The organism is Myxococcaceae bacterium (assembly GCA_016000045.1).
In the GTDB taxonomy this organism is placed as follows: Bacteria; Myxococcota; UBA727; order UBA727; family JABDBI01; genus AER2-1.
This window is the reverse complement of sequence record JAECQY010000005.1, coordinates 12159-127501: the sequence shown is the minus strand read 5'-3', so window position 1 is coordinate 127501 and position 115343 is coordinate 12159. Positions and strand designations below refer to the sequence as shown.

General features: G+C 48.2%; 116 protein-coding genes, 3 tRNA genes and 1 pseudogene (1 of these 120 only partly in view). 68 read left to right on the top strand and 52 right to left on the bottom strand.

The features are described from left to right. The 3 genes in view from mrdA to pyk are tightly spaced (at most 3 nt apart) and all read left to right on the top strand, a layout consistent with a single transcriptional unit that may run on beyond the window. Positions 1–70: the end of a penicillin-binding protein 2 gene (gene mrdA, locus I8H75_04085; protein MBH2006507.1), read on the top strand. 2051 nt of this gene lie to the left of the window's left edge; only the last 70 of its 2121 coding nucleotides appear in the window; its start codon lies beyond the left edge, outside the window; it ends in the stop codon at positions 68–70. Beyond that, positions 54–1325, top strand: coding sequence for a rod shape-determining protein RodA (locus I8H75_04080; protein MBH2006506.1), 1272 nt, complete (start codon positions 54–56; stop codon positions 1323–1325). Before mrdA ends, I8H75_04080 begins: the two co-directional genes overlap by 17 nt. Before the next feature lie 3 nt (positions 1326–1328). Further along, a complete protein-coding gene (pyk, locus tag I8H75_04075; GenBank protein MBH2006505.1) occupies positions 1329–2765 on the top strand; it encodes a pyruvate kinase in 1437 nt (478 codons plus the stop codon). Between the two features lie 11 nt (positions 2766–2776). Here pyk and I8H75_04070 read toward each other — a convergent pair whose 3' ends face one another. Further along, positions 2777–6175 (bottom strand): AAA family ATPase, encoded by a 3399-nt coding sequence (locus tag I8H75_04070; protein ID MBH2006504.1) that lies wholly within the window; start codon positions 6173–6175, stop codon positions 2777–2779. Positions 6176–6258: 83 nt separating this feature from the next. Between I8H75_04070 and secE the strand changes: the two genes are divergently transcribed. The 7 genes from secE to I8H75_04035 all read left to right on the top strand — a co-directional run bounded on the left by secE (position 6259) and on the right by I8H75_04035 (position 10197). Further along, on the top strand, positions 6259–6648 hold the full coding sequence (gene secE, locus I8H75_04065) for a preprotein translocase subunit SecE (protein ID MBH2006503.1): 390 nt from the start codon (positions 6259–6261) through the stop codon (positions 6646–6648). Between the two features lie 2 nt (positions 6649–6650). Then, positions 6651–7193, top strand: a complete 543-nt coding sequence (gene nusG, locus I8H75_04060) for a transcription termination/antitermination factor NusG (protein MBH2006502.1) — start codon at positions 6651–6653, stop codon at positions 7191–7193. A gap of 27 nt (positions 7194–7220) precedes the next feature. Further along, positions 7221–7664, top strand: coding sequence for a 50S ribosomal protein L11 (gene rplK / locus I8H75_04055; protein MBH2006501.1), 444 nt, complete (start codon positions 7221–7223; stop codon positions 7662–7664). Between the two features lie 5 nt (positions 7665–7669). After that, positions 7670–8374 (top strand): 50S ribosomal protein L1, encoded by a 705-nt coding sequence (locus I8H75_04050; protein ID MBH2006500.1) that lies wholly within the window; start codon positions 7670–7672, stop codon positions 8372–8374. A gap of 130 nt (positions 8375–8504) precedes the next feature. Then, positions 8505–9023: a 50S ribosomal protein L10 gene (locus tag I8H75_04045; protein MBH2006499.1), complete on the top strand. Its 519-nt coding sequence runs from the start codon at positions 8505–8507 to the stop codon at positions 9021–9023. 3 nt (positions 9024–9026) lie between these two features. After that, a complete protein-coding gene (gene rplL, locus I8H75_04040; GenBank protein ID MBH2006498.1) occupies positions 9027–9410 on the top strand; it encodes a 50S ribosomal protein L7/L12 in 384 nt (127 codons plus the stop codon). A 145-nt stretch (positions 9411–9555) separates the two neighbouring features. Further along, positions 9556–10197 (top strand): glutathione S-transferase family protein, encoded by a 642-nt coding sequence (locus tag I8H75_04035; GenBank protein ID MBH2006497.1) that lies wholly within the window; start codon positions 9556–9558, stop codon positions 10195–10197. Here the strand turns inward: I8H75_04035 and xth are convergent. The 5 genes from xth to I8H75_04010 all read right to left on the bottom strand — a co-directional run bounded on the left by xth (position 10194) and on the right by I8H75_04010 (position 14181). Beyond that, a complete protein-coding gene (xth, locus tag I8H75_04030) occupies positions 10194–10970 on the bottom strand; it encodes an exodeoxyribonuclease III (protein MBH2006496.1) in 777 nt (258 codons plus the stop codon). The two genes, I8H75_04035 and xth, sit on opposite strands and share 4 nt — an antisense overlap. Further along, complete coding sequence (gene recA / locus I8H75_04025) at positions 10970–12046, bottom strand: recombinase RecA (GenBank protein ID MBH2006495.1); 1077 nt, start codon at positions 12044–12046, stop codon at positions 10970–10972. The genes xth and recA overlap by 1 nt, the downstream gene beginning before the upstream one ends. After that, complete coding sequence (gene folK, locus I8H75_04020) at positions 12043–12447, bottom strand: 2-amino-4-hydroxy-6-hydroxymethyldihydropteridine diphosphokinase (GenBank protein ID MBH2006494.1); 405 nt, start codon at positions 12445–12447, stop codon at positions 12043–12045. Before folK ends, recA begins: the two co-directional genes overlap by 4 nt. Then, positions 12444–13382, bottom strand: coding sequence for a hypothetical protein (locus tag I8H75_04015; GenBank protein MBH2006493.1), 939 nt, complete (start codon positions 13380–13382; stop codon positions 12444–12446). The genes folK and I8H75_04015 overlap by 4 nt, the downstream gene beginning before the upstream one ends. 280 nt (positions 13383–13662) lie before the next feature. Next, a complete protein-coding gene (locus I8H75_04010; protein MBH2006492.1) occupies positions 13663–14181 on the bottom strand; it encodes a hypothetical protein in 519 nt (172 codons plus the stop codon). A 222-nt stretch (positions 14182–14403) separates the two neighbouring features. Here I8H75_04010 and tsaD point away from each other — a divergent pair, with 222 nt between their 5' ends. Genes tsaD through gspN form a run of 13 tightly spaced genes read left to right on the top strand, consistent with a single transcriptional unit; the run spans position 14404 to position 28106 of the window. Further along, positions 14404–15429, top strand: coding sequence for a tRNA (adenosine(37)-N6)-threonylcarbamoyltransferase complex transferase subunit TsaD (gene tsaD / locus I8H75_04005; GenBank protein MBH2006491.1), 1026 nt, complete (start codon positions 14404–14406; stop codon positions 15427–15429). Beyond that, positions 15423–16445 carry a PDZ domain-containing protein gene (locus I8H75_04000; GenBank protein ID MBH2006490.1) on the top strand — a complete coding sequence of 341 codons (1023 nt, stop codon included), beginning with the start codon at positions 15423–15425 and terminating at the stop codon, positions 16443–16445. The genes tsaD and I8H75_04000 overlap by 7 nt, the downstream gene beginning before the upstream one ends. A gap of 7 nt (positions 16446–16452) precedes the next feature. Then, positions 16453–18924, top strand: a complete 2472-nt coding sequence (gene gspD, locus I8H75_03995; protein ID MBH2006489.1) for a type II secretion system secretin GspD — start codon at positions 16453–16455, stop codon at positions 18922–18924. 18 nt (positions 18925–18942) lie between these two features. Then, positions 18943–20664, top strand: a complete 1722-nt coding sequence (gene gspE / locus I8H75_03990) for a type II secretion system ATPase GspE (GenBank protein ID MBH2006488.1) — start codon at positions 18943–18945, stop codon at positions 20662–20664. A gap of 2 nt (positions 20665–20666) precedes the next feature. Further along, positions 20667–21911, top strand: coding sequence for a type II secretion system inner membrane protein GspF (gspF, locus tag I8H75_03985; protein MBH2006487.1), 1245 nt, complete (start codon positions 20667–20669; stop codon positions 21909–21911). A 15-nt stretch (positions 21912–21926) separates the two neighbouring features. Next, on the top strand, positions 21927–22301 hold the full coding sequence (locus I8H75_03980) for a type II secretion system protein GspG (protein ID MBH2006486.1): 375 nt from the start codon (positions 21927–21929) through the stop codon (positions 22299–22301). Then, a complete protein-coding gene (locus I8H75_03975) occupies positions 22279–22881 on the top strand; it encodes a type II secretion system protein (protein MBH2006485.1) in 603 nt (200 codons plus the stop codon). The genes I8H75_03980 and I8H75_03975 overlap by 23 nt, the downstream gene beginning before the upstream one ends. Then, entirely contained in the window at positions 22868–23473 is a 606-nt protein-coding gene (locus tag I8H75_03970; GenBank protein MBH2006484.1) for a prepilin-type N-terminal cleavage/methylation domain-containing protein, read from the top strand. The genes I8H75_03975 and I8H75_03970 overlap by 14 nt, the downstream gene beginning before the upstream one ends. Next, positions 23470–24105, top strand: a complete 636-nt coding sequence (locus I8H75_03965; GenBank protein MBH2006483.1) for a prepilin-type N-terminal cleavage/methylation domain-containing protein — start codon at positions 23470–23472, stop codon at positions 24103–24105. Before I8H75_03970 ends, I8H75_03965 begins: the two co-directional genes overlap by 4 nt. Further along, positions 24066–25289 carry a general secretion pathway protein GspK gene (locus I8H75_03960; protein ID MBH2006482.1) on the top strand — a complete coding sequence of 408 codons (1224 nt, stop codon included), beginning with the start codon at positions 24066–24068 and terminating at the stop codon, positions 25287–25289. The genes I8H75_03965 and I8H75_03960 overlap by 40 nt, the downstream gene beginning before the upstream one ends. Before the next feature lies 1 nt (position 25290). Beyond that, positions 25291–26616: a PilN domain-containing protein gene (locus I8H75_03955; GenBank protein MBH2006481.1), complete on the top strand. Its 1326-nt coding sequence runs from the start codon at positions 25291–25293 to the stop codon at positions 26614–26616. After that, positions 26613–27158 (top strand): type II secretion system protein M, encoded by a 546-nt coding sequence (locus I8H75_03950; protein MBH2006480.1) that lies wholly within the window; start codon positions 26613–26615, stop codon positions 27156–27158. The genes I8H75_03955 and I8H75_03950 overlap by 4 nt, the downstream gene beginning before the upstream one ends. Continuing rightward, positions 27159–28106 (top strand): type II secretion system protein GspN, encoded by a 948-nt coding sequence (gspN, locus tag I8H75_03945; GenBank protein MBH2006479.1) that lies wholly within the window; start codon positions 27159–27161, stop codon positions 28104–28106. Positions 28107–28122: 16 nt separating this feature from the next. Here the strand turns inward: gspN and I8H75_03940 are convergent, their stop codons facing one another. Continuing rightward, complete coding sequence (locus I8H75_03940) at positions 28123–28653, bottom strand: hypothetical protein (GenBank protein ID MBH2006478.1); 531 nt, start codon at positions 28651–28653, stop codon at positions 28123–28125. Positions 28654–28743: 90 nt separating this feature from the next. Between I8H75_03940 and rimO the strand changes: the two genes are divergently transcribed. Genes rimO through I8H75_03925 form a run of 3 tightly spaced genes read left to right on the top strand, consistent with a single transcriptional unit; the run spans position 28744 to position 31410 of the window. After that, positions 28744–30093, top strand: coding sequence for a 30S ribosomal protein S12 methylthiotransferase RimO (gene rimO, locus I8H75_03935; GenBank protein MBH2006477.1), 1350 nt, complete (start codon positions 28744–28746; stop codon positions 30091–30093). A 21-nt stretch (positions 30094–30114) separates the two neighbouring features. Continuing rightward, positions 30115–30726: a GNAT family N-acetyltransferase gene (locus I8H75_03930; protein MBH2006476.1), complete on the top strand. Its 612-nt coding sequence runs from the start codon at positions 30115–30117 to the stop codon at positions 30724–30726. A 36-nt stretch (positions 30727–30762) separates the two neighbouring features. Beyond that, a complete protein-coding gene (locus I8H75_03925) occupies positions 30763–31410 on the top strand; it encodes a uracil-DNA glycosylase (protein ID MBH2006475.1) in 648 nt (215 codons plus the stop codon). A 14-nt stretch (positions 31411–31424) separates the two neighbouring features. Here I8H75_03925 and trpS read toward each other — a convergent pair whose 3' ends face one another. After that, positions 31425–32486, bottom strand: a complete 1062-nt coding sequence (gene trpS / locus I8H75_03920; protein ID MBH2006474.1) for a tryptophan--tRNA ligase — start codon at positions 32484–32486, stop codon at positions 31425–31427. Positions 32487–32564: 78 nt separating this feature from the next. On the opposite strand from trpS, the gene rpmJ reads away from it, so the two are divergent. The 8 genes from rpmJ (at position 32565) to I8H75_03880 (ending at position 37887) form a co-directional block, all read left to right on the top strand. Further along, positions 32565–32678 carry a 50S ribosomal protein L36 gene (gene rpmJ, locus I8H75_03915; protein MBH2006473.1) on the top strand — a complete coding sequence of 38 codons (114 nt, stop codon included), beginning with the start codon at positions 32565–32567 and terminating at the stop codon, positions 32676–32678. Positions 32679–32687: 9 nt separating this feature from the next. Continuing rightward, complete coding sequence (rpsM, locus tag I8H75_03910; protein MBH2006472.1) at positions 32688–33050, top strand: 30S ribosomal protein S13; 363 nt, start codon at positions 32688–32690, stop codon at positions 33048–33050. 23 nt (positions 33051–33073) lie between these two features. Beyond that, on the top strand, positions 33074–33460 hold the full coding sequence (rpsK, locus tag I8H75_03905) for a 30S ribosomal protein S11 (protein ID MBH2006471.1): 387 nt from the start codon (positions 33074–33076) through the stop codon (positions 33458–33460). 32 nt (positions 33461–33492) lie between these two features. Further along, positions 33493–34512, top strand: coding sequence for a DNA-directed RNA polymerase subunit alpha (locus I8H75_03900; GenBank protein ID MBH2006470.1), 1020 nt, complete (start codon positions 33493–33495; stop codon positions 34510–34512). 3 nt (positions 34513–34515) lie between these two features. After that, complete coding sequence (rplQ, locus tag I8H75_03895; GenBank protein ID MBH2006469.1) at positions 34516–34869, top strand: 50S ribosomal protein L17; 354 nt, start codon at positions 34516–34518, stop codon at positions 34867–34869. A 13-nt stretch (positions 34870–34882) separates the two neighbouring features. Further along, positions 34883–34959, top strand: a tRNA-Met gene (locus I8H75_03890). Positions 34960–34962: 3 nt separating this feature from the next. Further along, complete coding sequence (locus tag I8H75_03885; protein ID MBH2006468.1) at positions 34963–37311, top strand: leucine--tRNA ligase; 2349 nt, start codon at positions 34963–34965, stop codon at positions 37309–37311. A 48-nt stretch (positions 37312–37359) separates the two neighbouring features. Next, positions 37360–37887, top strand: coding sequence for a hypothetical protein (locus I8H75_03880; GenBank protein ID MBH2006467.1), 528 nt, complete (start codon positions 37360–37362; stop codon positions 37885–37887). Between the two features lie 704 nt (positions 37888–38591). On the opposite strand, the gene I8H75_03875 is transcribed toward I8H75_03880, so the two are convergent. Beyond that, entirely contained in the window at positions 38592–40580 is a 1989-nt protein-coding gene (locus I8H75_03875; protein ID MBH2006466.1) for a DUF2431 domain-containing protein, read from the bottom strand. A gap of 225 nt (positions 40581–40805) precedes the next feature. Here I8H75_03875 and I8H75_03870 point away from each other — a divergent pair, with 225 nt between their 5' ends. Next, complete coding sequence (locus I8H75_03870; GenBank protein ID MBH2006465.1) at positions 40806–40943, top strand: hypothetical protein; 138 nt, start codon at positions 40806–40808, stop codon at positions 40941–40943. Between the two features lie 341 nt (positions 40944–41284). On the opposite strand, the gene I8H75_03865 is transcribed toward I8H75_03870, so the two are convergent. Continuing rightward, on the bottom strand, positions 41285–41479 hold the full coding sequence (locus tag I8H75_03865) for a hypothetical protein (protein ID MBH2006464.1): 195 nt from the start codon (positions 41477–41479) through the stop codon (positions 41285–41287). Positions 41480–41485: 6 nt separating this feature from the next. Further along, positions 41486–42883: a hypothetical protein gene (locus I8H75_03860; GenBank protein MBH2006463.1), complete on the bottom strand. Its 1398-nt coding sequence runs from the start codon at positions 42881–42883 to the stop codon at positions 41486–41488. A 136-nt stretch (positions 42884–43019) separates the two neighbouring features. Here I8H75_03860 and I8H75_03855 point away from each other — a divergent pair, with 136 nt between their 5' ends. Next, positions 43020–43688, top strand: coding sequence for a hypothetical protein (locus I8H75_03855; protein MBH2006462.1), 669 nt, complete (start codon positions 43020–43022; stop codon positions 43686–43688). Here I8H75_03855 and I8H75_03850 read toward each other — a convergent pair. Then, positions 43685–44812 carry a DUF1343 domain-containing protein gene (locus I8H75_03850; protein MBH2006461.1) on the bottom strand — a complete coding sequence of 376 codons (1128 nt, stop codon included), beginning with the start codon at positions 44810–44812 and terminating at the stop codon, positions 43685–43687. The genes I8H75_03855 and I8H75_03850 overlap by 4 nt on opposite strands. A 97-nt stretch (positions 44813–44909) precedes the next feature. Between I8H75_03850 and I8H75_03845 the strand changes: the two genes are divergently transcribed. Both I8H75_03845 and I8H75_03840 read left to right on the top strand, forming a co-directional pair. Beyond that, positions 44910–45401: a hypothetical protein gene (locus tag I8H75_03845; GenBank protein ID MBH2006460.1), complete on the top strand. Its 492-nt coding sequence runs from the start codon at positions 44910–44912 to the stop codon at positions 45399–45401. A gap of 12 nt (positions 45402–45413) precedes the next feature. Then, positions 45414–46967, top strand: a complete 1554-nt coding sequence (locus I8H75_03840; GenBank protein ID MBH2006459.1) for a VacB/RNase II family 3'-5' exoribonuclease — start codon at positions 45414–45416, stop codon at positions 46965–46967. 6 nt (positions 46968–46973) lie between these two features. Here I8H75_03840 and I8H75_03835 read toward each other — a convergent pair whose 3' ends face one another. Then, the gene (locus I8H75_03835; protein ID MBH2006458.1) at positions 46974–47576 is read right to left on the bottom strand and encodes a ComF family protein; all 603 of its coding nucleotides are present in this window, start codon (positions 47574–47576) and stop codon (positions 46974–46976) included. A 196-nt stretch (positions 47577–47772) separates the two neighbouring features. Between I8H75_03835 and orn the strand changes: the two genes are divergently transcribed. Genes orn through I8H75_03810 form a run of 5 tightly spaced genes read left to right on the top strand, consistent with a single transcriptional unit; the run spans position 47773 to position 50787 of the window. Continuing rightward, positions 47773–48327, top strand: a complete 555-nt coding sequence (orn, locus tag I8H75_03830; protein ID MBH2006457.1) for an oligoribonuclease — start codon at positions 47773–47775, stop codon at positions 48325–48327. Then, positions 48324–48959 (top strand): queuosine precursor transporter, encoded by a 636-nt coding sequence (locus tag I8H75_03825; GenBank protein ID MBH2006456.1) that lies wholly within the window; start codon positions 48324–48326, stop codon positions 48957–48959. The genes orn and I8H75_03825 overlap by 4 nt, the downstream gene beginning before the upstream one ends. Next, positions 48956–50080 carry a tRNA-guanosine(34) transglycosylase gene (locus I8H75_03820; protein ID MBH2006455.1) on the top strand — a complete coding sequence of 375 codons (1125 nt, stop codon included), beginning with the start codon at positions 48956–48958 and terminating at the stop codon, positions 50078–50080. The genes I8H75_03825 and I8H75_03820 overlap by 4 nt, the downstream gene beginning before the upstream one ends. Before the next feature lie 45 nt (positions 50081–50125). Next, positions 50126–50473, top strand: coding sequence for an Rpn family recombination-promoting nuclease/putative transposase (locus I8H75_03815; protein ID MBH2006454.1), 348 nt, complete (start codon positions 50126–50128; stop codon positions 50471–50473). Then, the gene (locus tag I8H75_03810) at positions 50452–50787 is read left to right on the top strand and encodes a hypothetical protein (protein ID MBH2006453.1); all 336 of its coding nucleotides are present in this window, start codon (positions 50452–50454) and stop codon (positions 50785–50787) included. The genes I8H75_03815 and I8H75_03810 overlap by 22 nt, the downstream gene beginning before the upstream one ends. A gap of 19 nt (positions 50788–50806) precedes the next feature. Here I8H75_03810 and I8H75_03805 read toward each other — a convergent pair whose 3' ends face one another. The 14 genes from I8H75_03805 to I8H75_03740 form a co-directional block, all read right to left on the bottom strand. Continuing rightward, on the bottom strand, positions 50807–51439 hold the full coding sequence (locus tag I8H75_03805; protein ID MBH2006452.1) for a (d)CMP kinase: 633 nt from the start codon (positions 51437–51439) through the stop codon (positions 50807–50809). Beyond that, complete coding sequence (locus I8H75_03800; protein MBH2006451.1) at positions 51432–52622, bottom strand: outer membrane protein transport protein; 1191 nt, start codon at positions 52620–52622, stop codon at positions 51432–51434. Before I8H75_03800 ends, I8H75_03805 begins: the two co-directional genes overlap by 8 nt. A 120-nt stretch (positions 52623–52742) precedes the next feature. Beyond that, positions 52743–53705 carry a hypothetical protein gene (locus I8H75_03795; protein ID MBH2006450.1) on the bottom strand — a complete coding sequence of 321 codons (963 nt, stop codon included), beginning with the start codon at positions 53703–53705 and terminating at the stop codon, positions 52743–52745. Next, positions 53702–54745: a hypothetical protein gene (locus tag I8H75_03790; protein MBH2006449.1), complete on the bottom strand. Its 1044-nt coding sequence runs from the start codon at positions 54743–54745 to the stop codon at positions 53702–53704. The genes I8H75_03795 and I8H75_03790 overlap by 4 nt, the downstream gene beginning before the upstream one ends. A 53-nt stretch (positions 54746–54798) precedes the next feature. Then, positions 54799–55659, bottom strand: a complete 861-nt coding sequence (locus I8H75_03785; GenBank protein ID MBH2006448.1) for a thioredoxin domain-containing protein — start codon at positions 55657–55659, stop codon at positions 54799–54801. Further along, a complete protein-coding gene (locus tag I8H75_03780; protein ID MBH2006447.1) occupies positions 55656–56732 on the bottom strand; it encodes a hypothetical protein in 1077 nt (358 codons plus the stop codon). Before I8H75_03780 ends, I8H75_03785 begins: the two co-directional genes overlap by 4 nt. Then, entirely contained in the window at positions 56729–58096 is a 1368-nt protein-coding gene (locus I8H75_03775) for a hypothetical protein (protein ID MBH2006446.1), read from the bottom strand. Before I8H75_03775 ends, I8H75_03780 begins: the two co-directional genes overlap by 4 nt. Further along, positions 58093–59907 carry an NADH-quinone oxidoreductase subunit L gene (locus I8H75_03770; protein ID MBH2006445.1) on the bottom strand — a complete coding sequence of 605 codons (1815 nt, stop codon included), beginning with the start codon at positions 59905–59907 and terminating at the stop codon, positions 58093–58095. Before I8H75_03770 ends, I8H75_03775 begins: the two co-directional genes overlap by 4 nt. Positions 59908–59912: 5 nt before the next feature. Then, positions 59913–60185: an NADH-quinone oxidoreductase subunit NuoK gene (nuoK, locus tag I8H75_03765; GenBank protein MBH2006444.1), complete on the bottom strand. Its 273-nt coding sequence runs from the start codon at positions 60183–60185 to the stop codon at positions 59913–59915. After that, entirely contained in the window at positions 60182–60637 is a 456-nt protein-coding gene (locus tag I8H75_03760; protein ID MBH2006443.1) for an NADH-quinone oxidoreductase subunit J, read from the bottom strand. Before I8H75_03760 ends, nuoK begins: the two co-directional genes overlap by 4 nt. Next, positions 60634–61152 (bottom strand): NADH-quinone oxidoreductase subunit NuoI, encoded by a 519-nt coding sequence (gene nuoI / locus I8H75_03755; protein ID MBH2006442.1) that lies wholly within the window; start codon positions 61150–61152, stop codon positions 60634–60636. Before nuoI ends, I8H75_03760 begins: the two co-directional genes overlap by 4 nt. Beyond that, complete coding sequence (gene nuoH, locus I8H75_03750) at positions 61137–62081, bottom strand: NADH-quinone oxidoreductase subunit NuoH (GenBank protein MBH2006441.1); 945 nt, start codon at positions 62079–62081, stop codon at positions 61137–61139. Before nuoH ends, nuoI begins: the two co-directional genes overlap by 16 nt. Then, the gene (locus tag I8H75_03745; GenBank protein ID MBH2006440.1) at positions 62075–64186 is read right to left on the bottom strand and encodes an NADH-quinone oxidoreductase subunit G; all 2112 of its coding nucleotides are present in this window, start codon (positions 64184–64186) and stop codon (positions 62075–62077) included. Before I8H75_03745 ends, nuoH begins: the two co-directional genes overlap by 7 nt. Next, entirely contained in the window at positions 64167–65438 is a 1272-nt protein-coding gene (locus I8H75_03740) for an SLBB domain-containing protein (protein MBH2006439.1), read from the bottom strand. The genes I8H75_03745 and I8H75_03740 overlap by 20 nt, the downstream gene beginning before the upstream one ends. 128 nt (positions 65439–65566) lie before the next feature. Between I8H75_03740 and I8H75_03735 the strand changes: the two genes are divergently transcribed. From I8H75_03735 to I8H75_03700, 8 genes are all read left to right on the top strand, one after another. Next, the gene (locus tag I8H75_03735) at positions 65567–65833 is read left to right on the top strand and encodes a hypothetical protein (GenBank protein MBH2006438.1); all 267 of its coding nucleotides are present in this window, start codon (positions 65567–65569) and stop codon (positions 65831–65833) included. Between the two features lie 523 nt (positions 65834–66356). Continuing rightward, complete coding sequence (locus I8H75_03730; GenBank protein ID MBH2006437.1) at positions 66357–67592, top strand: hypothetical protein; 1236 nt, start codon at positions 66357–66359, stop codon at positions 67590–67592. Then, positions 67593–67889 (top strand): hypothetical protein, encoded by a 297-nt coding sequence (locus I8H75_03725; protein ID MBH2006436.1) that lies wholly within the window; start codon positions 67593–67595, stop codon positions 67887–67889. It abuts the gene before it with no gap. 76 nt (positions 67890–67965) lie between these two features. Beyond that, a complete protein-coding gene (locus I8H75_03720) occupies positions 67966–68127 on the top strand; it encodes a hypothetical protein (GenBank protein ID MBH2006435.1) in 162 nt (53 codons plus the stop codon). A 1-nt stretch (position 68128) separates the two neighbouring features. Then, on the top strand, positions 68129–68461 hold the full coding sequence (locus tag I8H75_03715; protein MBH2006434.1) for a DUF1566 domain-containing protein: 333 nt from the start codon (positions 68129–68131) through the stop codon (positions 68459–68461). A gap of 59 nt (positions 68462–68520) precedes the next feature. Then, entirely contained in the window at positions 68521–70302 is a 1782-nt protein-coding gene (mutL, locus tag I8H75_03710; protein MBH2006433.1) for a DNA mismatch repair endonuclease MutL, read from the top strand. Further along, on the top strand, positions 70284–71165 hold the full coding sequence (miaA, locus tag I8H75_03705) for a tRNA (adenosine(37)-N6)-dimethylallyltransferase MiaA (protein ID MBH2006432.1): 882 nt from the start codon (positions 70284–70286) through the stop codon (positions 71163–71165). The genes mutL and miaA overlap by 19 nt, the downstream gene beginning before the upstream one ends. Continuing rightward, positions 71144–72115, top strand: coding sequence for a threonylcarbamoyl-AMP synthase (locus tag I8H75_03700; GenBank protein MBH2006431.1), 972 nt, complete (start codon positions 71144–71146; stop codon positions 72113–72115). The genes miaA and I8H75_03700 overlap by 22 nt, the downstream gene beginning before the upstream one ends. 79 nt (positions 72116–72194) lie before the next feature. Here I8H75_03700 and I8H75_03695 read toward each other — a convergent pair whose 3' ends face one another. Both I8H75_03695 and I8H75_03690 read right to left on the bottom strand, forming a co-directional pair. Beyond that, complete coding sequence (locus I8H75_03695; GenBank protein ID MBH2006430.1) at positions 72195–72494, bottom strand: transposase; 300 nt, start codon at positions 72492–72494, stop codon at positions 72195–72197. A gap of 85 nt (positions 72495–72579) precedes the next feature. Beyond that, a complete protein-coding gene (locus I8H75_03690; GenBank protein MBH2006429.1) occupies positions 72580–77676 on the bottom strand; it encodes a DUF1566 domain-containing protein in 5097 nt (1698 codons plus the stop codon). Positions 77677–77791: 115 nt separating this feature from the next. On the opposite strand from I8H75_03690, the gene I8H75_03685 reads away from it, so the two are divergent. From I8H75_03685 to I8H75_03670, 4 genes are all read left to right on the top strand, one after another. Further along, positions 77792–77878: transfer RNA gene (locus I8H75_03685), tRNA-Leu, on the top strand. A gap of 5 nt (positions 77879–77883) precedes the next feature. Next, complete coding sequence (locus tag I8H75_03680) at positions 77884–78912, top strand: DNA recombination protein RmuC (GenBank protein MBH2006428.1); 1029 nt, start codon at positions 77884–77886, stop codon at positions 78910–78912. Next, complete coding sequence (locus I8H75_03675) at positions 78906–79403, top strand: hypothetical protein (protein MBH2006427.1); 498 nt, start codon at positions 78906–78908, stop codon at positions 79401–79403. Before I8H75_03680 ends, I8H75_03675 begins: the two co-directional genes overlap by 7 nt. Beyond that, positions 79400–81367, top strand: coding sequence for a hypothetical protein (locus I8H75_03670; protein MBH2006426.1), 1968 nt, complete (start codon positions 79400–79402; stop codon positions 81365–81367). The genes I8H75_03675 and I8H75_03670 overlap by 4 nt, the downstream gene beginning before the upstream one ends. A 29-nt stretch (positions 81368–81396) precedes the next feature. Here I8H75_03670 and I8H75_03665 read toward each other — a convergent pair whose 3' ends face one another. From I8H75_03665 to I8H75_03650, 4 genes are read right to left on the bottom strand one after another with little or no spacing between them, the layout of a single operon-like run. Further along, positions 81397–81690, bottom strand: coding sequence for a hypothetical protein (locus tag I8H75_03665; GenBank protein ID MBH2006425.1), 294 nt, complete (start codon positions 81688–81690; stop codon positions 81397–81399). Positions 81691–81709: 19 nt separating this feature from the next. Next, a complete protein-coding gene (gene clpX / locus I8H75_03660; GenBank protein MBH2006424.1) occupies positions 81710–82954 on the bottom strand; it encodes an ATP-dependent Clp protease ATP-binding subunit ClpX in 1245 nt (414 codons plus the stop codon). Next, positions 82954–83547 carry an ATP-dependent Clp endopeptidase proteolytic subunit ClpP gene (gene clpP / locus I8H75_03655; protein ID MBH2006423.1) on the bottom strand — a complete coding sequence of 198 codons (594 nt, stop codon included), beginning with the start codon at positions 83545–83547 and terminating at the stop codon, positions 82954–82956. Before clpP ends, clpX begins: the two co-directional genes overlap by 1 nt. Next, positions 83544–84119 carry a 2,3-diphosphoglycerate-dependent phosphoglycerate mutase gene (locus tag I8H75_03650; protein ID MBH2006422.1) on the bottom strand — a complete coding sequence of 192 codons (576 nt, stop codon included), beginning with the start codon at positions 84117–84119 and terminating at the stop codon, positions 83544–83546. Before I8H75_03650 ends, clpP begins: the two co-directional genes overlap by 4 nt. 37 nt (positions 84120–84156) lie before the next feature. On the opposite strand from I8H75_03650, the gene I8H75_03645 reads away from it, so the two are divergent. After that, positions 84157–84774, top strand: a complete 618-nt coding sequence (locus tag I8H75_03645; GenBank protein MBH2006421.1) for a phosphatase PAP2 family protein — start codon at positions 84157–84159, stop codon at positions 84772–84774. 7 nt (positions 84775–84781) lie between these two features. Here I8H75_03645 and mfd read toward each other — a convergent pair whose 3' ends face one another. Continuing rightward, positions 84782–88129, bottom strand: a complete 3348-nt coding sequence (gene mfd / locus I8H75_03640) for a transcription-repair coupling factor (GenBank protein MBH2006420.1) — start codon at positions 88127–88129, stop codon at positions 84782–84784. 73 nt (positions 88130–88202) lie between these two features. On the opposite strand from mfd, the gene rsmD reads away from it, so the two are divergent. After that, on the top strand, positions 88203–88769 hold the full coding sequence (rsmD, locus tag I8H75_03635; protein ID MBH2006419.1) for a 16S rRNA (guanine(966)-N(2))-methyltransferase RsmD: 567 nt from the start codon (positions 88203–88205) through the stop codon (positions 88767–88769). Here rsmD and I8H75_03630 read toward each other — a convergent pair. Next, the gene (locus I8H75_03630; protein MBH2006418.1) at positions 88766–89413 is read right to left on the bottom strand and encodes a uridine-cytidine kinase; all 648 of its coding nucleotides are present in this window, start codon (positions 89411–89413) and stop codon (positions 88766–88768) included. The two genes, rsmD and I8H75_03630, sit on opposite strands and share 4 nt — an antisense overlap. 82 nt (positions 89414–89495) lie before the next feature. Between I8H75_03630 and ndhC the strand changes: the two genes are divergently transcribed. Genes ndhC through I8H75_03610 form a run of 4 tightly spaced genes read left to right on the top strand, consistent with a single transcriptional unit; the run spans position 89496 to position 92762 of the window. Further along, on the top strand, positions 89496–89861 hold the full coding sequence (ndhC, locus tag I8H75_03625) for an NADH-quinone oxidoreductase subunit A (protein ID MBH2006417.1): 366 nt from the start codon (positions 89496–89498) through the stop codon (positions 89859–89861). Between the two features lie 14 nt (positions 89862–89875). Further along, positions 89876–90433: an NADH-quinone oxidoreductase subunit B gene (locus I8H75_03620; protein ID MBH2006416.1), complete on the top strand. Its 558-nt coding sequence runs from the start codon at positions 89876–89878 to the stop codon at positions 90431–90433. Beyond that, on the top strand, positions 90408–92012 hold the full coding sequence (gene nuoC / locus I8H75_03615) for an NADH-quinone oxidoreductase subunit C/D (protein MBH2006415.1): 1605 nt from the start codon (positions 90408–90410) through the stop codon (positions 92010–92012). Before I8H75_03620 ends, nuoC begins: the two co-directional genes overlap by 26 nt. 30 nt (positions 92013–92042) lie before the next feature. Continuing rightward, positions 92043–92762: a nucleotidyltransferase family protein gene (locus I8H75_03610; protein ID MBH2006414.1), complete on the top strand. Its 720-nt coding sequence runs from the start codon at positions 92043–92045 to the stop codon at positions 92760–92762. Here the strand turns inward: I8H75_03610 and I8H75_03605 are convergent. From I8H75_03605 to I8H75_03555, 11 genes are all read right to left on the bottom strand, one after another. Next, the gene (locus I8H75_03605; GenBank protein ID MBH2006413.1) at positions 92703–93575 is read right to left on the bottom strand and encodes a hypothetical protein; all 873 of its coding nucleotides are present in this window, start codon (positions 93573–93575) and stop codon (positions 92703–92705) included. The two genes, I8H75_03610 and I8H75_03605, sit on opposite strands and share 60 nt — an antisense overlap. Positions 93576–93617: 42 nt before the next feature. Then, a tRNA-Lys gene (locus I8H75_03600) sits at positions 93618–93693 on the bottom strand. Between the two features lie 150 nt (positions 93694–93843). Next, the gene (ligA, locus tag I8H75_03595; protein MBH2006412.1) at positions 93844–95739 is read right to left on the bottom strand and encodes an NAD-dependent DNA ligase LigA; all 1896 of its coding nucleotides are present in this window, start codon (positions 95737–95739) and stop codon (positions 93844–93846) included. Further along, the gene (rbfA, locus tag I8H75_03590; protein MBH2006411.1) at positions 95736–96047 is read right to left on the bottom strand and encodes a 30S ribosome-binding factor RbfA; all 312 of its coding nucleotides are present in this window, start codon (positions 96045–96047) and stop codon (positions 95736–95738) included. Before rbfA ends, ligA begins: the two co-directional genes overlap by 4 nt. Next, on the bottom strand, positions 96047–98584 hold the full coding sequence (infB, locus tag I8H75_03585) for a translation initiation factor IF-2 (GenBank protein ID MBH2006410.1): 2538 nt from the start codon (positions 98582–98584) through the stop codon (positions 96047–96049). Before infB ends, rbfA begins: the two co-directional genes overlap by 1 nt. Continuing rightward, positions 98562–98822: a YlxR family protein gene (locus I8H75_03580; protein MBH2006409.1), complete on the bottom strand. Its 261-nt coding sequence runs from the start codon at positions 98820–98822 to the stop codon at positions 98562–98564. Before I8H75_03580 ends, infB begins: the two co-directional genes overlap by 23 nt. Before the next feature lies 1 nt (position 98823). Beyond that, positions 98824–100320: a transcription termination/antitermination protein NusA gene (gene nusA / locus I8H75_03575; GenBank protein MBH2006408.1), complete on the bottom strand. Its 1497-nt coding sequence runs from the start codon at positions 100318–100320 to the stop codon at positions 98824–98826. Positions 100321–100326: 6 nt separating this feature from the next. Next, the gene (locus tag I8H75_03570) at positions 100327–100809 is read right to left on the bottom strand and encodes a hypothetical protein (GenBank protein MBH2006407.1); all 483 of its coding nucleotides are present in this window, start codon (positions 100807–100809) and stop codon (positions 100327–100329) included. 101 nt (positions 100810–100910) lie between these two features. After that, on the bottom strand, positions 100911–101237 hold the full coding sequence (locus tag I8H75_03565) for an RNA-binding protein (GenBank protein MBH2006406.1): 327 nt from the start codon (positions 101235–101237) through the stop codon (positions 100911–100913). 115 nt (positions 101238–101352) lie between these two features. Next, positions 101353–101745, bottom strand: coding sequence for a hypothetical protein (locus tag I8H75_03560; protein MBH2006405.1), 393 nt, complete (start codon positions 101743–101745; stop codon positions 101353–101355). Further along, positions 101732–102076: a hypothetical protein gene (locus tag I8H75_03555; GenBank protein MBH2006404.1), complete on the bottom strand. Its 345-nt coding sequence runs from the start codon at positions 102074–102076 to the stop codon at positions 101732–101734. Before I8H75_03555 ends, I8H75_03560 begins: the two co-directional genes overlap by 14 nt. 96 nt (positions 102077–102172) lie before the next feature. On the opposite strand from I8H75_03555, the gene I8H75_03550 reads away from it, so the two are divergent. Then, positions 102173–102571, top strand: a complete 399-nt coding sequence (locus tag I8H75_03550; protein MBH2006403.1) for a hypothetical protein — start codon at positions 102173–102175, stop codon at positions 102569–102571. On the opposite strand, the gene I8H75_03545 is transcribed toward I8H75_03550, so the two are convergent. The 3 genes from I8H75_03545 to I8H75_03535 all read right to left on the bottom strand — a co-directional run bounded on the left by I8H75_03545 (position 102568) and on the right by I8H75_03535 (position 104309). Beyond that, complete coding sequence (locus tag I8H75_03545) at positions 102568–102978, bottom strand: hypothetical protein (protein MBH2006402.1); 411 nt, start codon at positions 102976–102978, stop codon at positions 102568–102570. The genes I8H75_03550 and I8H75_03545 overlap by 4 nt on opposite strands. 97 nt (positions 102979–103075) lie before the next feature. Continuing rightward, the gene (locus I8H75_03540) at positions 103076–103897 is read right to left on the bottom strand and encodes a 1,4-dihydroxy-2-naphthoate polyprenyltransferase (protein MBH2006401.1); all 822 of its coding nucleotides are present in this window, start codon (positions 103895–103897) and stop codon (positions 103076–103078) included. Positions 103898–103928: 31 nt separating this feature from the next. Further along, entirely contained in the window at positions 103929–104309 is a 381-nt protein-coding gene (locus I8H75_03535) for a hypothetical protein (protein ID MBH2006400.1), read from the bottom strand. Positions 104310–104517: 208 nt separating this feature from the next. On the opposite strand from I8H75_03535, the gene I8H75_03530 reads away from it, so the two are divergent. Next, on the top strand, positions 104518–104988 hold the full coding sequence (locus tag I8H75_03530) for a GTP cyclohydrolase I (GenBank protein ID MBH2006399.1): 471 nt from the start codon (positions 104518–104520) through the stop codon (positions 104986–104988). A gap of 6 nt (positions 104989–104994) precedes the next feature. Here the strand turns inward: I8H75_03530 and I8H75_03525 are convergent, their stop codons facing one another. Continuing rightward, a complete protein-coding gene (locus tag I8H75_03525; GenBank protein ID MBH2006398.1) occupies positions 104995–106371 on the bottom strand; it encodes a sugar porter family MFS transporter in 1377 nt (458 codons plus the stop codon). Between the two features lie 56 nt (positions 106372–106427). Between I8H75_03525 and I8H75_03520 the strand changes: the two genes are divergently transcribed. The 4 genes from I8H75_03520 to ribD are packed head-to-tail and all read left to right on the top strand — an operon-like array spanning position 106428 to position 112793. Continuing rightward, positions 106428–108857 carry an AAA family ATPase gene (locus I8H75_03520; GenBank protein ID MBH2006397.1) on the top strand — a complete coding sequence of 810 codons (2430 nt, stop codon included), beginning with the start codon at positions 106428–106430 and terminating at the stop codon, positions 108855–108857. A 26-nt stretch (positions 108858–108883) separates the two neighbouring features. After that, positions 108884–110359 (top strand): proline--tRNA ligase, encoded by a 1476-nt coding sequence (locus tag I8H75_03515; protein ID MBH2006396.1) that lies wholly within the window; start codon positions 108884–108886, stop codon positions 110357–110359. 12 nt (positions 110360–110371) lie between these two features. Beyond that, entirely contained in the window at positions 110372–111574 is a 1203-nt protein-coding gene (locus tag I8H75_03510; GenBank protein ID MBH2006395.1) for a hypothetical protein, read from the top strand. Beyond that, positions 111561–112793, top strand: coding sequence for a bifunctional diaminohydroxyphosphoribosylaminopyrimidine deaminase/5-amino-6-(5-phosphoribosylamino)uracil reductase RibD (gene ribD, locus I8H75_03505; protein MBH2006394.1), 1233 nt, complete (start codon positions 111561–111563; stop codon positions 112791–112793). The genes I8H75_03510 and ribD overlap by 14 nt, the downstream gene beginning before the upstream one ends. Positions 112794–113069: 276 nt before the next feature. Here ribD and I8H75_03500 read toward each other — a convergent pair whose 3' ends face one another. Together I8H75_03500 and I8H75_03495 are read right to left on the bottom strand one after the other, a co-directional pair. Next, positions 113070–113351 (bottom strand): hypothetical protein, encoded by a 282-nt coding sequence (locus I8H75_03500; GenBank protein MBH2006393.1) that lies wholly within the window; start codon positions 113349–113351, stop codon positions 113070–113072. A 170-nt stretch (positions 113352–113521) separates the two neighbouring features. Continuing rightward, positions 113522–113755: pseudogene (locus I8H75_03495) on the bottom strand (transposase). A 1414-nt stretch (positions 113756–115169) separates the two neighbouring features. Between I8H75_03495 and I8H75_03490 the strand changes: the two are divergent. Continuing rightward, positions 115170–115316: a hypothetical protein gene (locus tag I8H75_03490; protein MBH2006392.1), complete on the top strand. Its 147-nt coding sequence runs from the start codon at positions 115170–115172 to the stop codon at positions 115314–115316. Positions 115317–115343 lie beyond the last annotated feature (27 nt).

The window sequence follows — 115343 nt, the reverse complement described above, 5'->3', positions numbered from 1 at the left end:
GGTGGTTGAGGTGATCAAGACTTGGTTTGAAAAAGTTCGAATGAAAGGTCGGTATGCGAAGCAAAAATAGTTCTTTTCGAGTTCGATTTCCATTAGGTCTCTTTGTTTATGCGATGCTCTTGTGTTTGATTGGGGTGGTGAATATTTTTTCCGCTGCCAAAGCGACTCAGCCTAACTTGTACATTTATCAATTGATTTGGCTGGGGATAGCAGTGACTTTGGGTGTGGTGATTGTTTTTGTTCAAACGCGAACCCTGGAGTGGGTGGCTTATCCTTTCTACATCGCTGTGATGGGCCTTTTATTGGGTGTGCTTGTTTTTGGCATTGTGGCCAAAGGGGGGCAACGTTGGATTGATTTGGGCTTTATGCGTTTGCAGCCGTCTGAATTAGCGAAAATCGCTGCTGTGCTTGCAACCGCTCGTTATTGTACAAACTTTCAAATGGCAGGCGGTTATGGCCTCTTAGACATTTTGCGCCCTCTGAACCCATCCAGGCCTCTTGCCCTGATTGGAGTGGCGATTGGGGTGATCAAGAAGTTTCCAGAGTATCGCATCGCGGCGATCCTGTTGATCCTATTGGCTGTTGGTTGGCTGTTTCTTTCCATTCAAGTGATCATGAGAGAAGGTTTTCGTTTGGAACGTTGGGTCGCGCTTGGAGATGTGATGCTGGTACCCTTTTTGCTGATCGCCGTAGAACCGGACTTAGCGACTGGGACCATTGTTTTAGCCATTTCTGGAACGATGGTGCTTTTTTGTGGAGTCCGGACTTTTTCCTTGGTGTTGATCGGAGTTGTGGCCATCAGTGCTGCAGTGATTGGTTGGAACTTCTTCTTGCATGATTACCAGAAGCATCGAGTCTATACGTTTCTGGATCCCGATGCCGATGTGAGAGGAAAAGGCTATCAAGCCATGCAGTCGATTATCGCCGTTGGGTCAGGCCAATTTTTAGGCAAGGGCTACGGTGAGGGCACTCAAACGCAACTTTCGTTCTTACCTGAGAACCACACAGACTTTGTTTTCTCGGTTTTGGCAGAAGAATGGGGCTTTGTGGGGGCGTTTGGAGTCCTGGCTCTGTTCTTAGCGCTGATCTTATCCATGCTCCGCATCGCCACGAAAGCCCACGATCGCTTTGCAACTTTGTTGGTAGTGGGAGCCACATCCGTTATTTTTTGGCATTGGTTGGTGAATGTCGGGATGGTGATTGGGCTCTTGCCGGTGGCGGGAGTTCCTTTGCCCTTCGTGAGCTATGGTGGAGCTTCGATGTTGATCCAGATAGCCGCTTTATCGATTTGTATCAATGTCGCCATATGGCGGAAGGTAAAATAAAAGATGCGTCGAACTCGAATGATGTGTACGCTGGGCCCGGCTTCTTCTTCCGAAGAACAGATTGAAGCCTTAATTCTGGCAGGCATGAGCGTTGCACGAATTAACTTTTCGCATGGCGATCAAGAAACGCACCGAGCGGTGATCCATCGAGTCCGTTCGGTCGCTGCGCACCTTGGAAAGGCGGTGGGAGTTTTGCAGGATTTACAAGGTCCTAAGATTCGAACCAGGCGGATGCTGGGAGAGGGTATTTTGCTCGAAGCTGGCCATCAAACGCGCATGACAACCGAAGACTTACTCGGAACGCCAGAGCGCTTTGGCACGCAATATTTGGGGCTCCCCAAAGACGTGAAGCCAGGGGATTTAATCCTCTTGGACGACGGAAAAATCGGGCTTCGTTGCTTAGAGAGCGATGGAGCTCGAGAAGTTTTGTGCGAAGTTGTCTTTGGAGGGATTCTCAAAAGCAACAAGGGAATCAACTTGCCTTCGGGGGGGCTATCGATTCCGAGCTTAACTGAGAAAGATATTCAAGATGTGCATTTTGGGGCCGAAATGGGAGTCGATGCCGTGGCTTTGTCTTTTGTGCGTTCGGCGGAAGATGTACGCCTGCTAAGGCGAGAGTTGGCGCAGTCAAAAGTCAGGCCTTTGGTGTTTGCCAAAATTGAAAAGCCTCAGGCCATGAACTGCTTAGAGGAGATTATCGAAGAATCGGATGGCATCATGGTGGCTCGAGGGGATCTGGGAGTCGAATTGCCTCTGGAACAGGTTCCCATCGCTCAGAAAAAGATCGTATCACTGTGCAGTGCTCAGGGAAAAACGGTGGTCGTAGCGACTCAAATGTTGGAGTCCATGATCAGCTGCGCCAGGCCCACTCGAGCCGAAGCAAGCGACGTGGCCAACGCCGTTTTAGACGGGGCGGACATGTTGATGCTCTCTGCGGAAACCGCATCGGGGGATTACCCCGTTGAAGCGGTAAAAACGATGGATCGAATTATTCGCGAGGTAGAAAATTCGGATCTCATGCCCTATTGGCATACACAAGCGAAGCTCTGGGCTCACTCGAATCAACAGCATCAAAATGCCGCTTCTCTTGCTGGAACGCACGCGGCCCAAGAGTTGCAAGCCAAGGCGATCGCTATTTTCACCGGATCGGGCCATACGGCGAAATTGGTGAGTGCGTATCGACCGAAAGCGCCGATTATTGCCTATGTTCCGAGTTTGAATGAGCAGCGCCGCTTATTATTTACCTGGGGGATTGAATCCGAGATTGTGAAGTACCCGCCCGATTTTGAGACGCTTTTGACTCACGTCAATCGAAATTTACAGACTCGCTGGGGAGTGGAGGCGGGAGAAACGGTGGTTCTCTTGACCAAAGTCCCTTTGAAACCCGCTCAGCGGACCAATACCGTTCACCTTCACACGGTGACCCAGATTTCGGACTGAGCATACGTTCGTCAAGATTGGATATTGGGCTGTTTCACGCGAACATTCACTGCTTTGCTGATGCCGGGTTGCTCCATGGTGATCCCGTAGAGTCGGTCGCTTTGTTCCATCGTTCGCTTATTGTGAGTGATGACGATAAACTGCGAGACTTTGGACATTTCTTGAACCAGGGTACTGAATCGATCGACGTTTGCTTCGTCTAAAGGAGCATCGACTTCATCGAGCAGGCAAAAAGGCGATGGCTTCATCAAGAAGATCGCGAAAATAAGGCTTGTTGCGGTCAAGGCTTTCTCTCCTCCGCTCATCAAAGCAATGGAAGCGAGTTTTTTCCCCGGTGGTTGAGCGAAGATTTCAACACCCGTATTTAGCAGATCGCTTGGATCAGTCAGCTGGAGCCAGGCCTTCCCGCCTCGGAACAAGCGTGGGAACACGTGCGAGAAGCGTTCGTTAATGGCTCGGAATGCTTCGTCAAATCGTTGTTTGGTGGTGTCGTTGATCTTATGGATTGCTGCCTGAAGTTGTTCGAGGGCTTGGGTTAAATCATCGCCTTGGGCTTTTAAGAATTGGTAACGTTTTTCCATCTCTCGAAATTCTTGAATGGCTTCTAGATGAATCGGTCCAAGATGCTCCACTTGCCGCTTCAAGGCGCCTAGTTCGTATGCGCTGTTTTCATGGCGTGATCGATGATGGTAGTCGCTGAGAATCTCATGAGCCCAAACCTGGTATTTCTCGTAAAGGCGTTGATCGAGATTCTGAAGCCCTAATTCTTGCTCTCGCATTTCCAGCTGAAGCTTGGTAAGCGTTTTCTGAGATTGCTCCATTTCTTGTCGCTTGGTGCCAAGCTTGGTTTCTATTTCGCGGATCTGAGTTTTTTTCTCGTCGTTTGTTTTTTTCTGTTCTTGGTGAGCTATTTTGAAAGTTTGCAGTTCTTGGGTGGCGGTTTCAAGTTTTTTTTGAGCGATGCTGATTTGTTCGTTGAGCTGAACTTCATCTTGGCAAAAGTCAAGCAATTGATTTTCTAAATTTCGGACTTGGATTCGGATATCGTCTTGATTTTTTGCGAGCTGTTCCTGCGATCGAATCAAATTATTTTGCCGTTCCAGCGCACTGGCTGCTTCGATGCGTCGCTTGGTGAGGGTTTCAGAGTCTTGAACGAAACGCTGTTCGAAGAGGGAAGCTTCGTCTTGGACTTCTTTGAGTTGCATTTCCAAAGCTTGATGGTGATCCAAGGCTTGTGCCCGCTGCTTCTGCAGTTTCTCCAATTTCGAGTCCGTGTCCGGAGACAGGCTTGCATTTTTTTCGCGTTCTGCGTTGAGCTGTTGCAAACGTTGCGAAAGGCTCCTGCGGGTCGACTCTTGGTTTCGAAACCCTTCCTCCAGTCGGGCAAGGGTGAGTAACAAAGCTTGTTGCACAGAGCGTTGCGCATCCAACTCTCGATGAATCGATTGTTTGCGTTGGTCCAATTGGTGGAGATCGCTTTCCAGCATCGATAGCTCTTTTGCCAATTCGTTGAGACTCGATTGAAGCGATTGAGATTCTCGTCTTTTGGCCAGCAATCCCCCACTTTTGGTTTTGGCGCCTGCCACGCACGAGCGATCCGTATCAAAAAGCTCTCCGGATTCGGTGATTAAAATGGTGTTGTTCTTGATCGCTTCAGGCCATTGGATGCGTGCTTCACTTGAGTCTCGAACAATTTCAAACTGAAAGGGCTTTGTGTCTTTCGGAAGGAAACGAATGCGGCCGTGCTTGGCAAGTTCGAGCCCTTCCTCGAAGCTGGCCACTAAATAAGCCTCGAGTCGCGCGCTGCAAGCATCTTCGACCAACGATTCGTAGGCTTCGGGGATATCGAATTCATCAGCGAGGTGTTTGTAATTTCGATGTTCAGGTTTTTTGTTTTCTTGAAGGGATTCGAGCACAGCGCTCAAGCGTCCTTCATTCAAAGCGATTCTTTGGACCTGTTTTTGTTTCAATGAAGCTTTCTCTGCCGATACTGGCTGGAGGGCTCGAAGCTCTTCTTGAAGTATTGAGATTTGTTGATTGGCTTCATTGCGCTCCATTCGAACTTTGTCAATTTCGGTAACAAAATTGGATTTTTGTGAATCATGGTCTTGAATTTGTTCGTTGATTCGTTCCAGCTCTTGATCCAGCATGCGCGTGCGGGCTTTCAGCTGTTCTCCCTTTTGAAGGAGCTCTTGAACTTCCGATTGGCTTTGTGTGGCTGTGCGCGAAGATAAGAGCAGCCGGTTTTGTATTTGTTGCTGATTCTCTCGAAGTTTGGATCGGGTTTGAGACAGCGCTTGCACCTGCTCAAATTGAGCGTTCATGTCAGCTTTGGATTTGGATGCGAGCTGTTCAAATTCATGGCTTTGTCTCTCGAGATGGCTCTGATTTTCACTGAGTTCTTGCAAGCGTTCGCTCAGCCGCTTCATCTCAGCCTGTATTTGCAAAGTCTGCTTTTGTCTCGAAGAAAGCGTGCTTTGACTGAAAGCGATATCTTGGTTTGCCAAGGCAATCGAACTTTCTGTTGCGTGTATGGTGTTTTGGGTGAGTGTGAGCTTCTCTTCCAGATAGAGCAGCCGCGAGCGCTGCTCTTGAAAGTCCGCTTCTTCCGTGTGGATTGCTTGGTTGGATTCGAGCCAATCTTGTTCCTGGGCGATGCTTTGGTGCGATAGGAAGTTTAATCGATTGGTATACTCAAAGAATTGAAGCGTTGCCGTGTGAAGCTCTAAGGCTCGAATTTGCTCCACAAGAGCTTGGTGTTTCGAAGCTTTTTCCGCCTGTTTCTCTAAAGTTTCTAGCCTGCTTTCGACTTCTCGGGTAATATCTTGAATTCTAAGGAGATTTTGCTCGGTGCTCTCCATTTTGCGCTCAGCCGCTTGTTTTCGGACTTTGTACTTGGTAATGCCAGCCGCTTCTTCGATCAGATTGCGACGATCTTCCGCTTTAGCCTGTACGATGTTCGAAACGCGTCCTTGTTCGATGATCGAGTAAGCTTTCGTCCCAACACCGGTCCCGAGAAAAAATTCCGTGATATCGCGCAATCGGCAAGCTCGCTTGTTGATCTCGTATTCAGATTCCCCGTTTCGATAGAGCCGACGGGTGATTTCGATTTCTTCGAAATGAGCATAGTCTTGTGGGACGCCTTGTCCGTCGTTTTCAAGAGTCAGGGTTACTTCTGCCAGACCCATGGCTCCACGGCTTTGAGAGCCGTTGAAAATAATATCTTGCATCTGGTCACCGCGAAGATGTTTGGCGTTTTGCTCTCCCATGACCCAGCGCAGGGCATCCACGACATTAGACTTGCCGCACCCATTCGGGCCTACAATGCCTGTGACCCCTTCGTCAAATTGAATAATGACTCGATCGGCAAAAGATTTAAAGCCGAAGATCTCGAGCTTTCGGATTTGCATGGCCAACAGGCTAGACAATTTTTCGAATCAGTGCTATCGGAGTCTGTTATCTTTTTTATTGTTTTGCCCAGGAGTCGAAGCAGATGCGGTCCAAAAGTACGTGGGTATTGGTGTTTTATGTGGTGGCCACTGTCTTGGTGGGAACAGTTCTGACCCTTGCTACACGCGAGGTGTTTGGCTTATTTCGAGTGCAAGATGCTAGGTTATTGGGGGCTTCTTTTGCTCTGTCCAATCTGGTCGGTTTGAGCTTGGCTCTGCTGATCGCCCTATACGCAGCTTTTCTCAATTTGAGAGCCCGCGCTTTCGTGGAAGAATGCATTGCTGAGCTAGACAAAACAGCGTGGCCAAGTTGGCATGAAACCAGAGCAGCGACCTTAACCGTTGTGATCGTATCGTTCATTGCGGCGCTTATTTTAGGTTTTTTTGATTCAATTTTTGGCTGGTTATCTCACCATGATTTCTTTTTAGGGTAAATATGACTGAAAAAACAGATTTGAAATGGTATGTTGTCCATACCTATGCTGGCTTTGAAAATCGCGCAAAAAAAACGCTTGAAGAACGTATACAGCAGTATCATTTACAGGATTTTTTTGGTGAGATTTGGGTTCCGATAGAAATGGTGGAAGAGATTAAGGCAGGGGTTCGCAAAGCTCAGAGCCGCAAGTGTTTTCCAAGCTACATGTTGGTTCAAATGCTGTTTAGCGACGAAACCGCTCACTTGGTGCGAAACACTGCGAAGGTGACGGGATTTGTTGGGAACGCGAAGAATCCCCCGTCGCTGTCCGTGGCTGAAGTCGAGCGTATGCGAGCGATGGTTGAAGGCGCTCCCAAAGTACGAGCTAAGGTGGAATTTGTCGAAGGGGATAAAGTCAAAGTGATGGAAGGTCCCTTTGCGAATTTTAATGGTGAAATTGAAGAAGTGAAGGCAGATAAGCAGAAATTGCGGGTGTTGGTTTCCATTTTTGGGCGTGCCACACCTGTGGAATTGGATTATGTCCAAGTAGAACGTATTGCATAGTCTCGAAAATCTGCATAAGGAAAACGCATGGCAAAGAAAATTACTGCATTTATTAAGCTTCAGGTTCCCGCAGGAAAAGCCAATCCAGCGCCTCCAGTTGGTCCAGCACTGGGTCAGCATGGGCTGAATATTCCCGGATTTTGTAAAGAGTTTAACGCTCGAACTCAAGACCAGCTTGGAATGATCATTCCGGTTGTGATCACCGCTTACTCGGACAAAAGCTTCACCTTCGAATGCAAAACGCCACCCGCCTCCATTTTGTTGAAGAAAGCGGCTGGATTAAAGACCGACGGAAAGCCGGGGGCCGGTGCAAAGAATCCAGGCAAAGAAAAAGTGGGCAAAGTAACACGTGAGCAAGTTGCCGAGATTGCAAAAACAAAAGCACCCGACTTGAACTCTTACGATGTTGAAGCAGGGATTAAAATTATTGCTGGAACTGCTCGTTCCATGGGCATTGATGTAGTAGGTTGATGAAAATGGCAAAACACGGAAAAAAATACCGAAACGTTTCGAAAAAAGTAGATCCACAAACCCGCTATGGCTTGGAACAAGCCTGTGGGTTGGTCAAAGAATGCAAAACCGCGAAATTCGATGAATCAGTCGACATTGCGATGAACTTGGGAGTGGATCCTCGCCACGCGGATCAAAACATCCGTGGAGCGGTCATTCTGCCACATGGCACAGGTAAAACAGTGCGCGTCGCTGTGTTTGCCAAAGGCTCCAAAGCCAAAGAAGCCGAAGAGGCAGGGGCTGACGTTGTGGGAGCAGAAGATTTGGCTGCGCGCGTTGAGTCTGGATTTATGGATTTTGACAAAGTGGTCGCCTCTCCGGATATGATGGGAGTGGTTGGTAAATTAGGGAAAGTGCTGGGACCTCGTGGTTTGATGCCAAATCCTAAGGTTGGGACTGTTACTCTGGATGTCGCTAAAGCGGTCAAAGAAGTCAAGAGTGGCAAGATCGAATTCAAAGTAGATAAGACGGGAACTTTGCATGCGCCTTTGGGCCGTATTTCCTTCTCGGCCTCTCATTTGAAAGACAATATGAAATCTCTCTTGGGGGCCGTTTTGCGTGCCAAACCAGCTTCCTTGAAAGGGCAATACGTTCGCAAAGTGACCCTGTCTTCGACAATGGGTCCGGGCGTGAAGGTAGACTTGACTGAGGTCATGGCTATCGCGGACTAAAATTTTTGAAGTTAGATCGTCGATGACAGCAGGGGGTCTTCTGAGTGGAGGCTTAAAAATCCTGCCGAGATGGTGGCAGTAATCGTAACCGATTTGCACACGTCTCGTTCAATTTAAGTGAGGTGTGTAAATGGAACGAACAGAAAAAGAAGAACAAATTGAGTTTCTGAAGAGCGTGTTCGGGTCTGCTGAGTCGATTGTTTTGACCAGCGTACAAGGCTTGGATGCAGCTCAAGTATCAACTTTGCGTCGTCAACTGCACGATGCAGGAGTTGGGTTTAAAGTAATCAAAAATAAACTCGCTCGCATTGCAGCGGACTCAACGCCGGTAAAGGCATTGTTTGAGGACTTTGCAAATTCAACGGCTATTGCTTGGAGTGATACCGATGCTGTCGCTCCGGCAAAAGTTTTGGTGAAATACCAAGAAGCTTGTGCGAAGTTCGAGATTAAGGCCGGGCTCAATGCCGGAGTAAGATTAGACCTGGCAAAAGTGAAGGCCTTTGCGGCTTTGCCTGGTTTGGAAGAATTGCGTGCGCAATTGTTGGGTGTGATTAATGGAGTGCCGGCGAAACTGCTCGCTCAAATTAATGCGCCAGCATCGCATGTGGTCGGTGTGATTCAAGCAAAATTAGACAAGGATAAGGAGTAAAACATGGCAACGGATATTGAAAAATTAGGGAATGAACTTTCGGCTCTCAGCATTTTGGAAGCCGCTGAATTGGTCAAGATGCTCGAAGAAAAATGGGGCGTTAAGGCTGCTGCCGGTGGTGGAATGATGATGGCTGCGATGCCAGCTGCGGGCGCTCCTGCTGCTGCCGCAGAGAAGACAGAATTCGATGTGGAATTGATCGCTGCAGGCGATAAGAAAATTCAGGTCATCAAAGTCGTTCGCGAATTGACTGGCTTGGGTCTGAAAGAAGCCAAAGACTTGGTCGATGGCGCTCCTAAAATGGTCAAGCAAGCTGTTTCGAAAACAGATGCAGAAGCCATGAAAACCAAATTGGAAGCTGAAGGCGCTCAAGTTGCTATCAAGTAATTGAAAGCCTAACCGTCAACCGAACCCTCTGATTAGTCAGAGGGTTTTTGATTTTTTAGTCGAGAATTTGCAAAATAGGGCCACTGCGCATTCTTAGCCAATAACGCTCTTTGCAACCGTCAGCTTCCGTGTCATAATAAGGGCCATGGCATCATCGAAAGCGCCTCCGTTTACCCTCTACGAATACCGAGCTTCTCCTTTCTGCGTTGCAATTCGCATTGCGCTTGCCGAGTGCGGTGTGACTTTTACGCCTCGAGAAGTGGATCCAATCAAAGATCGGACAGCCGCTTTTTTACGCCGAAGTCCTTTTGGTCGACTTCCGGCCTTGGTAGAGCATAGACCGAGCGGCGAGTTGTCCGTTTTTGAGTCTCCGGCTATCTTGCACTTTTTGGCGGAGCGTTTTGAGAAGTCTCCTTTGTCGTTTAGCGATCTGAGCTCAAAAGCTCAAGCACTTAGCTGGTTAAGTTTTCTATCTTCTGGTTTGGGTGACTTGCTTTGGAGCGTTTTAACAGAGGCTCATCTGTACGAAGGCTCCGATACGCGTTCGCAAATGATGAGAGCTTTTATGGAAGAATTGGAGCGTCAGCTGGATGTTTTGGACAAGCATTTGGCGCGTCGAGCGTATTTGGCCGGCGACTACTCGATTGCAGATACTTTGGCGACGCCCTTGCTGGATTTGTTGGACCAGTTGAAAGAAATTGAACTGGTTGCCTACCCGCATGTGCTTTCGTGGCGAGAGCGCTTGAGAGGGCGTCCAAGTTATAAACATGCCTGGCCTTCCGCCTAAGGGTTTTCCACGTCGACACCCACTGGGCAATGATCCGAGCCTGAGATTTCAGGCAAAATAAAAGCTTTCTGGATGAGCGGCGCAGCTGCTTGGGAGGCTAAGACGTAATCGATTCTCCAACCGATATTCCGAGCTCTGGCTCCGGCGCGTTGGCTCCACCAAGAGTAGTGCCCGGATTTTTTTTCAAACAAGCGAAAAGTATCGACCCAGCCTAAAGAAAGAATGCGATCCATTTCTTCGCGTTCAACGGCCGTAAATCCGCTGGTTTTTTGATTTTCTTTAGGCCTGGCGATATCCAGTTCGGTATGCGCTGTGTTGAAATCTCCGATCACTAGGACTCGCTCATGAGCTCGATTCAAAATCTCGAGCTCTTTAAAAAGTGCTTCATAAAAAGCGAGCTTGAAAGGAATTCGGCTGTTGTCGTTGTTTTTCCCTTGTCCATTGGGGAAGTAAATATTGGCTACAAAGAGTCGCTCGAATCGAGCGATTTGCACTCGGCCTTCGGCATCGAATGGAGCGAAATTGAGAAGGGTTTGGACTTCGTCTGGCTTTTGTCGACTGTAGAGCCCAACGCCGCTGTACCCAGGGCGTTCAGCCGCAGAGAAATGAGAAAAATACCCCTCGGGTTTTTGTAATTCGAGGGGGATTTGTTCTGGGAATGCACGGACTTCTTGAAGACCAATAATATCACCGTTCGACTCACGAAGCCAATCGAGAAGGCCTTTTTTCGAAGCCGAACGGATGCCGTTTACATTCCAAGAATAAACGCGCATTAAGGCAGGATTTCCGGAGTAGGATTGGCGTTCATGGCAGGTTTCTCTTGCCCGGGGTTGGATTGAGCCCGGACCTTGGATTCGATTTCTGCGAGGACCGTTGGGTTTTCTGAAAAGAACTGTTTAGCGTTTTCGCGACCTTGGCCGATTTTTTGACCCTGGTAGCTTAACCAGGACCCGCTCTTCTCGATCACGCCGAGATCCACACCGATATCGATCAATTCGCCGTCTTTTTGGATGCCTTGGCCATAGAGAATATCAAATTCGACTTCTCTGAACGGAGGCGCTACTTTGTTTTTGACGACTTTGACCCGAGTTCGATTTCCAATCACCTGTTCACCGTTTTTAATGGCGGTCAGGCGGCGAATATCCAATCGAACCGAGGCGTAGAATTTAAGAGCATTCCCACCGGTCGTGGTTTCAGGGTTTCCAAACATCACCCCAATCTTCATTCGAAGTTGATTGATAAAGATGATGGTTGTGCCCGACTTTGAGATGGTTCCGGTTAATTTACGCAAAGCTTGACTCATGAGTCGAGCTTGAAGACCCATGTGCGAATCGCCCATTTCGCCTTCAATTTCAGCCTTGGGAACCAAAGCGGCTACGGAGTCGACGATGACGAGATCAATGGCGCCGGAACGAACCAACATGTCCGCAATTTCCAGGGCTTGCTCTCCGGTGTCTGGTTGGGAGATTAAAAGATCTTCGGTTCGGACCCCCAGCTTGCGAGCGTAGCTAACGTCCAAAGCGTGTTCTGCATCAATAAAAGCCGCGATACCGCCTTTTTTCTGGACTTCAGCGATTGCGTGCAGCGTCAACGTTGTTTTACCGCTGGATTCTGGGCCGTAAATTTCGATGATTCGGCCTCGCGGATACCCTCCAATACCAAGGGCCATATCCAGTCCCAGCGAGCCTGTGGAGATGGCGTCTACATCGGAAGCCAAAGGATCATCCGCCCCTAGGCGCATGATGGAACCTTTTCCAAACTGTTTTTCGATGCTCGCAACGGCCAGTTCAAGAGACTTTAAACGTTCTTTTAAGTTGGGATCTTCTTTTGTATGGATATTCTTGGTCATCTAAAACCTATATCACCCGCTGGTTTTAGTGCAAAGGGTCGATTGTTAAATTCTGGATGTGGAATTTGAAGATAGTCGGTTTGCATAGGCCCAGCGCTTCGATCAAGAATGTCCAGATCGAGGGTTCTGGGTCCATTTTTTGCGGTTCGAATACGGCCTAAGCGCATTTCGATCTGGTGCAAAAGAAACCAAAGTGCGTTTGGATGAAGGGAAGTCTGGATTCGAAAGGCACAGTTGGTAAAGAAAAAAGAAGTTTGGCCACCGAAAGCAGGGTTGGGGTAGTTGGGGCTTTTGGCAACAAAGCGGATACCAGGATGCGAACGCAAGCAGGCTTCGGCCTTGTTAATCCAAAGCGGCGCTTGTGGGTGTGAACTTCCCACACCGAGAAAGTAGGTAATCACGCATTTTCCAAGGTACGGCCAATTTGAAACAGCGTTCGGACTGGGGAGGTCGCAAGTACTTCGGGAGAGCGGTAGTGAAGGGCCTTGTCCAGCAATAGAGTGACGTATTGTACCGTTTCTCGAAGAGACTGGCGATCGCCTGAATCCCGATTCAGAGCTTGATGCACTTGATTGCAGGTCGATACGAATTCGCTCAAGATTCGTTTTTGCGTGTCGTTTGGCAGTGTGGAGAGGGTCTGAGTAAACACATGGTCGGTTTCCAAAGAGCTTACAATGGCTTGTGTTGGGTTGAGAGTAGGCTCCTCTTCTAGCAAGATAGTAGGATATTCCAGAGAGATGTCAGGGTTGATGCGGCTAAGAACCGCTTTCGCCTCTTCGTAAGGAGCAAAGCCCAAATCTTGCATTCGCCCATCGCGCCACCGAAAAGCTTCTTCTTCCAGACCAGAAGCGGTTTCGTAGCGGATAGATTGCATGATTTGGAGAGCAAAGGTCAAGTCTCGAGCCATTAAATGCTCAAAAAAATGACGCCAAATGGGTTTTGAAAAAGTGATCACGTAGCGATTGTCCGGTGTCTGCAGTCGATCGTTTGGTAAATCGTCGGGTTCCTGACCATCGTCTAATTCGTAAACTTCAGAGTTCTCTCTCAACAAAAACGCTAGAAGTTCGATGTCCAGTTCATGGAAAACTTGGACGGCTTTTCGCGGGTTGGACTCCATCATGGCTTCTAACCAAGGTTCGATTTTCTCGTTTTGAATTCGGTCATCGGTCCAGGCATCGAGATCCATGATATATTGAAATTGTTCGGGCGACAGCATGCCTAAAAATGCCAGACTATCGTGTAAGCCTCGGTCTCGGATGGTGATCAACAGATCCTGCGCTGGCATTTGGCGAATTTCTTGCAAAGAGTACGAAATGGGAGTGATGAGCTGATTCATAAGTAGTTGCCCGAAGGACTACTCAGTTACGCGCGGTCTGTCAAAAGGAGACGCAGCCGGCGTGGCAATCAAACCGGAGATATAACCTGCTGCCCAAAGCTAAAATAAATCCTATTGAGCTTTGTGTTGAAATATTTCATGACGGCGATTGGAGAGATAAGAGGCGTTTGAGCAAACAGCCTTGAAAGCTAAAAATCTTTCAAATTGCCTTTATTCTGGAGATAATTAAGTGCGCTTATGAGGTGTTTTTCGAAGACATCTCATTGGGCGCAGTAGAGGTTTATTGAGCTTGGTCTTGCAAGCCAAAGTAGATGGCTGATAGGTGGCCAATCATATCGGCTAAAAACCAGGTGCTCATCATGGCAGGAAGGAAGCGTCGCTCTTTTGTCGTGGTTTTGATTCCCCGATTTAAATCTTTCGCCCGATAGAGAACAATGCCTCCATTGGCTAAAATCGAAGCCATCGAAGAGACGCCGGTTGAAACGTATTGGGAAAGCCAATCGGAGAAATTCTCGGAAAGGTGAGCAGTGGCCTCAAAGCTATTGAGTGCATGCGTGGCAATTTCGAAACTGTGGTAAATTCGTTCTGGAAAAGAACCATGATGATGCCCGCAACCATGGCTGCAGCCCCCTTTGTAGCCAAAAAGTTCGGCGGAGTGTAGAGCTAGCTCCGCGGTATTCCAGAGCATCGAATAATACCCAAAACTTGTTTCCAGGGTTCCGTTCACGGTATGATGCCGGTGTGAGTGAGCTGGCAAAGTTTGGGCAAGAAAAATCATGAGGACAATGGATAGTTTCATAATGAGAATGATTATCGTTTTCATTAATTAAATCAAGTCAAAACAAAAAAAATGAGGCTAGCGAGGATTCCAGCGCATCAAAACAGGGGGAGGTACCCATGAAAAAACGAGCCTAATACGCGAATGCCAAGCAACTCAAGTGTGTGAGCTTAATTTTGGAGAAGGCAGCTTGAAGCGTCACAGGCAAGCAACTGCAATACCTGTTCTTAAAGAGTTAAGAACATGCTAGACCTGCCCTTCATGGAGCCTAAAGCGTTATTGGCTATTGAATCCAGCTGCGATGATTGCGCGGTAGCGGTCTTGAATGGCCAAGGAGAGATCTTATCCGATCTGGTTCATTCTCAAATTGAGCCTCATGCTCCTTTTGGCGGAATTGTTCCCGAGATTGCTTCGCGCCAACATCTCTTTAAGATTGCGGAATTGGTGCGAGAGTCCTTCGTTCGAGCCGGTCAAGCTCCTCGGGATATCGAGGCTGTTGCGGTCACCAATCAGCCAGGATTGATTGGTTCTTTGTTGGTCGGCGCTCAGTTTGCCAAAGGTTTTGCGCAGGCATTGGATATTCCGATTTTAGGCATTCACCACATTGAGGGACATCTGTTAGCGGGATGGGGGGAACCCAATTTCCCACAACCGCCCTTTTTGGGCCTTGTTGCTTCGGGTGGGCATTCTTCCTTGTATCATGTCGACGCAGATTACGAAATTCGACTTTTAGGCCAAACTTTGGACGATGCAGCGGGAGAGGCATTTGACAAAATTGGAAGGCTGCTTGGGTTGCCCTATCCTGCTGGCAAAGAAATTGATGGTCTGGCGAAGAAGGGCGATCCGAATCGCTTTGTGTTTCCAACCGCTTTTAAACATCAGGATACCCTAAATTATTCATTTTCGGGTTTAAAAACAGCTGCTCGTCGGATGATTGAGCGTTCTCAGTATCATGAGCAAGACCGAGCTGATTTTTGCGCGAGCTTACAAAAAAATATTGCGGAAGCGCTGGTCGCAAAAATACGCTTAGCAGTCTCCAAAACGGGAGTTCGAAATGTGGTGGCTGGCGGGGGAGTTTCCGCGAACTCGGCTCTGAGAAGCGAACTGATCGCGCTCGGGGCAAGCGATCATTTGCCGATCTATTTGCCGCCGACTCATCGTTGTGTGGACAATGCGGTTATGATCGCAAGAGCCGCTCTACGACGTTTCAAGAGCGGCGAGCGTCACCGACTTGACTTTCCGGTGGAAGCGAGCTCGAATTGGTGTTAAGGGTTCTTGATACGATGAAGTGGCGATTTACAGGTCAATTTTGGATGGTCCGTCTGCTCTTTTGGGTGGCGTGTATTTTTCTCGTGGCGAGCACGATCAATCTTTGGGTAGGATACCGGGTTGAAAAATCGTTTTTAGATAAGCCCGTTGATTTAAAACCAGCATCCAAACCAGCGGCGCAAGCGATTGCACAACGTGACTATGCCAGGGTCAACGATCGAAATTTGTTTGGAGCCAGGCGAGAGAAAATTAACCTGATCGAACTGGATGATACGGAAAAAGAATCGGGTCGTTGGGAAGATGCCGTGCCTTCTACGCTCGGAGCTCGATTGGTCGCAACGGCCGTGTTTCCAGGTCCCCAGTATTCGTTGGCTTCCATCGAGTCGAATGGCACGATCAAAAGCTATTCGATCAACGAATGTGTGCCGACATCTTACCCGATCGATGCCATCTACATCGAAGTTTTAGGATCTTCTGTGACGGAGACTTTGGCTCCTTGCAACCGATTGATGAATGTCGCTACCGTGAAGCGAATCGAAGAGCAGCGCGTGATTATTTACAACGAACGAGATCGACGTTACGAATATCTGGGGCTGAATGACGCATCCGCTCCAGAACCCATGAATCGAAGAGGTTTAGCTTCTTCGGAAAGCTCTGCTCAAGACTTGGGTTCTACCATTCGAAGAGTTGGGCCAAACGCTTATGAGATAGATGGGAGGGATTTTGATGCAACCATGGGAAATCTGGCCAGAATTTCAAATCAGGCTCGCTTGATTCCCGCTTATGAAAATGGCAAACCCATTGGTTTTAAAGTGACTAATATTGTTCCGAACTCTGTTTTTGCAAAAGTTGGTTTGCAAAGTGGAGATATCATTATGCGTCTGAATGGGTATGAGATTAATAGCCCTGATAAAGCATTCGAGCTTTTCCAGACACGATCCACCGCGAAGAATCTCAGCATTGACTTTAAGCGCGACTCCAGTTCTTATTCTTCTGAAATTTCGATTTTAAGGTAGCTAAACCATGCTCAAATGTATTTGCTTATTCCTGTTTTTATCAGCGACACTTTGGTCTCAACAAGCGGGTCCGTACGATGATGATTTGCCCTTGGCTCCGTTGCGAGGAAGTGGTTCCGAGTTTCCGAGGCCTTCTCCTGCCAAGCGACCGGATTTAAGCGGAAGAAGCGCTGGAAGCTTGGGAGATGTTTCTACGGTGGTTCCAACCAAGTGCATCAAGCCCAAAGGAAAGTTTCCTTGGAATCTTGAGAGGGCGAAATTGTCGGACTTGGTCGATCAGATTAGCCGCTTAATGTGTCGAAATTTTATTATTGGCAGTGGTATTAAACCGTCTCAGGAAATCTCGATTATCAGCCGAACCCCGATTACGCTTGAGCAAGCGTGGCAAGCTTTTGAAAGCACGTTGGAAGCAAACGAGCTGAGTCTCTTTAAAACGGGAGACTATTACAAAATCATCAAACGCGGAGATTCGAACAAACAGCCGGTACCTGTTTTGAACGAGAAAGCCGAGTTGCCTCGCGACGAAGGAATGGTGACCTTCTTGTACGATCTGAAACACATTCCGAAGGATGTTGCTCAATCGTTGGTCAAAGGCTTGATCAGTCGACTGGGGGACCTCATCGTCGTGGGTGAGACGTTTTTGGTCATCACAGATGGATCCAGCAATATTCGGCGAATCATGGATATTTTAGGCAAGGTGGATATCGCCGGCGCCTCCAATCGAATTCATATTGTGGATCTGATCCACGCAGATGCGACTCAGATCCAAAATAAGTTGAACGATATTTTTGTGTCGCTGTCGGGGAAACCGGAAGCAAAGGCTCCTTCTCGATCACCGTACGAGGACTATTTAGCATCCCGTGGGGCTGCGGATAACTTTAGTCTTAAAAAAATTATTGCAGACGAGCGAACGAATAAGTTGATCATCATTGCTTCGAATAAGGCATTTGTTCAGATCAAAGAAATGATCGATGTTTTGGATGTTCCTACTTCGGGAGCCGGAACCCAAAGCCAGATCTATGTTTACTATCTCAAAAACGGAGATGCAAAAAAAATCTCGACCACTCTATCGACTTTGGTGCAAGGGATGCGTTCCGGTCAACGTGCTTCAGTCGGAACGCCCAATGGATTTGCTCGAGATGCTATGTTTGAGAGCGAAATTAAAGTCACCGCTGACGAAGCAACGAACTCGCTTGTCGTAGCCGCAAGCCCAAGAGATTACAAAGCTCTGACGCTGGTGATTGCCAAATTAGATAAAAAACGCACGCAAGTCTTTGTGGAAGCGGCCATTATGGAAATCAGCCTCGATGATACCAATAATTTCAGTCTGGGAGCCTTTGGCGGTATCCCGTTTCAAATTGCAGGCAATAATTCGACCTTTATTCTAGCGAATCCAGCTGGCAAGAGTTTGGCGACCGATGTCTTTACAAAAATCGGGGCTGCCATCGCGACCAATAATGTCAACGGCGTGGCTGCTGCTGGCTTGGCGCCTTTCTTGAACACGATGGGGTTTATTGGGCCCACACAAGATTTGAGTTTGAACGGAAACAATCTCAAAGTGCCAGGTATTGGTGCGATTTTGGATATCATGCAGCAGTATTCGAACGTGGATGTTCTATCGACGCCTTCGTTGATGACCATGGACAACGAAAAAGCGGAGATGTCGGTAGGCCAGCGAGTCCCAACGGTGAGTGGTATGTCTACGGTCGGTTTTGGGACCGGTCAAGGAGGACTCGGCATTCCCATGCAGAATGTCACGTATCAAGAACCGAAGCTCAAGTTTACCATTACTCCCCATGTCAACGACGATAACAACGTTCGGCTCGAGATTGAGCAAGATGTGAGTACCATTGGCAATGCAATCGAGTTGGGCGGCATTAAAGGCAATACGCAATATACGTTTAATACAAAAACCACGAAAACAGTTGTGACTTCTCAGGATCAGCAGACGATTGTATTGGGGGGATTGGTAGACGAGACTTATCGAACGATTGAAAGCAAAATTCCTTGGTTGGGCGATATTCCTGTGCTGGGGCATTTGTTTAAGAACACTCGAAAAGAAAAAGTGAAGAAAAATCTAATGCTTGTTTTGACTCCTTATGTGGTGCGAGACGAAAACGATCTGCAGCGTATCTACCAACGAAAAGTCCAAGAGCGAGAAGAATTTTCCAAGCTCTACTTCGGAGACAAAATCACGAAGTTTGACCCTTATATCGACTACGATAAAAAAACAGGGCCTGTTGCGCATCTCATTCATCAAGTGAGCTTTGAAATGGAGAAGACCGAGAATGGGGGGAAAGGGTTGCCGGATGAGACCGTGTTTAAGCCCGTTCACGACGATTGGGAACGGCATAAATTTCAAACGCTGGACCCTTCCTCGTCGGAACAAAGCATTTTAGAATCGGGCGCTGCTCCGGTTCAGGTGCCACCTTCGATGCTGACCGAATCAGAGCCTGCTTCCGTCAAGGTAGAACAGTAGTCTATGAGCGAAGGAAACATGCTTTGGGGTAGACCCATTGGCGAAATTATTCAGACGCTCTTTTCGGTGACGGATCAACGGCTTTTGGATGCGGTGCAGGTGCAAAAAGAAAAAGGAGGTCGCTTGGGAGAAGTCCTTGTTTCCCTCAAAGCGATCAGCACCGCTCAGCTCGCCAAGGCTTTGGCGGCCCAGATGGATTTGCTTTATCTCGATAAGATCGAAGTTGAAAAGATCGATCCCGAGATTCTGAGACTTCTTCCGATTAGTTTTGCCAAGCAAAATCGAGTCTTGCCGATTGGAGTGATGGAAAATGGCCATATCGCTCTTGTTTGCGCAGAACCATTTCTGGTCGATTTGTTGGACGAACTTCGGCTTTTGTTCGGGAAAGAGCTCGATGCTTATGTGGCTGCGCCGGAGCTGATCATGAATTCGATTAATCGTGCTTATGACCGATTAATTCGTCAAGCTGAAACAGCCGTTGCCGAGTTGGAAGAGTCGGAATCCGATACCATCAAAGGCGGTCTCGAAGAAGAAGTGGTCGATTTGCTGGACAGCGAGGGAGATGACGAGGCTCCGATTATTCGTCTTGTCAATTCTCTGATGAGTCAGGCCGTGAAAGATAGGGCCAGCGACATTCACGTTGAGCCGTTTGAACGTGACTTGGTCGTTCGGTTCCGAATTGACGGCATTCTCTATGAGATTATTAAGCCTCCGAAGCGTTTTCAAAATTCGATTATTTCTCGACTTAAGATTATGGCTGGGCTCAATATCGCTGAAAAGCGCTTGCCTCAAGATGGCCGCATACGCCTCAAAGTAGCCGGTAAAGATTTTGATATTCGCGTCTCCAGCGTGCCAACGGGGTATGGAGAACGGATTGTGATGCGTCTTCTCGATCGCTCCAGCGTTTTAAAGTCTCTGGAAGAGATTGGTTTTTCGAAGTATAATTTGAAATCGATTCATCAAATTATCAACGCATCTCATGGTATCTTTTTAGTATCCGGTCCAACGGGTTCGGGGAAAACTTCGACCTTGTATGCGTGTCTATCTCAAATCAATACGCCTGAACTTAATATTTTGACGATTGAGGATCCGGTTGAGTATCAATTGCCGGGTGTCGGCCAGGTTCAAGTCAATACCAAGATCGATTTGACTTTCGCCAGTGGTTTAAGAGCCTTTCTACGTCAGGATCCGGATGTCATTATGGTTGGGGAAATTCGAGATCGAACGACCGCTGAAATTGCCGTTCAAGCCTCTTTGACCGGTCACTTGGTGTTTTCAACGATTCATACGAACGATGCGCCTGGTGCGGTGACTCGGCTAGTCGATATGCAGGTGGAACCGTTTTTGGTGGCGAGCTCCTTGATGGCTGTATTGGCGCAGCGTTTGGTTCGAACGATTTGTTCGGAGTGCCGTGAAAGCTATGTTCCAACCGAAGAAGAACTTCGCGAACTGGGTTTGGATCCCCAAGACACCCCCTATCTCTGGCGAGGAAAAGGATGTGAGAGCTGCCAAAAGACGGGCTATCTGGGAAGGCAAGGTATTTTTGAATTGATGCTGGTTGATGACAATATTCGTCAATTGATTCTTCAAAATGCGGACTCGGCAACCATCAAAGCCAAAGCGCGTGAACAGGGTATGGTGACGCTGCGAGAAGATGGGGCTCAAAAAGTCAAAGCAGGCATCACAACGCTGGAAGAAGTGACGCGTATGACTCGTGAAGAAAGCCTGACGCTGGATTAAACATGCCAATATACGAGTATCACGGCTACGATCTGAAAGGGAAAAGCGTCAAAGGCTCTCGGGATGCCGATAGCGTCAAAGCTCTTCGAGTTTTATTAAAGAGAGAAGGCGTTTTAGCGACTCAAATTGATGAAGCTTCCAGTGCTTCGACTGGAAAATCAAAAGGAAAGAAAAGTTTTTGGGGACAACCCATCCGATTCGAGGCTTTGTTTTCGAGAGTGAGTACGGCTGATATTGCAGCATCCACTCGTCAATTGGGTATCTTGTTGCAATCGGGGGTTCCTTTGGTCGACTCCTTAAATGCGCTGATCGATCAGATTCAGAACCAAAAGCTTCGACGGATATTTTCTGAGATTCGTTCGAATGTGAATGAGGGAATGTCCTTAGCGAATGCATTGGAACGCCACCGGGCCTTTACCGTGATTTATGTGAATATGGTTCGTGCGGGTGAAAGCTCAGGTGCTCTCGAACTCGTTTTGGAACGCTTATCGGACTATTTAGAAGGACAGGCGCAACTTCAAAGCAAAGTGTTGAGTGCCATGACTTACCCCTTGGTGATGGCTTTGGTTGCGTTTTCCATTATGGTGGTGATGCTTACCACGGTGGTGCCTCGGATTTCGCAAATATTCATCAAAGCCAAAGTGCCGCTGCCTTTCATGACACGCTTTTTGATTGGCATCAGCCATCTCATCAGCGATTTTTGGTGGTTGATTTTGCTGGTTTTAGGAGGCTTTGTTTATGCTTTGATGGTTTGGAAAAAAAAGCCTCAAGGCCGTGCCCGATGGGATCGACTTCGCTTGAGAGTTCCGATTGTAGGGCCAATCACGCAGCTGATTTCGGTGGCTCGTTTTTCAAGGACTCTCTCCACTCTTTTAGCGAGCGGGGTTCCTTTATTGCAGAGTTTGCAGATTGTCCGAAATTTGGTTGCGAATGATGTTTTGGAAAAAGCCATTGATGAGGTTCGAGATGCCGTGCGCGAGGGGGAAGATATTGCAACTCCGTTAAAGCGGAGTGGTTGTTTTCCTCCGATGGTGACGCATATGATCGCCATTGGAGAAAAATCAGGCCAGCTGGAAGGCATGCTAAATCGGGTGGCTATCACTTACGAACAGCAGGTCCAATTGAAAATCACGACTCTCACTTCTCTGCTAGAGCCCATCATGATCGTCATCATGGGAGGGAGTGTCGGTTTTATTGTCATGGCAATCTTGACGCCCATTATGCAGATGAATAGTCTGGTTAAATAAGGAGAGACAAAAGGTATGAAATCAGGTTTGAAAGGATTTTCGTTAATTGAAATCATGATTGTGATGATGCTGATCGGCATCATCGTAGCTGGGATTGCAGTCGCTACTTTTGGTCAATTGAAGAAAGGGCAGGTCAAAGCAGCTCAGGCCGAAGCCAATGCTTTGGCACAAAAATTGATCATGTATAAAGCTGAACGAAGAAAAGAACCCAGCAGCTGGGAAAGTCTTATCTCGAATGGTGACATTGAAAAAGAACCGGTTGATCCATGGGGGAATGAGTACACCTTTGTTTGCCCCGGTGTTCACCATCCCAAAGGCTGCGATGTGCGTTCGTATGGACTCGATGGTTTAGCCGATACGGAAGACGATGTTGGCAATTGGGAACAATAAACGCGGATTTTCGCTGATCGAAATGATGGTTGTGTTGCTTTTGGTGGGTGTATTCGCCGCCATTGCCGTTCCTACCTTGAGGTCCGTGACCGGAAGCCGTTTGAAGCGTTCTGCGATTGAGGTTCAAGCTTTGATTCGCGACACCTATTCGCGCGCCGGTCTTTCGGGAAAGACCTGCCGAATTGTTTTTGATCTGGATAATCGCTCTTACTGGGTGGAAGAATCATCGGATTGGGTGAGATCCAAAAGCAAAGAACAAGATGAGGAAGAAGAACGCGAGGCTCGCGAGATGGGGCAAGCCATCAAAAAGCCTGAATTCAAGCCTGTTGAAGATGAACTAGGAAAGGTACAGAGCTTGAAAGACGATGTTTTCTTTAAAAGCATCTGGATCGAGCACTTTGAGAAACGGGAGAGCGCGGGGCACGTAGCGCTTTATTTCTTTCCTGATGGGTATACGGAATCCGCACAGATTATTTTGGCGGATGATCCGGATGCCAAGCGCCTTTATAACCTCATTGTCGAACCGTTGACAGGTTCTGTGATGATAGAAGATCAAGAGTTGCCGATTGAAGAATCTTAGCCGTTCAAAGGTTTCAGGGTTTTCATTGCTGGAAGTCATGATTGCCATGGCGATTATGGGGATGGCATTGCTTTACTTGTTCGACGCTCAAGCTCGGTCCATGAAACTAGCAGCCAAGGGGCGTTCTTTGAATATTGCGACGCAGTTAGCTCGAAAACAACTGATTGATTGTAAGTACGATCTGTTGAAGAAGGGTTTTGCCATTGGTGACTATGAAAACAGCGGGACTTTTGAGGGAGAAGGATATCGAGACTTTCGTTGGGAGTGCCACGGACTTCGATTTAATATGCCTCCACCCAGTCCAGAGGCTATTAACAAAGCCATGAAGGCCCAGGTGAATCCCGAGTCAAATCAAGGCAACCCCATGGCTGGGCTTGATTTAAATGCCAATATGCTCGCTCCGTTCTTTGGCTTGATTTCGAATACGCTGGGAGATTCGATACGAGAATTGGTTTTGATTGTACGTTGGCAAGAACAAGGTGTTGCTGAAGACCTAAAAATCGTCACTCACGTCGTGGATCCAAAGCCATTGGCCGATTTAGCCTCGCTGCTTTCGACTCAGCTGAACTCGCCGGAGATGCGTCGTCCATGAAACGAGGCTTTAGCTTGATCGAAATATTGATTGCAGCGGCCATCTTAGGGTTCATGGGAGTGATCTTACTTTCAAGCCTCAATTCCGCCTTGCACGTGTCTGAGAAAGCGATTTCAATTTCCGAGCGGCATCATCTGATTCGTCAGGCTTTGGCTCGATTGAGCTCAGAGCTCAGTATGGCTTACATCAGTGCCAATCGAAATATGACGAACTTAGTGGTGGATACCCAATTTCGCGGAGATAAAAACCGAATCTCATTTGTGGCTTTTGGCGGCTACACTCACCGGCAGGATGCGCAGGAAAGCGGTGAGCGTGAGATTAGCTATTTTGTGAAAGATGGAAATTTGCTTCGCAGCGAGCGGTTCAATCCGGGCAAGACGCTTTGGCAAGAGAATCGAGCCAAACTCGTTTGTCCGGGAATTGAGAAAATTCAGTTGAAATATTGGAACTCGAATACTTTGGCTTGGGACAGTCTGTGGCAAACAGAAGGGCAACCGATTCAGACGGCGTCTCTTCCAACGCGCATTCAAGTCGAGTTGAGTGCACGATTGAACGAAGACGATGTAGAAAGAATGACAACGGAGGTTGAAGTATGGTTGGACAAGCCCATCTTCCTGGGAAGCGGCAATTGAGAGTCCGTGGAATGGCGCTGCTTTTGGTGGTGACCTCCCTCGCCTTGATCTCTGCGGTGGTGACCGACTTAATGGTTGAGCAGCAGTCCGAATACCAGATTGCTCTGCGACAACGAGATGCTTTAAAGGCACAAGCCCTCGCGGAAGGCGGCTTAAACATCTCCGGCCTCTTTTTAACGATTCAAAGCGCTATTCAACCGTATTTTACGCAATTTGCGGCGATGGGAGTGCCAATACCCAAACAGACGATTTGGGAGATGTTATCGATTGACAGCAGCTTGTTTGGAAATTTGGTTTCAGGAGAGCTTCAGACAACGCTTGGGATCGATGTGAGCGAAGCAGTCAAAAAACGCAAAGCAGAAAAGCAGAAAATCCAGGAAGATCACGGAGTGTTTATCCCGCCGGAAGGTGGATTCGGATCTTTTGAGGGAGCTTTCTCGGTTTCCGTGGAAGATGAAGAGAGCAAGATATCCCTGGCAAACTGGACCAAAGCAGAGAATCGTTCAAAAGTTCGAAAACTGGTCGCTTCTCTTTTTTCAAATCGCCACCAAGACTTACTTTTTAAAAAAGTGAATCGAGCCGATTTAATTGCCAATATCTATGACTACATCGATGAGGATGAGCTTCGAATTAATCCTTATGCGACACCCAGCGATTGGGGGCAACCTTTTGGGGGCTCGGAACGAGATCAGTATGCATCGATGAAAGACCTTAGGCCTAAAAATGCCTATTTCGATAGTTTGAGTGAGCTCAATTTAGTCCCGGGCTTCTCGGATCGGCATTTTGAAGCATTTTCCCCGGCACTGACGATCTATGGAGATGACAACAAAGTGAATATCTTGTCCGCTCAAGAACCGGTTGTGCAGGCTTTGATTCGGTATTGCGCGAGCAATGACCAGGACCCTAATCTTCAAACACAGACTTGGGTTGATTCTGCGGCTCAGCAATGGATGCAGTACAAATCTACCGGTGGAGGCCCGGTGAGCCCCGTGGGTTTTATGAAATTTCTCAAAGCATTACCCCTGTCGATTAATGATAAAATGTGCCAGGAGATTTTGGGTGTGGAATCGAAGTATTTTACGCTAAAAAGCCAAGCGACGATCAATGGGGTTAGCCGAACACTGACTCTGACCACACGGGTTTATAAAGGCGATCAGAAGCGTTACTACTTTAGGGCTCAATAATATGGCGAAACAGGTGATAGGATTCGATTTAGGCAGCCATTCGATCAAGGTTGTTTGTTTGGAAGGTCGAGAGGTCAAAGAGACTTTTGAAATTCCTAATTCTCCAGAGGCCCTTCAGCAACTGAGTGTCCATGAATCTTTCCAACAAAACTTTGTGGTGAGTGGCATTTCAGGAGTGGATGCTCAGATTCGAGCTTTGGACGTGCCGTTCTCAAATGCTAAAAAAATAGGTGGCATTTTGGGAGGGTTGATGGATGCGCACCTGCCCCTTGAAATCGATGATTTGATGATTTCATGGTTCTTGGCCAGCCAAAAAGAAGATCCTCAGCAGTCCATTCTCGCGGGCTTTGCTAAGCGAGAAACGATTCGAAACTATTTGGATTTGTTGAACACGTTCCAAGTGAATCCAAACATTTTAACCATCAAATCGGCTGCTTTGTTTGAGTTGCTCAAAATGGCGCAACCCGTTTCTGGAGTGGCGGCTGTTGTGGATATGGGAGATAAAACCTGCACGGTCTGCGTGGGCGACTCCAGAAGAATCCGAATCGCGCGCTCCATTGGAAAATCAGACCGCTCTTCCGTTCTTCGGGAGATCAAGCAGACCATGCTTTCTTTGGATGAGCCGATTTCTCAGATCTATTTGACAGGCGGAGGGGCTTTGGCAGACGGGGTTGAGGCGGAGTTCTCAGAGCGTTTGAAAGTCCCGTGTCAAATCCTCAGGCCGTTGGGTCTTTCTCCTGTGTTGGCTCTTGCTTTAAGCTACGCGCTGATTGGCAGCACTCCGCGCGAGAAACTCAATCGCTTCAATCTGCGAAAAGAAGAATTTGCTTTTACCTCTCCTGTTCGACTGGTTTCAAGTCGCAATCAAAAACTGGGCATCTGGGCTTTGATCTTGCTCAGTTTGATCGTGGTGAACTATGGAACGCGCCGTTACTTTTTGAGTGCTCGAATCGATGCGTTCCTCGAACGAGAAGCAAAGCTGTGTGAAAAAGTAACGGGGGCCAATCCTTGCCTGGGCCCCATGAAAAAAATGCTGGCCCAAGACAAACAAGACAAAATTCCGGATAAAAGTGCCTTGGATATCTATGTTGAGGTTTCCAATGCGATCCCCCCAAATCTGAAGCTAAAATTAAGTGAGTTGGATATTGGGAACAAGGGTGTTCGTATGTCTGGGAATACAGCCGACTTTGAGTCTGTCGATCAGATCGTCTCGACGCTGAGTCAGGTTCCTTGTTTTAAAAAGGTAGAGAAGGGTCGGGCGCGTCAGGGAGAATCCGGTGTGCATTTTCAAATATCCATGGACTATGATTGTGGGGCTTCTCAATGAGACTTGAAGTACTCTGGGATCGATTTCAGGCCCTTAACGATCAGCATAAGAAGCGTGTCGCCGGTCTAATCGGTCTGTTTTTTTTGATGATTGTTGTTTTGATTATCGGGTGTTGTTTAAGCTCCATTTCAGCTCGCCAGCAAAGAATCCGGCAATTGGATCAGGAAATGAGGCAAATCACAGAGTTGGCCACGAAATACCAACAGATAAAAGATGAACAACAAAAAAGAGAGGCAAAAATTCGTTCGAACCAAGTTGCCCTCTTTACTTTGGTGCAAAATGCCGCGACGCGATTGGACCTCAAGGTGAACGATTTGAATGAGAGGCGTGAGCCATTGGCCCATTCAAACCTTACCCAGATCAGCGTTGTGGTGACGGTCAAAGAATTATCGATGGATAGACTAACGGCTTTTTTGGAAGAATTAGAACATTCATCGGGGAATGAGTTGGTCAAGATTACTCGGCTTCAGGTTAAAGCCCGTTTCGATTCTCCGGATTTACTGGATGTACAGCTTACGGTCTCAACCTGGAAGGCAGAATAAATGAAAAAAGTTCTTTATGTGTCGTTTCTGGGATGGGTGTTTCTTGTCTCGATGTATCTGACTTTTCCGATTGATTCGTTTCGTTTTTTGCTTGAGGAGCAGATTCTGCATGCTTTGTCCGGTGAGCAGCAGGGTACTCGTTTTCAAACTCCTCCTCAAGTGATGGTTGGCGAGTTATCGCTTTGGCGTCTTTCGGGTATTGCGATGCAGGATGTTCAGATCCGGATGGCCAGTGAAACCGAGGAATCGGGGGCGGAATTCAAACTGGCTAAATTGAAAATTCGTCTCGGAATTTTAAGCACCTTACTGGGAAAGCCGAAGATCCATTTTGATTCAAAAATCGACGACGGCAGTGCGGCAGGATCCGTGACGTTGAAAGCTGAGGGGGCATTGTCTGCTCTATCGCTCAATATTCGTGGGATTGATTTGGCAAAACTTCGTGGACCGGTGAACGCGGAGACGGATCTCAAAATGAATGGCTTGCTCAATCTGAATGCGGATTTAAATCTGGGGAAAAATCCGGTCAAGGATGGCGATGGGCAAGCGAATATCGATTTCAAAAATTTGTCCATTGGACCCGGTGTGTTCGAATTGCCTGGGGGAGCTTTAGGCGGCTTTACTTTACCTAAGATTGTGCTTGGACGGTTTGCAGGAAAAATTTCGCTTCAGCATGGCAAAGCTCACATCACGGACTTGAATCTTTCGGGTGGGGATTTGGAAGCGCGTGTGAATGCAAATGTGGAACTGGTTGAGAATATCTTATTGAGCCCTCTCAAGGGCTCGGGTTGGTTCAAATTAAAACCGGATTTTCAAAAAGCGAATCCTAAAATCGCTTCTGTTTTAGAGATGAGCCCGGATATCAAAGCCGCCGAAGAAGCCGACGGCCGTGTTCATTTTACGCTGATCGGAAGCCTGATGCAGCCGACTCCGAAGTGGGGCAAAGAATAGCCTTGCACTTAGAACGCTAAAGTTCGTCGTGTCGCTCGATGATTGGCTTGATCTGAAATAAAGCCGATTCTCCGGGAAATTTTTTATCGCCGATGCAGATTTTTTTGTCCGGACACACCACCCAATAGTTTCCGTCTTCATTTCGTAAAGCGTATCGAGTGTCAGAATGGTGATCGAGCGACATCGTTGCAATGCGGATAGTCGGTTTTTGAAAACGTGTAGGACCTTCAAAACGTAGATTCTTATTTCCGGCTCTTGCTAAAAGGTCGTTGTCTAACCACCAGCCCTGGATCGTTGCGATCTGGACTTTGGTACAAGAAGTATTTTGGCAATGAATTTCAAATTCTTCCCAAGGGCCTAAATGCGCACGGTTGGCAATCAAGTAGGTCTGTCCACCGTGCTCTGCGCATAAAAATTCATGGCTCATGCTTTGAAAGCTGACTTTGTGAGGCCCGATGCCGTAGAGTGTTTGTGGTATGGGAGGCCGTTCAATGGATTCAGCGTGAATGCTTAGAAAAGCGAGTGTTGTGTAAAATAGGATTCTCATGTCATGATGTAGTCTAGCGCCAATGCTTTCGCAAAACCGACAGAGTGCCTACATGGACAAGAAGCTTTATTTGCTCTAAACGCTGCTTCTGTGAGTAAACTTCATTTTATATCATTGGGATGTCCGAAAAATCGAGTCGATGCTGAGCATATGATTGGTCTGGCCTTGCAAGAGGGTCATGAATTGGTGACGGAAGCCGAAGAGTCGGACACGATCGTCGTAAACACGTGTTCTTTTATTGGTGAAGCGAAAAAAGAATCGATTGATGCGATCTTGCAAATGGCTGAAATCAAAAAAAAATCCGGTCAAAAATTAGTGGTCACCGGTTGTCTCGCTCAACGCTACTCGAAAGAGCTTGAAAGCGAGATGCCCGAAGTGGATTCTTTTTTGGGAACCGCGGATTTTGCGCAAATCAAATCAGCTCTGAGCCCCGTATCCGACGTCGTTCAAATCAAGCGCAATCTGGTTAGCCATGAATTGCGCTATTTGGCAAATTACGATCTACCACGTGTCAACTCGATGCCGAAACATACGGCTTATTTAAAAATAGCCGAAGGTTGCGATAACGCTTGCGCATTCTGCATTATCCCGAAGCTTCGCGGCAAGCAACGCAGCCGGCCTATCCATGATATTGTACGCGAAGCCGAAAGATTGGCAGGCTCGGGGGTTGTGGAGGTGAGCCTCATCGCGCAGGATTTGACCGCTTACGGTCATGACTTGCCTGGAAAACCCACCCTGGCTCAGTTGCTAAGCGCTTTGCACGAAGTCAAGGGTCTGAAGTGGGTTCGGTGTATGTACGCCTATCCGCGCAGCTTAAGCAAAGAGCTGATGGAAGCCTTGAGCATGGGAGGCAATATTTTGCCTTATTTGGATATCCCGGTTCAACATGGCTCGGACAAGGTTCTTCGACGCATGCGACGTGGTAAGGATCAAGGCAAGCTGACCGAGCTCTTGCTGGAACTCCGCGCTCGAATTCCGAACTTAATTCTGCGCTCAACCGTCATGGTTGGATTCCCAGGAGAAGATGAGCAAGATTTTGAGAAACTGATGGCATTCGTGTCTGCTATCCAATTCGAACGACTCGGTGTGTTTAAGTACTCCGATGAAGAAGGAACCGCTGCCTTTGAACTGGATGCTCGGGTTCCGTATCGTGTGAAAAAGTCTCGCTTTGACAAATTAATGCGGCTGCAGCGCCGCATTCATAAAGCTAAATTAAAGTCGATGATTGGTCAGGTCCATGAAGCGATTGTGGAAGGTCCTTCGGAAGAGCATCCCTTGTTATTGAAGGGTCGACTATGGTCCCAAGCCCCTGATATCGATGGAGTGACTTATTTGTCTTCCGAAAGACCTTTGACGCCGGGCCAGCTGGTGCGTGTTCGAATCGATTCGGCTCACGATTACGATTTGGCCGGGGAAGTCATCGAACCCAATGAAATCTAGATTTATGATATTGTTATCATTGTGTGGTTTAAATTTAATAATAATTTAGAAATTTGTCTTAGAAGTCTTGTTCGAAACGATGATTTTCGCGTACGAAAATGGTTGAGCGATCCTTATATTGTCGAGATGACTTTTGTGATCCCAGGCCCTGAACAGCGAAAGCTTCTGCCCTTTGATGTGCGTACGATGGATCAGTACATCGAGATTTTATTATCGGATCGCCACAGGAAAACGTATGCGATTGAGGCGAGTGGGCAACACATTGGGAATATCGGCCTCAAAGAAATCGATGTGGAGCGCAAAAAAGCCGAGTTGTTTATCGAGATTGGAGAAGCAAAATTTCGAAGCAAAGGAATCGGCAAGGCGGCCATGATGATTTTGATGGACTACTTTTTTCATCAAATGGGCTATCAAGAGATGATCTTAGAGGTCTTAGAATTCAACAAAGCCGCTTTGCGGGTTTATGAGCAAATAGGCTTTCGATTATCCCATCGGTCGAGTTGGCATTGTGATGCTCAAGGTCGTTACTGGCAGGTTTGGTTGATGCGATTGGGTCGCGAACGTTGGATCAGACAAAGAGATCTGATTTCGGTTGCATCGAATCTGAGAATGCAAGGTTTGAAAGCGGCTTGACTTAATCCGAAAAATTGTCAAATTTTCCACATCAAAATGGAAAGTTTACAAAAAACGCTTGTGACTCGATTAAAACTCTATCAGGAACTGGGTTTGAATCCGACACACACGGTTCAGTCTCCTGAAGAGCCTGCTGATCTGGAATTGCTTCGTCTCAATCAAATCGGCGATTGTCAACGATGCAAGTTGTGCCGTACGCGGACTCAAATTGTCTTTGGTGCTGGAAACCCTCACGCTGAATTGGTTTTTGTGGGAGAAGCCCCGGGAGCCGATGAGGATAAGCAAGGATTGCCTTTTGTGGGTCGAGCAGGCCAGCTCTTGACGAAGATGATTCAAGCGATGAAATTGGATCGTGAGCAGGTCTATATCTGTAACGTGATCAAATGCCGTCCTCCAGAGAACCGAAACCCAGAAGCAGACGAAATCTACGCCTGCGAGCCGTTTCTGAAACAGCAATTGGCTTTGATTCGGCCTAAGGTGATTGTCGGTTTGGGTCGCTATGCATGCCAAAGCTTGCTGAAGCGCGAATTAGCGATGTCTTCCATTCGCGGCCAGTGGCAAGCGTACGAAGGCATTGATTTGATGCCAACGTATCATCCCGCTTATCTTCTACGAAGTCCGAATAAAAAAGTCGAAGCTTGGTCTGATTTGCAAAAAGTCATGAGCCGCTTAGGCTTAGCCTAGTAGGATCGACGTCATCAGTAGCACATTTTCATGGCTTTGCTGACTTCAGCCAAAGTTTCAATCGCTATTTTACGGGCTTTTGAGTTGCCTTCTTGGAGAATCTGTCGGAGATAACTTCGATCCGATTCGAGCTGGCAACGGTATTCACGCACCGGGGCAAAATAGGCATTGAGTGCTTCGATCAATAAAGTCTTCAGCTTGCCGGAGCCTTGATCGCCGATTTGATGGGCGATTGCTTCAGGCGTTTGCTCGGTGCACAGCCCAATCAGACGAAGCAAGTTTGCTACTTCGGGTCTTCGATCTGGCTCGTAAGTGATCAAACGTTCGCTGTCCGTTTTGGCCGTTTTGATCAATCGAGCCGTTTCATCCGCGGTTGATCGGAGAAAAAGGGCATTGTTTCGACTTTTGCTCATCTTTTGATGGCCATCCAAACCCAAGATTGTTGGGGCGTTGCTTAAGAGCGCATCCGGTTCTGGAAAAACAGGAGCGTAACGCTCATTAAAACGTCGAGCAATTTTTCGGGCGAGCTCCAAATGGGGCAACTGATCTTTTCCAACGGGAACGAGATTGCCTTTGCAGAACAGAATATCCGCTGCTTGATGGACGGGATAGGTGAGCATGGCTCCATTGATCAGATTCAGACCCGCAGCACGGATCTCGTCTTTCACCGTTGGATTTCGTTCCAATTCAGGTACACTGACGAGCGTCAAGAAGGGAATTAAAAGCTGATTGAGTTCGGGAATGGCGCTATGGTTGAAGATGACCGTGTCCGTTTTGATCGGATCCAGGCCGATGGCGAGATAGTCGAGTAATAGCTCTTCAACATAAGAGGCGATTGCGGTAGAACTATCTCGGTCGGTGAGGACTTGGTAATCCGCAATCAGCACAAACGTTTGAATCCCTAAGTTCTGCAGCCGGACTCGGTTCTGGAGAGTGCCAAAATAGTGCCCAATGTGAAGAGGGCCTGTGGGTCGATCGCCCGTGAGGACCCGGTATCGCTTGGGATTTTGAGCTAAATCCTGCTCTATTGAACGACTTTTTAGGGTCGCTTCATCAAATGTGGAGTGCGAACGCATGGAAATAAGATTGTAGGACCTATTGACATTGGTTGCAAGATCGATACAAGTCGAAAGTTCACTTTTTAGGAGTCAGACATGAAGGTACGAGCCTCTGTTAAGAGGATTTGTGACAAATGTAAGGTAGTCAAGCGTAAGGGCATTGTCCGCGTGATCTGCGAGGATACCCGTCATAAGCAGCGACAAGGATAGCAATTTAAAATGGCACGTATTGCAGGTGTGGATTTACCACGTAACAAGAAAATGGGCACCGCGCTCACTTACATTTATGGAATTGGTCCAGTCGTGGCCAAAGACGTTTTGGCGAAAGCAAACGTGGATGAAAACAAGCGTACCGATACTCTCGGAGAAGACGAGATCGCGCGCATCCGGGATGTAATCGAAGCAAATTATAAAGTGGAAGGTGATCTCCGGCGCGAAGTATCGATGAACATCAAGCGCTTGATGGATTTGGGATGCTACCGAGGACTTCGCCATCGTAAAGGACTTCCGGTTCGAGGCCAACGCACCCACTCCAATGCTCGTACGAGACGGGGTGGTAAACGCGGTGTGGTTCGGCGCTAATATTTACGGGATTGAGAGTTTAAATGGCAACGGAAACAAAAACAAAAAAACGAATTAAGAAAAACGTGACCCAAGGAATTGCACACGTTTATACGACCTTCAATAATTCGATCGTAACCATCACGGATACGAACGGTGGGGCAGTTTCTTGGTCAAGCTGTGGAGCGAAAGGCTTTAAGGGATCGAAAAAAAGCACTCCCTTTGCTGCTCAGATTGCGGCCGAAGAAGCTTGTCGAAAAGCCAAAGATCATGGCATGAAGGCTTTGGAAGTCTACATCAAAGGACCTGGAGCCGGTCGAGAGTCTGCGCTCAGAGCAATTTCAAGCAGTGGCATGCGCGTGACCTTAATTAAGGATGTAACGCCTGTTCCACACAATGGTTGCCGTCCTCCAAAGCGTAGAAGAGTTTGAGATATTTGATTAACTTAAGAAGGTGATTTCGTATGCATCGTAATTGGCGAACATTGATTCGACCCAAAGGTTTATTGCCGGATCGAGACCTGAATACGGGACGTTATGGCAAATTCGTTTTAGAACCGCTTGAGCGAGGTTATGGCACGACGCTCGGGAATTCGCTGCGTCGCACGCTGTTGTCGTCCTTGCAAGGCTTCGCTATCACTGCGATCAAGATTGAAGGTGCCCAGCACGAATTTATGTCCTTGCCGGATGTGAAGGAAGATGGAACCGAGATTGTTCTCAATCTGAAAGAAATCAGTTTGAAATTGAACGATGCGACGCATAAAACCGCTCGTATCTCTCGAAAAGGCCCCTGTGAGATTCGGGCTAAGGATATCGAAGCCGATGCTTCGTTGGAGATTCTGGATCCAGAGCAATACATCTGCACCGTTGCGGAAGGCGGCGTTTTTAAGGCTGAGCTTACCATTCAAGGTGGCCGTAGCTATGTGCCCGCTGGTTCGGACAAAGAAGAAGAGCTTCCCGTTGGGACGGTTCAGATTGATGCTTTGTACAGCCCTGTTCGCCGAGTGAATTATCAAGTCACCAACGCTCGTGTTGGTCAACAGACGGATTACGATAAGCTGGTGATAGAACTTTGGACCAACGGCAGCGTAAGCCCTGAAGATGCGCTTGGCATTGCCGCCAAAATTCTGAAAGAACAGCTTTCCGTGTTCATCGCATTCTCAGAAGATGAAGAACCCACCTTGCCGGAAGCTTTGCAACGAGTGGATCGTTTGAACGATCATTTGAATCGCACGGTGGAAGAATTAGAACTTTCTGTTCGTTCAGCGAACTGTTTGGCGAATGCAAATATCCGCTTGATTGGTGATCTGGTTCAAAGATCAGAAGGTGAAATGCTGAAAACCAAAAATTTTGGTCGTAAGAGCTTGAAAGAGATTAAAGAGATCTTAGGCGAGATGGGACTTTCACTCGGCATGCGCTTGACCAATTGGCCTGCCAAACCAGGAACTACCCCAACAGCAACCTATTCGGATGATGGAATTTAAATTATGCGTCACTTAAACAAAGGTCGAAAACTCAATCGTTCTTCTTCTCACCGGAAGGCCATGTTTGCCAATATGGCAACATCGTTGTTTCAGCATGAACGTATCTGCACGACGTTAGCCAAAGCAAAAGAGCTCAGAGGTGTTGCAGAGGGCTTGATCCAGCTTGGCAAGCGTGGCGATTTGCATGCGAGACGTCAAGCTTACCAAACCGTTCGGGATCAGGCCGTTTTGAAAAAGCTTTTTGATACCCTGGCTCCACGCTATCAATTGCGTCCAGGCGGATACACGCGTGTGATGAAAGACGGCGTGCGTAAGGGTGATGCGGCCCCTATGGCTGTCATCGAATTGGTGGCCTAAATAGGGCTTTCCTGGCGAGATAGCTCAGCCGGCTAGAGCGATGGTCTCATAATCCATAGGTCGGGGGTTCGAGTCCCCCTCTCGCCACCACGTATGTCCTATGAACCCTCTGTTATTGAAGCCAAGTGGCAAAAACGTTGGCAGGATGCGAGAATTTTTGAAGTCTCGCAAGATCTCGCCGAGCTTAAGAAAAAGCCGAAATATTATGTTTTAGATATGTTTCCGTATCCTTCGGGGGCTGGATTGCATGTGGGGCACCCAGAGGGTTACACCGCTACCGATGTCATCGCTCGTCTAAAGCGCGCTCAGGGTTATAACGTCATGCACCCGATGGGTTGGGATGCTTTTGGCTTACCGGCAGAACGAGCTGCGATGCGAGATAATATCCATCCAGCAGTGATTACCAAACGCAATATTGATACCTTTAGAGGCCAGATTCAACGGCTGGGTTTCAGCTACGACTGGTCTCGGGAATTCAGCACGACAGACGCCGATTACTACCGGTGGACGCAATGGATTTTCTTGAAACTTTACGAAAAGGGTCTTGCTTATCTGGCCGAGGTCCCAGTGAACTGGTGTCCAGCTTTATGCACCGTTTTGGCCAACGAAGAAGTCAAAGACGGCAAGTACGTTGAAACCGGTGACTGGGTTGAGCAGCGAGTGATGCGCCAATGGATGCTTCAGATTACCGCTTACGCAGAGCGCCTTCTCGAAGATTTAGAAGGCTTAGATTGGCCTGAAGGCGTTAAAGAAATGCAACGCAATTGGATTGGGAAATCGGTTGGATCAGAAATCGAGTTTGAGATAGAAGGCTCGGATCAAAAATTACGCGTTTATACCACTCGTCCGGATACGTTGTTAGGAGTTACATTCTGTGTGGTGGCTTGTGAACACGCACTCAATCAAGGGAAGCCCTACTCTTTTGCCAAAGGTTCGATGCAGGGAGCTTTCACCGGTTACTATGCCATCCATCCTCTGACCCTTGAACGCCTGCCGATCTGGACAGCGGATTATGTGCTGGCACATTATGGTACGGGAGCCATTATGGCGGTTCCAGCGACCGATGAACGGGATGCTGCATTTGCCAAGGAGCATCAGCTGCCGGCTCGAGAGTATGATTTATTGCCTAAAGAGCAATGGCCGGGTGTTCGAAAGACTCAGTACAAACTGCGAGACTGGCTGTTCTCGCGCCAGCGATACTGGGGCGAACCCGTTCCAGTCATTCACCTGGAAGATGGGACCTTGATGCCCATCCCCGAAGACCAACTTCCGGTGAAGTTGCCAGACATCGATGCCTACAAACCGACCCATGCGGGAGAACCCCCTTTGGCGAGGGCCAGCGATGATTGGTTGTTGGTTCAGCTGCCCGATGGACGAATCGGTCGCCGTGAAACCAATACCATGCCGCAATGGGGTGGATCTTGTTGGTATTATTTGCGCTACCTGGATCCCAAAAACTCGAACCAGCTGTGTGCGAGTGAATGGGAGCAGTATTGGATGCCGGTCGATCTTTATGTCGGTGGAGTGGAACATGCGGTCTTGCATCTGCTCTACGCTCGTTTTTGGCATAAAGTGCTATTCGATTGCGGCGTGGTGAGCACGAAAGAACCGTTTCAGAAATTGTTTAATCAAGGCATGATCCTGGCTCACAGCTATCAAGACGAGGCAGGTAAATATTACTATCCCGAAGAAGTAGAACAGCAGGGGATGGATTGGTTGGTGAAAGCCTCTGGCAAGCCGGTGAAGACCCAAATCGAAAAGATGTCTAAATCTCGCTATAATGTGGTCAATCCAGACGATGTGATTGCAAAATACGGCGCCGATTCCATGCGATTGTACGAACTCTTTATGGGGCCCTTGGATCAAGTCAAGCCTTGGCAGACGCGTGGCGTGGAAGGTGTCCATCGTTTTTTACATCGAGTTTGGCGTTTGGCTGAAAAAGAGCTTACGGACCTACCCGGATCCTCAGATCCAGCGCTCTGGAAGCTCTATCATAAGACGCTCAAACTCGTGGAAGAGCACACGCTCGAATTGCGGTTTAACACAGCGATTTCGCACATGATGATCTTTGTGAACGAAGCGACGGCTTTGGCTCGGATACCCAAAGAGATTTTCTTAGGATTTGTGAAAATGCTAGCCCCTTATGCGCCTCATCTTTGCGAAGAGCTTTGGGAAAGGCTGGGTCAGACGAGTTTCGTATCGATAGCCGATTGGCCCGTGTTTCGCTTGGATTTGGCCCAAGATGAAGAAGTGGTCGTGGTCGTTCAAATCAATGGCAAGCGCCGGGCAGACTTAAAAGTTTGCAAAGGCCTTGCCAAAGAAGATCTTCAAGCACAAGCACTGGAATTGGTGAAGCACTGGATGGGTGAGCTCAGCCCCAGTCGGGTGATTGTGGTCCCAGATCGAGTGGTCAATATTGTGCTGAATTTGACTGAAAAATAAATTTTAAAAATACATAATTTTATTATTGAATCTGTCTATAGTAATATTATGAACAGTGAAATCAAAATAGGACCGAGATCGAACCCGTTTGATCTAGATCAACGCAATGTCAGCAAGCCACGCATCAAGTCGATTGAATGGGAAGACGTGGCGCCTAAAGTTGGTGGAAGCTTATCTTGGTCCGGAAAGGCTAAGCAAGCGATTGGCCAGCAATGGGCTAAGATACTTCGTTTTTTTAGAAATACCTTTGGAACATCGAAAATTCCGACTGAAACCAAAAAACCTGCAGCGATGCTTCGACAAGAATCACAGGCTTGGACGAATGTTGAATGGGCTCCCAAATCGAAAGTAGATGTTCTACCAAGCCAGGCAGGTCCCGTGGATTCATTGGCTGCCCATGAATCTTGGAAGATTGTGCACGATGTCGCGTTGCAGCGGGCGCAGGAAGAAAGTGCCGAAGCCCCTCAAAAGGCTATACCACGCAGCGTGACGATATCCGATCCGAGTCCATTGTCGAATCCTTCTCCATCGAGCCCGGGCCTCACTTTTAAGCCTTGGGATGGTCAGGACGACTAGGGCATATGAGCGAGACGAGGCAGCTTGTTGCCGTGTCATCAATACTTAAAATAGACTTTTTGCCTAACTAGAACGTCGATTGCGAGGAGGCGTAGCCGACGAAGCAATGACGATGCGGCAGGTTATGCATGAGCTCTAATGACTTTCTTCGATCAAGTCTTCATTCAGTGTTCCTCAAAACCGTTCCACCTTGTCGTTTGCTTGCAAAGTCATCGATGCGACGGTTTAGCAAGACGTCGAAGCTTTCAAAACTCTTCTGGATTCAGAAGACAAGATTTTGTTCGCGGAAGGACTTTGGAATTTTAATTTACTCCATCCTGCCGCTTTAACCGGCCGTCCAGACCTCTTTAAAAAAGTATTTGAACATCAGGCCTTTGATTGGCTGATTATGCCAAATGTTCCGGAACAAATTTCAAAGGGTTGCAGGGCTATTCGCCCATAGAGAAGCCTCTTTTGTGGAAAAAAGCTTGCCGAGCGAACTTGGTTGTGAGTGGCGGGATCGGCGTTACTTTGCAAAAGGTTCTTCGCTTGCAACAGAATGATCATTGCAGCTTTCATTGGGCTTGAGATTTAGGAACTGGAACGCTAACGAGCCTGGCAGTAAAGCACTTGATCCAAGCGCATTGTCAAGCAGCGCTGGATTACAACTCATATCGAAGATTTTCTGATTTCAGTTCTGTTATTCGGCTTCTGACACTTCTGAATCACGGATGATCTGTGACCGACAAATAATGATTTCCCGTATACGCAAGCTTTACAATATACATCTCTGGTTGCCTTAGGCGCGCCACAGATCTTGTGAAATCCAGATTGCCATCATCATTTATATAGTGGTATACAAATCCGTTATTCGGGTATCTGGTATCCATTACAGCTACAACTACCCCAAAGTTTCTTGCTAAGGCACCTATTTCAGGATAGCCAGCCCAATCACGGTCTCTAAATTCCTCACCTAAAGCACGTTGAATTCGTGCTCGTAACAATACATGCGCCTCGGTTCCTCCAGGCAAATTCCTAAGAAATGGATGGCTTTGGTTTTGAAACTGATCCGCTACAGCTTGATAAAAACAGTTTCCGCCTCCTTCGTTATCTTGGAAAGTCCAACCATCAATTTCAGATGGACCTGTGGTATCGCTATCGGTTTCGCTATCGGTTTCGCTATCGGTTTTGATGTAATTAGAGGAACCACTACTTGTATTCATCGTAGGAAGTGGGTAAAAAGCGCGATTATCGTAGTCATAATGGCGATAAATGACAAGTGGCTCAGAAATCAAAAAATCTACCGCATCTGGCAACTTCATTGTGGGGGAGGCCGCCTGAGTTGAAAGTTCCCAAGCGATATTAGCTTGGTTGGATATTTCCGAAGTGAGTGAATCAAAAAGAATTTTTCTTGGTCTTGGTGTACTTTTTGTTATTTCTTCAATTGAATCAAAAATTCCTTTTGCTTTTGAATTCTCGTACTTTTTACGTATTTTAACTAGATTATTGATCGAATGACTTAATCTTTCGAGATCTTCTTCTTTCTGGTCTTTTATTGATTCATCCTCTTCTTTGTTTATGTCTTTTTCAAGATTGAAATGTTGCGTTTTTAAGTTAGAAATTTCTTCATTTTTTACTTTCAATTCTTTTGCTATTTCTTTTGCTTGATTTACTGTGTTATTCAGCTTATTTTTCGATCTTGCATCCATTTTTTCAAAAATATACTCTCTTCCATCTTCAGCTACCTCTGCCCCTCCGCCGCCTTTAGTCATAACATGCTTGTACCTTGGGTATCTCGCGGGTCCGTCAGAAGATGTAAATCGACGTTTCTTAATATATCTATAGCCTGCACGTGTACAGGCAGAATAAATATTGTATACCAATCCCTCTCGACGCATACGCTCGCTTAAGATGCTTGGACTTGGTAATACAATATGCACGCGATCCCTAGGATCTTGCAATCTTCCGGCGCTTAGAAAAAAACGTTCTATCAATTCCCTGTTAGCTTCATCACTGTTTTGTGCACTGTTTCCTACATGTGGGAAAGCAAACTGAATCCTATCGAAATGCTTAGGTAAATTAGGAGTTGCTTCTATCTGTTTTGCATTGACACCAAATAGCACTTTTACACCTAAGCTTTTTAGAAACGCTATGTTTTCTTTAAAGTCTCCATGTTTTTGTAATAATTCTTCCTCCGAATCCAATTCAGTTGCAACTATAGAGCGAGCTAGATTCGGATGTTTTGTCAGCAGAGAAGCGGTGTAACTAAAACTACCTTCACCTATGAATAATCGTTTTTTGTGTCTTGGCTTATGTGTTTTTTTTGCCGTATCGCTTTCATCATCCGCATCTTCCCCTAATTCTATCTGCTCCTGCTCATTATCTGCCGGAGCCATCGGATCTAGGCTTCTTTCTCGCCACTGAGTAAGTTCATGATCTGAATTCGTGTCAAGCATTATCTCCGCTTGTTCATTTGGCAGAATGGTTATCCTTTGACCCGCTTCGAGGAGCATCTGCCTTGATCCGTTAATGATTAGTAGAAAACGTCCGACTTGAATTTTTGGGACTTCATATGTCTGACGTTCGTTACTTCCATTGCTAATATTCCACCCAGGCTTATGACTCTTTGGTAGGTCATCAGAAAAATCAACGGCCATAACTAAATGACTATAAAAACATATTGAAAAAATACAACAGATTCCATTTTTTTTCATTCTCTTACTCCCGTATTTCAGCCGAAAAGACATAGGTAGCAGAGTAGACGCTCTTTTTTGAATTTTGACAAGTAGGTACATCCTAAGGTTTAGAAGCTGATTCCGAGTTTATGCACTTGAGAAATCAGCTGAGCATTTGAAACCAAAATACCAGCACACGAGATTTGCGGTAGTGTTGGCCCCAAGGTTGATTTCCAACACTTATTTCTTGGAATTGTTAAGTCCATGTTCCTTGCCTTTATTCCAAATTCACTGGCTTTAAACTATTCCATCTTAGATAAACAAGGTTCGCTTCTGAGTCTTCTGTTTATTCTAGGTCAGGCAATCTCTAGAAGATCCAGACTTGCTGCTGCTCATATTTAGTTTTTTATGAGATTAAATTGAAATCTCATAGCATGATGAAAGCATTGGCCATTTGAATTTTGTTTGCTAGAAATCTGTATTTACAGTGTTAAATATAACATATTTAATTAAAAACAAATTTTCAGCTTCAAAGTTACTTTAAACAATTCTATGAAACAAGAATTCGATACTTTTGTGGCTTACCTCAAATCTCAGCAGTCTCAGCTAAAAACATTTTAGCTTCTCTTTCCAAGGCCCTGTTTAAGTTCTGGATCCTGTTTGATTGAAACAGCTTGAGTACTCACTCTGGAGTAAATTTCTGTTTTTGCTGTTTGTCTAATTTTTGAAGTTCTTTCAAAAAGTCAGGTTTTAATTTTCATGGATTTTGACCAGCGGGTTCTGAAAGGCCAAGGCCTTCTAGAAACAGAAGCCTTTTGTTGAATGTCCTTCTTAAATCCAACCCCTCGAGAAATCGTATCTCGATCGAGAATCAATTTTTCTCCATTCTCATCTGCCACTCTCAGAACAATATGGGGCAAATAGAGCCATGAAAACACGTGAATCTACTCCGAGAGAGCCATCGCCGTATACTGTAGATAGGGATCCAGGATGTCTTCCAATGGATCGCTTTCTCCGGGTAGAAAGGCGCTTGGCTCGAAATCCGTTGGAAGTAAAATAGGAGTGCTGCTGCGACTTGAAAAGAGAGAAATGGAATCAGCAGATTCAACTCGAGGGAGTGCGGGTGGAGGGGTTGGGATTGCGTTTTCGATCCTGGGTGCTTCTGCAGGTTCTAACGCAGATGCAAGGGCAGTCAAAGGATCGGCAGCCATGAGATCTTCCAACGTTGGATCGACGGAAGGCATTGGATTCGAGAACGAGCGAAAATGATGAAACCACTCATAGGCGTTGAGTCCAAGTTCATACAAATTCATGGCAAATAAAGCCCATTGAGTCGCTGCCATCATGTTGGAGCTTGCTTTTGAAACTTCTTCGTAGGCGTTGCCGGATCCAACCCACAAAGCAATCGCTTGAATGGTGATGGTCAGAGCTTGAATGGTTGCAATCGCTGAGTAAAAACGCTGTCGATGAATATTGGCGTGTGGGCGTTTCAAGACGATGAACAAAGCATAGGCGCTGCTGAGAATGCTTGCAGCGGTTGTAATTCCACGACAGTCCATTTCTTGTCCGCGAAACGCGTTGAGCATACTCGTCATGGCTGACATGAAAAGTTCACCCGTCATAAAGTAATGAGCATCTTGGGAATAGGCTTCAAACAGCATTCCAAAACGCTTGACGTATCCAGGTTGGCTTAAATCAGACCATTCGTTGTTCAGCCATTGCGCTTTAAAATTCTTGGGGTGGAGAAAAAAGGCTACCAGACTGGTTCCAGCCAATAAGGCTGCGGTAGAAAAACTGCCAACAATTTGAGCTGTTAGATCGTCCGATGCGAGCAATGTGATCGTGGCTCCTACCGTTGGTTCGAATAGGAAAAGTGCAGGAGCCACGATTCCGCCAGGGTGCCTTAAAAGGGCGGGATCAAACTTTTGTGCCAGCAGAGTCCATCCTGAGGCGATTCCTACCAACAAAACCCAATTCCCAATGACAGCACCCAGTTCTTCGGCTGTGGCGCCACTGCCAACTGTCAGAGTGGTAGGATTGTCAGACCAGGCCAGAGCCTGTGCCGCGGGTGAATCGTTGTTGCAGCTAATAATGCTTTGCAGGGATTGAGCACGAGATGTTTGAGCAATCTGGCTAGGAGGGGCAATAATGCTGGTCGTGGAAGAAAGGGTCGCAACGGCTTTCGGAGGCACAATGGTGGGTTCTTCCATCACAGGTTCTGGGAGTTCGGCTTCGATCCAGACAACGCGACCGGATCGAGAGAGGTCACTGTCGCAATGGAAATTAGGCTCGCTGAAGGCGAATGAAGAAAAAATAATAGATAACAAAATAATTAATTTCATATTCTATATTTTGTATTGATATAGAGCGCTTATGAGTTCGTCAATAGGGTCTTAGAGTACTCTCGTAAACTCGAGCCATGATTTATGTGATGCACATGCCCTAGACAGTCGATCAAAAAATCGTCATTTAGGTTTTATGAAAGCTATTTTTCAACGAGCGGCACTCGGATTTTTGCTGAGTGGAGTGCTTTCCGCCCAACAGTCCGTGACATCGGTTCACTTTGTTCCCAGTCTTATCGACCCAGATCTTTCTTATCGCTTCTCGGGTGGGGTTGCGTTGACTTCCACGCCAAGTTTTGAGTTGCAACTGGCTTATGTGGATCAATTGGGCTTTGGCTTTCATTATGGCTTAGGGCTTCATGGAGGGCTTCAAGGATTGCATAACTCCGGTATTCTGGGCTTCGATATCATGATTCGATTCTTGCACTTGATGAACGAAGTTTCGTTTATGGGTTGGCAAGGGCAGATTGGGTATGCTTACACCGGTCTTGGAGACTCCGATGTCAGCGCTGCTTTTGGAAGCGCCTTCCCGATAACGACTGGCTTGGTGATCGGTGGAATTGTTCGAGATATAACGAGATTCTACTTTTTTCCAGCGGTTGAATTTGGGCAAACTGCAAACGACAATCAATCCTTTTGGAAAAGTGGAATTGGTCTGAGGCTGACCTTAGGTTCGGTGATTTCGATCGGCGAGAAAAGCCATTTTTACCTAGAAACCCAACCACGATTTTCCCGCTTGAATGGCGATGCGGTTTTAAGTGCATTTACTGTTGGGTTCAGCATGGGATTTTTATTCGATTTTTAGCAACAGGCGATTCGAGCAACCTGCTCGAAATCGGCTTTTTGCTCTATCGCTTTTCGAACTTCATCGGTTCCAAAGAGCAGATCGATGGCGAGCCGGGTGGACTCAAACTCGTAGGCCTCTCGACGCCAATCGAATCCTGAATAGGAATAAGCTGTCCAAATCATCGCACAGCCCGTTCTCAGAGGCAAGAAACTTTGGCGGTCGGTGACGTGTATCTGTACGCCCCCACACAAACGATGGGCATGCTTATCCCAAAGGGGGGTAAACCAACAAGGCCGAAAGACGACTCCCGGCAGTTGGAAGTCGCTGAGCTGCCTGGCAAAACGATCAGGATCTTCGATATAAGGTGCCCCAACGAGCTCGAATGGCTTCGTGGTTCCTCGTCCTTCGCTCAGATTTGTCCCTTCCAGTAGACAACCTCCTGGATAGATAAGAGCCGTTTCAACGGTTGGCATGTTGGGAGAAGGTAAAACCCAAGGGAGTCCTGTTTGATCAAGATAGCTGTTGCGGTCCCATCCGCGAGTTTCAAGGACCTGTAATTCAGCATCCAAAGCATCCTGAGCTTTAAAGCGATGCGCGAGCTCTCCCAGAGTGAGACCGTGTCGATTCTGTAAGGGATATTCGCCAACGAATGAAAAAAAGCCCGGCTGAACCAAGTTTCCTTCCGTTTGAGAGCCCCCAATGGGATTCGGTCGATCCAACACCATGCAGGGAATTCCTGCTTCTGCACAGGCTCGCATGGCAAAAGCAATGGTGTAAGCGAAGGTATAATAGCGCGAACCAATATCTTGTAAGTCGCAAACGAGAATATCTAACCCGTTCAAGCGATCTGAGTTTAAATAAAGCGAGTCTCGTCGGTTGCCGTAAAGGCTGGTAATGGGAATTCCGGTTTTGGCATCGATGGAGTCTGCAACCTCTTCCATGTATTGTGCATTGCCCCAAAATCCGTGTTCAGCTCCAAATAAATGCCTCACATCAACATCGAATTGAAGAAATCGGTCTAGAATATGCACGGTTTCGCGATCCACGCTGGCTGGATGTGCCAAGAGTCCCACTCTTTTACCTAAGAGTCGCTCGCATTTTTCCGAAGCAAGAATATCCAGACCCGATTGAACCAGCTGCATGGCTCGGCTCTTATCGTGACTCCAGATCAAATACAACAAGAAAGGCCTTATCTTCGGATTTGGGAAGGTACTGGCCCTGGAGCCTGATAGAGGCTATGTGAATGACGGAATGGACTTTTTAGTATGCAGTCGACAAGACTTTCCGTATCCCTTTTTAGAACTGGACGAGGGCGGAGAGTTGGCTCAAATTTTTTCTCCACGAACTTCGTGTTTCCAAACATTAGACGAACGGCTTCATTTTGCTATGCGATCGTTTAAGATGGGGATGGGCATTGCCTTGTGCGTAGAAGAACTTTGTCCAGGCGGTCTGGATCCAACAGATGGAATACGCATTGCTCAAGCATTTGAACGAGCTGGAGCTCGATTTGTGATCGCTAGTGGCGGAACCTCTGACTTCCTGGCTCTGAAAGATCGGCGAATGACCCGTATTCAGAAAGATCCCAATCATGCATGGTTGGCGAGTGCGTGCTGGTTGATTGGGCGTGTTGCCGTTCCAGTTTACGCGCAAGGCTATTTTGACGAAGAGCCCGATCCCAGTTTGATGGATCAGGCAAAAGTCAGTGGGCTTTCAGGTTTGGTTCGATTATAAAAGACGTTGGTTATGAAAAAAGTGAAAGGCATCGTGCGGAAAAATCCGAAAGGATTCGATCTATGGACTCATTCGGCACGAGTTTTAAAAAAAATGCCCCAAGGCAAGCGACTTAAAGACGAAGTCGATGTTTTAATTCGAAATTCTGAGGTGGACACCCAGTTTTCAAATAAATGCGCTCGAGCTGCTCAGCGGTTTGGTGAGGATCCCGATTTAAAAGACCAAGAAGGTCGTCGCGATCTCAAAAAGATTCCGTTTTGTACGATCGATGGCGAAACGGCCAAAGATTTTGATGATGCGGTTTTTGGTTATCGCGAAGGTAAGAAACGAGGCGTGATCGTGGCGATTGCGGATGTGGGCCACTACGTGCAGAAAGACTCACCCATTGACATCGATGCGTTGAAACGATCGACCAGCATTTACTATCCAGGCCACTGCATTCCGATGATTCCAGAGTCCTTGTCGAACGGACTGTGTTCGCTGAAACCCAAAGTTCCACGCTTGTGTCTTTACGTGCAGATGTCGATTGGGCCTTTGGGAAAAGTCAATTCTGTTGAAGTAGGCGAAGGGGTCATGAAGAGCCAAGCTCGCTTGACTTACAGTCAGGTCCAAAAATTAATCGATAGCGATTTTAAAGCTTCTGCGAAGATTCCGAAAGCAGTCGTCAGCAGCATCGAGGTTTTGCGCGAAATCAGCCAAGCGTTGAGGGACGAACGCGAAAATCGCGGTTCAATCGATTTTGATGCGGTTGAAAGCGTCATCAAACTCAATGATCAAGGAGAGCCCGTTTCCATACGTCCTGCAGAACGCTTGGAAGCGCATCGTTTGATTGAGGATCTGATGATTGCGGCGAATGAAGCGGTGGCACGGTATTTGGAAGAACGAGACATCCAAACCGTGTTTCGGATTCATGAGCCGCCCAACTCGGAAAAACTGAAACTGTTTGGAACGATGGCTCAAAGCATGGGAGCCTTGACGCCTGCTCATATCAAGCTATTGGAAAAGGCAAGAGAGAGCCCGGCTGCACTGGCCAAAATCTTAGATAGCTTCAAAGACCATCCGGCTAAAGCAACCCTGGAAAGCGCTCTGCTCCGTTCCATGATGCAAGCCCGGTACAGTTCCAAAAATGTGGGTCATTATGGTCTTGCTTCGAAGCACTACCTCCATTTTACTTCTCCTATTCGTCGATATCCGGACTTGATCGTTCATCGCATTTTGAGATCCACTTGGAGTAAACAGAAGACCCAAGCAGGGTCTTTGGATGAAATAGCGGATCATTGCAGTCAACAAGAACGCAAAGCAACGGACTTAGAGCGGCAGATCAGTGCATTATATGCGACTTGGTTCATGCAAGATAAAGTGGGTGAGCAGTTTGCTGGTAGAGTCACCAATCAAACCGATTTTGGTTTGTTTATTCGATTGGAGTCTCATTTTGTAGAGGGTCTTGTTCATGTATCGACTCTGAGAGCCGGTCTCATGGAGCGCTGCTCCATTGGAACTCAGGTTCAGGTGAGAGTGATGGGGGTCAATCTGAGTCGTCGCTTTGTCGACTTCAAGTTGGTTTAAACCGTCCTACTTTTTCGGTGTTTGAGCCAGGCTGTAAGTCTGGACTGCATGTCCATCTTGGGTTAGCAAGCGTGCGACGGTTTGCAAGGTTGCTCCGGTGGTACTCACGTCGTCGACGAGCAATAGCCTGAGCGGGCCAAGGTGGCAGGAGCGGCTTTGAAACCGATGCTTCAGGGACAGAATGCGCTCCTCACGATTCTTCTTAAGCGTGGAAGGAGGTTCAAATCGGATACTGCGAACGAGGTCTAAGACCGGCAGCTTAAGCTGTTTGGCGAGTGCGGATGCAAATAAGCCAGATAGATCGAAACCACGCTGAATTCGTCGACGCCAATGAATGGGGACAAAAGTAATTCCTTGAAATTGCTTGGCATCCCATGGAAACGATTGATGGCAAGCAAAGCGAACCAAACGCCGTGCTCGTATTTCATCGGGTTTAAACTTGGCTTGTTGAATCGCTTTTCTCCAAGGACCTTGAAATAGAAACAGTGAATTGAGATTGCTTGCTTCCAGCAAAGGGCGACAATGTTTGCAGAAAGTATCCAAATGGCAAATTTGATCGCAAGCAATGCAACGATGAGGGCACAGAGCATCAAAAAATAGCGAGAGCATCTTGGGAGGCCGAACCAGGCTAAGCGCACCTCTATTTCCTGATCGTATCTAGAAGCGAAACTCTGAATTGTTTTAAATCATCAGGCTCGATTGTCTTGTACTCAGGCAGATGAACCAATCGAGAGGTTGCTGGGATTGCGAGTGTAGTCTATGGTGCCAGTTCCAAATCACCGATGACCTATAGAATGGAAATAAAATGAACGCACGAACCAACTACACACCCTCCGAACGCTGGGTCTGGATCGACCTTGAAATGACTGGGCTTAATGAGCGTCAATGTGTCATTTTGCAAGCAGCGATGGTGATTACGGATCCATTTTTAAATGAAGTGGCTCATTATGAAGCGACTCTGTGGCAGCCTGAATCCGCTTTATTGGAGATGGTTCCAATTGTACGAGAGATGCATACCAAGAATGGTCTGCTCAAGAAAGTTCGTGAGTCATTGCTTTCTTTGAAACAAGTGGAACAGCAGCTCATGAAGGTCTTGAGCGAGCATGTGGCTTTTCAGAAAGGATATTTGGCCGGAAACTCGATTTACATGGATCGCTGTTTTTTACGAGCCTATATGCCGATGGTAGAGGCTTATCTGAACTATCGCCAGCTGGATGTTTCTTCGATTAAGCTGATTGCGAATGAGTGGTATAAGTTAAAAGCGCCGAAAAAACCCAGCACGCATACGGCCCTTGCCGATATTCGTCAGAGTATTGAAGAGCTTCGCTTTTTTAAAGATCACTGCTTTAAACCTCTGTGAACGAATTCGTTTTATTGCTTCAAGTTGCTTGGGTGGTGGGCGCATCGATTTGGGCGGCTGGTATAGGCCGGGAAGCGCTTTTGGTTTTGATTAGCCTGCAAGCGATTATGGCAAATTTACTGGTTTTAAAACAAGTTTATCTCTTTGGATTGCATGTGACCTGTTCGGATGCGTTTGCGATTGGAAGCATCTTCAGTTTAAACCTCCTGCAAGAGCGATTTGGCCTTGAAGAGTCCAAGCGAGCGACTTGGCTTTGCTTTGGAAGTATGCTCTTTTTTGCCTTGAGCACGCAGATTCATTTGCTGTATATGCCAAGCAAATTGGATCACATGCATCCGCATTACTATGCATTGCTCATGCCAGCTCCGAGACTTTTCTTGGCATCGCTGACCTCGTTTTTTGTCGTGCAGCAGTTGGATATTCGTTTTTACCAGTTCTTGCGTCAAAGATGGGGACATTGGCGTTGGGGAGTTCGAAGCACTTTATCGCTTTTGGTTTCGCAATTATTAGATACGTGCTTGTTTACCCTGCTGGGTCTTTACGGGAGCGTCGATTCGCTTCCTCAGATTCTGCTTTTTAGCTATTTGACGAAAGTACTCATGATTGGAGTGATTGGGATTGTTTCACGATGAAATTTGAGATTCTTCACACGTCCAAAAAATCACGAGCTCGTGTGGCTCGAATTCATACTCCGCACGGAGTGATTGATACCCCGAACTTTGTGGCGGTTGGAACCAACGGAACCATTAAGGGGCTTGATTCCAAAACCGTTCAAGATTTGGGCATTCAGCTGATGTTCTGCAATACCTATCACTTGATGTTGCAGCCGGGATCGAAGTTGATTGAACAGGCTGGTGGGTTGCATCGGTTTATGAATCGGACTCAGCCACTCATTACGGACTCCGGCGGTTTTCAGGTATTTAGCTTGGCCTATGGCGGTGTTGCGAGCGAGCTTAAAAGCCAAGGGACGAAGAAAACGAACCAAAGCGTCGTAAAAATCACAGAAGATGGCGTGTGGTTTAAATCCTATCGCAACGGCGACAAGATTTTTTTGACGCCTGAGAGTTCCATACAGGCTCAAAAAGAGCTTGGGGCAGATATCCTGATCAGCTTTGACGAACTACCGCCTTATCATATTGATGAAGCAGCTCTCAAACGGTCTTTTGAACGGACGCATCGTTGGGAAAAACGTTCGTTGGAGACGCATTTGTCAAACCCCAATCATCAAGCTTTGTATGCGGTGATTCATGGGGGAGTCGATGTTGAGTTGCGCAAAAAGAGCTGCGAGATTCTGGGATCTCAAGCCTTTGATGGATTTGGAATCGGAGGCAGCTTGGGTAAAAATCGGCCTGAAATGATTTCGATGTTGACGGACGTGATGCCCGCTGTGCCCAGAGAGCGCCCAAATCACTTACTCGGAATCGGTGATTTGCCATCGATTCGAGAATGCCTACCGCTTGGAATTGATACCTTTGATAGTTCTTATCCAACCAAAGCCGCGCGTCACGGGACCGTGCTGCGAGAAGAAGGCATGCACTACAATGTTACACGAGCGCCTTATGCCCTTTCTTTGAGACCTTTGGTGGACGATTGCTCGTGTTATACGTGCCAGCACTACACGGCATCGTACTTGCATCATCTATTTCGCGCTCATGAGACGACTGCGATGAATCTGGTGAGCATCCATAACTTGCATGTCATGGTGCAAGTGATGGCGAGCTATCGAGCAAAAATACAAGCGGATGAGGTTTGAGCGAAAATCTTTTCAGGACCAAACGCCCATGCTATTCTAGAATCCATGCAGCGTTATCTCGATCCCACCAACGATGTCGGGTTTAAAAAAGTTTTCAGCGATCCCATTCGAATGATGGACTTTTTAAACAGTATCTTGCGTTTACCGGCCGGTAAAAAAATCCAACAGGTCGACTTTGTTCCTACGGAGCAAATCCCGGATTTAGGCCAAGGAAAAAGAAGTCTCTTTGACCTCAAATGCCAAGATGAAAGCGGGACTTATTTTTTGATCGAAATGCAATGCCGCCGAAGTCCAACCTTCTTAAAACGCATGCAGTATTATGGAGCTCATGCTTATACTTCTCAAATACAAACAGGCAAAAAACACGCCCGATGCTCAGAGATCGTTACGTGAATCAAGCGTTTGAGACGATGGAACGAGCGAACTGGACTCCGGAAGAGTACGATGCGTACATCCGAGCGTGTCTGTTGTTGGAAGCCGAAGAGTTGACGGCGAAGGAGCAATTTGATCTGGGATTCTCTGAAGGCGAAGTGAGAGGAGAAGCGAGAGGAGAGGCAAGGGGAAAGGAGATCGGCAAAGCGATCGGTCAAGTCAAGGCGATCGAAGAAACCGCTCGAAAACTTCTCATCCTTGGCATCGATCGGGAGTCGATTTTGAAAGCAACGGGCCTTTCTCTGGAAGCGTTGGCCCAGCTGAATCAAAAATAAAAATTCCCAAACTGGGTCTCTAAAGAGACCCTCGATGGTGGACCGCAAGAGAAATTCTTTCCACAACTTGGGCTAGGGTGACTTGGGTCGTATCAATAACAACCGCATCTAAAGCGGGTTTAAGGGGGGCAACGCAGCGATTTTGATCGCGTTCATCTCGTTCGAGAATTTCTTTTAAGACGGTTTCGTAATCCGCGGACTCTCCGCGCGCTTCCAATTCCAGAAGGCGTCGTTCCGCTCGCTTCTCGTTGGAAGCCGTTAAGAAAAACTTATGGGTTGCACTGGGAAATACAACCGTTCCAATATCACGGCCTTCTAATACAGCTCCGGTCTTGGAGTCTTTAGCAAAGCGTCTTTGCAAATCCAGCAGGTTTGAACGTACTTCTGGGTACTGGCTCACTTTTGAAGCGGCTTGGCTGATCGCTTCTGTACGAATGAGAGCCGATTTCTCGATGATTTCCAAATTTCGAGCCAAATTGCCCAACGCGTTTGCATCGTCTAAGGAAAGTTCCAATTCGATGGCTCGTAACGCAACGGTTCGGTAGATAGCCCCGGTATCCACATGTAAAAGGCCCAGCTTATTGGCCAACATCCGAGCCACTGAGCTTTTTCCAGAACCAGCGGGTCCGTCAATCGCAATGATATCAGTCATATTCAGCGCCTATTAGTATACCCATATTCAAAACGCTACCCCGATTGTTTCGAAGGACATCGGCTGAGAAAAAGACGTCTGTGATGAGAAAAATATTTTGATAGAGCTGAAATTCATACCCGGCTCCGAGGGAAAAACGATTGGCAGCGGCATCCAACAAAAGAGAGCTGTTATCTGCCACTGGGCTTGAACGGTAAGAGTAGCCAGCTCGGAGTTTAAGTTTATCCCACACCTCGTACTCAAGACCGAATCGAGGGACCAAGATGTTGCTAAAGCCAGGATTTCCTCCCTGGGAGATGGTTTTTCCTGGAGCGAAAGTGGAGGCTTGAGAGGTGACAATTTCCAGGTAGCGACCTGGATAAGCGGACCAAAAATAAAGCGTGGCATCCGCAGACACCATCAGTCGGTGATCAAACACGTAAGAAGAGCCGAAAGCAAGCTGGTGAGGCGAATAGGCTAGGTATCCTTGGGTGTTGATGGTGATCAAAGGTTGGTTGTACAAATCTGTTTTCTGAACGATGTCGATGGCTCCATAGCTCGTGGAACGATAGACCAAAGAAAGCTTTAACTCAGGAATGGGAACTCCCGTAATCCCGACGAGTGCCCCTAAGATTGGAGAGATCTGCGTCGGAAATTCAGCGGAAACGGGAGTTTGCGCTCCGATGGAGGTATTGAGATTGGCTCCAAGCTTGACAGAAGTCGATAGACTGGCGCCGGCTCCGATCGTCAGCCACGGAAAAGGAGCGTATCCGACTGCCATGATCATGGAAAATGCTTTGAGATCTGGTCCGTAGAGAACAAAGGTAGGCGTTGTGTCCTCTGTTTTGGGGTTAAATTCGATGGGGCCTAGGCTTAAGTTGGTATAAATGCCAATTCCGACGGTACTCAGAGGCTTGAGGCATAAGCCTAAGTTCATGGACTGGTAATGGTTCAGCTGTTCTGCTGGCGGTGTAGCATGAAGGCCAGTGTGCACGTAATCATAACCCAGCGAGAGTCGGCTTCCTCGACAAAAAGACAGAAGCGATGGGTTGTAGAAAGTGGCTGTATAGTCCTCCGCAATAGCGACTCCTGCTCCACCCAGTGCTTTATTTCGAGCTCCCGCGCCAAAAACATCTTCTATCGGACCGGCTAATGCAGCAATGGGCCAGAAAAGCCCGATGAGCTTAAATAAGGTATTTTTCATGATGTTTCTAAAGGCGAGTCCTGAGTGGTTTTAGGAAAAGCGGAAAAGCGGATTTCATACTGCAGCCCTCATAGTACATTCGTGAAAGTTCTCAAGGCCTTGGTTTTGAAGCCCGATGCGTTAAGTTGCGAGCAAATGAGCCAAACGCAAAAGAAAATCGCTCAGATCCTTCGATTCAATTTGGCGGATGCCTCTGCTTTGGCAATGATCTGCATCGTTTAGACTCATGATTTGAATCATGAGATCCAAGAGCCGAATTCCTCGATGTTCAGCGGCCAAAAAAGCCAGTGTCTGAAGGAAAGGTCGATAGGGTTTCAGGGAAGAGATGGAACAGATATCGCTCCGATTTGAGTGTTGTTGAGCCAGGTTTAGAAAGGCTATCAAGCGCCCAGGGGGATTGAGATCGTATTTTTGAAGCGCGAAGAGGCTATTTAATAAAGGCTCAACGAGGATAGAAGAGATGTGTGGCTCCATTTCATGTAGCAAGCCAGGAAGGTATAAGGAGTTCGTAATATCTTGATCGCTGGGGTTGGGGCAGGAAAAAACTTTAAGACTCGAAAGCAAATCCCTCTGAGCCACGCGATGCGTAGCCAGAATCTTGAATAGGCTTTCGATCGATGCTCCAGCGTCGGAGTCAAGGGCTTCTTTGAGGCGAACGAGTTGATCGAGAAGGTCTTGATTGTTCGCTAAACCTCTTAGCCAATCGGCAGTATCGTTTCGCATCTGTGCAAAGTTTTCGCTCTTCACAATTCCAACCAGATCGTTTCCCAGTGTAGCCTGATCGCTGCGTTTGTAATACTGAGCCGCCATCGGGCCTATGTCGATGGGCGTCGACGGAGAGAAGGTCCAAGTTTGAGAGAGTTGCGATGAGATGAAGTCGATCCAGGCGATTAGAAGAGCTTCGTTGGCCTGGATGATTTCCGCTTTTTCTGGAGAGCAAACCCCTGTTTGCTGGAGGGCTTCTTGGAGAATATTCAACGTTGATTCTGTCGCAGGCTTGGGCGTCGACGGAGATTTCGATTGACCTTTGGGGGTACAGGCAAGAAACAGGACAAAGGCAATATAAAAATAGTTTCGAGTCATTCGCCTTCTCCTGGATTTTTTAGGTATTCTGGAACGATTGGATCGGTCGGATGATCCGAATAATATTGATAAAGTTCTTGAAATAGAGTTTTGCTCAACGCAGTTTCTTCTGGAGTGAGCTTGGGAGCAGAGTCCACCAGTTCAGCGAGTTCTGCTAGTGAAAGCAACATGTCTTGGAGTGTCTTGGAGTCCCAGAGCTGTATCGTGGTCCATCGATCCAGGGGCAGGTGACTCAGGAACGGCAAGAGACGGATTCCGGCCCAAGTGATTTCTTGATCATCCAAATCGTTGGATAAGCCCAAAGGCTTCAAAGCATCCAGTTTGGTTTTAAGTTCCGTTCGTGAGAATTGATTTAAACTGCGAATGAGCGAATCCGATCCTTGGCATCTGCATTGCAGGGCTCGTTCTCGGATCCAATTGGGCAGGTAGTCTACCCACCAGCTTTGATTGGAAGCCTGGATCTGAGCGCAAAGAAAAGCATCGCGTTCATTCGAATGGGTGCTTGCTTGTATGAATATGTCACGGAGCAGTTTCCAATCCTCGAGCTTAGAATATTGCAGGATGCTCAGCAAAGCTAAAAGCGCTTCCTCGCTCTGAGCAATCTCGCGAAATTTCGGAATCGTTGGGTTTGTCTCTGTTTGTTTTTGCGATTGGACATCCATCAAAAGGCGTAGCCATCTAAACAGATTTTTCAACAGTTCATCGTCTTTTCCAACAGACTCAGCAACCTGAGCCACGCTAAGAAAGTTGGAAACGTTGAGCAGAGGCGACGCTTGCTCGCGTAGTTTCACGGCAAAGAGGGCAAGCTGTTCTTGCGTATCGTTTGTGAGAATAAGCTTCAATTGGCGAATCGGCAGAATGAGCTCTTCGGGAGCCAATGGGTGCTCTGGCGGGTCCTCTCCTTCGAGAGGTCTCTTTTGCCAATCGCGCGTGTCGAGCGGGATTTTTTGCGTTTTTTCAGAGCTTAGATTCCAGCTCGGATTGCATGCAGTAAGCAATAAAATGATAAAAAAAACAGAATTTTTGAGCAATTTAATCACTAAAACCAATTTATCAAATCCTTATATTCTGTCAATTCTAAATTGATTGAAACCTAGGGTTTTTCCCTGCAGGTGCTTTCGGAGCGTGATTTTTCCATAGCCAAACGAAGTTCAAGACCTCTTAGATCCGTGGACAGATGAAAAGGCCGTCCGTTAAAAAACAGGCTGGGTGTTCCTTCGACTCCCAAGAGCTGGCCCTCTTCTAAATTTTGCTCGAGACGTTTTTGAATTTTAGGCGATTGAAGATCTTGTTTGAATCGATTTAAATTTAAACCCAACTTTTTTGCATGGGCTTCGAAAGACTCGGAGCTTAAATGAGAGGCCTCAAAAAGCAATTGATGCATGGGCCAAAAACGACCCTGAAGCCCAGCGGCTTCTGCGGCAAGGCTGGCTTGCTTAGCCATTTTATGGCCTTCTAAGGGAAAATGCTTATAGATCAGCCGAAGGTCTCGGGGGTGAAGCTTTAAGAGTTGATCGAGTGTTTGAGTGGTCGTTTTGCAATGAGCGCACTCAAAATCAGCAAATTCAACGAGGGTGATGGGAGCCTGGGGGCTTCCCTTGGAATAACCATCCAAATCGATCAGTTGAGGCTGGGTACCAAAGCCGGAGTTGATTTCTTGGCTGATGGCGGATTGCATCGCTTCGGGCGGTACACCTTCTCTTAAGCGGTCGGTTGCCCAAGTTGCGAGCAAACGAGCAGGCTTGCATTTGGGTAAGCACTCGGCAAAGGACTGAGCGCATTCGGTGCAGGGGCAAATTTCGGTGTTCAGTAACTTGCTCAGCCAAGACAACTGAACCGCGCTTAAGCCTTCGAGAGGAATGCCGATCAAAGGAACGTGCACAGGCGAGGGCGGAGCCTTGGGAGTGCAGCTCAGGACTCCAAACAGCAAAGAAAAAACCATCGCTGATTTCATAGAATAACCTTTTCTTGAGTTGATTTTGCAATCATTCGTGCGTATCCATAGACACCAATCAGGCTGGAAGCAAGGAAAAATCCAAACAAAGGCCAGTTTCGATGTGAAAATGCCAAAAGAAGAATCTGATATTTTCCCCAAAATAGAGGCAATACCGGCAATCCCATGAGCGAAAATAACCCAAGAATCGTGAAGAATCGAGAGTTCGAACCTGCCAGTAAGATCCAAACGGATAGAAGATAGGCAGCCATGTAGTAGGTAATATCCGCTTGGACCATCCAACCCGCGAGGGCAAAACCCATGTGCGCGATCGAAGAATAGGCTAGAAATCGAGCTAGATTTTGTTGTCGCAGCATGAGCAGGCTGCCTCCTAGCATGGATAGAATGGCGATAAGGCCCAAAACTTTGAGGTTCTTCGGGTCAAAGTTTAACTTGGGAAGTAGGCTGATCACGGCTGCTTTCGAAACGGTGGCTAGGGTACTCATTGCGCACCACGGAGAGTCTGCGTAAACATCTCCTGTCCAAAGATGAAAGGGAACGAGACTGAGTTTAAAGCCGATGCCGACTAAAATCAGTGCGCTTCCCAGCGGACTGGCTAAGGCAAGACGAAGGGTGCCGGATTGTGCATACGTGAACGCGATTCCCAAAAGCAAAGTGGCTGTGGAGACTCCAGACAAAATCAAGTACTTCAAGCCAGAGTGCAGTGGCTGAGGATGGGTTGGGTGCCAAGCGATAAGCCCGTACACCGGTAAAGTCATGAGCTCAAGGCCGATGAAAAAAGTCATAAAGTCTTCCGCGGCGACCAGGGTCAAGGCACCCAGGGTGGTGAGCAACAGAAGCATTCCGAATTCTTCGTGATGTTCTTGGATGCGATAAAAGGACAGCAACAAAGTTCCGATAGCGGATGCTAACACCAAGTGATCCCAACGATTGCTGGACAGCATCAGGGTTATCCACAGCGGTGCAAGCGAAACAAGTTGCGCAAGAATTCTGGAACGACGAAAAGAAGCCTGGATCAATAACCAGGCGATGGCAAGCCCAAGTGGCAGGAGTTTGGTTTCCAATGGAGTCATGTGTCATCTCCTTCAAAAAAATTCAGTTCAAAATCTTGCTCTGGTTCCGGTTCTGCTTGGCTTTCGATCCAAGTCGGTTCGACCAGATCCAGCAAAGGAGCAGGGAACAGACCTATCCATAAGATAAGGCTCGCTAAGGCTGTGCAGCCCGCCACTGAGGCAGGGGATAGTGTGTTGGGTCTTTGAGTTCCGTAGTACAGCTGCAGGATAAGACGTAGCCAGTAAGCAGCTCCCAGAACCAAGCCAAGGGCTCCTAGGCTTGCAGCAATCGGGTGTTCTTGAAAAAGGCCGAATAACAGTAAAAATTCTCCGACAAAATTTCCGAGACCCGGTAGGCCCAAAAGCGCCATGGCAAAAAAGAGCGTCAGGCCGAAATGAGCCTCGATCGCGAATAACATCCCGGTGCTTGCCAGAGCGTGGACAACGATGAGGACGATGGAACCGCTCAGAGCCAACAAGTGATTTGAAAAGAGTCCCATGAGCAGTAGGCTCGCGTGGCTTAAAGCCGAATAGGCCAATACCTTTCGAGGATTTTTTTGTGAAAAAGCCAAAATCGCTCCATAGAGGACACCTATGGCTCCCAAGAAGAGCATAAAAGGGGCCAGATAAGTGGCTGCACGAGGGAAAATAGGTAGCACAAAGCGCAGAATACCGTAGGCTCCGGTCTTAATCATAAATCCCGATAAAATGGCACCTGTGGGAGCTTCTTTGAATAGAATGGGCATCCAAGTATGAAATGGAAAGGCCGGCAGCTTGATCAAAAATGCCAAAGTGAGCCCTAAAGCGATCCAGAATTCGGAAGATCTGGATAAATGGGCTGTCGAGATCGTGTTCAGGTCCAATGACCCGGTTGATTGGTACAAAGCGACCATGGACGCCAAAAGCAAAAGTCCGCTCAGTTGTGTCAGTACAATAAACTGAAGAGCCGCAAAATTCTTGCGTTCTTTACCCAGTAGCAAAACCCAAAAATAAACAGGCAAGAGCGCAAGTTCCCAGAAAACAAAGAAACACAGCAAATTTTTGGACAATAAGATCCCGAATAGCCCAGCCAAAGAAAAGAGCAGCAGCGCTTGTTCTTTGGGCTTTTCTGCAACGAGAATCAAACTCAAAATAGCGATGAGCTCCGCGACGATTAGCAAGACAAACGATAACCCGTCAAGGGCCAAATGAAACTCATGAAATTGGAATTCCATGAGCCAAAGATCTTCTAAGGAAGCCGCAGATTCTCCCTGCCAATAGGTGGCTAGAGTCAAAGCGAATACCGTCAGCAGGCAAGCCGCTGCGATCCATTGAGAGGCTTTGAGGCATAGGCTGCAAAAAAGTGCAGCGAGAAGAGGTATGATCAGCAAATAGACTAAAATCATGTCAACACCACGAAAGCCAAAATCGCTAAAATGGCAAGGATCAACGCTGAGAGATAGTGATGAATATGGCCTGTCTGAAGAGCGTTCGCAAAGCTTTGCAGAAGTCCGCATAAGAGTGCGATGAAGCGGTAAGCAGCACGAATCGGATCCGCTTGTAAAAAGTGAGCCAAGTACTGATAAGGCTTGGTGAAGAACGATTCATACCAGGCGTTGAGATTTCTTTCGACCGGCGCAAGTCCCAGTTTGGTTCCCATGAAAATTCCCAAAATTCCCAGACAGGATGTAGCGATTGCAAGCCATATGGGAGCTTGCTTGGCTGGAAGCAAAGACTCCAGAACGCTTTTTTGAGCGATGGAAGCAATGGGAAAAAATCCGACCCCTAGAGCCAGGAGGCTTAAGAGGCTCAGCGGGAGGGTCATTCGCCAGTCGAGCTGCTTCAGCGGCTTCGAAGGCCAAGTCTTCGTCTCGGGTTCTCGAACAAAAATCAAGCAATAGAGCCGTGAAGCGTATGCGCCGGTCAGCATCGCTCCGAAAGCGCCAAGGCACCAAGCGAGTTTTCCTCCTAGAGGAGAGGCATAGACTTCTGCCAGGATCATTTCCTTGCTATAAAAGCCACTCGTGACGAACGGAATCGCGGTTAAACAAGCAAGACCAATCAAAAAAGAGCTTTGAACAATGCGAGGTTCTTGGCTCAGACCTCCAATTTTGCTCAAATGATACTCATGATAACGGTAACCGATCACGCCCGCAGCCAAAAACAAGAGGGCTTTGAAGCACGCGTGGGTGACCAAATGAAAGATGGCCGCCGAGTAAGCTCCCGCTCCCAAAGCCAGAAACAGATAGCCCAGCTGACTCATGGTGGAGTAGGCTAAAACGCGCTTGATATCGTTTTGCCAAAGAGCTGCAATACCGGCAAACAGCAAGGTTCCGGCTCCCAAGAGGAGTGTGGTAACCTGGGCGATGGGGGCCAATGCAAATAAAGGTCCCATGCGGGCAATCAGGTAGACTCCGGCGGTGACCAGGGTCGCCGCATGGATGAGGGCGCTGACGGGCGTAGGGCCTCGCATGGCATCCGCGAGCCAGGCCTGCAGAGGGACTTGAGCCGATTTTCCGACGGCTCCAGCCAAGAAACAGAGTGCTGTGAGGGTGGCAAGTTTGGAATTCACAGGCCAATTCGCGCTTGCCAAATCCAAAGTCTCTGCAATATTGAGGGTCCCAAAACTGGCGAATAAGAAAAACAGGCCAAACAACAAGCAAACGTCGCCGATTCGAGTAGTGATAAAGGCTTTCATCGCAGCAAGGCCGTTGGCGCTTTCTTGTCGCCAAAACCCGATGAGCAGATAACTGGTCAAGCCAATGCCTTCCCAGCCGAGAAAAAGGACCAGTAAGTTGTCTGCGAGTACCAGCACCAGCATCAACGTGACAAACAGATTCATGCACGCGAAGAACCAGGCAAAATCAGCATCCTCTTCCATGAACGCAAGCGAAAAAATCGCAATGAGGGTTGAAATAAAGGTGACAACCATCAGCATGATGGCGGAGAGAGAGTCAAGATAGAATGCCATTTGAATCGTCGCACTATCAATTTCGGAAGAATAGAAAGGAATCCACGTCCATAAAACTTCGCGGTAGGCTTGAAATTCGATGGCTTCTTGACGAAACCCGATCAGCGTGGATAAAGAAACGGCGAAAGAAAGCCCGATGCCCAAAACTCCCAGAACCGAGACGGTTTTCTGAGAGAATTTGCCGCCAGCGCAAGCCAGCGCAACGGATGCGAAGAGGGGAAAAGCAGGAATCAGCGCCAGTTGCATGAGGGTTATCCTAAGTCAATCGTTTTAAAGACGCGGTTGTAAGCGATGATCAGCGAAAGCCCGATGCCGATTTCAGCCGCCGCCACCGCAGCGATCCACAAAAACATCACCTGACCCTCTGGGTTGCCTTGTAGGGTTGAGATCCCAACAAATGCGAAAGCCGCTGCGTTCAGCATGATTTCAAGGCTGAGTAGGATGAACAAAAGACTTCGACGCACTAAAATGCCGAAGACCCCGAGGGTAAATAACATGCTGGAGACGATCAAAATACTGTTCATTTGCGACTGACCCGAAAAGCAACCAAGAGACCCGCTAAAAGAACAAAGGAGCTCAATTCAACCAAAGTTCCATAATCTCGGAAAATCGACGCCAGCCATGGAGGGTGATTCATCGGATGAAGAGGTCCTGGCGAGACCGAAACTTTTTTGAACAAAAGCTCAAACAGGAGGGCCGCAGCCAAGAAAGCCGGCGCCAGCAGATTTCTGTGTTGCAATTCGCGATTGGGATTGAGCAGCATCACCACCAAAACAAACAGTACCATGATTGCGCCGGCATAGATCATTACTTCCAAAACCGCTGCGAACGAAGCTCCAAGCTCTTGAAGCGTCATCGCCAAGCTCAAAATGGATAACACGAAATACAGCAACGCGTGCACTGCATGCTTCGAGAGTATTGATAGAAGCGTTGCTAGAATCGCTAAGCTAGAGCTAAAATAAAACCAAAGTGTCATGGCATGAGGCTCCGAATATCAATGGGGGCTTCTTCGTCTTGTCCAAAGCCCTTGCCTTTGCCTTCAATGGCGAGGCCGGAGACCTTGTAATAATTGTATCCCGGAGTCTTGCCTTCTCCCGATATAAGCAAGTGCTCTTTTTCATAAACCATATTTTCGCGCTTCATTTCCGCCATTTCAAAGTCTGGCGTTAGCTGAATCGCAGCCGTTGGGCAAGCATCTTCACAAAAACCACAATAGATGCACCGAGAGAAATTAATTCGAAATGTTTTGGCAAAGCGTCTGCCGGTTTGTTCGTCTTGTGCGGCTTCCAGGCTAATGCACTCCACCGGGCAGACGCTCGAACACAGGTAGCAGCCGACACAACGTTCTTGGCCATCGGGATCTCGCGTGAGAACAATGCGCCCACGATAGCGAGGGGCGAGCTTGGGCTTTTGTTCTGGATATAGAATCGTGACTGGCTTGTTAAAAATATGCTTGAAGACGATCCAGAGGCCTTCTAAGATGCTGAGCATACGAGAACTCCGGCTGTGGCAAAAAGATTCAGAAGGGCGAGCGGCATTAGATATTTCCAACCTAAAATGATCAGCTGATCGTATCGCAGGCGTGGAAGCGTGGCACGAACCAAAATAAAAGTTCCGATCAAAAAGACCGTCTTCAGAAAAAACCAAAGAGCCGGCGGCAACCAAGGGCCTTTCCAGCCGCCTAAAAAGAGCAAAGTCATCATGGCTGACATCGAGGTCAGGCCAATGTACTCTCCCACAAAGAACATTCCAAATTTTAGCCCGCTGTATTCGGTGTGAAAGCCAGCCACTAGTTCGCTTTCGGCTTCCGCTAAGTCAAAAGGGGTTCGATGTGTTTCCGCCAAAGCAGCGATGTAGAAGATGAAGAATCCCAAAATCTGCGGGATGATGTTCCAACATCCTTGCTGGGATTCGACAATCTTGGTTAAATTAAAAGATCCTGCTCGTGCGGCAACGCCCATAGCAGAAAGTCCCATGAAGACTTCGTAAGCAAGCATCTGGCCAGAAGCACGAAGTCCTCCCAGTAAAGCGTATTTATTGTTGGATGACCAACCTGCCAACACGACCGAGTAGGCTCCCAGAGAAGATAGAGCGAAAAATACCAAAAGACCGTTCTCTGAGTCCCAAACCACCCAGTTGGGTGCCAAAGGAATGACCCCAAACGACAACAAAGTGGTGGCCATGATGATGGCTGGAGCCAAAATAAAAATCGCTTGATCGGCAAAGGGAGGAACCCAGTCTTGCTTGAAGAACATCTTTAAAACATCGGCTGGCAATTGCCCAAGCCCCAAGGGTCCCAGACGATTCGGGCCATGGCGTTCTTGAAACAGGGCCAGCAATCGCCGTTCTCCCCAAACCAACAGCGAAGCGATGGTAATGGGGGCGGCTAAAATGCAGAGGGGGGTTAAAAACGTCAGCATAGCGGCTTTAGTTTCACTCCACGAGTCGCATGAGACAGACTGTTCAAAGCAGAGACGGAATTCCAGCCCGGTTTCCAATAGTAGGAAGCAAGGTCGCTGGGTGTGTTGCCATGATAGCCTTCCATGGAATACGAAAGGGGAGAATCGGGGTCTGGTGAGGGAGCTTTTTCATGAACGCTGAGGTCGGCGTTGATGGACGTTCGACCGCTCCACTCCAAGCTTTGACGCGCGATTTTTTGATGGTTCATGCGGAACAAAGCGGGGTGAAGTGTCTGGTAAAACGCTTCAAAGACGGGGAAGTCTTTTCTCAAATCCTGGCTCAGTTCATCGATGTTCTGCCAGGTCAAAGCGGCTAAATCTCGGACAATGCGCCAGCTTTCGGGTCTTGGATGACGGCGTTGGAAAACGGCGTACGAGCGCTGAGCCCGAAGTTCGTTATTCACAAAAGAACCGGTGGCTTCTGCAAAACTGGCGCATCCTAGTTTTTGATGGGCCGATTCCGTGGTTTCAGACTCTAAGAAGTCAATGACGGTGAAAGTGCTCAGTCGCTGCCGTTGAGCGGGTTTCAGATCGGCCTCTAAAATAAGAGCGGGCCGATCGAGAGGGGCTTGGCTGAGGCGTTTAGGATGAAGCAGAGCCAGTCCGGCGCTATTGACACCCGGCCAGACGAAGCTGAGCTTGCTGTGAGGTGCCAGTTTGCACAGTTCAAAAGCCGTTTCAATCAACGAGGCTGGCCCCAGTGAAGCCCCGGCAATGATTACCGGATTTTGAGCAGCCAAAAGCACAGGAATCCAATTCCGAATGGCTTCTGGGTCGATTCCGATGTGTTGATAAGCCAAGGAATCGATTTTGCTAGGGGTCTCCAGCGCCAAGTACAGCAAAGGGGCGAGCTCATGTTCTGCGTTTCGAATGGCAAGGTCATTCCAAGGAGGAATTCCCTGGCTGGCAGCCTTGCTTTGCCACTGATGATAAAAATTCTGTCGAATCGCCAAAGCGAGCATGGGAGCGGTTTGGGTCACATCTTCTCCAAGCACCAGAATGAGATCCGCACATCGAACGTCTTCCAGAGAGGCTGTGGAAGGGTGCTGGGATAGGATTTCGATCATCCGAGAGCTGAGATCGAAAACGTCATCGGTTTCGCTGGAATAAAAATTTTCAGCTCCGACCATTTTCCAAAGAGCGTAGTTTGCTTCCAAGGAAGCCCGCGGACTTCCGATTCCCATGCAGTTGGAATCTTGAGACAGAGGAGGCGTAGGGCTTTGAACGGGTACTCGATGAGAGTCGTTCACAAATTGATGCCCGAAACGTCCCTTGTCGCAAAGGAAATAACCGTTGATTTCCGGATGAAATCGATTTTGAACTCGTCGCAAGATACCGAGTCGTTCACCCGGACTGATGTTGCATCCAAGCGAGCATTGCTGACAGACAGAGGGAGCGGTTTGCAAATCCCATTTTCGCGTATGCTGAGCCTTAAAGTGTTTGTCTGTAAACACTCCGGTCGGGCAAATCTCGACCAAATTGCCACTGAACTCGCTTTCCAGAGTCCCACTTTCCATACGTCCAAAATAGACGCGGTTTCCCGAGGAAAATGCATGCAAGTCCTCTGCGCCAGCGATGTCGCGGTAATAGCGGACACAGCGATAGCATGTGATGCATCGATTCATCTCGTGGTTAATATGCGGACCCAAATCTTGATTCAGGTGTGTTCGCTTTTTGAATCGATAGCGTCTTTGATTATGACCCGTCATTTGAGTCATGTCTTGAAGGTGACACTCTCCTCCTTCATCGCACACTGCGCAGTCGTGAGGATGATTGATCATCATCCACTCGCTGATATCCGCTCGAAAGGATTTGCAGGTCGGATGTTCGATGGAAAATCGTGCGCCTTCGGTGACCGGAGTCATGCAAGACATGACCATTCGACCTTGCGTGTCGTTTTCATCTTTAAAATGCTGAACCGCGCATTGTCTACAGGCCCCTGCGGAACCGAGTGCTGGATGCCAGCAGAAATATGGCAAATTTAGGCCGTTGGAAACGGCTGCATCGAGCAGATTCTGGTCGGGTTTGACTTCGTAAGGTTGATTGTCAATGAAGATGGTGACCATAGGGACATCGCTTTTCTTTTAGGTGTCGGTGGAACTCTGGCTCAAAGATTTTGAGTCCGGTGTTTAAGGGAGAGGCGGCCCCAGGAGCGAGTGCGCAAAAAGTGCTTCCGGGTCCAAGCAGTCTTGCGTGACGTTTAAGCTGAGCGAGGTCCGATTCTTGACCTTCTCCTCTTTCAAATGCCGAAAGAATTTCGGCGATCCAAGAAAGTCCTTCTCGGCAGGGAGTACACCAACCGCAAGATTCTTGCTTAAAGAATTTTTCAAGGGACAAGAGCATGCCGATGGGGCAGGTGTGGTTGTCTAGGACAACCAGAGTCCCGGTTCCCATCCGAGTTCCCAGTTGGGCTGTCGATGAGAAATCCATGGGAGTATCCAGGCGTTCGGGTAGCCAGAAATCGGTGGAAGCTCCGCCGGGAAGAAAAGCAACCAACTCATGACCCTCTTGCATGCCCCCTGCATGGACTTCAATCAACTCACGAGCCGTGGTGCCCATGGGAAGTTCCCAGGCACCTGGATTCTTGACTTTACCGCTGACTCCGTAAATCTTGGTGCCAGCATCGATGCCTCGTGACAGCGATTGAAACCACTCAGGACCCCGGTTTACGATGTGAGAAAAGTTCGAGAGCGTCTCGACGTTGTTGACCAAGGTTGGTTTGCCCCAGAGTCCGATGGTTTGAGGGTAAGGAGGCTTGGCTCTTGGAATGGCTCGTTTGCCTTCCAGGGCGTTGATGAGAGCGGTTTCTTCTCCGCAGATATAGCGCCCAGCGCTTGGGTGGACAAAGATATCCAGTCCCTTGCCCAAGAGGCCGTTTTGATAGGCATGGTGAACCGCTTGCTCAAGCCGGCGGATCGCCAACTTGTATTCGCCTCGGATAAAAATGTAGGCCACCGAAGCTTGAATGGCATAAGCTGCCACCATCATGCCTTCGAGAAGCTGATGCGGGTTGCCTTCCAGTAACCAACGATCTTTGAAGGTTCCAGGTTCCATTTCATCCGCATTGCAGATGAGGTACTTTTGAGAGGGCGCCTGGTCTCCCATGGGCACAGCCTTCATCTTGAAACCGGTGCTAAATCCGGCTCCTCCTCGCCCCATCAAACCCGAATCGCAGATAAGTTGGGTGATGGATGCCGGAGCGAGATGCGCAAACTTCTCTAAGCTTTGATAGCCCCCCAACTGAAGGTATTCCTCAAACTCAATGGTTTCACCATCGGCCTTCATATGTTGCGTGAGTGGCCTCTCGAAATTGCGCATCCGAACCTTTGTTCTCAGGGTTCCCTGCACTTGTCAAGCGGACTCTTGAGCCCAAATGGAGTGATATTTCCAATTTCATAGCGATTCACCTTGCTTGTTGCGGAACGCGGGTGGTAGTTTTTGAATGGATGAAACGCGATTCAAAGATCTGTGTGGCTCTGTTGGCCATCGTGGGCTTTTCGATGTTCGCTTCGGATTGTAAAAAGAATGCCGACTGTGAATTGGCGCCGCTCAAGTGCTGTTCCTGCCATCAAGGCGGCAAGCTGAAAGCTTGGAACAAACACGAAACAAAACCGGACTGCAAGGCTCAAGTTTGCCCCCAGGTGATGAGTCAAGACAAAAGCTGCTTAGCGAAGTCAGCCGTTTGTCTGCAGGGTCAGTGTGAACTCCTATGAGAATCCGACTTTGCGATTGCCCTATGTGTAAGAGACGACCCCGTGAGGGGTTCAGGTGCCACAGCCCAGCCAGAGGAGGTTGCTGAAAGCAACAGACGCTGGGCTGGGTTTGGGGTTATGGGGATTACGGGTTAGGTGATTTTAATCCTGATGGGTGAGGATGTGCATACCATTTTGTGGATCGGGGAATGGATTGCTTTGTCGGCTACGCCTCCTTGCGACGATACGGCAGGTTATGCAAGTCTTGCATAGGACCGAAACCGCTCTCATAGCCTAGATAACCCAAACCCTAATAACCCATAACCCACAACCAATAACCAATAACCCGTAATCCCCATAACCCTAAACCCAGCCCAGCGTCTGTTGCTTTCAGCAACCTCCTCTGGCTGGGCTGTGGCACCTGAACCCCTCACGGGGTCGTCTTATATAGGGGATCGCCCTGTATGAAAAGCGACGAACTTGCCATTCATTCCCCAAAGGTATAGCTCTCCCAGAATTGTTATTTGATTTAGGTTCATCAATCATGAAATATCCCAAATTATTCGTTTTTTTAGGAAGTTTAAGCGCCGGATTTGCTTTCGCCGCCGTTGAAGAGATCGAATGCGATGCCTTTGTTTCTGAATGGGCGGATCCTTTCGAATGGCAAACAGCCGCTCCTGCCAGCGTGATCAGCCCTGCAGTAGTCGAGGCATCGCTTTCGGTGGCTCAGGTTAGCAGTATCGCTGCTTTGGCGGTTCTATCACCGACTGGGGTCACGCAAGGCTCCCGTCTTGCCTCGGTATCGCGTCTGATTTCTTGCCAAGGTTCGGGAGAGTTTTCGACGCAGCCGCTGGATTGGCTGGACAGCCCTCTGCAAATCTCGCTGGGAGATGGGGCCTTTCAGTATCTCGACGGGGCAATTTTAGGCAATTGGTTGATTATTGGAGGCTTTGAATTGGTTCATATTGCCTCTGCTCGTTATTTTGGCGATGCCAAAGTGCATTTTCCGGGCTTCGGAGTCTTGCCGGTTTTATTATTTATTTCCCCTCTTGCCGAATTTTCAACAACTTTGTTGCGACTCGGGAATGGGCTTGAAAAAACAGTGGGTTTCGCTTCTTGGGCAGGTTGTTTGAGCGTGATGGGCCGGATTGCTTGGGAGCTTTGGCCCAGTCGTTTTGATGCTCGCTATGTGAAAGAACGCTGGCGTTCAACCCAGTCCAATGCTGAGTATGTGGAACGCTATGGAGCTTTGTTCGAAGAATACGAGCCTAAGTACTATGCCTTTATTTTAGCCGAATACGGCATGAATGTCCTTCTGGGCGGTTTGCGCGCTTTGCAGCAAAGTCCACAGGTTTCTTGCAAAGCTTTAGTCGGTGGGGTCGCTGGGACGCTAAGCGCCTTTTGGGTTGGAGTTGTGCTGGCTCGTCCTCCCTTGGAGCTCCAAGACAAAGTGTTCTTAGGAGCGATGAGCGGAGGGGAAGCTTTGGCTGCTTTGTTGGCGGCGATTCGCTTTTCTTCAGAAAGCGCTGAGGAAAACGATGCTTTGCAAGGAATCGCAGAGGGGATTCCTTTGGCATTGGGTTATATCAGTTTTGTGAAGGCGGGAGTTGATCTGGGGCTTTTGGGTTGGTCTTTGTGGAAAGGTCATTGTGCCAAGGCTGAACTTCCTCTGCCTCAAAAGTGGATACAGCCCTTTAAGAGAAATGCCATGCCTCAGGATATTGCTCTGAACCACCTTGGAGAACTCATTCGGATCATTTGCGCCAATCGAGGGTATTAAATGTTTCAGTTTGCTTGGATGCTTTGTTTTTCTTTCGGAGTTCTGGCTCAGTTTTCGATCAATAGGGATTTTGGAGATCATTTTCACCGGCATTTCCAAAATCTTTCGACACGGAATCAGGGTCAAACAGCCGTTCGAGCGCTTTTAAACCGGATTGCGAATCAGGTGAAGTCAAGTACCGGATATCGCTTGCCCTTCGAGCTCAATTGCTCGGTGTTTTTTGATGCATTTGTTGAGCGTGTAGATTGTTGGCCAGGTTTTGAGCCAGCATCGGCTTTGAGCGGCCTGGGACCGTAGAACAGGTGCCTACAGCGATGCGCTGAATCAAACGGATCGCTATACAGTTTCGAACGGAGTCGTAAGTGATACGCTGATGGCTATACAGTGGGAGCAAATCGCCGGTACAACGCCGATGGTCTTTGCTTCGGTTGCCATTGCGCGGAATGGATATGCTTGGTTTGTGCGGACGTCCGCGAGTGACCCTTATTCGGGTTATCAAATGACCTCGACGAGCAGCCGGTACAGTGACAGATAACGTGACCGGCTTGATTTGGCAGAAGGTGGCGTCTAGAACAACGTACACTCAGCCGAATGCCATTAACTATTGCGGTGCGCTTAGTCTCGGAGGTTCTGGAGCCGGGTGGCGTTTGCCGACTCTTCGCGAGCTGCAGACAATCGTGGATTACAGTAAGGGCTATGCCAGCCTCATGATGGACACCACCGTGTTTTCGGGCGAGCCAGCGAATTGGTTTTGGTCATCAACTTCCAAGGCTTTGTCTCCATCCAACGTATGGTATGTCGTTTTCAATGCTGGCAGTGCTTTCACGACTAGTATTAGTGGTCTCAACTATGTCCGCTGTGTGCGTTGAAGATTTCCAGCCAGACGGTCTTTGAGAATCGTTCATCATAGGCTATTTGGTAGGACTCAATGGGCTTAATACAAGTATTAAATGAAGTAACTTCCAATCAAATTGCCGCTGGAGAAGTGGTGGAAAGACCCGCTTCGGTAGCCAAAGAGTTGATCGAAAATGCCTTAGATGCAGGGGCCACGCAAATTGATGTCCAAATCGAAGAGGGAGGGGTGCGCAAGCTCGTTATCTTGGACAACGGCTCGGGCATGGCAAGCGATGATGCGCTTCTTTGTTTTTCGCGTTATGCGACGAGTAAAATCAAGTCTGTCAGCGATTTGTCTCGGCTGACTTCTTTCGGTTTTCGAGGGGAGGCACTGGCTTCGATTGCATCCGTCAGCAAAGTGACCCTGACAACGCGAATGGCTGGGCAGAGCTTGGCGACCCAGGTTATTTGCGAAGGCGGGAAAACGACCTACTTGGGTGAGTCGGGAGGCAGCGTGGGAACACGCTTGGAAGTCGAATCTCTTTTTTACAACACGCCTGCACGTTTGAAATTTTTAAAAACACCACGTTCGGAGAGTGGAGCCGTCGAGAATGTGGTTCGAGAGGCTGCGCTGTCGCATCCGGAAGTAGGGTTTCGTTTTCAAGTGGATGCGAAGCTCAAACTCGATGCCCGTGTAGCGAATTCGCCTGAACGCCAGATCGAACGCGTGTTGAGTTGTCTGGGAGACGATTGTCGAGAGTATCTCTACCCCATCGAAGCTCAGACGGATTTACTGAAGCTATCTGGGTACCTTGTGGCTCCTTTGGCAACCCGGAAAGACAGTTCTGGGGTCTATGTTTATGTCAACAATCGTTACGTTCGAGATAGGCAATTGGTCCAAGCCATCAAAGTCGCCTATCGGACCTTGTTGGAGGTGGGAAGGCACCCCATTTGCGTGCTGAATTTGGACATTGACCCCGAAGTGGTCGATGTCAACGTCCATCCGCAAAAGCTTGAAGTGCGCTTCTCCGAAGCCTCTCGGGTTCAGAGCCATTTGATTCGGCTGTTGAGTGATTTTTTGGCTACGACTCCATGGCTCAAGCGTGAACAGCCTCAGCGTGTGTACGAACTTCGAACAGAGCCCTCGGCCTATCATTTTGAATTACAACCAGAGCCAGAAGCCCCAACTTTGGCACAACCTGATCGTTCTTCCGTACCGACTCCCCCTGCGGTCTCAAGACCCGTTGCAGCCCAAGTTCCAAAACCGGCGCAGCATACACTTGGAGGAGCTCTCCGATACGCGGATTTAAGAGTGGTGGGTCAGGTGGATCAGACTTACTTGCTGCTGGCATCCGAATCGTCTTTGGTGGTGTTGGATCAGCATGCTGCACACGAACGAGTGGTTTTTGAGCGAGTGTGTCAGCAGGCACGTGAAAATCAAATTCCGTCACAGCCTTTGCTGTTTCCCGTTTCTTTGAAGCTCAGCCCTGCTGAGATGAACACCTTGATTGAAAAGAAAGACCAATGGTTGCCTTTTGGGTTTGAGGTGGAGCCTTTTGGAGAGCAAGAAGCGCTGATTAAAGCCGCGCCCATGGGAGTGGATAGCGAATGGGTTGCAGAGATTGTGCGCGATACCTTGTCGGATTTGGCTCAAAGCGATCGACCCGATAGCCTCACCGCTTTTTTTGACCATGTTTGCGCTCAGATTGCTTGTCATACTTCTGTTCGGGCTGGCCAAAGGCTTCGAGTCGATGAAATTCAAGCGCTCTTGGACCAACTGGACGTCGTTGATTACGCCGCTCATTGTCCTCACGGTCGCCCGGTGGTGCACGCAATTCCTTTTCGAGAAATGGCTCAATGGTTTCATCGTCCTTAGAACCTCTGGTCATCGCTGGGCCTACGGGATGCGGAAAGAGTGCTTGGGCGCTGCAATGTGCGCAAGAGCAAGAAGGTGAGCTCATTTGCGCAGATAGCCGCCAAATCTTTCAGCGCATGGGCCTTGGGACCGCTTGCCCCAGCGAGGAAGATTACGCTCAAGTTCGCCATCACGGATTCGAGCGATTGGATCCTCGCGTTCGCTACAGTGCCGGTCAATTTATTGTAGATACCGATGCGTTCGTTCGAGAAATTCAAGGACGGGGGAAAAGACCGATTTTGGTCGGGGGAACGGGCCTGTATTTGAGAGCTTGGCGCTTTGGTTTGGAAGATGTTTTAGCATCGGATCCATTGATCCGTCAGAGGCTTGAGCAAGAAAGGCAGGAGTCCTTGTATGCCAGGCTCTTGGAACGTGATCCACACAGCGCGGCTGTGATTCAGCCAACCGATCGAATTCGAACTCTGCGAGCCTTAGAAGTCTTGGAGATGTCGGGTCGGTGTCCCAGTGCTTTGAGGACAACGGATTGGCAGCGAGAACCCAGGGTGCAGGCTGCATGGGTTTTGCTTTGGCCCAGCGTGGCTGATTTAGATGCACGCTTAAGGCTGCGAGTGGAACGCATGTTTTTAGACGGCCTTGCTGAGGAAGCTCTGGCTTTGAGGAGTTACTTGGCAGAGGACGATCCGGCTTTGCGTTTAAAAACGCCTGGCTATTGCGAAGCTTTCTTGTATTTGGATGGCGAGATCAGCTTAGGGGAAGCAAAAGAACGGGTGTTTCGAAGGCATCGCCAGTACGCGAAAAGGCAGAGGACTTGGTTTCAGAAAGAGGCTTGGTGGAGAAGAGTATGCTCTGTGAACGATTATTAGCCAACGCCGAGAATATTCAGCGGGCAGCGCGAATCATCAACCAAGGCGGCCTGGTCGCATTTCCAACCGAGACGGTTTATGGTTTGGGGGCGAATGGGCTTTCGGAGTCGAGCATCCGAAGGGTTTTTGAAGCAAAAGGCCGACCGGCTTATAACCCACTGATCGAGCATGTGGCTTCCATTCAACAGGCTCGAGAACTTTTTGTTTTGAGTGCAGAACAAGAAGGGTTATTTTGGGATTTGGCAAAGCGTTATTGGCCTGGGCCTTTGACTTTGGTGGCTCCAAAGTCTGAGCTTGTGCCGAGTTTGGCGACGGGAGGACTGGATCGAGTAGCTGTTCGAGTGCCAGCGCATCCGGTGGCGCTCGAATTGCTGAGGCAGGTCGGAGGACCGGTGGTGGCGCCGAGTGCGAATCGTTCTCAGCGTCCGAGCAGTACCATAGCGGATCATGTTCTGTTGACCCTTGGAGAGCACATTGATGCGGTTTTGGATGCCGGGCCCTGTTTATTTGGACTGGAGTCAACCGTTGTGGATATTAGTCAAAATCCACCTCGTGTCCTGAGGCTAGGAGCCTTAAAGCTTTCCGATTACGCGTTTGATTTGGCAAAAGGTTCTCAAGGTTCGCCGGGTCGAATGGATAAACACTACGCTCCGTTGATCTCCGAGATGCGTATTGTGGCAAGCGCTGAACTTCAGAATGCTGCTTCGGATACAGCGTTGCTGGTTTATTCGGAAGCTGAATATCGCGGTAGGCTCGTTGAGCGTTTGCCCAGCGATCCAGAGGGTTATGCTCATGGGCTTTTCGCTGCCTTATACCGGCTTGAGTCTCAAAAGCCATCGACGCTTTGGATTGAAGCACCGCCTCAGGTACCGCAATGGGCCAGTATTTGGGACCGCCTCGGGCGAGCAGTTCAGGATGTTGAAATTTCAATAGACTTCTTGCCGCACTAGAACATCGTCATTCCTGTAGATGTCAAGTAATTCGTTGACAAGAGTTGGCAAATTCCTCTGGGGTCTTCCCTGCTAATCCCTAATGAGGACGCAACTTGTTGTAGTATAATAAATACTCAAAAAGCTCTTTTTTTAAAGAATCAATGGATTCAAAATAGGTTCCTTCAATCAGGTCCTCATTCAACGTCTTCCAAAAGCGCTCTACTTTACCGTTCGTCTGCGGGCGGTAGGGTCTTGTGTAACGATGTTTGATGCACAATTCCATGAACAATCTTTCAAAAGGATGGTTCTTCTTGCTAGCCGATTTCTTGAGACCGAACTCAAGACCATTATCCGTGATGGCCTCAGCAAATCGAATATCAAAGCGGTCACCTGTCAAGCTGACACAACTTGATCCTGAGCAAATTCAAAAACTTTTTGTGAGTGGATGCCAGTGAGACTGGACGCGCGCATCGTTATAATGATCAACGTACGCAGCGAACATGATAACTATTGTATCCTGGAATGCCGCCACAAACGAAACCGTTGGAGAAAAAAACGTTCCACGGTAATCCCCCTGGTGTTGTTGTAGAGGACCAAAAAGGTGCACTTGGCGTACCCGGGAAAGCTTCTACATGAATCATGGGTCCTGAAGCGATCGTGTAATTGACTAAGGTGGTCAGCTCCTTAATACTGGGTAACCGCCAAAGCTGTCCTGCAAGAGCCAAGTTTTGACAATACCCTTGAGCTGCACTCCAGTTGTATATTGTTGCTGCTTGGGTACGCTGCCATATCAGCCCTGTCACCTGGTCGCTAATTTGCGTGCTGGTAGAATTAAAGGGGTTTCCAAATTCATCCGCATATCGATTCGAGACCGATTCTTTGCCGCCACGGACACATCTTGCATACCCTGGAGAAACAACACAATCTCCTTGCGTCAAAGGATTGCAGACCGCACCGCCATAGTTGGAACTTGCACCAAAACTCGCATGCCATGGAACCAAAGTTCCTGGCGCAGGAATCGATGTCCAGTAACAACCGATCTGAGTTCCTGGGAACACTACTTGGTTGATGGTCGGACCTGCAGACGGAAGTGTGTAGTCCTCCAAAGACTGCAATTCAACGATGTTGGGCACTCGCCAATCAAGATAAGTTCCTTTGTTGAGATTGTCACAGTAGGCTTGGATAGAACCTGGCACTGAAGTCGCGTTCCAAGTAAGAGGAACGCTGGAGCCGGTTTGCTCCCACATCAGTCCGGTAAAATCATCCGTAACAATCGCATTGGGTGAAGTTCCTGAAATATAGTAGCGCGCGGTTTGATTGGTAGCGTCTTCGTAGGCCAGAGGCGACCACATGCCATCATTTGCGGGTGCAGAGGCATTGAGGATGCAGCGGACGTGCGCCGTTCCAAGCATATTATTGTACGAAAAATCTACAATGTTGCCGCTGCCGAAAGAAACGCAGAATTCGGACAAGCCGCTCCCAATTCCCGGTGTTGAGGTCCAATATGGGCCTGTTTGTGTGTCAAAAAAGGCAACTATATCGGTTCTTGGAGCGTTGCCCGTTATGGAAGTATTGAACAGTGAAGTTAGTTCTTTTGTTGTTGGCAAACGCCAGCTTCCTGCCCCTTGGTTGCCAACCACTAAATTTGGGCAGTATGTTTGAGAAGACCCTTGCAGCAAAGCAGACGCTGTTCTTCGTTGCCATATTAACCCGGTTACCAAGTCTTTAACTTGAAGACTGGAGTTGCTCAAAATATTTTCGTTTTCATCAACATAGCGGGTTGCGGGAAAATACGTAGATCCTCGTACACAACGCACGTTTCGGAGTCCACCATCTGGTGCAATAATACCGGCATTGCTAAATCTTAGGTCCCACAACGAGTTCGTCCAAAAATAGCCAGTTGCGCCTTGAAATGCTGCGCTGTTGATGGCGGGGCTGTATATTGTATAGTCTACTAATGATTGCAATTCCGAAACACTTGGCAATCTCCAATCCGCATATCCGCCCTTCGTCAGACTGGTGCAATACGCCTGAGCCGAACCCGCGGGTGCAGAGGCATTCCAAAGGTATGTGGATGGCGAAACCTGCTGTTCCCACATCAGTCCGGTGAAATCATCGGTAACGATGGTGTTTGGGCTTGAGCCTGAAACAGAGTAGCGTGCAACTTGGTTGGTTGCATCTTGATAAGCCAGCGGTGACCACATGCCGTTGTTCGGCGGGGCTGAGGAGTTGAGAATGCAGCGTACAAGATAGGTATTGGGAAGAAGACCGTAAGAGCCACCATTCCCAGTTCCAAAAAAGGGAAGCCAGGCATAATTTGGATTGCGCACCAAAGGCGTTGATGACCAAACGTGATAATTTGTGATTGGACCCGGAAAAACCGTATTGTTTATACTAGGATTGTATTTTGAATAGTCTTCCAGACTATTTAACTGCTTGACAGTTGGCAGACTCCAGGAACTAGCGCCGTATTCTTCGATCACCAGGTTTTGGCAATATGATTTTGCTGATTCAGGAGCTGAATTCCAGGGAAGAACTTGTGGCGCAATTCTACGTTGCCAAACGAATCCAGTGAACATATCGAGCACTTTCGTGCTCAAATCCGTTAATTGATTGCCATGAGAATCTTGATATCTGTTTGAAATGCTAACTACAGAACCGCGAACGCATCTCACTTTATAACCGATGTTACTCAGATCGAAATAGGTTGAACCATCCAAGAAATCAATGTACCACGTGCTGTTGTCAGTGTTGAGCAGCCTGGTTGCTGTCCAGAACTTACTTGAAGGAGTACCAGGAAACACGGAACTCATAATGGCCGGAGACACAGCAATAGTATAGTCGGTAATTGCCCAGAACTCTCGGTGAGTCGGCAGCCTCCAATCCAGATATCCGCCCTTCGCCAAGTTCGTGCAATAAGCCTGAGCTGACCCCGCTGGAGCAGAAGCATTCCAAAAATAAGTCGAACTAGAGACCTGCTGTTCCCACATCAGGCCCGTGAAATCATCCGTAACGATAGCATTTGGAGTCGTGCCTGAAACAGAGTAGCGTGCAGTTTGATTGGTGGCGTCCTCATAAGCCAGTGGTGACCACATGCCGTTGTTACTTGTAGCGCTGTTACATAAAATGCAGCGAACATTGCAAACTCTATTCGTACCGAGAAAAATCAAAGCACCATGAGCGAAATAGAGGTTCCATGCACTACCCAAAGAGGCAGTATATCTGGTTGAAGACCAATATCCATTTTGCGCAGTATCTGGAAATGCTGTCATGTTGATCGTAGGACCAGGATTAGCAATCGAATAGTCTACAAGACTAGCCAATTGTCTAGCAGTAGGTAGACACCAATCACCTGTTCCTCGACGTTCAATCACAAGATTTTGGCAGTAACCCTGAGCTGAACCTGTTGCGTTAGCATCCCATGAAAAAAATCCATTAGCCTCAGCACGTTGCCAAATCAGTCCCGTTATTTGATCTTTTACTTGGACATCTTGACTGGTTAACTGGTTTCCATTTTCGTTTGTGTAGCGAACAGCTGGATCTACACTTGTTTTGCGCACACATCGAATGTTGTAGTTGGTATTGCTGTACCCACCATCCGTATATCCAGAAGCGAAGTTCGTACTCCATGCACCTGTTGTTGTGCCTGCGTAAATTGCCGAAGCCCAAAACGGGTTTAATGGTGTATTAAAAAATACAGTCGTATCAATCGCTGGATTGGAAAGTGTAAAATCAATTAATGATTGCAACTCTTGTGGTGTTGGCAACCTCCAACACCCATAATTCCCTTTAACCAAGCCGGCACAATACGAAGAAGCATTTTCCCAAGTCATCGCTTTCGGTGAAGAAGTTTGTTCCCACATCAGTCCAGTGAAGGTGTCGGTCACAACAGCCTCAGGATCATTGCCAGCGATGACATATCGGTCTGTTTGATGGGTCGCATCTGCATAAGCCTCAGATGCCCAGGTGGAATCTCGAACGCAAAGCGCGTGATTGGTGTCACCAACTGTATTGTCGTATTCAACCAACCCGTTGTAGGCAAAACTTGCAATCCAACCGTTCCCAGATGTATCCATGAATGGAGTGGATGACCAGAAGAAGTTGGAAGTAGGCATCGGAAACGCGGTTTGATTGATTGCCGGTGAATAGCAATCATAATCGATGAGGCTGGTCAGTTCCTTAATGGTTGGCAATCGCCAACTGGTTGCGCCCAGGGTAAGATTTTGACAGTACGCTTGAGCTGCACTCCAAGTGACATAAGACGCCGAGAGTATTCGTTCCCAAGTTAAACCGGATAATACGTCTCGAACTTGAGTGCTTTGATTGTTCAAGGGATAGCCATCTTCATCTGTATATCGATTCAGCAAAATGACAGAGTCTCCTCGGACACATCGAACCGCTTTGGGATTGTTGTCTGTATCAGACGATATTTGACCCAGTGCAAAATCAATGGCCCAAGAGTACCCACTGTTGCCTGCGCTTTGAACAGAGGTCCAAGTTTGGCTCACGGGAGTATTGTGAAATGCCGTGGCATCCATGGTCGGACCAGGATTGCCTACGGTGTAATCGACCAAGGACTGCAGTTCAGTGATGCCCGGTAATCTCCAGTCTGTGAATCCTCCTTTTGATATCGATGCGCAATAATCCTGAGCTTGTAGCCAAGTCATTGCCAGTTCAGAGCCAATCTGTTCCCATGCTAACCCTGTCCATAAATCAGTCACTGTCGAGTTCGAAGCACTTCCTATCACAAGGTACCTGGCAGGTTGGCTCGTGGCATCGGCATACAGGTTGAGAGAGCAAATTGGGTAATCTGACTGTGATCGTGACACTGAATCGCTATGCAACGTTGTATTGCTTTTGGAATTAGTGTGGCTGTTTGAATCAATGATACTTGTGCTGTATGATTGATTTCGTGTGCTTGTAGCGCTTTTCGAAGACGAAAGTGTGTGAGATACTAATTCGCTTAACGTATTGGAATTTTTTTGAGTGTTACTCGTGGATGCTAGCTGAGAAGGGGAAGACGTTGGTGTTGCAACCCAAGTATCCGTCGCTGTTGAATTTTGAGTGGTTGTGATACTCTCGGATATCGTACAAGTCGGGGCCTTTTCAAACAGGCTGACCTCAAACTGTTCCAACTTTTGAGCAATTTTTCGTGTCCAATCAGCCAATAGGCCTGCCAATAAAATATGACTTTGAGTAATCTGAGTCGCATATTGATAAGGCAAACGGATGGGCGAATTGAATTGCTGTGTCTCATTGACGGATACAATGGCCACAGGAATGATGTTGCAATTCACTTGATGGATGCTTGTGTTGTCAAAGAATACCGAGCAATTTCCTGAAAAATAACCAGCATAATCAGGTATGCTTTTAATGTTTGGTGCCATATAGGTCAACAATGCGCTCATGGCTGCGGCCGTTGCTTGTGTCTTTGAATTCGGATCAAATTCCTGATCCGAGATGAGTTGTCCAAATAGCGGATTTGTTTGCGGGTCCTGTAGGTTAGTAAAACTCAATGAAGCCGCGATGGTGAGTGTCGATAAGCACAGGAAGGCGGACACGGTGGCGAGCAACTTCATAGAAAGACCAAGATAATTGAATCCATGCAAAGCAGCAATGGGGCTCTATCCAGAACACCCCCGCTCGATTGTTCTTGACGGACTCGCAAATTTGGAATACCTGCTCTGTCTCAAAGCCGGAGTGGTGGAACTGGTAGACGCGCTGGACTCAAAATCCAGTGCCTTCACGGGCGTGTCGGTTCGATTCCGACCTCCGGCACCATCAACATGCAAATGCTGCTTATTGCCTTCGCGTTTCTTTTAGGGATTTTGGTTGCGGGGTTGCTTTTTTATTTTGGGCTCAGTCGCCTAGCGGCCAAAGCGCTGCTGGACAACAATCAAAGTTTCTTAAATTTAGCGCAAACCGGTTTTCTGGCTCCCTTTAAAGAGTCCCTCCAGTTCTTGAATGAACACTTGCGCGAACTTGAGAAGAGCCGTGAAGTAGCTTACCACACACTGCAACAGCAAGTTTCTTTGCTCAGAAGCGAGACTCAAAGTCTTTCGCGCGCATTGACTTCTCAAAGTGCGCGTGGGCGTTGGGGTGAACTTCAGTTGAAGCGCGTGGTTGAACTGGCTGGTATGCTGGCTCATTGCGATTTTCAAGAACAAATGAGTGTGAGGCGTGAGGGCGAAAGTTTGCGCCCAGATTTATTGGTTCATTTGCCCGGAAAAAAATGCATTGTTGTAGATGCGAAAGTTCCGTTGACAGCCTACTTGCGAGCGGTTGAGACGGAAAATGTTCAAGAACAGAGAAAGCTTTTCGAAGAACATGCTGATCAGCTGCGTAAGCAGGTTCAACTTCTTTCTAAAAAAGGCTATTGGCAGCATTTCGAATCTTCTCCTGAATTTGTGGTTTTGTTCTTACCAGGCGAGAGCTTCTTAAGCTCTGCACTGGCTTGTCGGCCCGAATTGCTCGAGTTTGCTGCAGAGCATGCCGTGATTTTAGCGACACCGATCACGTTGATCGCCATGTTGCGCGCCATTGCTTATGGCTGGAGGCATGAAGCTTCCAACCAACATGCTCAGCAGATTGCGTTAAAAGCAAAAGAGCTCGTGCAGCGCTTGGGGACGATGGCAGAATACTTTCAAAAACTTGGAAAGAATTTGGGGCAGGCGGTTGATGGGTATAATCAAGCCATCGCAAGCTTAGAGTCTCGGGTTTTGGTCAGCGCCCGGCAAATGACCGATATGGGCGAATTCGGCGCCGCTGCTCAAATCAACGTACTAGAACCTCTCGAGAAAAAACCGACATGCTAGCTATTTTGCCTAAGCCTTTTCGCTATTTGCTTTTTGAAGAAAAGCCTAATTTAAATCGACTGGTGAGCGAGGTCTTCGAATCGCTGTCACTCTTGGTGTCCAATTCGTCTAGCATCGTGGTGGCGCAACGAGCCCTATTGATGTTAGGGCCGAAACCTCAAGGCGGAAATTGGGCGCCCGTTGAACAGTTGCATGGGCAGCTTCTAAAAATTCATCCAGGATTTGCCGATCTGTTTGAAAGTGCCCTGGAGTCTGGCGAGATTTGTTTGGAGACTCCGATGCGGATCGAACATTTCTCACCCGCGATTTGCGAACGCCTGAGGCCTTTGCAGGAAGCTGCGGACGAATTGAACAAGGCAGATCCAGAGTTTCCAATCCAAGCGGCCAGCATTGTTATTCAGTGCATCAAAGCTCTTGCTCCCAGGGCAGACCTTTGTTCCTGGCTTCGAGATAGAGGCTGTCAGGAAGGAATTGTCAGGAGTATCCAATGAAAGCACAGTGGTATCGATTAGCTTACATGGCCCGGCAATTAGACGAACGCGCAGCACGCTACATTCGTCGAGGGATGGGCTGGTCCTATCATGCACGCTGTTCTGGCCACGAGCCGATTCAGATTGCTTTGGGGCTTCAGTTTCGTCCCAACAAAGACTTTCTGTTTCCCTATTACCGGGACACAGCCACGGTCTTGGCGGCTGGAATGACTCCTCTCGAGCTCATGCTGAACGGATTGTCCAAGGCCGGAGATACTGGCTCGGGTGGGCGACACATGTCCAATCACTTCGGAAAACCGGCGATCGGGATTCAATCGGTGTCTTCCTGCACGGGAAATCATACCTTGCATGCCGTGGGCGTTGCTCGGGCGATTCGGTATTATCGATCAGACGCCATTGCCATGAGCTCGCAAGGCGAGAGTTCAACATCGGAAGGCTACTGTTTTGAAGCCTATAACGGCGCTTCACGTGAAAAATTGCCAGTTTTATTTGTTATTCAAAACAATGGATACGGTATCTCAGTCCCCACTTCGGAGCAGAGCGCCAACGTGATTGTTTCGGAAAACTACCGAGGTCTTAAAAATCTTCTGATTGTGAACTGCGATGGGACCGATTTTGAAGACTCTCACCGTGCTGTGCAAAAAGCGGTTGAGCATATTCGATCCAACGGTGGGCCTGCGATGGTTCACGCGCAGTGCATTCGGATCGGAGCCCATTCGAATTCCGATGCTCAAGAGCTTTATCGCTCGAAAGAAGAAATCGAAGAAGCCAAACGAAGCGATCCATTGCCCAAATTGCGGGCTTTGCTCTCTGAGGAAGAAGCGCAAAAGATTGAAGAAGCCGTCGAGATAGAACTGGATCAAGCTGCCGAGCAAGCTGAAAAAGCCCCGCAACCCAGCCCTCAATCGGTACACAAATTTGCCACTTCTCCTTGCTTCTTGGGTCGTGATTTTAGTGGGGTGGTCGAAAAAGCGGATGAAAAGCTTCGAGAAGCGATCAATCGAACCTTAATCGAAGAGTTTCGACATAATTCAGATACTTTTCTGTGGGGTCAAGATGTTGCGTCTAAAGAGAAGGGGGGCGTTTTTAATCTGAGCAAAGGGATGTTGGCGGAGTTTGGATCCGGACGTGTTTTTAACGCTCCGCTGGCAGAAAATTACATCGTAGGAACTGCGAATGGGTTTACACGTTTTAATCCTTCGATCCGAGTGGTGATTGAGGCCGCAGAGTTTGCGGATTACGTTTGGCCTGCCATGGAGCAGATCGTTGAGATGAGTCATGAGTACTGGCGTACCAACGGCCAATTTTCTCCGAACGTCGTGCTTCGTTTGGCCTCTGGTGGCTATATTACGGGCGGGCTTTATCACTCTCAAAACGTCGAAGCGATGATGAGCCACTTGCCGGGAGTCCGAGTGGTTTATCCTTCGTTTGCGGACGATGCAGCCGGGCTCCTCAGAACCGCCATGCGTTCAGAGGGAATGACGTTTTTCTTGGAGCCCAAGTATTTGTATAACCGATCCGAAGCCAAAGGGCCTAAGCTCGGTCCAGAGCATGCAGTGCCGTTTGGAAAGAGCCGTATCCGCAGACAGGGGAGCCACTTAACTTTGATCACTTACGGAAACACCGTTCACATGGCACTGAACGTTGCCGAAAGATTGTCTGAGCGCTTTCAAGTCGAAGTGCTGGACTTGCGCTCCATTAAACCCCTCGATATCCAGGGAATCGCTGATTCGATCAAGAAAACCAGCCGGGCTTTGGTCGTTCACGAAGATCATTCGTTTAACGGTTTATCGGGTGAAATCATTGCTCAAATCCAAGAGGCTTGTTTTGAGTATTTGGATGCACCGGTGCGTCGCGTCACAGCGCTGGATATCCCCGTGGGTTTCTCAAAAGTTCTGGAGACGGCGATTTTACCGCAAGAGGCTCAAATCGAGCAAGCGATCATCGAAATGATAGGCTACTGAGTGGCAGTAGCCGGCTCAGGCTTTGAGGACTAGGTATCTTTTCGATCTAAGTCTGCGCTTTGTTTTTGAAATCGTTTTAGCCACTGCGTGCCAGCACCCGCTGCTTTGTTTCCGACGATTCCCAGGTAAATTAACGCTCGATGATTGATCGCTTGGAGCCATGAGATTTTGGAGGAAACGTAAAGATAAGCCATGGCGCTACACGCGACTTGGCCGAAGTTCTGTGTCCAAGTCGTCTCACAAGCTTCTTTCGGAGAGTCCGGTCGAGCCCATACGCCGGTTGAGAGAAACCCTGCCAAAGCCATCGCAATCACTTTTTTCATGTTTGTACTCCTGTTGGGGCTAAGACAATTCAGTTCGGTGCCTTATTTCCACGGAGTTCTTTTTTAAAATAGCATCTTGATGGACAACGATTTGAGCAATCTCTTTGTCGCTCGGCGCGTTGAACATGACGTCCAGCATCGTTTTTTCTAAAATTCCACGCAGCCCTCGAGCACCTGTTTTCTTAGTCAAAGCTTCTTTGGCAATCGTTTGAAGGGCTTCTTCGGTGAACTGAAGACCAATTTGGTCCAATTCAAACAGATATTGGTATTGTTTGATTAGAGCATTCCGAGGTTCTGTGAGGATCTGAATGAGGGTTTGTTCGCTCAAATCCTCAAGAGCCGCGACAATGGGAAGTCGGCCGATAAATTCCGGGATAAGTCCAAATTTCAAAAGATCCTGAGGCTGTACTTGTTTCAAATACTCGCGATTCCCTTGTTCTTCCCGAACTTGGATCGCGGCGCCAAATCCCATGGACTTTTGGTCCACGCGTGCTTCGATGATTTTGTCTAAACCGACAAAGGCCCCGCCACAGATGAAAAGAATCTGGCTTGTATTGACCTGTAGAAATTCTTGATGGGGGTGCTTTCGTCCTCCCTTGGGTGGGACGTTGCAGAGCGTGCCTTCCACCAGCTTCAGCAAAGCTTGTTGAACTCCTTCGCCCGAAACATCCCGCGTGATGCTCGTGTTTTCGCTTTTTCGGATGATTTTATCAATTTCATCGATGTAGATGATGCCGCGTTCCGCTTTCTCAATGTCACCGTTGGCAGCGGCCAAAAGATTGGCGATCATGGTCTCGACATCTTCGCCCACGTAACCCGCTTCGGTGAGGCTCGTTGCATCGGCCATGGCGAAGGGCACCTTCAAGATGCGCGCTAAAGTTTGAACCAGCAGCGTTTTACCCGAACCCGTAGGTCCTATGAGCAAAAGATTGCTTTTGGACAGCTCAACGTCGGAGGTGTCGACGTTGCTTCGGATGCGTTTGTAGTGATTGTGAACGGCTACCGATAAGACTTTTTTGGCATGTTCTTGGCCAATGACGTACTTGTCTAAGATGGCTTTGATTTCAGCAGGCCGAAGGAGCTTCTCTTCTTCATCGTGTTGCTCTTGATGGCCTATTTCGTCCAACAAGATATCGCTGCAAAGAACAATGCAATCTTCGCAAATATTGGCACTAGGGCCCACAACGAGTTTCTTCACTTCCTTTTGCGTCTTGCTGCAAAAAGAGCAAGATTGATCTGCTCCGCCGTTTTGACCCAATAGCATTATTTGACTCCGTGTCTTTCAACGACTTTATCAACCAATCCATAGTCTATGGCTTCAAAAGCACCTAAAAAGAAATCGCGATCAGTATCTTTTTCAACTTGCTCGAAAGATTTGGCAGAGTGCTTTACAATGATTTCGTTGAGGGTGCGTTTGATTTTAACAATCTCTCGAGCTTGAATTTCAATATCCGTCGCTTGACCTTGTGCTCCTCCTAGAGGCTGGTGAATCATGACCCGGCTGTTTGGCAGAATGAAACGTTTTCCTGGGGCGCCTGCCGTGAGCAAAATGGCACCCATCGAAGCGGCTTGGCCTACGCAGATGGTCGAAACATCGCAGCGGATGTATTGCATGGCATCGTAAATGGCCAAACCACTCGTGACCACTCCACCCGGAGAATTGATGTAAAGCGTGACATCCTTCGAAGCATCTTCGCTTTCCAAGAAAAGCAACTGGGCTACGATCGAGTTAGAAACCTGATCGTCAATCGCTGTACCCAGAAAAATAATTCGATCCTTGAGCAGTCGAGACCAGATATCGTAGGCGCGTTCCCCTCGAGGTGTTTGTTCGATGACGGTAGGCGGAAAGTAGCTCATCCTTTGACTCCATAAAAAATTGGGATTCCGGTTGGAATCTCCAACGCGATAATATCGGAATCCGAAATCTGTTCAACCTCTTTCACCAGTGCACGAAGCGAATTTCCATGAGCGACCACCAGAACGGTTTTATTGGCTTGGAGCAACGGTTCGATCTGAGCTCGATAATAGGGCAGAACCCGAGCACAAGTATCTTTCAGACTTTCTCCGTTAGGGGGGCAGACATCAAAACTGCGCCTCCAGAGTTTGACTTGGTCCTCTCCATACTTTTTTGCCACTTCGGCTTTGTTGAGTCCTTGGAGATCTCCATAGTGCCTTTCGTTGAGGGCAGGGTTTTGGATCATCGGACAATTTTCTTGATGAGCGGCTCTGAGGGCAATTTTGGCTGTATCGATGGCTCGTTTGAGGGAAGAACAAAAAACGTGATCGATCCCAACGGATTCAAGTTTTTGTCCAGCCAAAATGGCTTCTTGTATGCCCATTGCACTGAGCGCAACGTCGGTCCACCCTGTAAATTTATTCTCTTGGTTCCACACGGATTGGCCGTGGCGTAGAAGAATTAACTGTCCCATAGTATTCAAGCCCTACGCTTTGTCCTATAAGCTCGCAATGCCTGCTGTGCCCCTCATTCCCCTGGAGCGAAAATGGAAAACTGTCTTTTGGGGAGCTTTGGGCTATATGGCTGTCTACTCGTTTTGCGGTTGGTACGGAAAATCTTATGCCGTTCACATCGAAACACTCAGCTGGCTGGATCAAAGCATTCCGTTTTGGAGGGCCTGGATCTGGGTCTACTTGTCTCAATATCTCATGATCCCGATTTGTTTTAAATTAACGACGGATCCACTTGAATACACGCGTTTGTTCTATGGGATTTTGTTTTCGTTGCTGATTTGCGCCGCTGTTTTTTTAATTTATCCGACCACGATGCTGCGCCCTGAAAATTCGCTCGTCGATGGATTAGACTGCCTGCGCTACTATCTTTACAAGCTCGACGAGCCCACCAACTGCTTTCCGTCGTTGCACGTTACCTTGGCGATTTTGGTAGGTTTGTACGCGAGTCACCACAAAGCTTTGATGCTTCAAATGACCCTTTGGAGTTGGTCCATACTCATCATTTTGTCCACCCTAACGTTTAAGCAACACTACGTCCTCGATGTTCTGGGCGGCGTTTTCGTCGCGATCGTTGCGCATCGCTTGACTTTGTCAATCGTACAAGACAATTGCTGAAAGCCTTCTAAACTCGTGTGTCCCAAATCGTCGGGAGAGCTTCCCGGAGGTGTCTTAGAGCTGATTTGATGGAAGCTATGGCGCGGTTGGGGTCTTCGATTCGGTATGTCAGCTTCATTTTGGGGCTTAAAGACCATTGGTTTGCGTTGGCCTGGACGAATGAGGCCAAGTTCAGTGCCTCGATATTGGGTTTTTCTCCGAGTGAAATAACAGCCTGAGTATTGCTCAGATCGAGGCCGCTGAATCCGAGTTTTCTAAGAAGGTGTTTGATGAGCATCATCTCTGCAAGGTTCTTGACCTCATCCGGGCTTACTCCGTAGCGATCTTCCAATTCTCCGATGATGTCCCAAACTTCCTGCTCGCTCAAGCACACAGCCAAACGTTGGTAGGTACTCATTCGCTCGTGAAGATCGGGAATGTAGCTTTCTGCTAAGACCGCAGAGACGGGGAAGTGAACATCCGGATCGACGTAGGAACTGTTTGATGAGCCTTTGAGGCCATCGATCGCTTCTCTCAACAGATCCGCGTAAAGATCGTAGCCAACCGCTGCAACGTGTCCATGTTGGCTTTTGCCGAGCAAATCTCCCGCACCTCGCAATTCGAGGTCGTGCTGGGCGATTCGAAACCCTGCGCCAAGCTCGCTGAAACGCTGAAGAATTTCAAGGCGTTTTTGGGCCATGGGCGTCAGGCTTTCTTCATGCCCTGGGATGACCAAGTAAGCAAAAGCACGTTCTTTGCTTCGGCCAATTCGGCCTCGAAGTTGGTAAAGCTGAGCGAGTCCAAAGTCGTCCGCGTGATCGATCAGCATGGTGTTGGCACTTGAAACGTCAATGCCGGTTTCGATGATGGTTGTGCAGACGAACACGTTGAAATCGTGGTTCATAAAGCGAACCATCCGATCTTCCAAAGTGTGTTCATTCATCTGGCCATGGGCTACTTCGATGCGCGCCTCTGGAACCAGGTTGCGGAGGTATTCGGCTTTGGCTTCAATGCTGCTGACACGGTTATGCACAAAATAGACTTGTCCACCTCGTTGAAGTTCTCGAAGGATCGCTTCCCGAATGCTTTCGTCTTCAAACCGTATCAAGGAGGTTCGAATGGCACGTCGGTCGACTGGCGGCGTCTCAATCACGCTCAGGTCTCTGAGACCAAAAAATCCCATTTGAAGGGTTCTAGGAATGGGGGTGGCAGAGAGTGTCAGAATATCGGTGTGCGTCCTCAAGCGCTTGATGTGTTCCTTGTCTTTGATTCCAAAACGTTGTTCTTCGTCGACAATCACCAAGCCTAAGTCCTTAAATTGGACATCCGAAGATAAAAGCCGGTGTGTACCAATGAGAATGTCTACTTGTCCCATTTTTGTGGCTTCTAAAATCGCGTTGATTTGCTGGTTGGTTTGAAATCGACTGATGATTTCGATGCGGGCCCCGGTCTGTTCGAAGCGCTTGCGAAAAGTGATGCCGTGCTGTTGAGCCAAAATGGTTGTTGGGGCGAGGATGGCCACTTGCCGATGGTTTAAGAGGGATAGCATTGCAGCACGCATCGCGACTTCTGTTTTTCCGTATCCAACGTCGCCGCAGATGAGCCGATCCATCGGTTTATTTTTCTGAAGATCGGCCAGAACTTCATCGATGGCTTTTTGTTGATCGGGCGTTGTTTCAAAGGGAAATAGAGCTTCAAATTCGTAGTAAGCCGATTCAGGGGGCTTGAGTGGTGTCCGCGATACCAGCTCTCGCTTGGCATAGAGATTCAAAAGATCCTGTGCCATGGCCAAGACCGCTTCGTGAACTTTTTTCTTTTTCGATTGCCAGCCGGTACCGCCTAGTTTATCCAGTTTCGGTTTTTCTCCTTCTGCCCCCGAGTAAGGTTTAACGAAGGCGATGCGATGAGCCGGCAAATAGAGCTTGTCGTTGTTGGCGTATAAAAGCAGCAGGTAGTCTTGCTCGATGCCGTGTAGATGAAGGCGAGTCAAACCTTGGAATTGTCCGATGCCGTGGTCAATGTGGACAATGGCATCGCCGATTTCCAAATCGGAAAGATTGGTCTTGAAACGGCCTTTTTTGCCGACTGTGCGCTTCGCGCGCGATCCAAAAACAGAATCTTCGGGGATGATGGCTAGGTGCAAAGACTCGATCCAAGCGCTGGTAGCCGGTGGCTCTGGCTTGGCTACATAGGTATACGCATGAATGGCTGGATGAAATTCAAAGGGCGCAAACAAAGAGCTTGCTGGAGGAAGTTGGCGTACCTGGATTCCGTGTTCTTCGAGCAATTCGCGGTAGCGATGTATTCCGGAAAGAGATTGGACGGGGAGCAAGACGGAGATCTTATCTTGATGGAGTCGGTGAATTTTTTGAGCGAGCTCGCTGGTCGAGCCAAATTGCCAGGGAGGCTCAAAATCGCGCTCTGTTTCTGGAAGAAGAGCTTTGATTTCAGCGGCTGAGTGCAAGAATGATGGCGTTGCAAAAGCCAAATCTCCACGAACCAAAGCTGTTTTGTAGTGTGATTCGAAGTCGCTGGTTCGCAACCAAATCTGTTCTAAGCAATTTCGGGTATTTTCGACCCAAATTTGAGCGGAACCGATTAAATCGAGGACATTGCCAAGCTTGGCATGAAAGGCAGGCAGCAAGCTTTCGATGCCAAAAAAAGCGATTCCGTGATTAATATCGGTGAGCTTTTCTTTGAGTGCGCGCGTGGGGTATTCCAGCTCATCTGCGAGACTTCGGAGTTCAACACGAGCCAAGTTTTGAGAGGCTTCGTCTAAGATGATCTCACGGGAAAGTCCGAAACAGGCATCTTCCAAGTCGTTGAGTTTTCGCTGAGTCGAAGGATCAAATGTGTAAAGCCTCTCGATTTCATCGCCAAAAAGATCCACCCGAGTGGGGTGAGAGTTTCCTGCCCAGAAAAAGTCGACAATGCTGCCTCGTACCGAGTAGGTGCCGGGGTCTTCGACTTGGTTGACGGCTGTATAGCCGTACAGAGCAAGCTTGGAAGTGATGGAATCTCTGGGGAATACGCTTTTGACAGACAGAAACTCAAGATGATTTTGAAGAAAATCCGCGCTCGGAATTTTCGCGCAAAGAGCTTCTGGCGTGATCACCAAAACTCGGTAGGGTACGTCCAGAAGCAATTTTTGAAAAATGCTGAGCCGTTCCATACGTGCGATCGGGTCCGGAGAAGCTTGTTGATAGGGGTTTTTGTCTTCTGCACTGAGATGCCAGACTTTCGAAGCTTCTTCTTGAAGTAAAAATCGCAAGTCTTGAACCAGATGAGTGGCTTCGGATGAATTCCGAGTCACGACAACCAGAGGATTCTTTTGGCTGTGAGTAGCCAATTCATGAGCAAAACGAAGGCCAGGCATGAATTGTTCTTAGGATGTCTAAATGGTTTCGTAAACAATAGGCCAGATCTTCTGGACATGCTATGAGTCCAAGATGGCAGGATTTCTCCGTATTACAGGTGGTGCATGGGTACGAAAGCGGTTTCGAGTTCCGGAAGAGGCAGACCAGAAGTTGGTGCGTCCGGCCAGCGATCGGGTTCGTGAAGCCGTGTTTTCGGCTCTTGGTTCGCGCATCGCGCAGGCTCGTATTCTCGATTTATTCAGTGGCAGTGGCGCGTACGTTTTTGAGTCGTTGTCGCGTGGTGCAAAAGAAGCCGTGCTTCTGGAAAAAAGCTCTAAAACGCATCGGTGCATTCAAAGCAACCTAGAGCATTTAAGGTGCGAGCCTCAGTGCCGGTTGATTTTAGGAGATTCGATGGATTGGGTGGTGCAAGAGCGGCTCAGCGGTCTCTACGATATCGTGTTTGTGGATCCTCCTTACGGGCTAAAATTGCCCACAGACTATTGGCCGAAGCTAAGTCGTTTGCTGAGCGAAGATGCTTTGGTTGTGTTTCGATGTCGGTCGCAAAGGGAATTTGAGACCCCTTCCGGCTATGAAGTCATCCGAGAGAAAACGTACGGTGGAACCTGGGTCTCATTTCTACGCTGGGAGTCGAACTAAAGCTCTGGATAGGTATCGGCAGAGTTTGGGTTTTCAATGATTTTCACATCGGGTAGATTTTTGAGCGGTTCAACGAACTGCCTGTGCATGGGTAAGGTTGTCTTGCCAAACATGGAGGTGCTTTCTTGAGGGCTCAAATTTCGCTCAACTTGGTCTCTTTTGATGCGGCGCTTCAATCTTTGGGGCGTTGGAACATCGATAAATATTTTTTCAGTGCACAATTGTCGAATGATCGGGTCGTACAGAGCATGCATTCCTTCAAAGACAATGGTTTTTGGGGGCATAATCCGATGGGTTTCTTCTAAGCGAACGGAGTGAGAAAAGTCGTAGACCGGTGCCTCAATCCCTTGGCCTTCTTTTAAGTCGTGTAAGTGTTTTCGAACCAGTTTCCAATCGAGAACTTCAGGATGATCCCAGTTGTGGGCGATTCTTTGTTCGGGAGTAGCGCCTGGTAGGCCAAAGTAATAGCGATCTAATTCCAATAAGGCGGCGCTTCCGTTCGAGGAATCAACGAGTTTTTTGGCGTAAGTGGTTTTGCCTGCAGCAGAGCCTCCCGTAATACAGATAATTTCGGTTGAAAATAAATCGATAGAAAAAAGGACAGAAACAGAGAGTAGACTAAGAGGGTAAATGATATACTTCATAGTGTAGGCGACTATAGGTCCGAAAAAATCCGAAGTCAAATTCCCTTGTTTTTTCAGAATAAGAGTTTTAGCGTTTCACCACATGGTTTGGATTTATTGTTTCGGTGTTACCCTTGTGATTGGGAGCATGCTAGGGGGCTATTTCTTGGGGCCTCAAGCTTCAGAAAAAGCCGCTCAGGTTCCCTATGAATCCGGCATTGTGAGCACAGGGTCGGCGCGCCAAAGATTTCCCGTGCATTTTTACCAAGTTGCTTTGTTTTTCGTGGTTTTTGATGTGGAATCTATCTTTATCTACGCTTGGAGTGTCTCGATCCGTGAGTTGGGTGTCAAAGGACTGATGCAAATGGCTGTCTTTATGGGGCTTTTGCTCTTAGCGCTGCTGTACTTGTTTCGAGTCGGAGCCTTTGATATCGGGCCTCGGCACAGGAAACCGGGAGAAAAATCGTGAATCCAGAAAACTTTATGTTCGCTCAGCTTCAAGATATGATCGCTTGGGGTCGAAAAAATTCGCTGTGGCCTTTCAACTTTGGCTTAAGCTGCTGTTTTGTCGAAATGGCCACCAGTTTGACCAGTAAGTATGATTTAGCGCGTTTTGGATCGGAAGTGATCCGCGCCACACCTCGTGAAGCGGACGTGATGATCGTCGCTGGAACCGTGTTTGTGAAAATGGCACCTGTGGTGAGACACTTGTATGAGCAGATGATGGAACCCAAGTGGGTCATTTCCATGGGGTCTTGTGCGAATTCAGGGGGGATGTACGACATCTACAGTGTGGTTCAAGGGGTGGACAAAATATTGCCGGTTGATATGTACGTGTCTGGATGTCCTCCGCGGCCAGAAGCTTTTCTAGAAGGGTTGCTTTTGCTCAAGGACTCCATCGGCCAAGAACGCCGGCCCATTTCCTGGGTGGCGGGCTCACAAGAAGTGAGCAAACCCGAGCCTCTGAGTATGCGAGACCTCAAAACCCCCCTAAGAATGAAAGCGACCCGACTCCATGAACCCAATCGTTTCCAATCTTGAAGATCTTTTGAAAACCGTCGATCGGTTTCAAATGCTGTACGACATCACCGCGATCGATGAGACCGCTCGAGAGCACACGCACGATTATACCTTGGTGTATCATTTTTTAAATCTGGAGACGGCTCAGTTTGATTGCGTCAAAGTGCCGGTTGCAAGCGATGCCATCGAGATTCCCTCCCTCTGTGGCCGCTTCAAGAACGCCGAGTGGTACGAGCGAGAAGTCTTCGATTTGTTTGGCCTACGCTTTTCGGGGCACCCGGATCTGCGCCGAATCTTGATGCCGGAATCTTGGGTCGGGCACCCCTTGCGTAAATCGCACCCAGCCCGTGCAACTGAAATGGCTCCCTATCAACTGCCCGATGCAAAACAAGACTACGAGCAAGGCTTGCTTCGATATCGGCCTAAGGACGAAGGCGGAGACTATCTTTACCTCAACTTGGGCCCTCAACATCCTGGTACGCATGGAGTCTTGAGGCTGATTCTCAAAATGGACGGTGAACGGATAGAAGAAGTGATTCCAGACATTGGCTACCATCACCGAGGCGCCGAAAAAATGGCTGAGCGGCAGACCTGGCATACGTACATCCCCTATACGGATCGCATAGACTATTTGAGCGGCGTGATGAATAATCTAGCCTATCTGCTGTCGGTGGAGCAGTTGGCAGGCATGAAAATTCCCGAACGGGCTCAAGTGATCCGGGTGATGCTTTGCGAATTGTTTCGAATTGCGAGTCACTTGGTTTGGTACGGGACTTTTGTGCAAGACATTGGTGCCATGTCTCCTGTGTTCTACCTATTTACCGACCGTGAGCGTATTCTTGAAATCGTGGAGGGCATCACAGGAGGGCGCATGCACCCCAGTTGGTTTCGCATTGGCGGAGTTGCTCAGGATTTGCCGGAGGGCTGGGAGAAAGCGGTTCGAGGGTTCTTGGACTATTTTCCCGCACGCCTTCGTGAGTACGACCGATTGGTCATGAAGAATCTGATCTTGAAAAAGCGAACCATCGGTGTTGGCGCTTACAATACGCAAGAGGCCATCGATTGGGGGGTCACAGGAGCCGGTCTTCGGGCGACCGGATTGGGCTTTGATTTACGAAAAGCAAAACCCTATTCTGGTTACGAGAATTTTGATTTCGACGTACCGATTGCCTCTCACGGAGATTGCTACGATCGTGCCTTGGTTCGCATTGAGGAGATGCGTCAAAGCATGCGTATTATCGAGCAGTGCCTGAATCATATGCCATCCGGTCCCTATAAGTCGGATCACCCGCTGACGACTCCGCCTCCCAAAGACAAAACTTTGGTTCACATTGAAACCTTGATCAATCATTTTCTCAACACAAGCTGGGGTCCTGTGATGCCGGCAGGGGAATCTTTTCACGCCATTGAAGCCTCGAAAGGAACCAATGCGTATTATCTGGTCAGCACGGGAGGGACGCATGCTTATCGTGCTCGCATTCGAACCCCTTCGTTTGCACACATGCAAATGGTGCCTTTGCTTGCCAAGGGAAGCACTCTTTCGGATCTGATGGCGATACTGGGAAGCATCGATTTTGTGTTGGCCGATCTCGATCGCTAAAATACTTAGGAAGCGCGTGAGGTTTCAACTGTGCATGGAATGATTTTAGCCGCTGGTTTGGGAACTCGATTGAGGCCGCTGACTTCTCAAACCCCGAAGCCCCTTGTGAAGCTGGCGGGGAGGCCTCTGATTACCTACTCATTGGATTCTTTAGCTCAAGCGGGTGTTCAAAAAGTGGCGATTAATACGCATTATTTGGCGGAACAAATTCCAGCAGCTTTGGGAGAGCGTTACCGTGGCATGTCTCTTCATTACCTCTATGAACCTGACATCTTGGGAACCGGGGGAGGGTTGAAAAACGCCTGCGATCAAGTTCTGGGATTCGATCGGCCCATCTTGTTGATGAACAGCGATATTGCTCTGGAGTTTGATGTGGACGCCTTTGTTCAAGCCCATGAAACACGTCGTCCAGCCGCAACTCTTTTGCTCAAGACGATCGATCATCGACCCGGCTTTGTCGAGATCGGGACGGATGCCGAAGGATGGGTTCGAGGAATCACAGGCAAAGTGCCTTACGCAGGTCCTCCACTGTTTGAAAGACTCTTTTGCGGAACCCACTTAATTTCTCCAGATGCTTTGAAGACTTTGAAACAAGATGGATGTTTTAGCATTATCGACGGTTTTTATGTGCCTTTGTTAAAATCGGGCGCTTCGATTTGGGGAGCTGAGCAAAAAGGGGCTTATTTTGATTTAGGCACCTTGGAGAGTTTGAAAGAGGCAGAGGCTTTCCAGCGCTTGTCGCGTGCTTGAAACGGGTTCAACGAGGTGACCCTGAAACCATCGCAACGTGGATAGACCTGCAGGAAGAGGTTGTCTCGGTAAAAGCCCACAGAGAACAACCAGCCAGTTTAAACTGTGGGGGCTCTCAAATGCGGAACAAATCGCCACTTCGAGGCTTTGGTCGTAAGCGTGCTGGATGCATTGCGCGATGCTGAGCAGATTGGGCATCAAGAATGGTTTGAGAGCGTAGGTCGAGACTCCATCTAAAACCGGCGGTGCGATGCACTCGATGAGTGTTTCATCCAAAGCGACAGGAATCTGAGTTTGTCTGTAGAACGTAGGAATATCTTGATAGTTTTGGACCGGTTCTTCCAAGTAAGCGATGTTCAGATCCTGAATATTTTTTCCAAATTGGATAGCCGTTTCTAAATTCCAAGCTCGGTTGGCATCCAATCGAATGGCGATCGAGTCTCCTAGCGATTGGCGAATACATCTTAAAGCATGGGCTTCCTCGGTTGGATTCTTGCCTACTTTGAATTTGAGGGTCTGAAAACCCTGGCGCACCAGTGTTTTCGCTGCTTCCAAATCCAGCGATTCCAGCATCGCAGCGATTTCCATCTGTTCGCGTTTTAAATCCAGCGTCAGCCGAGTCTCCAACAAAGCGAGGTGAAGCTCAGCGATTTCATCCGCGAGCTTTCTGGATGCAACGCATTCGCCCAGACCCGTCTGACCCTGCGCATTTGAGACCTGCACCATATCAGCTAAGTAAATATAAGGATCTTGGGACGCCAATGGGCGTCGCTTCAGAGGCAGAGGCTGATGAAGAGGCCAAGAAAAGATCACAATCGGTTGTCCATGCTATCGTGATTTTGAAGGATTTAAACTTGGTGGGCCCGGAGGGAATTGAACCCCCAACCGCCGGATTAAGAGTCCATTGCTCTACCAATTGAGCTACGAGCCCACGAGTTCGAGTGGCAGAACCTATCGCCTTGAGGCTAATTGTCAATAGAGCTCAAATCCTCCCAGGGCAAGCGCAAAGTCGGATGTTTTAGGATGGATCTTCCCTCTAAAGACCCAGTTTGGAAATTTTTATTTTTGATTCAGCCCGAGTTCAAAGATTGGGTGGTGATTGATAAAGTTCAAAAAATTCCGATTCAGATAAAACGGTGATGCCCAATTTCAGTGCACGTTTTTGCTTGCTGCTCATCGGCCCTTCGCCTACGACCAAATAGTCGGTTTTAGACGAGACGGCCGAGGGAGTTTCACCGCCCCAGCTTCTTACTTTTTTTTGAGCTTCTTTTCGATCCAGTTCCAAGGTGCCGGTAAACACAACGCTTTTTTGAAATAGCGGATGCGCCGAATCCAAAGTGCGAGCCCGATAGGGTTCAATTTGCACTTCAGTGAGGAGAGCTCTGATTTCCGAGTCGAATGCGTGAAAGCCTTTTTGAATCGCCTGAGCAATGGCTTCGCCCACACCATAGATAGCCACCAGATCCTCGATTGAGGCCGAGCGGACTGCTTCTAAAGATTCGAATCGGCTTGCAAGGGCTTCTGCAACACCGGGCCCCAATTCATCAAAACCCAAAGCCGTCAAAAAAACGGGAAGAGAGAGACGGCGTTTTTGAGCAACTTGGGCCAATAGCTTCTTGGAAAGGGTTTCGCCCATTCGATCGAGTGAAATCAAATCTTCAAATTTCAAGCGGTAAAGGTCAGCGGGTTCTCGTATGAGTTTGGCCAGGACAAGATTTCGAATGAGTTTTTTTCCGAAACCTTCAAGCTCCAAGACGGAACAAAAGTGAACCAATCGGCTTAAAATAATTTCGAGGCAAGATTCAGGCTCTGGGCAACACAGAAATTCACCCTCGACAATGGCTGTCTTATGACAAGAAGGGCAAGTCTCTGGAGCTGCTAAAAAATCGCCCACCGACTCAACGACTTTCTCCACATGAGGGATCACGCCGCCCCGTCGAACAACCTCCAGCACCGAACCCAAAGTCAGGCCGAGTTCGTTGAAACGCGTATAATTATGCAAAGAAGCCCGAGAAATCATGGCACCGGACACTTGAACAGGTTCGATGATGGCCACGGGCGTTATGACGCCTGTTCGTCCGATCGACCATTCGATCGAAAGCAACTCGGTGTAAGCGCTATCGCCTTGCAATTTGTAAGCCATGCTCCATTTCGGATGGTGAGCGGTAGAGCCTAAACGAAACTGTTCGCTGACTTGATTGGCTCGAAAGACAACGCCGTCAATCTCGTAATCGAGAACAGAACGCTTTTGCTTGTAGTCTTCAAAAAGTTGTTCGCAATAAGCAGGTGTATCACACAATTGCACAGGGATTGGAGCGAAACCCAACGTGTTCAAAAAATCAAATTTTTCGACTTCCGTAGAAAGGTCAGTCCCCAAAAGGTCGTAAGCAAAAAAAGCAAGACCGTATTGTTCGGATCGATCGGGATTCTTTTGCTTGAGAGCACCCGCTGCCAGATTTCTTGGGTTCGAAAAAGTATCTTGGTATTCGCTTCGGAAACGGGGCAAGCTGAGATACACCTCGCCTCGAACCTCGATCGCTTGATTCGTATGGATAGAAGTGGGGATCGACCGAATTCGTCGAATATTCTCGGTGATCTCTTCGCCAAAATCGCCGTCTCCTCGAGTTGCAGCTAAGACAAGCTGGCCCGTAGAATCGTAGTGAATGGAGCAAGCCACGCCGTCGATTTTGGGCATGGCTAGCACGGAGCCTCTGATTTTTTCAAACCATTTGGTAAAATTTTCTAAATCGTAGCACTTGTCTAAAGAAAGCATCGGCTGCTGATGTTGAATCTTGAGCGTTGTTTCCTTTAAATCCGAGCCAATTTCGGATAAAGCGGCAGAGTTGGGGGCAAGAGCTTTGAGCTCTTCGACCAGTTGATCAAACGCGCTATCCTGAATTTCGGGTTGATTCAGCACAAAATACGCCTGATTGTGATGGCGTATGAGTCCTTCAAGCTCTACAATCCGGTTTGTCATTTAAGCAGTTGGTGAATTCGGTCTGCTCGCTCAGGCGAGTAATCGCGGATCCAGATCAGTTCAGGAGTGAGGCGAAGTTTCACTTGCTTTCCCACTTCCATGCGCAGCGCTTTTTTTCGGTCTTCTAGAAAAAGGATGGTTTCGTGGCATTGAGCTTCAGAGCCAAAGAGCGAAAAATAGATTTCTGCTGAACTTAGATCGGGGCTGACTTTTACTTCCAGAATGGTCAAAAAAGCAGGTGTTTTGAGCAGCTGGCTCGACAAAACCTTTTGGATTTCTGTTCCGACTCGCTCCATTCGAATAGACATTAAGCACCTCCACCCGATGGAGTGGTTTCGGCTTTTAACGGAGCATCGAGTTTGGCAGCAACTTGCTTGAGTTCAAAGCACTCAACGCTGTCTCCTATCGCCAAATCGTCGAAGCCTTCCAATCCGAGGCCGAACTCATACCCAACGCCGACTTCACGAACATCGTCTTTAAATCGCTTGAAACTGCCAATCTTGCCTTGATGCAAGAACTTATTGCCACGCTTAACGCGTACCTGACCGGTTCGAAGCATCTTGCCATCCAGAACATAACAACCGGCGATATTACCGAGCTTATTGACTGAGAAGATGGCACGAACTTCTGCTCGACCCAAATAGATTTCTTCAAATACAGGAGCCAGGAGGCCTGCCATCGCTAGTTTGACTTCATCCAGCATGTTGTAGATGATGCTGTAAGAACGAATGTCGACTTTCTCTTGTGTGGCCAGAGTATGAGCTTTCGAGTCTGGTTTGGTATTGAAACCAATAATAATGGTTTTGGAAGCCAAAGCTAAGTTAACATCGTTTTCTGTGATGGTTCCAACGCCTGAATGCACCACTTCAACCGCGACAAGCTTGGTGGAAAGTCCGCGCAGCGAAGCATTGAGAGCTTCCACGGAGCCGTAGGCATCCGCTTTGACAATCAGACGCAGGGTTGCGCTTTTCTCCGAAGGCGAACTTTGCAAGAAGCTTTCGAGCGTGACACGCGATGATTTGAGCAATTCCTGCTCTCGTATTTGTATGGCGCGGTGATCGGCGATGGTCTTGGCCGCTTTATCATCGGCAACCGCATTGAATTTATCCCCTGCGGTTGGGATTCCACTCAGACCCAATACCTGGACTGCCATCGAAGGAGTCGATTTCTCTACGCGATGACCGTTGGAGTCATACATTGCGCGAACACGTCCAGAGTGTTGGCCGGCTACAATATAGTCGCCTTGCTTCAGGGTACCAGCCTGAGTCAACACGGTGGCCACAGGTCCACGTCCTTTGTCTAATCTGGCTTCAATGACGCAACCGACAGCTTGCTTGTTGGCATTCGCTTTCAATTCCATGATTTCGGCTTGATTGATCAGACCTTCAAGCAAATCGTTCAGACCGGTTTTCTTGAGTGCTGAGACGCGGAATACCTGAGTTTCACCGCCCCATTCTTCGGGCACAATTCCGTGCTCAGAAAGTTGTTGCAAGATGCGTTCGGGTTTGGCTGCCGCAGAATCCATTTTGTTGATGGCCACCACGAGCGGAACCTTGGCTGCTTTCGCATGATCAATGGCTTCAATGGTTTGAGGCATGATGCCGTCGTCGGCAGCAACCACCAGGATCACAATATCGGTTACCTGAGCGCCTCGTGCACGCATCGCTGTAAAAGCCTCGTGGCCTGGAGTATCCAAGAAAGTGACAGGTCCGCGTTCGGTCTCAACGGAATAGGCACCGATGTGCTGGGTGATTCCGCCTGCCTCTCCTTCTGCCACATTCGCTTTTCGAAGAGCATCTAGGATGCTGGTTTTTCCGTGATCAACGTGTCCCATGACGGTCACCACCGGTGGGCGAGTCACGAGGCTTTCTTGGGTGTCTTCCGTTTCTTTGAGCAGATCATCTTCGACGAATCCAATATTTTTAACTTCAAAATCAAACTCGTTGGCAATAATGGAGACGGTATCAGGATCGATGGGCTGATTGATCGTCACCATCATCCCCATGCTCATTAATTTGGCGACGACTTGTCCTGCTTTCATCGACATTCGATGCGCTAAATCATTGACTGAGATGGGGCCCGTGAGCTCAATAACGCGTTTATGAGCCGCTGCTTGGGTAATATGAGTCGATTTCCCAACTTTTCGGACATTCCTTCTCTTCTTACCAGGCTGTGTCCACAGTTCGTATCCACCCGAGCGCAGCTCTTTGCGATCTTGGTTTGTCTGAAATGAATCTTCTTTGCGTTTCTTCAAAGCACCTTTGGAACCGAGACGATTGTCTGCTTGACCCGGTGCTGCGGGGGTTCCAGGGCCAACGCCGATTCGAATTTCTCGAACAGGTGAGAAAGGAGGGCGGCTTTGAGGAGGAACACGAGGCTTAAAAGTTCGATTTTCACTCGCGAGACGTGCGCGGATGGCGTTGGGGTCGATGACTCGAACGACATTTTGAGCGAGAGGAGGTGTTATGGCTGCCGCGGAAGCAGAAGGTTGCGTAGGTGAGACCAGCGGAGTCGCCGAGGGCTTTAGAGGTATCTCAGGCTTCGGCTGCGAGCTGTCTGCAACCTGGACCGGCTCTATCGTCTTTATGGGAAGCTCAGAGACAAAAGGGGCAGGAGGCGATACATCGAAAACAGGCTCTTCTACCTCGTCTTTTCTTCTGCGCAGTACGGTTCTGGGTTTAGCCGAAATTTCGTTTGTCGTTTGCAAAGCTTGTATAACCTGTTCTTCTTCGATGTTACTGGAATGCGATTTAACGGCAATGCCTTTCGATGCTAACTTGTTCAACAACTCTTGATTTGAGAGGCCAAACCGTTTGGCAAGTTCATGAATGCGTACTTTCGCCATTTTCAACAACTCCTAGTGGCCTGCTTATACCTAAAACAGGCTTTTTAAAAGCCCTGCCGAACCCTTTTTTATGAATCGCCTGTTTAAGGCAGGCATCTAAGTTGCAGGTGTAACACCCGCGCCCCTTAAATTGCTTAAAAGAATCTAGCAGAATGGTCCCATCGGGTCTTCGTGCAAAGCGAAATAGATCGGCTTTTGACTTTATTTTGCGACAGCCAATACAAGAACGCTCTGACAATCTAAACCCCTAAGATGCTTTTCGCCGATTCAATCATCTGCCGGGATTGTTCCATGGAAAAACCGGTGACAGTGGACACATGATTGGGTGTATCCAAAACCAGATCGGTGAGATCGCAGTAAAAGGCTTCATTGAGCGCATGCATGTTTTCTTCAGAGAGTTCCAATTTCGATAGAGGGGTCTCAGGCAAGTCGCAGAGTTTCAACAGCTTCGCGGCTTTGATTCGACTGGGAGACAATTTGCCTTGCTCCAAGAGACGTTGGGCTCCCTGCTTCAATTCGTCTATAACGCTAGATTCGGCCATTCCTGGCAAGCTTTTCAATAATTCGATGTCCGCTCTCGCAATGTCTTCTGCCCGCTTGAAACCATGATTGTAAAGGGTTTGAATCTGAATTTCATTCAGAGGCGTAATGGCTAGAAGCGATAGAGCTGCTTCTTCGCGATCGCGCGCTGCACTGGATTCTGAAAAAATATCAATTTTCCAACCTGTGAGTTCAGCCGCTAGTCGAACGTTTTGGCCTCGTCGTCCAATCGCCAAAGAAAGCTGATCATCGGGTACCACGATTCGCATGGTGTGCTCGCCTTCGTTGACCAGAACGCGACTGATCTCAGCAGGTGCGAGTGCGTTGCAAACGAAACGGGCTTCATCTTGGTGAAACGGAACAATGTCAATCTTCTCACCTTTGAGCTCCTGAATGACGGCTTGGACTCGCGCACCCTTCATGCCAACGCAAGCGCCAACGGGATCCACATCGCTGTCTTTGGAGCGCACGGCGATTTTGGTTCGAAACCCAGGTTCCCGAGAAGCCGATTCAATCATGACAATGCCATCTGCAATTTCAGGCACTTCTTGCTCAAAAAGTTTGACAACCAGATTGGGATGAACCCGGGAAAGAATAATCTGAGAACCTTTGGTTTCTTCTAGTACATCCAGCACATAAGCGACGATCCGATCCCCAGCACGAATATTTTCTTTGAGAATTTGCTCTCGAGTCGGGATAATCGCTTCCGAACGGCCTAAATCGACAATGATATTCCCACGTTCAAATCGACGTACGATCCCAGTGACAAGCTCATCTTTTCGGCCTTTATACTCGTCGTATACGAGCGATCGTTCGGCTTCACGAACTTTTTGAACGATAATCTGTTTTGCATTTTGAGCGGCAATTCGACCAAATTCGCTCGAATCGACCTTAATGCCCAAATCTTCTCCGAGCGCGTCTTGCGTTAACTCCGGATCCAGTCTTGTCGCGGCTTCAAAAGCAATCTCAAGGCTTGGATTATGAACGTCTTTCACGATTTTCTTGAATTCGTAGACTTCGACTTCGCCGATGTCAGCATTATAACGGGCTTCGAGATCGGCGAGGGGCCCAAGATTTTTTCTTGCAGCACTTAACATCGCAGACTCAAGCGCCCCAATCAGAATATCTGGATTGATATTTTTTTCTTTGCCTACTTGCTCAATGACCGATTTGAGATCGAGATGTTTTGTTTCCATATTGAATTATCTCCGTTTGGGGGATTTCGAGAGAGTGAAAATCATACAAGCGTCCCGAATCGAGTTCCACTCGATTGGCTCAACATGAGAATCGATTTGAATTCCGTGCTCATTTTCGCTCAAAAGCTTGCCTCTGAGGGTTTGGCGATCGGTTTTTATTTTAACTTGTTCGCCTAGCGCGCTTTTAAAATGGCTTTTTTTTGTCAGAGGGCGATCCAGACCGGGACTGGATAGCTCGAGTTGATAGGGACCCGCGAACCAATTCTGGTTTGCGTTCTCAACGTCCAGTGTGTCAGAAATTAAGCGGCTAATGGTCGCCAAGCCATCCAGAGAGGATTCGTTGACGTAAAGAAGTAGATTGGGCTTTCCTTTCAGACCGGTTAGCTTAATAGCAATCAGCTCCAACGAATTCAAAGCCAAAATAGGCTCCAAAACTTTGCTGATGTCCTGTTCGAGAGGAGAAAGTTCTTTTAAAAAAGGTTCAGACATAAAAATACAAGGCCCAGCCCTTTTTGACGTTCACCGTCAAAAAGGCCCGGTACCAAGTATTCTGGGCATTGATTGGTACCAGAGTCGAAACAAACGGTTGCTTAGTAGCGACCGCCGCCGTGGTGACCGCGTCCGCCGCCGCCACCGCCGCCACCAAAACCACCGCCGCCGGAGCGAGGAGCCATTGGGCGAGCTTCGTTTACGGTCAAGCTACGACCATCCAACGACTGACCATGAAGCTTGCTGATAGCTTCTTGAGCGCCATCGTCTGTTGCCATTTCAACGAATCCGAAGCCTTTGCTTCGACCGGAGTCACGGTCTATGATCACTTTTGCGGATTCAACATCGCCACAAGATGAAAAAGTTTGAACCAACATATCATCCGTTGCTGAAAACGGAAGATTACCAACGTACAATTTTTTACCCATAACACCTCCTGAAGGCTGGGGTCGCTTCGGAGGGTTAAGCACCATGCCAACTAAACTCGATTGAAGCGGATCTCTAAAACGAGTGGACTCTAGCTTACACAAAGTGAAATGGCAATCAAAAAAAATGATTCGGTGCGCTTAATCCGAGTCGGGTCCAAGCTAATTCTTTTTGAATTTCCATCTTGAGCTCAAGATCAAGATGGTGGCTCAAGAGTTCTTGCAAGAGGGATTTGTAGATAGACACAATTCTTGAACGGACTCTTTCTGAGCGTCCATGATGAAAATGCATATTCCGGATCAAAGTTGCAGCTCGGTAAGCAGCACGGCGCTTCCAAATCGGGTTCGATTCGTTCATTGCCTTTCGATAGTGCTCCAGGGCCGGTTTGATGAGCAGGTGGACCTCGAACTCTTCGGCTTTCCGATAGTATGCTTCTGCCGAGCTGGCTAAGGCTTTGGAAGGCATCCAGAGCCCGAGAGCCAGGGTGAAGATAATTTCAGTCTTCTTCACCGGAAACCGTTACGTCGTAGGCACCGAGAGCTTCCAGCAGTTCCTCAAGAGCGTCTACTGCGTTAGCCGATTCAAGGACGATGCCGATTCGATTGCTGCGCGATCGTGCGATAGGGGCATCTTCCCAATTGGCTTCTTCTCGGTCGATGACGTATTCATCGGCTGCAATGCCAAAATCTTCAAAAAAATCCGGAGCTTCTTCATCATCTCCGCCTTCTATAATCCAAGAAAACCAATTGTTAAGGGCCTTGGCCGCCAAACGAGCGGTTTCGTCTGTATCAAACGTGGCGATTAACTCTATTTCATCCATTCCATTCTCCAATAAGGGCATCAAAACATGCTGTGCGCAAAAAAATCAAGAGAGTATCTGATAAAAACTGCTCAAGCTATTTTAAGTTCTTTGCTTGGCCCGGAGGGAACGCCCACTTTGTTGAGTGAATTTTATGGGGCTGATGAACAAGAAATTCGAAAAAAAGTTTGGCAGTCCATTGAGCCAGGCAAAGTGATTGTTTGGGTTAATTCGCTCCAAGAATGCGCAATTTCGCCCATGCAAAACGGCATCCAATTAAGGCCCTGCTCGCAGGAGCAGGCGCTTGCGATGCTGGAGGCAAGTCTGGCAGAAAGCAGCATCGATCTGGCGATCGTTGAATCGTTTTTTCTCCTGCCGTCGAAGTGCTCCTTGAAAGACAATTTCTACCAAATCGCAGAGCTATCGGAACGTCATGGAAAACCGATTCAGATGCTTAACCCAGACTTAGGCTACCGAAAAGCCCTTCGAGGGCCCTTCAGCGCGTTTTTCCAAACTCAAACCTTGTGCTCGTCTTAGGCGTTTCGGACGACAATTTGATCGGGTTCAAAGCGAACGATCACAACGCCACCTTTGTCTGTCCCAAGCGGAGTCAACGGCAACCTCAAGAAAGGACCTCCGGCATGAATTCGTTGCGCTTTGTAGAGTCGTTCTTGGCCCAGGCTCGGTATCGAACGGCCACGTGCACCGGGCTCGTAATGTGCGGCGATATACGCTTCGAGGCTTTCCGTTTTTCTGCCAGCAGCTTTCAGCTCTTTAAGGGTTTTTTTCAGTAAAACAACAGTATTCTTTCTGTCCTTCAGTAGTTTGTTAACGCCATCCATATCGCCAACCAGATAGGCAATTTGAACATCTTTAAAAGAAACAAGCTTTCTTTTGCTTTTTGTTTTTTCAGCAATCATAAGTACCTCATTCAATATTTTCATTCTGGCGATTGGCTTAAATTTTTTAATAAGTCAATAGGGTGATTTTAGATATTAGGCTTATCCGGATTTTCTTTTAAAATAGAGTTTCGAAAACGTCTTATACGAGATAAAAACTGGTGATGATTGCGAACCCTAAAAGCAGCCAAACAGTCTGAGCCAGCAAGCGTTCTAGAGGAGCTCTTCTAAGCCAAAAATAACCAGCAACTAAGAGCAAACTGCTAGGCCAAACGCCCCAATACAGCTCGATTAAGGCAGGGATCAAGATGCAAAATCGATACTCGGCCCGAGCGAATCTTGCTCCGAAGCGCACAGCAAGTGTTTTTTTATTGGCTTTCTCATCTTGCTTTTGATCACGCAAGTTGTTGACGACGAGAACTGCGCAGGCCAGAAGCCCAATCGCGATTCCATGTCCAATGGCCGAATGATTCAAGTATCCTGCTTGAATGTAGTAGGTGCCTGCTACTGAGATAGGCCCAAAAAAAAATAAAACAAAAATTTCTCCGAGCCCAAGATAGGCAAGTGCAAAGGGGCCGGCGGTATACAGGATTCCGCTGACAACAGAGGCGAGTCCAATCGCTAAGATTGGCCAGCCTGCACGAGCGACCAGAGGCAGCCCCAAGAAGGCTGCGAGCGTAAAGCTAAGAATAAAACCCAATCGAACTGTTCGAGGAGCGAGAAGCCCCGCTTGAGTAACCCGCAGTGGCCCAATTCGCTCCGAAGTGTCCGATCCTTGGAGGAAGTCGTAATAATCGTTTGCCAGGTTCGTCCCAATCTGAATCAGGAGGGCAGCCAATAGGGTGATGCATAGGTACACCCAAGAAAACCGAGAGTTTCGAAAGCAAAGCGCTGAACCGATCAAAATCGGTGCAACGGCAATCGGAAGTGTTTTGGGTCGAATCGCTAGTAACCAAGGAAGCATGAGATGCTTATTCGTGACCCTTGGCCGGATGTCAACGAGTGGGCACTTGAATGCAATTGGCTTCGCACGCAGGATAAGCAGGAAGTTCTAAAAAGAGTTCTTCGCGAAAAAGCTCTATCAGGTCGATCGAATCGGGTTTCTCTAACTTGAGGTCGATGAGAATGGTTTGTGCAATTTGAATTGGCTCCAAACACCGGACACAGGGGTGAGTGACTTGAACGATGCTCTGTGCAGTTAGCAAGACGTCGCAGCCTTCTTTTTCGAGCCGAAAAGCGACTTGAGTTGGCTCAAGCCCGGCGAAGGCAAGCTCTTGATTCGGTTCAGCGAGCAAGTCGGACAAGGCTTCGGCCGTGAATTCTTTTTCCAAAGAAAGGCCGACATCGGGGATATGTTCAAATCGAATCGAATTCATGAGCGTTGCAGAGCATTGTTCCCAAGTTCAAGAACCCTGTCAAGGCAATCAATGCGTGGTATCTTCATTGAGAGGAGCCAAGCGAGGTAGCAATCCAGGCAGCGGAATGATTGGAGTCCGGATCAGTGCCTTTACAAAGTTTGCTTGAAAAAGTTATTAAGATGCGAGTTGTATGAATTCAAAGCTGGAATCTATTTTTGCAAATCTTATGCAGGAACTTGCCCCCTCTGAAGAACAGGATCGCTTTCTTCAGACGCCGATTTTGGCAGCCAAAGCGTGGCGAGAGCTATGCGCTGTGCAGACCGTGAGGCCGGAGGAACTGTTATATCAGCAGAGACTTCCTGCAGATTCGTTTCAAGGACGCGTTGGGCTTCCCAATCTAGCCTTTTTATCGATTTGCGAACACGCTTTGTTGCCCTATTTTGGAGAAGTAGAGATTCAATTTGAACCCCAACAATGGCTGGCTGGTGCTGGAGCGTTTGAGCAAATCGTGCGCGCGTGCAGTCAGAAACTTTCTTTGCAGGAAAGTTTGAACCAGCGGATTTTCGAGGTGATTCGAGACGTCCTCGAACCTCGATTTCTACAGGTGCGAATCGAAGCACGTCATACGTGCATGCAAGGGCGTATCCTAACGACCTGCTGTGTCACTTCCATGAAGGCGCAGCCTACGAAGCAATGACGACGTTTATCGAAACTGGATTGCTTCGAGCTTTTTCCCTTTGGTTTCGGGAACTTTTTTGGCAATAAACCAGAAAGCGAATAAGCAAATCAAGCCGTAGAACCAAAAGGTATACGTTGTTCCTGCAAAGTGCAAAAGATCAGGGAAGCTGGCGGATACAACGAAGTTGAACCCCCATTGAGCGCATACGGCCAGACTGGTCCCGAGCGCTCGATGCTCCAAGGGAAACACTTCTGAAATCATGAGCCACATAATAGGCCCCAGGCTAATGGCGAAAAATGCAATAAAGGCGAGAATGCTCAGCAATCCAAGCGAGCCATCCAGAGAACGATCGACTTGCAGAAAGATGCTTCCACACAAGAACAAGCTCACCATCATTCCGAATGTACCGATCAGCAAAAGAGGCCGCCTGCCGACGCGATCAATGAGGAAGAGCGAAATAATCGTAAAGATCACATTGACCGTTCCAATCATAACGCTGGCTAAGATGGCATCTGAGCTAGACTGAAATCCTGCGTGTCGAAAGATGATCGGGGCGTAGTAGATGATCGTGTTAATCCCCGTTGCTTGCTGGAAAAAAGCGAGTCCAATGGCAACGATTAAGGCCGGTCGAAGCGTTTGGCTAAAAACTTGCGTCCAAGAAATGGCATCGTGTTTTAAACTATGTTCAATTTCAGACAGTTCCTCTGAGCTGTCGGCTTGTCGAATGTCGTTGAGAATTCTCTGAGCAACTCCTTTTCGATTTTTCAGTATGAGCCACCGCGGACTTTCTGGCAGAAATAAGAGAGCTATCCCGAGCACTCCCCCTGGGAGCGCTCCGATGAGAAACATCCAACGCCAATTCCCTGACTCAGCAAACAAATAGTTGACCCCATAAGCGATCAAAATCCCCAGGGTAACGGCCAATTGATTCAGCGAAACGAGAAATCCTCGCTTGGAAGCGGGCGCGATTTCGGCCAAATAAAGCGGCGCGGTTAAAGAGGAGATTCCGATCGCAAAACCAAGAAAGAATCGACTGAAAATAAGGTCTGGAATATCGTGAGCCCCGGCCGCTCCGAGGGAAGCCAGGACAAAGAGTCCGGATGCGATCAGCAAAGAGCCTTTGCGCCCGAGGCGATCGGTGATTTGACTGCAGAATGCAGATCCGAACAGAGCACCGAGCAAAACCGCGCTGACCACCCATCCAATATCGGAAACGGGAACTAAGAAGTCTTTTTCGATGAATAGAATGGCTCCGGATATAATTCCCGTGTCATAGCCAAAAAGAAGACCTGCTAGCGCACTCAAAGCGCTGACTCCATAAACCGATCGGATCGACAACATGAGACAAGGAATAGCATATCCCCCAGGGCTTGCACGAGCGAAAGTTTGTTTTGATTCCATTTGCTCGATTTAAGAACGATCTTTTGTTAAGCTCATGGGCGATTGGAGAAGAATTGATGGTTCAAAAAATTTCGCCGGACAGGCTGAGGTGGCAGCTACGGGATCTCTCTGCGATTCGAGCGGCTTTATCCATTCGGCCTAAGCGTCGAAAAAAAGGCGAGCGATTCGGAGCGATGGCTCAAGAAAGGGCGCTTTCTGCTTTGGAATTAGGCCTTGGTATCCGTCAGCGCGGGTTCAATATCTTTGTGGCTGGAGACTCTGGAACCGGTCGTACTTCGACCGTGAAGCAGCTTCTTGGGACTCGTGCGATCAAGGAAGCGACTCCAGAGGACATTGTTTTGCTCTACAACTTTGAGAACCGAGATCGACCCCTTGCGATCAAGCTCGCTTCGGGACTCGCTCCCAAATTGAAGAAAACCTACGATACTTTTGTCGAACAAATGCTGACCGATTTGGAAAGAACCTTTGAGTCCGAGCGTTATTTGAGTGAGCGTCAGGAACTTCAAGATCAGTGTCAGCTCAAGACCGATGCCATCCTCAACACCATTGAGCAAGAAGCACGCGAAAAAGGCTTTGTTCTACAGCGCTCATCAGCCTCGTTGACCATCACCCCGGCCAATCAAAACGGCGAGCCTATCTCTGAGCAAGATTTCGAGTTGTTAACCGAAAAGACCAAGGCCACGCTGGAGCAAAGCGCGGAACGGCTTGAGATTCACTTAGAAGACTCGCTGAGAAGAGTCCGTGTTCTGGAGCGCGAAGCCGAAGAAGCCATTCAATCCCTAGAACGTCGAACGGCTAGCGTGATTTTGGAACCCATTTTCGAAACCGCCAGAGCATTTTGGAAAGGATCTCCGCGGGTGATGAGTCACTTGGAGAGCTGTCAGGAAGATGTGTTGAATCGGCTCCGGAGATTGATTCCGGATGATCGAGGCGCTGGAACGGAAACCCCTGAAGTGCATTCCCATAAAAAGCGTGTGCACGAAGACGAAGAAGACTACGACTCGGACGAACATGCACTCATTCGTTACCGGGTGAACGTTTTTGTCACGAATGCCAAGGGTTCTGGAGCTCCCGTGGTTCAGGAGACCCACCCCACTTCTTCTAACTTGATTGGGCGCATCGAACAAAGACTTCGAGGAGGGGAGACGATTACGGATCACACCCGAATACGAGCAGGAGCGCTGTATCAAGCGAACGGGGGCTACTTGCTTCTGGAAGCTCAAGATATTTTACGAGATCCTGCTGCTTGGGAAGGTTTAAAGCGGGCTCTTAAAAACCGAGCGGTGGAACTGGATGATCCAGGCGAGCCAGGTCGTATGGTTTCCGTCGCTTCTCTCAGGCCTGAGCCCGTTCCTCTGGAAATTAAGGTCATTCTGATTGGCGTTCCAGAAATTTACTACCTATTAAGCAAAACCGATCCGGAGTTTGGGAAGCTGTTTAAAGTCAAAGCGGATTTCGACAATGAGATGACTCGGACACAAGAGCATATCCGGCGTTATGTTGAATTTATTTGTGATCTCTGTGCCGATGAAAAACTGCGCTTGTTGACGGCAGAAGCGGTCGGGGCTGTGATCGAAGAAGCGGTTCGAATTTCGGGGCACCAAAACAAACTGACTTCTCGGATCGGTGACATTGCAGACTTGGTTCGAGAAGCCAATTATTGGGCTGCTCAAACAAAATCCAAACGCGTGGATGACCATCATATCAAAAAAGCGATTCAGGCGCATGCAGAGCGCGAGGGCTTTCTTCAAACGCATATGACCGAGGATATTCTTGAGAACCGAGTGAGCATTGAGACGGAAGGAGTCGTGGTTGGGCAGGCCAACGCGATGACCGTGATTGAGCTTGGGAGTTATGCGTTTGGAGTGCCTCTGAGGGTGACTTGCCGAGTCGCCGCTGGCAAGGGCGATTGGCTGGACATTGAACGCGAGACTGAGCAAGGAGGCCCGATTCACACCAAAGGACGCCTGATTATTCGAGGATTCTTAGCGCACTGTTTTGGAGACAAAATTCCGATGAGCTTTAATGCCATCCTATGCATGGAGCAAACCTACGGAGACATCGATGGCGATTCCGCGACGCTGGCGGAGACTGCCGCTTTGTTTAGTGCCTTAGCCAATATCCCCATTCGTCAGCATTTTGCGATTACAGGCTCCATGGATCAACGTGGGCATATTCAAGCGGTTGGTGGGGTGAATGAAAAAATAGAAGGCTTCTTTGAAGTGTGCAAAGCGCGCAAAAATAGCGAAACACATGGGGTGATTTTACCGGCGAGCAATCTTTCGGACTTGAACCTTCGGGAAGAAGTAGTTCAGGCTTGTGAATCAGGCCAATTTGAGATCTATGGAGTGAAGACCTTTTACGAAGCGATTGAGTTATTGACCGGGCTTTCTTGGGACAGTGTTCTGGAGGCCAAGATCTTAAAATCCCTGACGCACTTTCGAGATCTCTCGGCTCAACCGTTTGGGAGATCTGTCCAACTTTGAAATAAGGTGATAGATTCGGTCGGCTTATGTCTAAGACCCACGCTATTTCGCCCACCCGGTCTGAGAATTACCCGGAGTGGTACCAACAAGTCATTCGAGCCGCGGATTTAGCCGAAAATTCTCCGGTGCGTGGATGCATGGTCGTGAAGCCGTGGGGCTTTGGCATTTGGGAATTGATTCAGCAAAATTTGGATCGACTCATTAAAGAGACTGGCCATGAGAATGCCTATTTCCCGCTCTTAATCCCCGTCAGCTTTTTAGCCCAAGAAGCACAACACGTGGAAGGGTTTGCCAAAGAGTGTGCTGTGGTCACGCATCATCGTTTGGAAGCGGATGGTGCAGGAGGGCTTCGACCCGCTGGGGAACTGGAAGAACCCTATGTGATCCGGCCAACCAGTGAGACCATTATTGGGCACTCCTATGCGAAATGGGTCCAATCCTATCGTGACTTACCGATTCTGATCAATCAGTGGGCGAATGTCATGCGTTGGGAGATGCGTCCACGAATTTTTTTGCGAACCACAGAGTTTTTGTGGCAGGAAGGGCACACCGTTCATGCAACGGCCCAGGAAGCAGAGATCGAAACGCTGAAGATGTTGGACGTGTATGAGGATTTTGCTCGCAATTATTTAGCTTTGCCCGTTTTAAAGGGAACCAAAACACCCGATGAGCGTTTTCCTGGAGCGGTTCAGACCTATTGCATTGAGGCCATGATGCAAGATGGCAAGGCTTTGCAGGCCGGTACGTCTCATTTTTTAGGGCAGAATTTTGCTAAAGCATCGGGAATCAAGTTCACCGACGAATCCGGCAGCATTGAGCATGCGTGGACCACCTCCTGGGGGGTATCAACGCGTTTGATCGGTGGATTGATCATGGCTCATAGCGATGACGATGGCTTGGTTTTGCCACCGAAAGTCGCCACCAAACAAGTTGTCATTTTGCCCATTCATCGCACGGACGAAGATCGCGTAGCCGTGCACGAGTTCTGCGAGCGGCTTAAAAAAGAGTTGATCCATCAGGGGATACGGGTCTTATTGGATACGCGGGATATTCGGGGCGGCGAAAAGACTTGGTCGCACATTAAAAAAGGGGTTCCTGTTCGCGTTGAAGTGGGGCCTAAAGACTTGGAAAAGAATCAGGTCGTTGTTTCTCGACGCGATCGTGCACCAGGTAACAAGCAGTTTATGCCGGTGCATGAATTTGTTGCTTCTTGCGCAGGCTTATTGGAAGAGATTCAGCAGGCACTTTTGCAGCGAGCCGAAGAATTCCAGCAAGCGAACACACGCTCGATTGACTCGGTGGCTGAGTTCGAAGAATTTTTTAGCCAAGGATCGGGGTTTGCGCTTTGTCATTGGAACGAAGCGGCCATGGGTCATGAACTTTTACAAAAGCACAAGGTGACACCTCGGTGTATTCCGATGAATCGAATCGCGGAAAAGGGAGTCTGTCTATTTACAGGCCGCCCGAGTTCTGGGAGGGTAGTGTTTGCAAAATCGTATTAAATAGGAATTTTTATGTTTCGATTGAATCGTAAAGCCTTACCGGCCATGCTGGGGGCGGGCATTGAGTATTATGATGTTGGGCTGTATGGCTACTTGGCGCCTGTTTTAGCTCCTGCGTTTTTTCCCAATATTCGCGTTGCCGATGCTTATTTTTGGTATTTTTTTGTCGAGTGTTTTTCCGCAATCGCCATGATTGCCGGTGCTCGATACTTTGGAGCGATGGGAGACCGCTTAGGCCGAAAGGAAGCACTTTATCGAGCCATTCTAGGTACCTCAACGGTGACTGGCATTGTTTGTGTTATCCCAACCTATCAGCAGTTTGGCGTATTCGCGACCATTGTGTTTGTTCTAACTCGAGTGAGTCAATGCTTTTTCTTGGGCGGTGAATACAACGGTGGGGCTATTTATTGCCTTGAACACAATCGAAACGGCAAAGAACATGGACTGATGAGTGGGCTTTACGGTTCGTTTACGGTGGTTGGCATTGTTTGTGCAAGCGCGGCTGCCACTTTAGTGAGCTATTTTGGAGCGGAGCATTTCCGTTGGTGCTATGTGGTCAGCTTTTTCATGGCGCTTTTAACGGTTCGCTGGAGAAGTCAAATGGCTGAAACACCCGCTTTCAAGCACGCCCAAGGGGATTTTCAGATTCCAACACGCTTTGTTCTTTTGCTCATGACGGGCGCCGCGCTTTTTTTCAGCTTGCTCTACGCCGTTCCGACCCGAGTCTTCAATGCGTTGTTGCCTCTTCAACTTGGGATTGATCGCAGCATTTTGATGCTGATCAATACGGGCGCTTTGTTTGTCTTGATGCTTTCCATGACACTCTTTGGTTGGTTGGCCGATCGCATCGGCAGCCGGGTGGTGATGGCGCTTTCGGCTCTTTCAACTGCGCTGTTAACCTATCCGCTGTATCGATTGATGGGGGAAGGCAGCTATGGAATTTTGGTGGCTGTCAAAATGGTTTATATGCTCTTAGCCGGGGCTTTCATCGGTCCCTTCCACGCGTTAGCAGTGGAACTTTTCTCGGTCCGAAACCGTTATCGCTTTGCCTCCACAAGCTATACGATCGGCAAGTGTGTGAGTACGTGTATGATTGCCGGTATCTTTTATTACTACGATAAGACGCAAAATTTCATGCTCAGCGGCTACTTTCTGATCGCAGTCGGAGTTTTGATGGGACTTGTTCTGATCGATGCTCGGCATGCGCGAACCTAAGGTTGCGATCGCCTACTCAGAGCTTGCACTCGAGAGCCAAGGCGCTGCGGATTCCTGGATGGCTCAAGCGCTCGAACAGGCCAAGTTGGGCTTAGGGTGCACCTATCCCAACCCTCCAGTGGGAGCGCTGATCGAAAAAGAGGGGAGAATCGTAGCCCAGAGTTTTCATGCACGAGCCGGTGATCTGCATGCCGAAGCTAAGGCATTGCTGCAAGCGGGTGAACAAGCCCTTGGTAGTACCCTTCATGTCACTCTAGAGCCTTGCAACCATTTTGGAAGAACCCCGCCTTGTACGGAGGCGATTATTCGAGCGGGGGTCAAACGCGTGATTTACGCGGAAAACGATCCGAATCCTGAAGTGGCCGGACAAGGCCGGCTGAGGTTGCAAGAAATGGGCATTCAGGTTGAACAAGCTTCCTCTCCCGAATCGCGTGTCATCTTGCTGCCGTTCTCCAAACGAGTCACGCGAGGGGTTCCCTATGTAATCGCTAAAATGGCGGCATCATTGGATGGTCGGATCAGCCAAAAACCCGGTGTGCAAACCGCACTCACTTCGCCCAAAGCCAATCGCTTTGTGCACCGCTTACGCGAAAGAGTCGATGCGGTGGTCGTGGGCTCCGAGACTGTTTTAATCGATAACCCTCGGCTGACGGTTCGTGATACCGGTTCTCTGATCCATCATCAGCCGATACGGATTGTTCTCGATTCGCGTTTGCGTACCTCTCCTCAGGCTTGGGTCTATCAAGAAAAGAATGCCTGGGTTGTGCATTCAATCCATGCGTCCAAAAAGCTTTGCGATGCTTTTGATCAAGCAGGCATTCAAAGGGTCGTTTCGGAGAAGGCTGATTTATTGAAAACCTTGGGAGCTTTCGGTTTGACCAGCATCTTAGTAGAAGGAGGGGCTCAGGTCTTGACGTACTTCTTGCATCAAGGTTGGGTAGATGAGCTAGTTTGGCTAACAGCACCGATACTACTGGGTTCGCAAGGGACGGCTTCCGTTGGAGAGTTGGCCTGTTCAGCTTCGTTTGGACCGGGTATTCGTGCCGATTTGTTTCCAGATCGCTTAATGGTGTTCACGCAGGGCGATCGAAAAGTAGGATCTTTCGGAATAAGTTCTCCCCACTATGAAAATGGTACTAACCGGGCACTAGGTGACACTCTCAAAGAGGAGATTACTATGGATTCCATGACTTGGAATCAAACCGAAGTATTTCAATAGAGAATCAAATTGATGGATGATTAGTTCGCAGATGAGTTTTACTTTTCGACGCTGTGTGGACGGCATCCGATAGGCCGGAAGACGGGTTACAAGTTTATCGAACGCTTCAAACACGAAGCGAGAGAATCCGCAGCCCAAGATCTTGTATCAGATAATTCGACTCATTTGATGGCCACCATTTAAAGTAGGCATGACATCGGGATTCTCAGTGAGATACCTGCATCGCCTGACCAGCAGCTTTCGCAAAATGTTGGCCTCCATCGGGTGCTGGACCGGCTAACATTTGCTGAAGTTCAAGCTGTTGCTCAGGCGAAAGTAAGGGCTTTCTGCCATTATCTCTTCGGCGTTCGTAAAAGCGAGCAATGCCATTTTCATTCCAGCGCCGAACCAATCGGGTTTGCAGCCAATGATTTCGGATACCTCCGTGGTTGTTTGACCTTTCATTCGCAGCCATAGAGCTTGCCACCAAGATTTTTCTCGTGCACCTTGGCAGGTCTGATAGCGCTTCTTTACTTCTTCGATCGGCAAGTGCTGAACAATCTCCGTATGTTTTTTCATTGGGACCTCAAAAAGATAGGTCCTTTATGATCTCATTGCCAGATTCCGCAAGATCCTTTCAGATCTCAATCAGAGGATTTTGGTATTACCATCGATTGGAGCAAGACCGATCGGTTCACCTTCCAACAATTCTGAAACATAGTATCATTTTCCATGCCATTTGATTTCCCCTACTGCTTCTCACTTTCCGAACAACAAAAGAGTCCGGGTTCAATCGGAGAAAGTTTAGAGGGCATTAAGCGTAGAGGCATGCTATGTGTTTCAGAAGGTGTTTGACCCTGCAGGCTCTGGGGATGAGGCCGAAGTTCGTTATACTTCGTTCTGAAGCGTTCAAAACAATCTCGCTGCTTCTTGAGATCGGATTGAGCCGGAGAAGCGGTGGCCTGTTTTAAGGTTCGATGCATTGGGGTTCTTCTGGTCTCTTACTTCTAAATTTTGATGCAGCTAGCGTGGAAACTCTTCCGATCTCCATTGGAGATAGTCTGCGCAGTGCATTTCACTGCGTTGGTATCTAGATAAACACAACCTGGGCTTTGGCTTGTAAGATAATGCGTAGATGGGCAGTAGATCAGACAAGAGAGTCCGGTGCAAGTATTGGTATTTGAACAGCAGCTGCACCCATCATAGGAAGCACAAGAACACCCATCCGTAGTACATGAAACAGACAAAGAAGCCCCAACCGTTTGAGTGGGCACACATTGAGCAGATTTAAATGAATAATACTCCCCAGGAGAAAGTTTGCCATGGGTACACCGCATTGAACTCATGCTAATGTAAGAACAACTCTCATCAGATGTCGATATAAAGTAGTCATTTTGGCATACAAGGCTACATCCCGAATTGTAGCAAGTCCCAGGAAAGCAAGAGCTCCCAAGCGAACAATCGCAAGAGACAGTAGCACAAGAGATCGAATATGAGCTAAGAAAATTATTGTATAAAAAAGGTGTGCATTGAGCAGAAAATCCAGACAGTTGGGCATTTGCTAATGGACCGCTTGTGCACTGAATAGAGTTTGTATCCAAATAACTACAGCTTTGAGTAGATTGTGTTGTTATCGGAGCATAATTAACCGGACAATAGATTCGACAATACTCGGCATGACAAGGGGTTGAACTTGTGCATCCAATGCAGTCACAGGGTTCTGTTGTACAAGAGACTCCAATGCTATTCGGATTACTGGATAAGATTTGGAAACACTTGGCCCGAAAGGATTTATAATTACCATTTGCCAATGCAGGACTTACACAGTGAAGCGAAGTGCTGCTGGAATAAGTACACCCAGAATCAATGGGAACAATTAAAAAATTGGATGGACACACGATCGAGCACCAATAACCGTGACAGGGGGTACTGCTTGTACAAGAGCTGCAGTCACAAATACTCGTTGAGCATGAGGTCTGCAGGATAATTGGAGGTACCGGCGTTGGTGCTGGAGTTATTATGGAGGGGACTGGCGTAAGTAAGGGAGGGGGAGGCATCGGGGTTGCTACTGCAGGCGCTGCTGTTGGCTTGAGTGTTGTTGGTATGGGCGGAGGTATTGGAGTTGTTGTTTCGCTAATGGTTAAAGTGCTAGATGTTGTAAAAGTCGACGTAAAATCAGCATCACGTGAAATTTGAGTAAATGTTCGGGTTTCTAAGCCAGGAAGCGTTTGGGTTTTAGAAGCATCGGCGGTTTGACTGATAGAGCGGCTGGGTATCGCTGAACTAGCTGTGGCAGAAGCGCTCTGATTTGTACTATCGGAAACAGACCGTGTTAAGGTTCTGGAGATTGTTTTGATAGCGGTAATAGAGTTGCTGTCTCCTACACGAGTCCTCGTCATGGAGTATAAAACAGGACCGGTGGAAAAAGTACTTGAACTTCGGCTTCCAGGTTTTACGGCTGTGCCTGTTATGGAAATGACGCTTGGAGACGTAGAACGATATGTCGGAGAGAATGTTGAACTAGCTGTGGCAGAAGCGCTCTGATTTGTACTATCGGAAACAGACCGTGTT

Coding starts and splice junctions, on each gene's coding strand:
- I8H75_04080 (MBH2006506.1), top strand. CDS start 54: ATGCGAAGCAAAAATAGTTCTTTTCGAGTTCGATTTCCATTAGGTCTC.
- pyk (MBH2006505.1), top strand. CDS start 1,329: ATGCGTCGAACTCGAATGATGTGTACGCTGGGCCCGGCTTCTTCTTCC.
- I8H75_04070 (MBH2006504.1), bottom strand. CDS start 6,175: ATGCAAATCCGAAAGCTCGAGATCTTCGGCTTTAAATCTTTTGCCGAT.
- secE (MBH2006503.1), top strand. CDS start 6,259: ATGCGGTCCAAAAGTACGTGGGTATTGGTGTTTTATGTGGTGGCCACT.
- nusG (MBH2006502.1), top strand. CDS start 6,651: ATGACTGAAAAAACAGATTTGAAATGGTATGTTGTCCATACCTATGCT.
- rplK (MBH2006501.1), top strand. CDS start 7,221: ATGGCAAAGAAAATTACTGCATTTATTAAGCTTCAGGTTCCCGCAGGA.
- I8H75_04050 (MBH2006500.1), top strand. CDS start 7,670: ATGGCAAAACACGGAAAAAAATACCGAAACGTTTCGAAAAAAGTAGAT.
- I8H75_04045 (MBH2006499.1), top strand. CDS start 8,505: ATGGAACGAACAGAAAAAGAAGAACAAATTGAGTTTCTGAAGAGCGTG.
- rplL (MBH2006498.1), top strand. CDS start 9,027: ATGGCAACGGATATTGAAAAATTAGGGAATGAACTTTCGGCTCTCAGC.
- I8H75_04035 (MBH2006497.1), top strand. CDS start 9,556: ATGGCATCATCGAAAGCGCCTCCGTTTACCCTCTACGAATACCGAGCT.
- xth (MBH2006496.1), bottom strand. CDS start 10,970: ATGCGCGTTTATTCTTGGAATGTAAACGGCATCCGTTCGGCTTCGAAA.
- recA (MBH2006495.1), bottom strand. CDS start 12,046: ATGACCAAGAATATCCATACAAAAGAAGATCCCAACTTAAAAGAACGT.
- I8H75_04015 (MBH2006493.1), bottom strand. CDS start 13,382: ATGAATCAGCTCATCACTCCCATTTCGTACTCTTTGCAAGAAATTCGC.
- I8H75_04010 (MBH2006492.1), bottom strand. CDS start 14,181: ATGAAACTATCCATTGTCCTCATGATTTTTCTTGCCCAAACTTTGCCA.
- tsaD (MBH2006491.1), top strand. CDS start 14,404: ATGCTAGACCTGCCCTTCATGGAGCCTAAAGCGTTATTGGCTATTGAA.
- gspD (MBH2006489.1), top strand. CDS start 16,453: ATGCTCAAATGTATTTGCTTATTCCTGTTTTTATCAGCGACACTTTGG.
- gspE (MBH2006488.1), top strand. CDS start 18,943: ATGCTTTGGGGTAGACCCATTGGCGAAATTATTCAGACGCTCTTTTCG.
- gspF (MBH2006487.1), top strand. CDS start 20,667: ATGCCAATATACGAGTATCACGGCTACGATCTGAAAGGGAAAAGCGTC.
- I8H75_03980 (MBH2006486.1), top strand. CDS start 21,927: ATGAAATCAGGTTTGAAAGGATTTTCGTTAATTGAAATCATGATTGTG.
- I8H75_03975 (MBH2006485.1), top strand. CDS start 22,279: ATGTTGGCAATTGGGAACAATAAACGCGGATTTTCGCTGATCGAAATG.
- I8H75_03965 (MBH2006483.1), top strand. CDS start 23,470: ATGAAACGAGGCTTTAGCTTGATCGAAATATTGATTGCAGCGGCCATC.
- I8H75_03960 (MBH2006482.1), top strand. CDS start 24,066: ATGGTTGGACAAGCCCATCTTCCTGGGAAGCGGCAATTGAGAGTCCGT.
- I8H75_03955 (MBH2006481.1), top strand. CDS start 25,291: ATGGCGAAACAGGTGATAGGATTCGATTTAGGCAGCCATTCGATCAAG.
- I8H75_03950 (MBH2006480.1), top strand. CDS start 26,613: ATGAGACTTGAAGTACTCTGGGATCGATTTCAGGCCCTTAACGATCAG.
- gspN (MBH2006479.1), top strand. CDS start 27,159: ATGAAAAAAGTTCTTTATGTGTCGTTTCTGGGATGGGTGTTTCTTGTC.
- I8H75_03940 (MBH2006478.1), bottom strand. CDS start 28,653: ATGAGAATCCTATTTTACACAACACTCGCTTTTCTAAGCATTCACGCT.
- I8H75_03925 (MBH2006475.1), top strand. CDS start 30,763: ATGGAAAGTTTACAAAAAACGCTTGTGACTCGATTAAAACTCTATCAG.
- trpS (MBH2006474.1), bottom strand. CDS start 32,486: ATGCGTTCGCACTCCACATTTGATGAAGCGACCCTAAAAAGTCGTTCA.
- rpmJ (MBH2006473.1), top strand. CDS start 32,565: ATGAAGGTACGAGCCTCTGTTAAGAGGATTTGTGACAAATGTAAGGTA.
- rpsM (MBH2006472.1), top strand. CDS start 32,688: ATGGCACGTATTGCAGGTGTGGATTTACCACGTAACAAGAAAATGGGC.
- rpsK (MBH2006471.1), top strand. CDS start 33,074: ATGGCAACGGAAACAAAAACAAAAAAACGAATTAAGAAAAACGTGACC.
- I8H75_03900 (MBH2006470.1), top strand. CDS start 33,493: ATGCATCGTAATTGGCGAACATTGATTCGACCCAAAGGTTTATTGCCG.
- rplQ (MBH2006469.1), top strand. CDS start 34,516: ATGCGTCACTTAAACAAAGGTCGAAAACTCAATCGTTCTTCTTCTCAC.
- I8H75_03885 (MBH2006468.1), top strand. CDS start 34,963: ATGTCCTATGAACCCTCTGTTATTGAAGCCAAGTGGCAAAAACGTTGG.
- I8H75_03880 (MBH2006467.1), top strand. CDS start 37,360: ATGAACAGTGAAATCAAAATAGGACCGAGATCGAACCCGTTTGATCTA.
- I8H75_03875 (MBH2006466.1), bottom strand. CDS start 40,580: ATGAAAAAAAATGGAATCTGTTGTATTTTTTCAATATGTTTTTATAGT.
- I8H75_03870 (MBH2006465.1), top strand. CDS start 40,806: ATGTTCCTTGCCTTTATTCCAAATTCACTGGCTTTAAACTATTCCATC.
- I8H75_03860 (MBH2006463.1), bottom strand. CDS start 42,883: ATGAAATTAATTATTTTGTTATCTATTATTTTTTCTTCATTCGCCTTC.
- I8H75_03855 (MBH2006462.1), top strand. CDS start 43,020: ATGAAAGCTATTTTTCAACGAGCGGCACTCGGATTTTTGCTGAGTGGA.
- I8H75_03850 (MBH2006461.1), bottom strand. CDS start 44,812: ATGCAGCTGGTTCAATCGGGTCTGGATATTCTTGCTTCGGAAAAATGC.
- I8H75_03840 (MBH2006459.1), top strand. CDS start 45,414: ATGAAAAAAGTGAAAGGCATCGTGCGGAAAAATCCGAAAGGATTCGAT.
- I8H75_03835 (MBH2006458.1), bottom strand. CDS start 47,576: ATGCTCTCGCTATTTTTTGATGCTCTGTGCCCTCATCGTTGCATTGCT.
- orn (MBH2006457.1), top strand. CDS start 47,773: ATGAACGCACGAACCAACTACACACCCTCCGAACGCTGGGTCTGGATC.
- I8H75_03820 (MBH2006455.1), top strand. CDS start 48,956: ATGAAATTTGAGATTCTTCACACGTCCAAAAAATCACGAGCTCGTGTG.
- I8H75_03815 (MBH2006454.1), top strand. CDS start 50,126: ATGCAGCGTTATCTCGATCCCACCAACGATGTCGGGTTTAAAAAAGTT.
- I8H75_03810 (MBH2006453.1), top strand. CDS start 50,452: ATGCTCAGAGATCGTTACGTGAATCAAGCGTTTGAGACGATGGAACGA.
- I8H75_03805 (MBH2006452.1), bottom strand. CDS start 51,439: ATGACTGATATCATTGCGATTGACGGACCCGCTGGTTCTGGAAAAAGC.
- I8H75_03800 (MBH2006451.1), bottom strand. CDS start 52,622: ATGAAAAATACCTTATTTAAGCTCATCGGGCTTTTCTGGCCCATTGCT.
- I8H75_03795 (MBH2006450.1), bottom strand. CDS start 53,705: ATGACTCGAAACTATTTTTATATTGCCTTTGTCCTGTTTCTTGCCTGT.
- I8H75_03785 (MBH2006448.1), bottom strand. CDS start 55,659: ATGAAATCAGCGATGGTTTTTTCTTTGCTGTTTGGAGTCCTGAGCTGC.
- I8H75_03780 (MBH2006447.1), bottom strand. CDS start 56,732: ATGACTCCATTGGAAACCAAACTCCTGCCACTTGGGCTTGCCATCGCC.
- I8H75_03775 (MBH2006446.1), bottom strand. CDS start 58,096: ATGATTTTAGTCTATTTGCTGATCATACCTCTTCTCGCTGCACTTTTT.
- I8H75_03770 (MBH2006445.1), bottom strand. CDS start 59,907: ATGCAACTGGCGCTGATTCCTGCTTTTCCCCTCTTCGCATCCGTTGCG.
- nuoK (MBH2006444.1), bottom strand. CDS start 60,185: ATGAACAGTATTTTGATCGTCTCCAGCATGTTATTTACCCTCGGGGTC.
- I8H75_03760 (MBH2006443.1), bottom strand. CDS start 60,637: ATGACACTTTGGTTTTATTTTAGCTCTAGCTTAGCGATTCTAGCAACG.
- nuoI (MBH2006442.1), bottom strand. CDS start 61,152: ATGCTCAGCATCTTAGAAGGCCTCTGGATCGTCTTCAAGCATATTTTT.
- nuoH (MBH2006441.1), bottom strand. CDS start 62,081: ATGCTGACGTTTTTAACCCCCCTCTGCATTTTAGCCGCCCCCATTACC.
- I8H75_03745 (MBH2006440.1), bottom strand. CDS start 64,186: ATGGTCACCATCTTCATTGACAATCAACCTTACGAAGTCAAACCCGAC.
- I8H75_03740 (MBH2006439.1), bottom strand. CDS start 65,438: ATGCGCAATTTCGAGAGGCCACTCACGCAACATATGAAGGCCGATGGT.
- I8H75_03735 (MBH2006438.1), top strand. CDS start 65,567: ATGAAACGCGATTCAAAGATCTGTGTGGCTCTGTTGGCCATCGTGGGC.
- I8H75_03730 (MBH2006437.1), top strand. CDS start 66,357: ATGAAATATCCCAAATTATTCGTTTTTTTAGGAAGTTTAAGCGCCGGA.
- I8H75_03725 (MBH2006436.1), top strand. CDS start 67,593: ATGTTTCAGTTTGCTTGGATGCTTTGTTTTTCTTTCGGAGTTCTGGCT.
- I8H75_03720 (MBH2006435.1), top strand. CDS start 67,966: ATGGCTATACAGTGGGAGCAAATCGCCGGTACAACGCCGATGGTCTTT.
- mutL (MBH2006433.1), top strand. CDS start 68,521: ATGGGCTTAATACAAGTATTAAATGAAGTAACTTCCAATCAAATTGCC.
- miaA (MBH2006432.1), top strand. CDS start 70,284: ATGGTTTCATCGTCCTTAGAACCTCTGGTCATCGCTGGGCCTACGGGA.
- I8H75_03700 (MBH2006431.1), top strand. CDS start 71,144: ATGCTCTGTGAACGATTATTAGCCAACGCCGAGAATATTCAGCGGGCA.
- I8H75_03690 (MBH2006429.1), bottom strand. CDS start 77,676: ATGAAGTTGCTCGCCACCGTGTCCGCCTTCCTGTGCTTATCGACACTC.
- I8H75_03680 (MBH2006428.1), top strand. CDS start 77,884: ATGCAAATGCTGCTTATTGCCTTCGCGTTTCTTTTAGGGATTTTGGTT.
- I8H75_03675 (MBH2006427.1), top strand. CDS start 78,906: ATGCTAGCTATTTTGCCTAAGCCTTTTCGCTATTTGCTTTTTGAAGAA.
- I8H75_03670 (MBH2006426.1), top strand. CDS start 79,400: ATGAAAGCACAGTGGTATCGATTAGCTTACATGGCCCGGCAATTAGAC.
- I8H75_03665 (MBH2006425.1), bottom strand. CDS start 81,690: ATGAAAAAAGTGATTGCGATGGCTTTGGCAGGGTTTCTCTCAACCGGC.
- clpX (MBH2006424.1), bottom strand. CDS start 82,954: ATGCTATTGGGTCAAAACGGCGGAGCAGATCAATCTTGCTCTTTTTGC.
- clpP (MBH2006423.1), bottom strand. CDS start 83,547: ATGAGCTACTTTCCGCCTACCGTCATCGAACAAACACCTCGAGGGGAA.
- I8H75_03650 (MBH2006422.1), bottom strand. CDS start 84,119: ATGGGACAGTTAATTCTTCTACGCCACGGCCAATCCGTGTGGAACCAA.
- I8H75_03645 (MBH2006421.1), top strand. CDS start 84,157: ATGCCTGCTGTGCCCCTCATTCCCCTGGAGCGAAAATGGAAAACTGTC.
- mfd (MBH2006420.1), bottom strand. CDS start 88,129: ATGCCTGGCCTTCGTTTTGCTCATGAATTGGCTACTCACAGCCAAAAG.
- rsmD (MBH2006419.1), top strand. CDS start 88,203: ATGGCAGGATTTCTCCGTATTACAGGTGGTGCATGGGTACGAAAGCGG.
- I8H75_03630 (MBH2006418.1), bottom strand. CDS start 89,413: ATGAAGTATATCATTTACCCTCTTAGTCTACTCTCTGTTTCTGTCCTT.
- ndhC (MBH2006417.1), top strand. CDS start 89,496: ATGGTTTGGATTTATTGTTTCGGTGTTACCCTTGTGATTGGGAGCATG.
- I8H75_03620 (MBH2006416.1), top strand. CDS start 89,876: ATGTTCGCTCAGCTTCAAGATATGATCGCTTGGGGTCGAAAAAATTCG.
- nuoC (MBH2006415.1), top strand. CDS start 90,408: ATGAACCCAATCGTTTCCAATCTTGAAGATCTTTTGAAAACCGTCGAT.
- ligA (MBH2006412.1), bottom strand. CDS start 95,739: ATGACAAACCGGATTGTAGAGCTTGAAGGACTCATACGCCATCACAAT.
- rbfA (MBH2006411.1), bottom strand. CDS start 96,047: ATGTCTATTCGAATGGAGCGAGTCGGAACAGAAATCCAAAAGGTTTTG.
- infB (MBH2006410.1), bottom strand. CDS start 98,584: ATGGCGAAAGTACGCATTCATGAACTTGCCAAACGGTTTGGCCTCTCA.
- nusA (MBH2006408.1), bottom strand. CDS start 100,320: ATGGAAACAAAACATCTCGATCTCAAATCGGTCATTGAGCAAGTAGGC.
- I8H75_03570 (MBH2006407.1), bottom strand. CDS start 100,809: ATGTCTGAACCTTTTTTAAAAGAACTTTCTCCTCTCGAACAGGACATC.
- I8H75_03565 (MBH2006406.1), bottom strand. CDS start 101,237: ATGGGTAAAAAATTGTACGTTGGTAATCTTCCGTTTTCAGCAACGGAT.
- I8H75_03555 (MBH2006404.1), bottom strand. CDS start 102,076: ATGCCCTTATTGGAGAATGGAATGGATGAAATAGAGTTAATCGCCACG.
- I8H75_03545 (MBH2006402.1), bottom strand. CDS start 102,978: ATGAAAATATTGAATGAGGTACTTATGATTGCTGAAAAAACAAAAAGC.
- I8H75_03540 (MBH2006401.1), bottom strand. CDS start 103,897: ATGCTTCCTTGGTTACTAGCGATTCGACCCAAAACACTTCCGATTGCC.
- I8H75_03535 (MBH2006400.1), bottom strand. CDS start 104,309: ATGAATTCGATTCGATTTGAACATATCCCCGATGTCGGCCTTTCTTTG.
- I8H75_03530 (MBH2006399.1), top strand. CDS start 104,518: ATGCAGGAACTTGCCCCCTCTGAAGAACAGGATCGCTTTCTTCAGACG.
- I8H75_03525 (MBH2006398.1), bottom strand. CDS start 106,371: ATGGAATCAAAACAAACTTTCGCTCGTGCAAGCCCTGGGGGATATGCT.
- I8H75_03520 (MBH2006397.1), top strand. CDS start 106,428: ATGGTTCAAAAAATTTCGCCGGACAGGCTGAGGTGGCAGCTACGGGAT.
- I8H75_03515 (MBH2006396.1), top strand. CDS start 108,884: ATGTCTAAGACCCACGCTATTTCGCCCACCCGGTCTGAGAATTACCCG.
- I8H75_03510 (MBH2006395.1), top strand. CDS start 110,372: ATGTTTCGATTGAATCGTAAAGCCTTACCGGCCATGCTGGGGGCGGGC.
- ribD (MBH2006394.1), top strand. CDS start 111,561: ATGCGCGAACCTAAGGTTGCGATCGCCTACTCAGAGCTTGCACTCGAG.
- I8H75_03500 (MBH2006393.1), bottom strand. CDS start 113,351: ATGAAAAAACATACGGAGATTGTTCAGCACTTGCCGATCGAAGAAGTA.
- I8H75_03490 (MBH2006392.1), top strand. CDS start 115,170: ATGGAGTATAAAACAGGACCGGTGGAAAAAGTACTTGAACTTCGGCTT.